An 87,432-nucleotide genomic window follows, 5' to 3' on the forward strand; every position below is an offset into this window, starting at 1 on the left:
AGGGGTTTCTCGACATTCTGAGGAGATCTTTAGCGGATCTCCTCTTTTGTCGTTGCTTGAGGGAAACGGGAAAGCCCTTAAGAAAACCGAGCTTTAGCAAAGTTGGACCGGCGCGGGCCGAGTCCCGCGACAGTCGTACGCCGCCGGGCCGGCAAACAGAAAGAAGCATCTCCAATAACGGAGGTGCTTCTTTTGATTACCGCCTGCTTGTTTCGACTTCGATGCATTCCTAGTCAGCGCAGCAGAAGATGGATGCAGAGAACACGGGATATAGGGATGAGTGAGCGACTCTTTAACTCCAATGCTAACTAATCAAGCCCGGCTGCACGGTACAAAAAGGCGCTCGGAGTACCCTTTGAGTAGGAAGTAATGGTTGAAAAGTGAATGGTGAGAAGGAAGAAGGCTGCGCCCTAATCCCTATTTCTTCGGAACAGATCGAAGAGGTCGAGAAGATGAGCCGGCATTTTCAATCTTAATTTGGTCAATAAACAAACAAAGTTTTAAAGGATGCTGCGTAGTTGGCCCTATTCTTTTTAGATCTCCGGCGAGCATTAGCTGGTGCAGCCTAACCTGCATTTAAGGTAAGATGAGGAAGAAAGGGGAGAACGCTGTGCATATTCGCCAACTCAAAGCGGAAGAGTACGACGAAAGAATTGCGCTTTCGGAATTCGCGTTTCAGATGAAAATGCCTGCCGAGCGTATCGAACGGGAACGGGCTCATTTTCGGCCGGAGCAGCATTGGGGGGCGTTTGACGAGGAAGGCAGATTGCAATCCGCGCTGATCTTGATTCCGTTCGAATGCTGGGTCCAAGGGAAGCCGTTCCGCATGGGCGGCATCGCGGGGGTCGCTACCTGGCCGGAAGCGAGGAGAAACGGCTGCGTGGCGAAGCTGCTGGCCCATTCGTTGGCCGTGATGAAGGAGCAGAAGCAGTTCGTCAGCATGCTGCATCCGTTCGCGTTCCCTTTTTACCGGAAATTCGGTTGGGAACTGACGATCGAGCGCAAGAAGTACGAGGTGCCGATGCCGCTGCTGCCGAAGCGCGGGAATTCTACGGGACGGATGGAGCGCTGCCGAGAAATAGAGACGTTGAACGGGATTTACGAGCGTGCGGCTTCCCAGTATACCGGCACTTTGGTGCGGGCAGAAAATCGCTGGCATCAGACGGTACTGTCCGACTCGGGACTGGCGGCGGTCTGGAGAAACGACGAAGGAACGCCTCAAGGATATATCGTATACGAGGTTCGCGACCGGCTGCTGACGGTGCGCGATTGGGCTTACGAGAACGGCGAAGCCCAAACGGCGCTATGGGCGTTTATCGCCCAGCACGATTCGATGGCCGACCGGATCGAGCTCATCGTACCGACGGACGACGCCATGCCCTTCCTGCTGCCGGATCCCCGGTTCAAGCAGGAGATCGTTCCTTACTTCATGTCCCGGATTGTGGACGTCGCGGGGATCGTTCAATCGTACCCATTCGTGCCATTCGGGAAGGAAGAGCGGCTTAAGATTCGCGTTCGCGACGAACACGCGCCTTGGAATGACGGCACGTTCGAGTTAATCTGGGCTGCGGACGGTTCGGCGGAAGCGGTCGCCGCGCCTGAAGCCGACTTCGACGCCTGCTGCGATATTCGGGCTTTGACGGCGATGCTGCTAGGCAACCGGAGACCGGGTGGGCTGAGGGCGGCCGGTTTGCTGCAAGGCAGCGACGAGGCGATCGGGATGCTGGAACGCCGCATTCCCGTCCGCACGCCGTATTTGATGGACTTTTTCTGAAACGTCTCCAAAACAAGAAATTGCCGAATCCTATGGAACGTCAACTGCATAAAGGATATCCGCCCTTCCAATACTATAAATGAGGGGACGGGAATCGTCCCGCCTCCTCTTTTCACTTTTCTGCTCAAGCCCCTTGGCAATTTCGCTTAAAGCGTTTATAATGGTCATATAGTCAAAGAAAGTCAAAGTCAGGATCGCGCTCCGGAAAGGAGGTCTGGCGATGCGCAATATTTCGGATCTGATCGAGCAGTATTTGAAGCAGATTTTACAGACCAGCTCCGCCGGCGTCGTCGAGATCCAGCGAAGCGATCTGGCCGAGAAGTTCTCCTGCGTTCCGTCTCAGATCAATTACGTGATCAGCACCCGGTTTACGCTGGAGAAGGGCTATTATGTCGAGAGCAAACGAGGCGGAGGCGGCTACATTCGCATTCAACGGGTCGATTTGCCGTCGCTCGAAGCGGTTCAGCGGCACATTCGGCAGACGGTAGGCGAACAGATCGACCAGTCCGCGGCCGAAGGGCTCGTTTATCAGCTGGAGGAAGCAAGATTTCTCACGGCGAGGGAAGCGAACCTGCTGCGAGCGGCCATCTCCCGCGACGTTCTGCAGCTCAAGCTGCCGGTGCGGGACGAGATACGCGCCAAGCTGATGAAGGCCATGCTCGTCGCGCTGCTCGCCAAGTAGCGTCAGATGCCACCGATAAGGAGGTGCAGCTGCCATGCAATGCCAAGAATGCGGCAAACGACAGGCAACGCTTCATTTTACGAAGATCATTAACGGCGAGAAGACGGAATTGCATATTTGCGAATCGTGCGCCCGGGAGAGGGGAGAGCTGATTCCGGGAACGGCCAGCGGCTTCTCTATTCATAACTTGCTATCGGGCTTGCTCGACTTCGATGCGGCAGCAAACGGGGTCAAACCGCCCCAGCTGCGCTGCGAGAACTGCGGCATGACTTACTCCCAATTCAGCAAGTTGGGCAAGTTCGGCTGCAGCCAATGTTACAAGCATTTCGCCGACCGGCTTGAACCCTTGCTGAAACGGGTACATGGAAATACAGTGCACGTCGGCAAGATTCCCAAGCGGGCGGGCGGCCGCGTGAAGACGAAACGCGAGATCGACCGGCTGAAGAAGGAGATGCAGGGAAAGATCGAGCGCGAGGACTTCGAGACGGCCGCGCGGCTCCGGGATCAGATCCGGGAGCTGGAGCGAGAGATCGGATCCTAGACGGACCGATCCGTTGGACTGGATAAGGAGGTGGTGACGAACGTGGCCAATCATACGTTCTCCGAACAGGCGCTTAGCCCGTGGATGCGCAAGCCGGGTCCCGATACGGACGTCGTGCTGAGCAGCCGAATCCGGATCGCCCGCAACTTGCGCAGCTTCCCGTTCCCGCTCATGGCCACTCCGGAGCAGGCGGAAGGCGCGTTGGAGCAGCTGCTCGGCGTTGCCGAGAGCGGACGGCTCAGCGGCCTCGGAGAGATGCCGGCCTACCGGCTGTCCGAGATGACCGAGCTGGAGAAGCTCGTGCTCGTGGAAAAGCACCTGATCAGCCCGGCGCTGGCGGGGCAGTCGCGAAGCGGGGCGCTCATTCTCGGACCTGACGAGAACATCAGCATTATGATTAACGAAGAGGACCATCTTCGCATTCAATGTCTCTATCCGGGGTTCCAGATTCGGGAGGCATGGGAGTTCGCCAGCAAGATCGACGATATTTTCGAAGAGGGCGTCGATTACGCTTTTGATGAAAAATACGGCTACCTGACGAGCTGCCCGACGAACGTCGGAACCGGAATCCGGGCGTCGGTCATGATGCACTTGCCGGCCTTGGCGCTTACGGGGCAGATCAACCGGATTTTGACGGCGGTGACGCAGGTCGGTCTGGCGGTACGCGGCCTTTACGGCGAGGGAAGCGAAGCGACGGGCAACTTGTTCCAGGTGTCCAACCAGCTGACGCTCGGGCTGTCCGAGAGCGAAATTATCGACAACCTGTATTCCGTCGCCCGGCAGATTATCGCCCACGAGAAAGCGGCTCGCGAGAGGCTGCTGGCCGAATCGCGGCCGCGGGTGGAGGATCGGATCCTTCGCTCGTACGGCATTCTGAAATACGCGAACATCATCGATTCCAAAGAAGCGTCGCAGCGGCTGTCCGACGTCCGGCTGGGGCTTCATCTGGGCCTTTTGACCGACGTTTCCCAAGAGACGCTGAACGAACTTCTCGTCTCGACGCAGCCGGGATTCCTGCAGCAGCATCATGGAGAAGCGCTGTCGGCGGAGCAGCGGGATATGACCCGGGCCCGGACGATTCGCTCGCGACTGGCAAACGAAGCGTAAATGTTCTATTCTTAACTTAATCGGGGAGGTGTTGTCTCATGATGTTCGGAAGATTTACCGAACGCGCGCAGAAGGTGCTCGCGCTGGCTCAAGAAGAAGCGGTGCGTCTGGGACACAATAACATCGGTACGGAGCATATCTTGCTCGGATTGATTCGCGAAGGCGAAAGCATTGCCGCCAAGGCTCTGATCGCGCTGGGACTCGGCTTGGAGAAAATCCAGGACGAAGTCGAATCGCTGATCGGCCGCGGCCAAGAACAGCCCGTCAATATCGCCTACACCCCGCGCGCCAAGAAAGTTATCGAACTGTCGATGGACGAAGCGCGCAAACTCGGTCACACGTACGTCGGCACGGAGCATATCCTGCTCGGCCTCATTCGCGAAGGCGAAGGCGTAGCCGCCCGCGTGCTGAACAATTTGGGCATCAGCCTGAACAAGGCCCGCCAGCAAGTGCTGCAGCTGCTCGGCAGCAGCGAGAGCGTCTCGCAAAACCACGGTCCTTCGGCGAACGTCAGCACGCCGACGCTGGACGGCCTGGCCCGCGATCTGACGGCCAGCGCCAAGGATAATCATATCGATCCGGTCATCGGACGGCAGAAGGAGATCGAGCGCGTCATTCAAGTGCTCTCCCGCCGCACGAAGAACAATCCGGTTCTGATCGGAGAGCCGGGCGTCGGGAAGACGGCGATCGCGGAAGGTCTCGCGCAGAAGATCGTAATGGGAGAAATTCCCGAGACGCTGCGCGACAAACGCGTCATGACGCTCGACATGGGTTCGGTCGTCGCCGGCACGAAGTACCGCGGCGAATTCGAAGACCGCCTCAAGAAGATCATGGATGAGATCCGCCAAGCCGGCAACGTCATTCTGTTCATCGACGAGCTGCATACGCTGATCGGCGCAGGGGGAGCGGAAGGCGCCATCGACGCCTCCAATATCCTGAAGCCGGCGCTGGCCCGCGGCGAGTTGCAATGCATCGGAGCCACGACGCTGGACGAATACCGCAAGTATATCGAGAAGGACGCCGCGCTGGAGCGCCGGTTCCAACCGATCACCGTCGACCAGCCTTCGCCGGAGGAAGCGATCCAAATCCTCCACGGCCTGCGCGACCGGTACGAAGCGCATCACCGCGTGAAAATCACCGACGAGTCGATCGAAGCGGCCGTCAAGCTGTCGGACCGTTACATCACCGACCGCTTCCTGCCGGACAAGGCGATCGACCTGATCGACGAAGCCAGCTCCAAGGTTCGCCTCCGTTCCTATACGGTTCCGCCGAATCTGAAGCAGCTCGAACAGCGTCTGGATGACATCCGCAAGGAGAAGGACGCTTCGGTGCAGAGCCAGGAGTTCGAGAAGGCCGCCGCGCTTCGCGACACCGAGCAGAAGATTCGCGAAGAGCTGGAGTCGACCAAGAACCAGTGGAAGGAAAAGCAGGGCCGCACCGACTCCGAAGTGACGCCGGAAGACATCGCGCAAGTCGTCGCGAGCTGGACCGGCATTCCGGTCAGCAAGCTGGCGGAAGAGGAGACGGAACGCCTGCTTAAGATGGAAGACATTCTGCACGATCGCGTCATCGGGCAGGAGGAAGCCGTCAAGGCGGTCGCCCGCGCCGTGCGCCGTTCCCGCGCCGGACTCAAGGATCCGAAGCGTCCGATCGGCTCGTTCATCTTCCTCGGCCCGACGGGTGTCGGCAAGACCGAGCTCGCCCGCGCACTGGCCGAGTCGATGTTCGGGGACGAGAACGCGGTCATCCGCATCGACATGTCGGAATATATGGAGAAGCATTCGACGTCCCGCCTCGTCGGGGCGCCTCCGGGATACGTCGGCTACGACGAGGGCGGCCAGCTGACGGAGAAGGTGCGCCGCAAGCCGTACTCGGTCGTGCTGCTTGACGAGATCGAGAAGGCGCATCCGGAAGTGTTCAACGTGCTGCTGCAAGTGCTGGAGGACGGACGCCTGACCGATTCCAAGGGCCGCACGGTCGACTTCCGCAACACGCTGATCATCATGACCTCGAACGTGGGGGCCGAACAGATCAAACGGAACTCGACGCTCGGCTTCACCGCCGCTCAGGATGCCGGCCATGACTACAACGTCATGAAAGACAAAGTGCTGGCCGAACTGAAAAAGTCGTTCCGTCCGGAGTTCCTGAACCGGATCGACGAAGTGATCGTATTCCATCCGCTCGGGGAAGAGCATATCGCTCGCATCGTTACCTTGATGGCCGACGAGCTGCGCAAGCGTCTGAGCGAGCTGGATGTCCGGTTCGAATTGACCGACGCGGCCAAGGGCTTCCTCGCCAAGGAAGGCTATGACCCGCAGTACGGCGCCCGCCCGCTGCGCCGCGCGATTCAGAAGCATATCGAGGACCGCTTGTCCGAAGAGATGCTGATGGGCAAGATCAAGCGGGGCGACACGCTGCTGATCGACGAGAAGGATGGCACGCTTGTCGTTCTCAGCAAAGACGAAGTCGGATCCACCAAGAGCTAACCTGTTCGGAAAATGCAACAACCCGGGGCCTTAACGGCTGCCGGGTTGTTGCCGTTCCGCGAGGCCTGCGCATCTTCCGCGGCACGCTCACCCTTTCGAAGCGTCGGCCATACGTTATAGCATACGTCCGGGGAGTCCGCTTCCGCCCGTCCGCCGCGCAAAGGACGGCAGCTTCCCCGAAACGGGGCGCTTGCATATCGAAAGGGGAGGAACGCCGCCATGCATCGACCGCGCCGGCCATTCCCGTGGCGGCAGCCGTTCATGCTGCTGCTCACCGGCATCGGCATCGTGCTTTTGCTGTTTCTTCTGAGCAAAATATTATTCGTATTGTTTTATTTAAGCGGGGGGTTTCTGATCATCGCCGTCGTGTTGTGGCTGCTCTGGCGCTGGTGGTGGAACAGTTAGAACGGTTATCGGCAACAGAATGCGGGCGGGCAAGCCGCTTCGCATTCATTTTTTATGTAAATGCACGCTGCGAGAATACTGCATAGGCCGCAAGTTATTTTACCCTTCGGGACGAACATGGTACACTTTGGGTACCATCTTTTTTTTGCGGGAGAGCGTTCATGGCAAAGGTAAAAGTGAAGTTCGTCTGCTCCGAGTGCGGCACCGAATCGCCCAAATGGATGGGCAAGTGTCCGGGCTGCGGAGCTTGGAACACCATGATGGAAGAGACGGAGACGGTGATGAAAGCTCCGGTCGCCCAAAGCGAGCTGACCCGGACGAAAGAAAAGGCGAAATCGATCATAGATATAGATAGCGGCAAGGAGCCGCGCGTGCCGACCGGGCTCGGCGAATTGAACCGGGTACTCGGCGGCGGCCTTGTGCCCGGATCGCTGCTGCTGGTCGGCGGAGATCCCGGCATCGGCAAATCGACCTTGCTGCTGCAAACGTCCCATGCCCTGACCTCTCAAGGGCTCAAGGTGCTGTACGTGTCCGGCGAGGAATCGGTCCGGCAGACGAAAATGCGTGCCGATCGGCTCGGCGTGCTCAGCGAACGGTTGTATGTGCTCTGCGAGACGAACCTCGACCTGGTGGAAGAGGCGATCGCGGACGTGCAACCCGACTTCCTCGTCATCGACTCGATCCAGACGGTGTACCGTCCCGACGTTCCGTCGGCACCGGGAAGCGTCGCTCAGGTTCGGGAATGCACGGCCCAATTCATGCGCATCGCCAAAGTGAACGGCGTGGCGACCGTCCTCGTCGGCCATGTGACGAAGGAAGGCGCAATCGCCGGGCCGCGTCTTCTGGAGCATATGGTCGATTGCGTGCTGTACTTTGAAGGCGAGCGCCATCATTCGTACCGGCTGCTGCGGGCGGTCAAGAACCGCTTCGGCTCGACGAACGAGATCGGCATCTTCGAGATGATGGAAGAGGGGCTCCGCGAGGTGACGAATCCGTCGGAACTGTTCCTTTCGGAACGTCCGCTCGGCGTCTCCGGTTCGACCGTGGCGGCCAGCATGGAGGGGACCCGGCCGGTCCTTGTCGAGCTTCAGGCGCTCGTGGCGCCCACGCATTTCCCGTCGCCGAGGCGAATGTCCTCGGGACTCGACCATCAGCGGATCTCGCTCGTGATCGCGGTGCTGGAGAAGCGGATGGGGTTGTTTCTGCAAAATCAAGACGCATACGTAAACGTGGCGGGCGGGGTCAGGCTGGACGAACCGGCCGCGGATCTGGCGGCAGCGGTCAGCTTGGCGTCCAGTTTCCGCGACATGCCGACGAAGCCCGACGACGTCGTATTCGGCGAAGTGGGCCTTACCGGCGAAGTTCGGGCCGTGTCGCGCGCCGAGATGCGGGTGAAGGAAGCGCTCAAGCTCGGATTCAAGCGGGTGATCTTGCCGAAGGCGAGCCTGAAAGGCTGGCAGCCGCCCGCCGGAATTGAATTGGTCGCGGTCAGCACGGTAGCGGAAGCGCTGCGTGCGGCGTTGGAATAGGAGGTGCCAGGCAGATATGAAGGAATACAAGGAGAAGGATCAGCAGCAAACGATGAACCAGCTGCTGCTCATGGTGGCGCCGGGAATGCCGTTCCGCGACGGCCTCGAGAACGTGCTCCGCGCCAAAACGGGCGCGCTGATCGTCGTCGGCTACAGCCCGGAAGTGATGGAAGTGGTCGACGGAGGATTTTCCATTAATTGCGACTTTAGTCCGAACTATTTATACGAGTTGGCCAAGATGGACGGCGCCATCATTCTGAGCGAAGACGGCAAGCGGATTCTGTATGCGAACACGCAGCTGATTCCCGATTCGTCGATCTCGTCGTCCGAGACGGGAATTCGCCACCGCACGGCCGAACGGGTGGCCAAACAGACCGGGAAGCTGGTCGTCTCCATCTCCCAGCGGCGCAACATCATTACGCTGTACCAGGGCCAGCTGCGCTATTCGCTCAAGGAGATCGGCGTCATCCTGACCAAAGCCAACCAAGCGATCCAGACGCTGGAGAAGTACCGGGCCGTCTATAATCAAGCGCTGACGAATCTGTCCGCGCTGGAATTCGAAGAGCTGGTCACGATGCACGAAGTGGCTTACGTCATTCAGCGCGCCGAAATGGTACTGCGAATCAAAATGGAGATCAACCGCTACGTGCTGGAGCTCGGCAACGAAGGACGGCTGATCAGCATGCAAATGGTGGAATTGGTCGGAATGGCGGAGGAAGAAGCGAGGCTGCTGCTGAAGGACTATGCCCGGGACGCCTCGGACGACAAAATCCGGGAGATCATGGCCGCGCTCAAGAAGCTGACTTCGGAGGAGCTGCTCGATACGACGCATCTGATCCGCGTTCTGGGCTACGCATCGATCAGTTCCGTCGCGGAAGAAGGGTTTCAGCCCCGGGGCTACCGCATGCTGAGCAAAATTCCCCGGCTTCCGAGCGTCATCATCCATAATCTGGTGGAACGCTTCGGTTCGCTTCCGCACATCATGCTGGCGTCCATCGAGGAATTGGACGAAGTGGACGGGATCGGCGAAGTGCGGGCCCGGACGATCAAGGAAGGACTGAAGCGGATCCAGGAGCAGGTGTTTATTGACAGACAGATTTAACGGGACTAAAATGATGAAATGGCGTGGGAACGATGCCAGGATCGCGCGATCGCCCAGACCGTTCATGAGAATGGCCTGCGGAGGGGCATAGTAAAGTCGAGGTGGAATCATGATCACGAAATCCATACCGAGCTTGTTCACGGTAGGCAACCTGTTTCTCGGCGTGCTCTCCATTATTTTGGCGTTTAACGACCGTGCGAACGGCGCTGCTCTGCTGGTGATCATCGCGATGCTGCTGGACGGGGTAGACGGGCGAGTCGCCCGCGCGCTCAATGCTCAAAGCGAATTCGGCAAGGAATTGGATTCGCTGTCCGATGTCATTTCCTTCGGCGTAGCTCCCGCATTCATCATGTACCAGGCTGCGTTCATCGACGTGAATTCGGCTCTGGCATGGATCGTTACCGCCATTTTCCCGATTTGCGGCGCGCTGCGGCTTGCGCGGTTCAACGTGATCGAAGGAATCCCCGGCTATTTTATCGGCTTGCCGATTCCGGCGGCCGGCGGCGTGCTGGCCACGCTTGCTTTGTTCAATCACGATCTGAACGTGTACCTGCTCCTGATCAGCACGCTGGCCTTGTCGTACTTGATGGTGAGCAGCATTAAATATCCGAATTTCAAGAAGCTCGGCCTGCCGAGGGCGGCCGTATGGGCCATTCCGCTCGTGGTGGCGGCAGCCGTTCTGCTCGCTTTCGAATTTCCGAAGGCCATTCCGAAATTCATCCTCGCTCTGCTGCTTCTGTATGCGCTCTGGGGGCTAAAAAAAAACGTTGAACGCTTCATGCCGAGACGCCGCCGCAAGAAACGGCCGTCCCCCGACGATCAGTATCATTCGGAGCACAGCGCCTGAACCCCAGTAAATACAAAGCACCGGCTTCCCTCCAAAAAGGGGGACCGGTGCTTTTTTGCGCAATGAGATTGTACCTACCTACCTATCTTAACGATACCGTCAGCTTCAACGTATGCTTGTCCGGACGCGTCGCTTCCGCCGCCAGTCCGAGGGATTCGGCGACCGAACGAAGCGGAATGCGGGTCGACCCGCTGACCAGCTTCGGCGCGGCGTCCAGCGTCACGCTCCGGCCGTTCGCGACAGCCGCTGACTCGTCGGGCGTCATCGCGAGCTTCCGCCCGCCGAGCGTCAACGTCAGCGTGCGCGCGCTCTCCTGCCATGACAAGGAGGCTCCGACGGCGGCTGCGAATTCCTTGGCCGGCACGAGCAGCTCGTCGGCGCCCGACACGCCGGATACGGCGGAGAAGCTGAGCTCCCGTTTGTTCCCGCCGTCGGCCAGCTCGATGTCGGCATCGAGCACTTGATCATCCGGCGTGATCACGAACCGCTGCAGCTGCTCCTCCAGCTTGTCCGCGAACGAATCCGCGTTTTCGTCCGTCATCCGGTACTTCGGGTCGTCCCTTCCGATCGCTTCTGCGATGCCGGTGTTCACGTCCTGCGCATAATGCGACAAGTCCTTGTACAGGTCAAGGTCGTACGTCCAATCCGATTCCGCCTGAAAGTCGTAGACTTTGGCGTTCGGCAGAGCCGCCAGCTGCCGGTACATCCAGCCGCTCATCTCCAGCTGGTTCCGGTAGCGGGTCTCGTTCGTCTTCTTCCACACGTCCTGCCGGAGAATACTGTACGGCGGGTAAAAGAACAGAAACTGAACGTCCGGGTATCGCTTCACGAGCGACAGCACGTTCGTCTCGAAGCTTTGACGGATTTGATCGAGCGGGTCTTCGTTCAAACCGAAATATTTCTCCTCTTCCCCCGCCCGGCTGTATGCCGCAAGCACTTTAGCCGCTCCAAACCCGCCGCTGGCGTTCCAGTTGTACAGATGCTCCAGGTCCTGGTTCGTCCGCGTCGTATTCATCTTTAGAACGTCTTTGGCCAGCATCTCGTACACGGACACGTTCATCAGGTAACGGTAGTCGTTGGTCCAGTCGTCGTCGTACAGGTAATCGGGAAAATCGGCGGCCGTCGCCGGATCCTGATGCTTGAACGCGAAATAGTCGAGTCCCCACAGCACTTGCTTCGGCTTGCCGGTGCGCAGCGCCAGGTCGGCAATCTTGTATTGCTCCTCCGCCATCGAGCCTTCCATCGACAGCTTCAACGTTTTGCCGTGCAGCGCCTTGTCCACCACGGACGGGAGGAAATTCTCCGTCATCGAAGTGCCCAGGATGATGGTGTCGTAATCGTAATTGCGGGCCAGACCGGGGTTCTGGTAGCGTTCCTGCGTAGAGAAGATCGGCGGGTACCAGGTCGCCTGGCGGTAAAATTGAAGCGGGTCGAACAGAAAAGTAGCCAGGCAGAAAACGGCGATCAACAGAAGGACGGAAACGGCGAAGCGAACCGTTCCCTTCCGCCACGCGGCGGAGGAAAGGCGTCTTCGCTCGCGAATCCGCCGAGAGGCGGCGCGGTCGTTGGCTGTTGCGGGCGTTAGCGGTGTTTGCATGTGCGGCGGCCTCCTTTGACGTCTGGATGCGGGACGGGTCGGGACGCAGCGGGCGTATAGCGCCGCTTATAAACAAAAACCGCCGAGCCGGCGGCGCCGGCTGGCGGTCCTGCCTGACGCGCAAGCGGTCCTCAGGTCATATTGAACAAGCCCAGCGTCGAGCATTTGTCCGACTCCCGGGCGACGACGTCTTCCAGGCGGATGTCCAGCAGATTGCACAGCGCCGACATGTAGAAGACGTTTTTCCCCAGCTCCGAACGCACGATATCGAGGCAGTTCTCGCAGAGAGTGCCCTTCATATGGGATTTGGACTGCTGCTTGGCCTGGTCAAGCTCCATCTCTTCCGAGAAGCCTTGGGGGCGCGCGTTCAGTTCGATGCAGCCGCATTCCGTTATGGATTTGGCAACGGCCCGGTTCACGGAAGCGTTTGACTGGCTGTATTTGGTCAGGACATCCAGCAGACTGCGATGACGTAGCAAGAGTTCCGATACTTGATCTTGAAACTCCTGCAGCGTTGGTGCGCTCATCCGTTCCACCTCGGTTTACCGTTTATTTGCTATTCCCTCCCATTATAGAGCAAGGAGTGCGCCATTTCAAAAGAAGTTCGGAGAAAGGGGCCTTCGCGATCCGTCGAAGCCGGCGGAGGAGACTCGAAAGTTGGAAGCAAAGACCTTGTGGAAAGATTAGAGTGGAGAAAATTGGAACATACTGATTACCAGATAAAGCGGGGCGTTCTCGCCTGGGCGCTCCCGCTTTCGAGACGATTCGGAAAAGGACGGACCACCCGGGAAGGCCGATCCGGATTGCAAAATAAGGGAGTGATTTTTATGATGATGAGACGCATCATTCAGGCGGCGGGGCTGCTGCTTGGAATGATGATGGGACAAGCTTTTTCTTCCTGGACGCGTTCCGGCGGAACGCTGTGGAGCAGCGCGGCGTTCGGTACCGGCGCGGCGGGGCTGTCTTCCGGGCGTTACATGGCCGCCGCGATCGGAGCCATGATCGGGCTGTTCGCCGCGACGGTTCTGGCGGGGCCGATCGTAAGATCTCTGACGAGAAGCATCGAGTCGTTGTCCGGGCTGCCCGCGCGGACGCTGCTCGCCGGCGCGGCCGGAGGCGGATTGGGACTGGTGGCGGCGGTGCTGTTCTACCCGTACTTATCGGATATTCCCCGGATCGGCGGCGTTCTGTCGGCGCTGCTGGCTCTGATGCTGGCTTACGCAGGCGCGCGCATCGGGCTGCGCAAGCAGGAAGAAATCTCCGCCTGGACGTTCGCCCGCAAAGCGCCGGAGGCTCCGAAAGAAGAAGCGCCGAGGTTCGAGGAACATAAAATTTTGGATACGAGCGTCATTATCGACGGCCGGATCGCGGACATCTGCAAGACCGGATTTATCGAAGGGACGTTGGTCATTCCCGAATTCGTGCTCGAGGAGCTTCAGCATATCGCCGATTCTTCCGATCTGCTCAAGCGCAACCGGGGGCGCCGCGGGCTGGACATCCTGAACAAGATCCAGAAGGAGCTCGACGTGAAAGTGCTGATCTACGAAGACGTCGACGGCGAGCCCGGGGAAGTGGACAGCAAATTGGTCAAGCTGGCCAAGGCGATGAGGGGCAAAGTCGTCACGAACGACTTCAACCTGAACAAGGTGTGCGAGCTTCAAGGCGTGTCGGTGCTCAACATCAACGATCTGGCCAACGCCGTCAAGCCGGTCGTGCTGCCGGGCGAGGAGATCGTCGTACAGGTGATCAAGGACGGCAAGGAGCACGGACAAGGCGTCGCCTATCTGGATGACGGCACGATGATCGTCGTCGAAGGCGGGCGCGATTACATTGGCACGACGATGGAAGTGCTCGTGACGAGCGTGCTGCAGACGTCGGCCGGCCGGATGATCTTCGCGAAGCCGAAGCTATTGGAAAAAGCGCTCTGACAAGGTATGATAATAGAAATGCGGGCGGGACACGCTCTGATGTGTCCCGTTCTTTTTTGTTAATTTAGGAAATGATTCGATTAAATTTCCTGTGATGAACCGGGGGCTCCCCCAAAAGTATTCGGAATTAAGCTCAGAGCATCACGTCACTTTTGGGGGATTGGTTCTTTGAGAGGGGCTTGAAGGATGAATTGGGGAGTCGTCGTCGTCGCCGCGGGCCGCGGAACGCGGATGGGAGCGCAGGGCAACAAGGTGTACCTGCCGCTGGCCGGGCGGCCGATTCTGGCTCACGCGCTGGAGACGTTCGCTCGCTGTCCTTCCGTGGACAGCATCGCCGTCGTGGTCGCTCCGGGCGAAGAAGAGATGGCCGCCGCCGCCGTCCGCGAATTGGCTCCCGCCGACAGCGCCAAGGTCCGGGCGATCGTGGCCGGCGGCGCCGAGCGCCAGGAGAGCGTCGGAGCGGGCCTTGCGGCTCTTGATACGGAAGGCGTGCTGGTGCACGATGCGGCGCGGCCGCTCGTGACCGGCGGGCAGATCGAAGCGTGCTGCCGGGCGGCCGAGCGGTTCGGCGCCGCCGCGCTGGCCGTGCCGGTGAAGGACACGATCAAGGTGGAGGGCGAACCGGGCTTCATGACCGCGACGCCGGACCGCAAGACGCTCTGGGCGGTACAGACGCCGCAGGCGTTCGTTCGGCGCGAGCTGATCGAAGCCCATAGGGCGGCCAAGGAAGAAGGCGCCGCCGCGACGGACGATACGATGCTCATGGAGCGGCTGGGCCGCAAGGTGGCGATCGTTCCCGGAGATTACCGCAATCTGAAAATCACGACGCCGGAGGATTTGCCGGTAGCGGAGCTGTTCCTGGCCGCGGCGTCGTCGGAAGGACGTGGACGGACTTGATCAGAGTAGGGCAAGGATTCGACGTGCACCAGCTGACGGAAGGGCGGGACTGCATCATCGGCGGGGTGAAAATCCCGTACGAGAAAGGACTGCTCGGCCATTCCGACGCCGACGTGCTGCTGCACGCGATCAGCGACGCGGTGCTCGGGGCGCTCGGGCTCGGCGATATCGGCAAGCATTTTCCGGATACCGACCCGGCGTTCAAGGACGCGGACAGCGTCAAGCTGCTGGAGCGCGTCTGGTCGCTCGCGAAGGAGCGGGGCTATAAGCTGGGCAACGCCGACGCGACGATCATCGCGCAGGCACCGAAGATGGCGCCGCATATCCCGGCCATGACGGAAGTGATCGCGCGGGCGCTGGAAGCCGATGTTTCGCAGGTGAACGTCAAGGCCACCACGAGCGAGCGGCTCGGCTTCACGGGCCGCGGGGAAGGCATCGCGGCGCAGGCGATCGTGTGCCTGGCGCGGGAAGGGAACTGATTGATTCACTAGGAACGGGGGAACGAAGATGGACCAACCAGTACGCGTCCGTTACGCGCCGAGCCCGACCGGGCATCTTCATATCGGCGGCGCCCGGACGGCGCTTTTCACTTATTTGTTCGCGAGACAGCGCGGAGGGCAGTTCATTCTGCGCATCGAAGACACCGACCTGGGGCGCAACGTCTCCGGGGCGGCGGAAGAATTCTACAACGGGCTTCGGTGGCTCGGAATCGACTGGGATGAAGGGGAAGACGTCGGCGGCCCGTACGGCCCGTACCGCTGTACGGAACGGATGGACATTTACCGCGAGCATATCGAACGGCTACTGGGAGAAGACAAAGCTTATTATTGCTACTGTACGGAAGAGGAGCTGGAGCGCGAGCGGGAAGAGCAGACCGCGGCGGGACAGACGCCCAAGTATTCCGGCCGCTGCCGCCATCTGACGCCGGAGCAGCGCGCGGCGTACGAAGCGGAAGGGCGCAGCCATACGGTTCGTCTTCGCGTGGGCGAAGGCGAGAAGATCGAGTTCCGAGACGAGGTTCGCGGCGAGATCTCCTTCGAGTCGGACGGCAACGACTTCGTCATCGTCAAGTCGAGCGGCATGCCGACGTACAATCTCGCCGTCGTGATCGACGACCATCTGATGAAGATCACCCACGTGACGCGCGGCGAAGAGCATATCTCCAACACGCCCCGGCAAATTTTGCTCTATCGGGCGTTCGGATGGGAAGAGCCGATCTTCGCGCATTTTAACCTGATTCTGAACGAAGCGGGCAAGAAGCTTTCCAAGCGGGACGAGTCGATTCTGCAATTCATTTCGCAATATCGCGATCTCGGCTATTTGCCGGAAGCCATCCTCAATTTCCTGGCCTTGCTCGGCTGGTCGCCGGATACGGAAGAGGAAATTTTCTCGAAGCAGGATATCATCGAGCGCTTCTCGTTCGACCGGGTCAACAAGTCCGGCTCGATTTTCGACCAGAAAAAACTGGCGTGGATGAACAACCACTACTTCAAAAAGGCCGATCTCGGCGAAATCGTCGCTCTCTGCGTGCCTCAGCTCCAACGGGCCGGGCTCTTGCCGGAACAGCTCGACGAGGCCAGGCAGCAGTGGGCCAAGACGCTCGTCGCCCTTAATCAGGACAAGATGAACTGCGCGGCCGACATCGTGCCGCTCACCGAGCTGTTCTTCCGGGACGAACCGGAGCTGGAAGGGGAAGGCCGCGCCGTGCTGGCGGAAGAAGGCGTGCCGAAAGTGCTGGAAGCTTTCGCCCGTCAGGTCGAAGCCATGGACGATGCGGCTTACACGGCAGACGCCATCAAAGGCGCGATCAAAGCCGTTCAGGCCGAGACCGGCGCCAAGGGCAAAGGACTGTTCATGCCGATCCGGGTAGCGCTGACCGGCCAGACGCACGGTCCCGACCTGAACGAGACGATCTGGCTGCTCGGCCGCGTGAAAGCGTTGAAGCGGCTGCGGGAGGCCGCAAGCGGCAAGCTGGGGTGAATCGGGCTTCGGGCCGACAGGCGCTGCCAAGCCCGATTCCGCGAAGTGCGCCTTGTCACTGCAGGCCAGTTGGGATATACTTGCGTTATCAGTGTTCATACCGTCAGCAGCGACGAACAGGAGAGTAGGTTCCGCGTCCGGAACGACCAGAGAAGGCCGCCTTGGCTGGAAGCGGCCCCTTCCGACGGAACCGAAATGCGCCTGGGAGCCGCGCCGCCGAGCGAGGGTACCGACAGCCGCGCCGATCGCGCGAGCCGAACATGCCGAAGGGCATGCGCGGCCGCAGGGGGCTTGCGGCCGGCCCCACGGGTAGGCGGCGCCGGATGGTTCCCGTTACGGACCGGATAAGTTGGGCGATCCGCGCCTTCTAGGCAGGCGGAGGATCGGCTCAAGCAGAGTGGGACCGCGTATTCACACGCCTCTGCAGCGACATGCTGCGGAGGCTTTTTTCATACAGCCCGGCGCCCGAGCGCAGGGAGCGATCCGATTCCCGGCGCTCCGAACGGGAAACCGGGCGGGGCGAAGGCGGGAACGGCCCTGAGGGTACGAACATCAAGGGGGAATGGGACATGGGGTTCTGGAGCAGGATCCGCGAGGACATCGGCGCGGTTTTCGAGAACGATCCGGCGGCCCGGAGCCGGTTCGAGGTCATCTTCACGTATTCCGGGCTGCATGCCATCTGGGCGCACCGGCTGGCGCACGGCATGTACCGCCGCCGTTGGTTTACCGCCGCCCGCATCGTTTCCCAGATCAGCCGGTTCATGACCGGCATCGAGATTCACCCTGGGGCGAAGATCGGCCGCAAGCTGTTCATCGACCACGGCATGGGCGTCGTCATCGGCGAGACTTGCGAGATCGGCGACGAGGTCGTCATCTATCAAGGCGTGACGCTCGGCGGCACCGGCAAGGAGAAAGGCAAGCGCCACCCGACGATCGGCAACCGCGTCGTGATCGCGTCCGGCGCCAAGGTGCTCGGTTCGTTCAAAGTTGGCGATAATTCCAATATCGGGGCCAACTCGGTCGTGCTGAAGCCCGTTCCCGCGGAAAGCACCGTCGTCGGCATTCCGGGGCGGGTCGTCAAACGCAACGGCGAGCGGGTCGGCGACCGGCTCGATCATACGAACCTGCCCGACCCGCTCATCGAGTCGTTCCGCTACATGCAGAAGGAGATCGACCGGCTCCGGGCCGAGGTCGAGGAGCTGAAGCGCGAGGCCGAGGAACGGGCGGAAGCCGATGCCGGACGCAGAGCCGCACGGTTGGAACGGGAGACGGTGGGCGCCTGCCCGCGAGACCAGTAAATTTTTTTCAAAGGAGCTTTGCCAAGTGACCCTGACGATCTATAACAGCCTCACCCGGGAAAAAGAAACGTTCGTGCCGCTCCATCCGGAGCGCGTAAATATGTACGTATGCGGTCCGACCGTGTACGACTATATCCATATCGGGAACGCGCGGCCCGCCATCTTCTTCGACGTCGTGCGCCGGTACCTGGAGCTCATCGGCTATGAAGTGAACTACGTCGTGAACTTTACGGACGTGGACGACAAGATGATCCGCCGCGCCGAGCAGCTCGGAATTACGGTGCCGGAGCTGGCGGAGCGCTTCATCGCCGGCTTCAACGAAGACCGCGAAGGGCTCGCCGTCCGCCCGGCCACGATCAATCCCCGGGTGACCGAGAACATTCCGGAGATCGTGGCGTTCATCGCCGATCTGGTGGCCAAGGGCTTCGCTTACGAGAGCGGCGGCGACGTCTATTACCGCACGTCCGCTTTTCCGGAATACGGCAAGCTTTCCCATAAAAATCTGGACGAACTGCAGTACGGCATCCGGGTCGAAGTGGACAGCCGCAAGGAAAGCCCGCAGGATTTCGTCCTCTGGAAGGCGGCGAAGCCGGGCGAGATCCATTGGCCGAGTCCATGGGGCGAAGGGCGCCCCGGCTGGCACATCGAGTGCTCCGCGATGGCGCTTCGGTACGCGGGGGAGACGCTGGACATCCACGGCGGCGGCCACGATCTGCAGTTCCCGCACCACGAATGCGAGATCGCGCAGTCCGAGGCGATGACCGGGAAGCCGCTGGCGCGCTATTGGATGCATAACGGCTTCGTCAACATCAACAATGAGAAGATGTCCAAGTCGCTCGGCAACGTCGTCAACCCGCGGGAGCTGCTCAAGGCGACCAGCGCGCAGGCGCTCCGCTATGTCATGCTCACGACGCATTACCGCAGTCCGCTCAACTTCAGCGAGGAGGTCATCCGGCAGGCGGAGAACAGCGTGCTGCGGCTGACGAACAGCCGCGACAACGCCAAGCACCGACTGACCGCCGTCGATCCGGCGGCCCCGGCCGGGCCCGATCCGGAGATCGCGGAGAAGCTGGAGAAGCTTCGGGCCGAGTTCCGGGCGAAAATGGACGACGACTTCAATACGGCCGACGCCGTCACCGTCTGGTATCAGCTCGTGTCCGAGACGAACGCGTATCTGCAGAGAGAGACGACGGAAGCGTCCACCTTGAAGGAGATTCTCGGATTGATCGAGGAATTCGATTCCGTGCTGGGGCTGCTTCCTCCGGAGGAGGAGCTGCAGGACGCCGAGATTGACGCTCTGATCGCGGAGCGGACGGAAGCGCGCAAGAGCCGCAACTTCGCGCGGGCCGACGAGATTCGGGATTTGCTGGCGGAGAAGGGCATCCTGCTCGAAGACACGCAGCAGGGCATCCGTTGGCGGCGCAAATGACGGAGCTTAACCAAGCCGTCATTGCGCCCTTGCTGCCCGACCGCGTTCCGGCGAGCCAGCTGAGCCCGATCGTGCTCGCCTACATCGGCGACGCGGTGTTCGAGGTGTACGTGCGCCAGCATCTGATCGCGTCGGCGGCCCGCAAGCCGCACGAGCTGCACCGCGCCGCGACCCGCTACGTGTCGGCGGCGGCGCAGGCGAAGCTGCTGCAGCGGTGGATGCCGCTGCTGACCGAGGAAGAGGCGGATATCGCCCGCAGGGGCCGCAACAGCAAGTCGGGGCAGGCGCCGAAGAACGCCGATCCGGTCGATTATCGCCACGCCACCGGGCTGGAAAGCCTGGTTGGCTATCTATATTACCGCGGAGAGCGGGACAGACTCGAACAGCTGATCGCCCTGGCCTTCTCGGAAGAGCCGGCGGCGGAGTGAGAAAGGAAGATTCGAATGAACCATCGTAACCGCCCCCGCCCTTCGCGGCATTCCTCCGCATCGGCGGAAGGAGGAGACGACCGCCGTCGCGGCGGCGCCGGGACGGGACGCAGAGCTCCTGCGTCCGACCGGCCCGCGCCTTACCGGCAGGACAAGAAATTATCCGTCCGTTCGGCCGATCCGGAGCTCGCGGCCGAGACGGACGAGTCCGCCGCCGAATCCGGCGAGCAGTATCTTGCGGGCAAGCACCCGGTGCTGGAAGCGCTCAGAGCCGGACGAGCCCTCAACAAGATCTGGCTGTCCAACCAGGCCCAGCGCTCGCTGGTCCAGCCGATCGTCGACGAAGCGAAGAGCCGGAGCGTCGTCGTCCAGTTCGCCGACAAGAAGAAGCTCGATTTGCTGGTACCCGGCCTGCAGCATCAAGGAGTCGTCGCCCAGGCCGCCGCAGTCTCTTACGCCGAGGTGGAAGACCTGCTGGCCCGGGCGGCGGAGCGGGGAGAAGCGCCGCTCCTGATCCTGCTCGACGAAGTGGAGGACCCGCACAACCTCGGCTCCATTCTGCGCACGGCGGATTGCACCGGGGCGCACGGGATCGTCGTGCCCAAGCGGCGCAGCGCCAGCCTGACCGCGGTCGTCGCCAAGACGTCGGCCGGCGCCGTCGAGTACGTGCCGGTCGCGCGGGTGGCGAACCTGGCCCAGACGATCGACAAGCTGAAGGAAGCGGGCGTGTGGATCGCCGGCGCGGACGCGGCGGCGGACGCCGATGCGTACCGGGCGAACCTGACCGGACCGCTCGCGATCGTCATCGGCAGCGAGGGGAGCGGCATCTCCCGTCTCGTGCGCGAGAAATGCGACTTTCTCGTCTCCCTGCCGATGTTCGGGAAGATCAACTCGCTGAACGCCTCCGTCGCCGCCGGCGTCCTTCTGTACGAAGCGGTCCGCCAGCGCCGGGAGCGGCAAGCCGGGGAAAGCGCCGGTCTCGCGGTTCCAGGAGACGGGCATGCTTCGCCGTGAAGACGTCCTGATCGTCGACGGCTATAACATGATCGGGGCTTGGCCCGAGCTGGAGAAGCTGAAGCAGGAACGGCTGGAAGACGCGCGGGATCGGCTGCTCGACCTGATGGCCAACTACCAGAGCTACGCCGGAGTGACCGTCTACGTCGTCTTCGACGCCTTCCGGGTGCCCGGGCTCGGCGCCGCCTACAAGCAGAACCGGCTTCGCATCGTGTTCACCCGGGAGAAGGAGACGGCCGACGAGTGCATCGAGCGGCTGGTCGGGGAGATGACGTCGGTCAAACGGAATGTGTACGTGGCCACGTCCGACCAGACCGAGCAGCGCGTCGCCTTCGGCCGGGGCGCGCTCCGCCTGTCGGCGCGGGAGCTGCGGCTGGCCGTCGAGGAGAGCCGGCGGGAGATCGACCGGACCATTCGCCGGGAGCCCCCGCCCAAGCGGAACCCGCTGGGCGGGAACCTCTCCGCCGACATTCAGTCGAAGCTGGAACGGATGCGGAGAGGGCAGCGGGACTGACGGCCGGATGGGGAGTTAAACCAGTTTTTCCAGAGGTCGAATCCCCGGAATCCGCGTCAAATCAAGTCGAATCGGTTGACGCTGTAAGTTTCATCAAGTATATTGGTAGTAGTTTGGTAGTTTCCGAACGGGAACCGCACGTTTCGAAGGTCGGAGGGATGATTCGTGAGCGTTGACGTAAACGAATTGGCAGCACACGAATATGACTTCAAGACCGACGAGGACATCGTGGAAGCCGTCCGGCTTGGAGATTCCGAAGCGCTGGAGTACTTGATCAACAAGTACCGGAACTTCGTCCGCGCGAAGGCGCGCTCCTATTTCCTGATCGGAGCGGAGCGGGAAGACATCGTGCAGGAAGGCATGATCGGCCTTTATAAGTCGATCCGCGACTTCAAAGGCGACAAGCTGGCTTCGTTCAAGGCGTTCGCCGAGCTCTGCGTCACCCGCCAGATCATTACGGCGATCAAGACCGCCACCCGCCAGAAGCATATTCCCCTCAACTCTTACGTGTCGCTGGACAAGCCCATTTACGACGAAGATTCCGACCGCACTCTTCTAGACGTCATCTGCGGCTCCCGCGTTTGCGATCCGGAAGAGATGATCATCAACCAGGAAGAGTTTTTCGGCCTGGAAGACAAAATGTCGGAGATTCTAAGCGACCTGGAACGCAAAGTGTTGATGCTCTATTTGGACGGCCGTTCCTACCAGGAGATCGCGGTCGATCTCGAGCGACACGTCAAGTCCATCGACAACGCGCTGCAGCGCGTCAAGCGCAAGCTGGAGCGTTACCTGGAAGTGCGGGACGTCGGCAGCTGAGCGCAGTCGGTATCGTTTTTCCCATAAGATCGAACAACGGGCAGTCTCCTATGCGAGCTGCTTTTTTGATTGCGCGGAGGGCGCGCTTTTCTAAGAGACTCGCGGGACGTTCGGGTTAAAGTCGCCCAATCTGGTGAATACTGGTTGATAGGCTCTGAGGCCAGGAAAGCCGATAACCCCATCCCCCGTCGAGGCCGGACGAATTCGACTCCCCGGCTCCCGCGCGCCGTTCTTGCTGCCGCGGCGATGCCGGCAAGACGCGTCCGCAAGCTTTTCGTTGACATCGCATAGGCCCTGTGATAAATTATTTTAGTAACCTTAAGGTGGAGTTTTATGCACAGGCCCTGGATCCCAAGCGAAACGCCAGGTTTCGTTGCCGTGAAGCGGCGAAGCGGCTGTTTGCGCTTGGATTCAATTTGTTTATGAAGTTGGCAAGCCCGGGAGGTGGAACACATGCGGGTAATCATTACGCTCGCTTGCACGAGCTGCAAGCAACGGAACTACACGACGACCAAGAACAAACGGACTCACTCCGATCGGATCGAGCTGAAGAAGTTCTGCAAGTTCTGCAACGCGCATCTTCCTCATCGTGAAACTCGGTAAGTCGTAGGAGGTTTGGACGTGACTTTCCTTGCCAAAATGAAACAGAGCTTTGGGTCTTTTTTCTCGTTCTTTGGCGACAGCTGGAGCGAGCTGAAGAAGGTCCGTTGGCCTAAGCGGAAAGAGTTGACCAGCTATACGATCGTCGTTATCGTAACCGTGCTGCTGGTGACTATCTACTTCTGGGTGCTGGACATCGTCATTTCGCGGCTCGTCGATCTCGTCATTTGATGCGGGAACCTAAAGGTGGCATTTCGATGGAGAAAAGATGGTATGTCGTTCATACGTACTCCGGGTACGAGAACAAGGTAAAGACGAACCTGGAGAAACGCGTGGAATCGATGGGAATGCAGGACAAGATTTTTCGCGTGCTCGTTCCGATGGAAGAAGAGATCGTGAACAAGGACGGCAAGAAGAAGTCGGTGATGCGCAAGGTATATCCCGGCTATGTTCTTGTGGAGATGATCCAGACCGACGATTCCTGGTACGTGGTTCGCAACACGCCCGGCGTAACCGGGTTTGTCGGATCCACGGGCTCCGGATCGAAGCCGACGGCGCTTCTGCCCGAGGAAGTGGAGCAGATTCTGCGCCACATGGGCATGGAGGAGCCGAAGCCGGTCATCGACTTCGAGCTGAAGGAGAACGTCCGCGTCAAAGTCGGGCCTTTCGCCAACTTTGTCGGTTCGGTCGAGGAGATCCTGCACGACAAGAGCAAGCTCAAAGTGCACGTCAACATGTTCGGTAGGGAAACCCCGCTTGAGTTGGATTATACCCAAGTGGAGAAGATATAATATCCGGTTTCTGGCAAGAGCGGGAGGAGCGCGTCGCGCATCCGTCTAACCGCATTATGGGGCAAGGAGGTGTGCATCATGGCCAAAAAAGTCATCAAATTGGTGAAGCTTCAAGTTCCTGCCGGCAAAGCAAACCCGGCGCCGCCGATCGGTCCTGCACTCGGTCAAGCGGGCGTGAACATCATGGCTTTCTGTAAGGAATTCAACGCGCGTACGGCCGACCAAGCCGGTCTGATCATTCCGGTCGTCATCACCGTATTCGAGGACCGTTCCTTCACGTTCGAGACGAAGACTCCCCCGGCTGCCGTTCTGCTGCGCGTAGCGGCTGGCATCCCGAAGGGTTCCGGCGAACCGAACAAGAAGAAAGTCGCTACCGTCAAACGGGCCAAAGTCCGCGAGATCGCCGAGCAAAAGCTGGTCGACCTGAACGCGGCATCCGTCGAAGCGGCTATGCGCATGATCGAAGGCACCGCCCGCAGCATGGGCGTCGTCATCGAAGACTGATTCCGGGCGGGATTCGGTCCCGCAACCGGGTGCTCCGGACAACCGGTCCGGCGCATGTGGGAGGAAATCCATGCCGCTCCTCGCACGGGAGCGCGGATTGAAACCGTTAAAACCACACAAGGAGGAGAACAACATGGCTAAGCACGGCAAGAAGTACGCGGAAGCTGCCAAGCTGATCGACCGCGACGCGACGTACGAGTCGCTCGAAGCGATTGAGCTGGTCAAGAAAGCCGCAACGGCCAAGTTCGACGAGTCCGTCGAAGTTGCCGTCCGTCTCGGCGTCGATTCGAGAAAGCAAGACCAGAACGTTCGCGGCGTCGTCGTCCTGCCTCACGGCACGGGCAAGACCAAGCGCGTTCTCGTATTCGCCAAGGGCGACAAGCTCAAGGAAGCGGAAGCCGCAGGCGCGGATTACGTCGGCGATGCGGACCTGATCAACAAAATCCAACAAGGCTGGTTCGAGTTCGACGTGTGCGTCGCGACTCCGGACATGATGAGCGAAGTTGGTAAGCTCGGCCGTATTCTCGGCGGTAAAGGCTTGATGCCGAACCCGAAGGCCGGCACCGTAACGAACGACGTTACGAAAGCCGTGCAAGAGATCAAGGCCGGTAAGATCGAATACCGTCTGGACAAAGCCGGACAAATTCATGCCCCGATCGGCAAGGTATCGTTCGATGCCGAGAAGCTGAACGAGAACCTCAAGGCGCTGATCGACGCGCTGAACCGCGCGAAGCCGGCTGCCGCCAAAGGCGTGTACCTGAAGAACATCTCGATCTCTTCGACGATGGGACCGGGCGCACGGCTCAACGTAGCCGCCTACCGTCAATAAGACGCGGGCCAAACTACGGTTGACAGCCTAAGGGCGATCGTGGTAAGCTCACAAAGTTGAATATCGATACCGTAGACCGTAGGTGCCGAGAGGCTTAATTTCCTACCGAGGTGTGTGGATAGAGGGAAGGCCGATTCCGTCAGGATGAGCGCCGGAACGATAAGACACGTCATGCCTCCGCAGCGTCTGCGGAGGCATTTTTGATGCCGCGGACGCTGCGAACATTCAGATACGGTTGGATCATGAACCAGGAGGTGTACGAAATGGCAAATGCGAAAATCATTGCGGCCAAGCAGCAGGAAGTGGAAGAGATCGCAACGAAGCTGCGCGAGAGCGCAAGCTCCGTCGTGACCGACTACCGCGGCCTGAACGTGGCGCAAGTGACCGAGCTGCGGAAGTCGCTCCGCGAGGCCGGCGTCGAATTCCAAGTTCTGAAGAATTCGCTCGTCAGCCGTGCGGCTGCAAGCGCCGAGCTGTCCGATCTGGACGCCGTTCTGACCGGACCTACCGCCGTGGCGTTCAGCAAGAACGACGCCGTTGCCGCCGCGAAGATCCTGAACGACTTCGCGAAGAAGAACGACGCGCTTAAGCTGAAAGGCGGCATCGTCGAAGGACGTTTCGTCGACAGCGAGCAAGTGAAGGCGCTGGCCAACCTGCCGTCCCGCGAAGGCCTGCTGTCCATGCTGCTCAGCGTGCTGCAAGCGCCGGTGCGCAACTTCGCGCTCGCGGTCAAAGCGGTCGCCGAGAAGAACGAAGCCAGCGCGTAAGACATGCGGAATGCCGCGCATCATGCGGCTCAAGCAAGACCTATAACAACTACCAAACATTGGAGGTACTATTCCATGAGCAAAGAGCAAATTTTGGAAGCCATTAAGGGCATGAGCGTTCTGGAACTGAACGATCTCGTCAAAGCAATCGAAGAAGAATTCGGCGTTACCGCAGCAGCTCCGGTTGCTGTTGTCGCTGGCGGCGGCGGCGCTGCCGAAGCTGCCGAACAAACCGAGTTCGACGTCATTCTTGCTGAAGCCGGCGCTTCCAAGATCAACGTTATCAAGGTTGTTCGCGAAATTACGGGTCTCGGCCTGAAAGAAGCGAAAGACGTCGTCGACAACGCTCCGAAGCCGATCAAAGAGAAAGTGGCTAAGGAAGAAGCAGAAGCGCTCAAGGCTAAGCTCGAAGAAGCCGGCGCTAAAGTCGAAGTTAAGTAATCGAACCTCCGCATAACATACAAACCCCTTGAAGAATCACGATTCTTCGAGGGGTTTGTTAAATTCCGGAGTCCCGGCAAAGCACCTGAGCAAGTTTCGAAGCGTCGGCCCTATTTTTCGGGGTTATCTCATGAAGGCAAGGAGGACGGACCCGATGAGCGAACATTACTATACCTCGAAACCGCAAACGGCCAGCGATCGGCGATCGTTCGCGGTCGAACTGAGAGGCAGCCGCTTCAAGCTGGTATCCGATGCCGGCGTGTTTTCGCGGGACGGGGTGGACTACGGCAGCCGAGTTTTGATCGAACGGATGGAATTCGCGGAGGACGCGAACGTTCTCGATCTCGGATGCGGCTACGGTCCGATCGGACTGGCCGCTGCCCGCCTTGCGCCGCGAGGACATGTCACGATGCTGGACATTAACGAACGAGCCGTCGCTCTGGCCCGCGAGAACGCGGAGGCCAACGGCGTGACCAACGTAGAGGCGCATAGAAGCGATTTGTATGAAGCGGTGGAAGGACGGCGGTTCGACGTCATCCTGTCCAATCCGCCGATTCGCGCCGGGAAAGTGGTCGTTCATCGTATTCTGACCGAAGCGAAGCTACATCTCGTTCCGGGAGGCGCGCTTTGGATCGTCATTCAGAACAAGCAAGGCGCTCCGTCCGCCCGTGCGAAGCTCGAGGAGACGTTCGGAGAGGCAGCCGTCGAAGAGATCGGCAAGGACAAAGGCTACCGAATTTATAAAGCGCAAGCGCCGGACTAAATCGGCGTTGAGCCATAGCGAATTGAGGGGTGTTCCAGGACGGCCAATTCCGTCCGGCGGAACGCCCTTTTTTTTCGTGGGAATCTGAATTCGGGGGCTCCCCCAAAAGTAATCGGAAATCGCTTCGAAGCCTCACGTCACTTTTGGGGGATAAATGAACAAATCCTCCGGGGAATGAACCGATCCGGGAAAGCGATTTGGTTCATGGCGTGAAGAATCGAACGATTGAAGCGGCTGCAGCGGCGCCGTACGATGGGCATGGCAGCAACCTAACGAAAGAAAGGAGGCCAATGTTGTAAGCGGTTACGGTCGAGACGGAGGGATGACGGGCAGGCGGAACGATTTTCAATGAGGAGGTTTGACCATGAAAAGATGGTTTGCGCTTCTGCAGGGCGCGCTGATCGGCTTATCCTTGATTCAACCGCTGCCTTCGGCGAAAGCGGCTTATGACAAGCTGCCCGCATTTCCGGGGGCGGAAGGCTTCGGCTATGCGGCGACGGGAGGCCGCGGCGGCGAAGTGTACCATGTGACCAGCTACGAGCTCACCGGACCGGGCACATTCTACGATGCGCTCATGACCGCCGGGACGACGCCGCGTACGATCGTGTTCGATATTTCGGGCGAAATCACGATTCCCCAGATCATTGTCCGGAACAAATCGAACCTTACGATCGCGGGGCAGACGGCACCGGGCGACGGGGTGACGATCCGGGGCAACAATATCCGATTCATCGAGTGCAGCGATATCGTCATTCGCTATATGCGCTTCCGCTTGGGCGTTCAAATCTTTCAAGACGATTCGATGTATTTCGAGGACAGCCAGAACGTCATTGTCGACCATTCCTCCTTCTCCTGGGGAACGGATGAAGTGCTGTCCATCAAGAGCAAGGATTACGACCATCCGAAGTCCAAAAACATTACCGTGCAGTGGTCCATCATCTCGGAAGGCCTGCTGACTCACTCGATGGGCGGATTGGTCGAGATGAACACGATCACGATGCATCACAATCTGTATGCGCACAATAACGACCGCAATCCGAAGACGAAGGGGGTGATGGACTTCGTCAACAACGTCGTTTACAACTGGGGCCAGTTCCCTTACGTAGCCGGCGGCGAATCCGGCACGAAGGGTTATGGCAACGTAGTGGGCAATTATTTTATCGCGGGCATCAATTCGGAGAATCCTGAATACGCCGTGGTTCGCGGGAATGAAAACTACCATTTGTTCCTGGACGACAACCGGATCGATAGCAATAAAAACGGGAAGTTGGACGGGAAAGATTCGGGCAGCGGCATGATGGAAGCCGAAAGACCGAGCGCCCTCGTTCCGGAGCGCTTCGAATACCCGCCGGTCCATACGGAGGAGCCGGAGACCGCTTATGAGCACGTTTTGGGCTACGCCGGAGATTCGCTCGTCCGGGATGCGGTGGACAAGCGGGTGACGGACGGCGTCCGCAGCCAGACCGGAGCCATCATCGGCGACGAGGACGATGTCGGCGGATTCCCGGCGCTCAAGCGGGAAGCGGCTGCCGCCGATACGGATCGGGACGGGATGCCCGACGTCTGGGAGCTGGCGCAGGGGCTGGATCCGAACGATCCGGAGGATCGGAACGGAGACCGGAACCGGGACGGCTATACGAACCTGGAGGATTACTTGAACGAGCTGGCGGCCCCGGGATATCCCGACGGTTATCCGTTGACGCCTCCGGATTGGTCCGGCACGCCGTTCGAACCGCCGGTCGTCTCCGTACCGGAACCCGAGACGGAGCCGGTGCCGCCCATGAACGGGGAGACGGTTCGGAGCGCCGTCGTCCATGACGACAGCGCGAACGGCGCCGTCAACGCCGCGGCTTGGTCGGTCCAAGAGAATCTGGAGCCCGGCGATTTCGTGGCGGGGGACCGAATGACCGGGAACAAGACGTACAAGTTCGCGTCCGTTCCGGACGAAGTCCAAGGAGCGGAGTGGATTCGGACGGCCGTAGGGTCGAGAAGCGCCGCGAGCGAAGATCTGCTGTCCTTCTACTTGGCCGCGGACGCCGACGTGTATGTCGCCCACGATTCGAGAATCGCGACGAAGCCGCAATGGCTGGCGAGCGCATACGAGGACACGGGGCTCGCCGTCGCGGACGATCAACCTGTTCAGTATGAGCTTTACAAGAAGCACTATCCGGCAGGCTCCCGAGTCGTCATGGGTCCGAACGGCGGCACTTCCCAAATGAACTATTTCGTTGTCGTCAAGCCGACGGCCGCGGATACGCCAGCCCCGGCTTCCTCTCCTTCGGAGCTAGCGGGAACGCTATCGGACGGGCCCTCGATATCGCTGCAATGGTCACCCGTTGACGATGCGGCAGCTTACTTGATCTATCGTTCTTCCACCCTGGACCCGAACGATAAAGTCGTTGGCAGCTCTACGACAGCCACGTATGCGGACACGGCCGTCGAGATGGGGGCGGTTTATCGGTACAAAGTGTCTGCCGCAAGCGCCGGCGGCGAATCCTCGTTATCCGATTCCATAGAGGTGCCGGCGTACGATCCTTCGCTGCCGGCTCCTTCCGCGCCGTCGGATCTTACGGTTGCGGCGGCGAGAAGTCTCTCCGTCGATCTGGCCTGGACGCCGGAGGATGATGCGGTCGGCTACGGCATTTACCGTTCGTCCGAACCGGAAGGCTCTTTCGAACGAATCGGCTACGCGCGAACGGCATCTTACACCGACAAGACGGTGAACCCCTCCACCACGTACTTCTATCGGGTGACGGCGACAGCGGATGGCGGTGAATCCGAGCCTTCCGCCATCGTAACGGCAACGACCAAACAGCCGGTCGTCCTGCCGCAAGCGCCGGAAGGACTGTCCGCCGCAAGCGCGACGGCGTCCGCGTTCGAACTGAAGTGGCGGGAATCGGACGGTGCCGAAAGCTACAACCTTTATCGGAAAGGGAACGAAGAGGACGGCTATACCCTGATCGCAAATACCGCGGAAACCGGTTATACCGACGACAGCGTGAGCGCGGGTCAGACCGGATACGCCTACCGAGTCGCCGCGGTCAACGAGAAGGGCGAGTCGGAACCGTCCGACGACCTGTTTGTAGCCATGCCTTTGCCCGAGAAACCGGACCGTCTGATCGCCGGACTGACGGGCGAGACGTTCGTCGGATTGATCTGGACCTCGCACGGCGGAGTAACGCAATACAACATCTACCGTTCTACCCCGGGCAAGCCGGCCGAGCTGGCTGGCACCGCGAAAGTCGATACGTTCTACGACCGCTCCGCCGAACCCGGAACCCATTATCTCTACTACGTCAAAGCGCAGAACGCATCCGGCGAATCGATCAAATCGAATGACGTCTCCGTTTGGACGACCGGGGGAGAGTAATAAGAATCATTCCGATGCAAGCGCGCAAGAAAGTGCAAGACCGTCCCAAAAGAAGCTCCCCTAGCAGGGAGCTTCTTTTCGCGCATAGGGCAATCAACCGTTTCTCCATTCGACCAACCGATTCTCCGGCACGTCTCCATGCAAAATTTTTCTCCCGACGAGCCGTATGATCCGAAGCCCTCCGTAAAGTTCATGGGCGAGCTCCGAGGCAACCTTCCCTTTCTGAAGCGATTAAAGAATCTGCTCATTCCGTGGCGAATTGATCGATTGTTGACGTTCGGATCCTGCGGGTATGATGACGGTACGTCTTCGACGAATAAGCGGAAGGGAGGATAAGCGAATCGGAACCCGCAAACGGAAAGGGCGTTACCTGGAGAACGTCCGCAAGCACTGGATGCTGTACGTTATGGTTTTGCCCGGCATTCTGTATTACATCGTGTTCAAGTACGTTCCGCTCACGGGAAGCGTCATCGCGCTTCAGGACTTCAAAATTTTAAAGGGCATTGGCGGCAGCCCCTGGGTCGGACTGGACAATTTCCGGTACATCTTTTCTTACCACGATTTCTACCTGGTCCTGCGGAATACGGCGGTCATCGCGTTTTACAAGCTGATCTTCGGATTTCCCGCCCCGATCGTGCTGGCCTTGCTGTTCAACGAGATCCGGCTGATGGCGGCCAAACGGTTGGCGCAAAGCCTGTTTTACCTTCCGCACTTTCTGTCCTGGGTCGTCGTCGGCGGCATCGTGTTCGAGCTCTTGTCGAACCAAGGGATCGTCAACGTCATTCGCGGCTGGTTCGGGTACGAGCCGGTGCTGTTCATGCAGACGGAAAGATACTTTCGAACGATCGTCGTGCTGTCGGGCATCTGGAAAGGAGTCGGCTGGGGAACGATCATCTATCTGGCCGCGATCGCGGGGGTCAATCCGAACTTGTACGAAGCCGCGGTGGTCGACGGCGCGAACCGGTTCAAGCAGACGATTCACATTACGCTGCCGACCATGCTGCCGACGATCGTGGTGCTGTTCCTGCTCGATATCGGCAATTTCCTCGAACTCGGGTTCGACCAGATCTTTAACCTGCTGACGCCGATGACGTATTCGGTCGGGGACATCATCGAGACTTACGTATACCGGGCCGGGGTGCTGCAGGGGCAGTACAGCGTCACGACGGCGATCGGACTGTTCCAGTCGGTCATCGGGTTTGCCCTGCTATGGGCGTTCAACCGGCTGGCGAGAAAAACGGAACAGGGGTTGTGGTAATGAAACCGTCCTATGGGGAAAAAGCGTTTCAGGCGTTCAACTACGCATTTATGCTGGCGGCTTCCGCGACGATGCTGTTCCCGCTGCTGCAGATGCTGGCCGTGTCCTTCAGCTCGCCGGAAGCCGCCGACTCGAAGAAGGTTTTCCTGCTGCCGGTCGAATTTACGATGGGGACATGGGATCACGTGATTCGCAGCCAAGCGCTGTGGGGGTCGTTCGGCGTCACCATCTTCATTACGGTAGTCGGCACGTTCCTCAGTGTGCTATTCTCTCTGCTGATGGCCTATCCGCTGTCGCGCAAGGAACTTCTGATCCGCAAGCCGATCATGTTCGGCATCGTCGTCACGATGATTTTCAACGCGCCGATGATCCCGTACTTCCTGACGGTGCGCGAGCTCGGACTGATGAACACGATCTGGGTTCTCATCATCCCGAGTCTGATCGGGACGTTCAACATGATCGTCATCCGGACGTTCCTGATGGGCATCCCGCCGGAGCTGGACGATTCCGCCCGCATCGACGGCTGCAACGATTTCGGCATCCTGTTCCGCATCTACCTGCCGCTCTCCAAGCCGGTCATCGCGACCGTCAGCTTGTTCTATGCGGTCGGCTATTGGAACACGTTCACGCAAGCGGTGCTGTTCGTCCACGACCAGACGAAATGGCCGCTGCAGATGCGGCTGCGCGCCTATTTGCAATCCCCGGAAGAGCTGGCGAGCGTCAATCTGTTTCTCGGAGACTATGATTTCAATACGACGACGCTGAAGGCGGCGACGATTCTGTTCGCGACCATTCCGATCGTCCTGGTGTACCCTTTTCTGCAAAAGTATTTCGTCAAAGGCTCGCTGCTCGGATCTCTCAAAGGCTAAGCCGACAACCGATCAATCAGCCTTCGGCTGACGATAACGGTTGCGGGAGGAGGATTATGGATGAGGATCTCATTACGGAAAAAACCGGCCGCCGCCGCGGTGCTGGCAGCCGCGCTGACGGCTACGGTCCTGACCGGCTGCAGCGGCGGAAAGAACGAGGCCGCTTCGTCTTCGTCCGCGTCGAGCGCCGGAGAAGGCTATGCGACGGTAAAAGTATTCAAGAGCCCGCTGGGGGTCGGCACCATCCCCGACGAGAGCAATGCGCACGTCCAATACGTCGCGCAGAAGACGGGCGTCGTCTATCAACTGATGACCACGCCCCCGGGTTCGGACGCGGTGGAGTACCTGAATACGCTGATCGCTTCCAACGAGCTTCCCGATATTCTTCGTCCGCTCGGCGGCGTCGAGCAGACGCTTATTACGCAAGGCGGGGCGCTCGCGCTGGACGACCTGCTTCCGAAGTACGCGCCGAACGTCTGGAAGAACATTCCCCAGGAGGCGTGGGACGTCGTGCGTTCCGCTTCGCCGGACGGCAAAATTTATTACGTGCCGAAAGTGTTCCTCGTGCCCGAGCGCGCGCCGATGATCCGCAAGGATTGGCTCGACAAGCTCGGTCTTACGATGCCGAAGACGACGGAGGACTACAAGAACGTGCTGCGGGCGTTCCGCGACAAGGACCCGAACGGCAACGGCAAGAAGGACGAGCTGCCGACGACCGGCCGCGAATACGGGAAGTGGATGGACCATCTGTTCGCGATGTTCGGCGTCGCCATGTGGGAGGGCAATCCGGAGTGGGATCTCTACGACGGCAAGATCCAATACGCGGGCGTCACGGAAAACATGCGGGCCGCCATCGCCTACATTCGCGACTTGTACAAAGAGAAGCTATTGGATAACGAGACGTTCTTGAACAAGGGAGAAGTGTGGACCGCCAAAATCAACAACAATCTGGTCGGCAGCTGGTACCACCTGCCCGCCAACCTGCCGGACCGCTTCACCGCGATCAAGAAGAGCGCGCCCGACGCCTACGTCGTCGGCATGCCGCTTCCGAAGGCCGAAGGCTTCGACGGCTTCGTCACGCAGAAGAGCATGGGCGAGCCGGAATGGATCATTCCGAAGAAGGCAGAGGCGAAGGCTCCCGACTCGCTTAAGCTGCTGGATTTCTTCTACGACAAGGCCAACGACGACTTCATCCGCTACGGAATCGAAGGCTTGCAGCATGAAGTGGCGAACGGCAAGAAGGTGCTGCTTCCGGCCGACGAGAACCGCCCGATCGGCCTCGGCATGCGCAACTTGACGACCGAGGAGGACATGCAGGTCCGGATCGAGCAGACGATGCCCGAGGACATGCAGCAGATGGTCAAGGACATCTTCAAGGTCAGCACCGCCGATGCGCGGCGAATTGCCGGAGACGGCCTGCCGAACACGGTGTACGAGGGCTATCCGGACATCCAGTCGCACAAGCTGTTCCAGGAATATTTGACCAAGATCGTCATCGGCGAGTGGCCGATCGAGAAGTTCGACGAGTTCGTCGATCGCTGGAACAAGGCAGGCGGCGCCGAAGTGACGAAGCGGGTCCAGGAATGGTACGCCAAGGTGAGCGAGAAGAAATAAGGGCGGCAGGAGCGCCGGCAAGAAGATAGGCGATCGGGAAGATGGGACGGGAGCGGAACGGCGATCCGGGACGCGCGGCCGATTTCTGAAAACGGATTCAATGTATAATGAGGAGGAACATGCCAGAAGGTGGGGAAGATCCGAAATGACACGTTGGATCCAGGAAAGGCTCAAGCTCAGTTTGGCCCATACGCAAGCCCGTCTCGCGCTGGTGCTCACCGTTTCCGTTTTTCTGATCATTCTGGCCGTCAGCATGACTTCATACTATACGTCCAAGTCGGTCCTGCAGGAAGAGCTGAGCGTGCCGCAGCATCAGATGCTGCAGCTTCATAAGAACGCCATCGAAGAGGCGATTCGCGAGATCGACCAGGTTGCCGTTCAGATCGCCATCAACTCCAATATTTACAAGTTCCTGACCGGGCCCGAGCAGAACTCCTACGCGAACGTCTCGGCCATCTATCAGATGCTGTCGACAAGGGTCGCCAATTCGCCTTATATCAAGAGCATCTACGTCTACGACATCGCAAGGGGAAGCTTCGTGTCCATCCCGCAGGGATATAGCTCCAGCAAGCTCACGTTCCCGGATTCCGAGTGGATCGGGGTCGCCGGCGAATTCGGAGACGACGTGACTCTCATCAAGAAAAGAGAGGTTCCCGAAGGAACGGGCAACAAAGGCTCGGAATTGACGCTGTTCCGCAAAATTTTGATCCAGGGCCGATTCAAAGGCATGATCGCCGTCAATCTGAAGGAGGAGGAGCTGTTCGGCAAGCTGGACCCGATGGCCTTCTCCAATGTGGACAGCACGCGTTACATCATCGACCGTAACGGCGAAGTGTTGTACTCGGTGTCCAATTACGACTTCGACCAAAAAGCGGCCGGCCAGGTTCTCGCTTCGCTGAGGGAGAACGAACGGGGAGATCTCACTTTCCGCGACCGGAAGCTGCTGGTCAACCAGCTCGAATCTTCGCTGACGGGCTGGCATTACGTCTCGATCGTCTCGCAAGACAGCCTGCTGGCCAAGTCCAAAAAAATCCGCAACGCCACATTGTGGGTGTCCGTAGCGGCGCTCGCCGTCGGCGCGCTGACGATTTTCTACATCAACAAGGCCGCGTTTCGTCCCGTTCGGCGGCTGCGGCGGCTGTTCAACGCCTACGGCGGAAAGCCCAAAGACGCGGAAAGGGCCGATCTGGAGAAGCTGGCCGGCGAGGTGCTGAGCCATCACGCGCACTTGTCCCAGCTCGTCCGGGAGACGCTCCCCGAAGCTGCGTCCAAGTATCTGTTCGACGTCTACTCGGGGCAGATCGCCGGACGAAGGGACATCCGCGAAAAGTGGGGCCGGTTTTTTCCGAATTGGACCGAAGTTCCTTATTACGCCGCGGTGCTGTCGATCGACGATTACGACGCATGGTCCCGGCGCTTCCAGGGAAGCGACCATTCCCTGCTCAAATTCGCGATCGCCAATATTACGGCGGAGCTGTTCGAGCCTTTCTGGCGGATCGTGTGCGCCGACTTCGGCGGCGACCGGACGGCGCTTCTGCTTCAGCCGCGGGATGAAAGGGCGGAGCCGCCCCAGGCCGTGCTCGCCCAAGCGGTCGATACCGTGTCCCGCTTGCTGAAGTTTACCGTCACGGCAGGGGTCAGCATGCCGCGAACCGATGTCGAGCAGATCCGGCAGGCGCTGCTGGAGGCCGAGAACGCGGCGACCTACCGGCTGTACAGAGGTTACGGTCAGGTCGTGCCGTTCCAGGAGATCTCCGGCCATGAGACGCTGGACGCGCGCCCCCGCGAGGCGGAGCTCGAAGAACTCGCGGCCGCGGCGGAGACCGGGGACGAGATGCGCTCGCTGGAGCTTCTGGAGAGATGGATGCAAGGGGTCCGGAACGACTACGGCTACCCGTCCGTAACGCTCGCATTCCTGCATACGGCGCTCGAACGGCTGGACGGCATGGAGACGGATTGCGAGACGGAGCGCGATTCGCCGGAGCGGCTGGATACGCTGACCTTGGACGATATCGAGGCGAAGCTCCGGAAGCGGGCCGCCGATTTGGCCGGCCATTACCGCCGGCAGGCCGAGAGCAAGGATTTCGTCCTGTGCCGACGGATGATCGAATACATGAAGCAGCACTACGGCGAGCCGATCGGCGTTCCGGAGATCGCCGATGCCGCCGGCGTCAGCAGCAGCCTGGCGAGCCAGTTGTTCAAGCAGGAGACGAACGAGACGATTTACAACTACTTGACCCTGCTGCGGATGGAGCGGGCGAGCGAGATGCTGCGCAAGACGGACCGGAAAATTTCGGAGGTCGCGCAGCTGGTCGGTTATCAGCACGAGAACAGCTTCATCCGCAGCTTTCGCAAGTTTAAAGACGTCACGCCCGGCAAATACCGGGACATGATGAAAACCCGGATCGAAGCGACGCTTGAATGACGGCTGCTTCCGTCCGTCCTTGGGAGGAGCTATGGACAGAAAACGTATTGTCGATCGCCATCATCCGGAGCTGGATCGTCCGGACCCGCTCTCGCCGCTGTCGGTCGGGAACGGAGAGTTCGCGTTCACCGCGGATATTACCGGCTTGCAGACGTTTCCGGAGCGCTATGAGGTGCCGCTCGGCACGATGTCGAACTGGGGATGGCATTTCACCGGCGGCCGCGATCGCTTCCGCCCGGAGGACGCCGAGCTTCATTTGTTCGAGACGAACGGTCGCATGGTCGGCTATCCGATGAAGCCGGGCGCCAAAGCCGAGGCGTACCATTGGCTCAGGCAAAATCCGCACCGGCTGCAGCTGGGCCGCGTCTCCTTCCGGTTCCTGGGCCGGGACGGGAAAGAGCTCCGCTTCGAAGACACGGGCGACTACTCGCAGAAGCTCGACTTGTGGACCGGACGGTTAACGAGCCTATTCGTCGTCCGGGGCGTCCCGGTCGAGGTCGAGACGGCTTGCTCGCCGGGCAGCGACGCGATCGGCGTGAAGGTACGGTCCGAATTGATCGCCGAGGGGCGGCTGCAAGCGTTCCTTCGATTCCCGGCTCCGGATATGACGGACAATGCTTGGGACAAGTCCGTTTTTCCCGAATGGGACCGCGACGACCGGCACGGCACGGCGCTCGTCGGGAGCGAAGACAGAGCCGCGGTGCTGGAACGCCGGATGGACGAGGACCGCTACTTCGTCCGCTGGGATTGGAGCGGCGGCCGGCTGGCGCAGACGGGAACGCACGAGTGGACGCTCGTTCCGGACTCTTCCGCGAAGGAGCTGGCTTTTACCGTCGGATTCTCGCCATCGATGCCGCCCGCGCCATCGTCCGCCGGTTCGGCAGGCGAGATCTTCGACGACAGCGCGCGGCATTGGGAATCGTTCTGGACCGGCGGGGCGGCGATCGATTTCGCCGGGAGCTCCGATCCGCGGGCGTTCGAGCTGGAACGGCGGGTCGTGCTGTCGCAATTCCTGTGCGCCCTGCACAGCGGCGGTTCTCTTCCCCCGCAGGAGACCGGGCTGATGTACAACAGCTGGTTCGGCAAAGCGCATCTGGAGATGCATTGGTGGCACGCAGCGCATTTTCCGCTGTGGGGTCGGGCCGCCATTCTCGGGAAGAGCATGGACTGGTACGCACGGATCCTTCCGATCGCCCGGGAGCTCGCCCGATCGCAGGGATACGAGGGGGCGCGCTGGCCGAAGATGGTCGGCCATGACGGCGTACCCTGCCCGTCGCCTGTCGCGCCGGGCCTCATCTGGCAGCAGCCGCATCCGATCGCGATGGCGGAGCTGCTGTACAAGGCCGATCCGACGAGGGCGGCGCTGGAACGGTTCCGCGAGACGGTGTTCGAGTCGGCCGACTTCATGGCGTCGTTCGCCGTATGGAACGAAGAGAAGCGAGCTTACGATCTTGGGCCGCCGCTCATACCGGCCCAGGAATGCCATTCGATGCGGGAGTCGGTCAACCCGCCGTACGAGCTCGAATATTGGAAATACGGGCTGACCGCCGCCGTTCGCTGGGCAGAACGCCTGGGGGCAGAGCCGAACCCGCGCTGGGCGGAGGTCGCCGGCGCGCTCGCCAAGCCGGCCCATCGGGACGGCGTCTATCTTGCGCACGAACGGTGCCCGGACACGTTCGCGGCCAAAAACCGCGACCATCCGTCCATGCTTGGCGCGCTCGGGATTTTGCCGGGAACGCTCGTCGACCCGGACGTCATGCGGAGCACGCTGCTTGCGGTGAAGGATCGGTGGCGGTGGGATACGGCTTGGGGCTGGGACTTTCCGATGTGCGCCATGACGGCGGCCAGGCTGGGCGAGCGCGATCTGGCCGTCGATTTTCTGCTGATGGATCAAGTGAAAAACACGTATCTCGTGAGCGGCCACAATTATCAGCGTCCCGGGCTGACGGCTTATCTACCGGGAAACGGCGGGCTGCTTACGGCAGTGGCGATGATGGCCTGCGGCTGGGAAGGCTCGGAGAGCCGGGACAACCCGGGTTTTCCGCGCGAAGGATGGTCGGTTCGCTGGGACGGGCTGCAGCCGTGGCTGTGAACGAGATGAATTCAAGGAGGGATTGGACGATGGGAAAAGGGAAAGTGTGGCCTTCGGAACGGGAGGCGTACCGCGACCGGCTGACCGATATCGAAGTCGTGCAGCTGACCGATTACAAGGCGCATAGCCATCATCTGTATTTTACCGAGAACGGCTGGCATGACGGGGGCAAACGCGTGCTGTTCGTCTCGGACAGGGAGAACAGCGCGAATTTGTTCAGTCTTCGCGTCGACAGCGGGGAGATGACCCAACTGACGGATTATCCCGGCAACGACGCGCTCGACGCATGCTTGAGCCCGGATGGCCGCATCGCATTCGTCAAGGTCCGGCGAACGCTGATCCGTCTTGACTTGGCCACGCTGGAGGAGACCGAGCTGTTCAGGGCGCCGGACGGCTTCCATATCGGCAACCTGAACTGCACGTCCGACGGCCTGTCGGTCGTCACGTGCCTGCAGGAAGACTTGTCGCACCGCATCCGGCTCGACCTCGGCAACGGCTATGTCGGGCACCGCGAGCTGATGGAGGCCGCTCCGAACAGCCGGATCATCCGCTTGTCCGCGGAAGGCAAGGCGGAGCCGGAGATCGTCTATGAGGCGAACCGTTTCATCACCCATATCAACGCTTCGCCGACCGTTCCCTGGCTCATCACGTTCTGCCACGAAGGACCTTGGCACCTGGTCGACCACCGGATCTGGGGGCTGGATCTGCGCGACGGCCGGGCGTGGAAAATTCGCGAGCGGCTGGAGCCGAAGGAGAAAGTCGGGCACGAATTTTTTTACCCCGACGGCGCAACGGTCGGCTATCACGGTTTTCGGGAGAACGGAACGAACTTCTTCGGCAGCATCCGCTACGACAATACCGGGATGGAGGAGACGGAATTCGGGTTCGACACGTGGCACGGCTTCGCCGACGGGTTCGGTCACGCGGTCGTGGACGGCAAGGGCGCGGTCAAGACGATCTCCGTCTGGCAGCGCGGCGCCGACGGGCGTTACGAAGGGCCATATACGCTGTGCGAATTGCGCTGCAGCTTTCACTCGCAGAAGGTGCACGCCCATCCCCGGTTCGATCCGGAAGGAAAACGGCTGCTTTTCACCAGCGACAAGAACGGCTACGGGAACCTGTATCTCGTCCGGCTTCCCGATGACTTCGCCTCGCTTCCTCCGCTGACGGTGTAGCCTGGGAGAAAGCTGGGGTAGAGCGTATCGCCGCCCTGGATCGAGGGCGAACCCGGACCGGTTAAGGTTCTAATAATGATGGAAGAAGCGGTTCTCTCCGAGCGATGGGGGAGCCGCTTTTTTGCGCCGGGGCCGATCGGGCGAATAGCTGCGATTGCAATCAGAGTAATCGCAAGAGGCGAAGGAACTACGACTCTCAAGGCGGATGGGGAGGTGGTTTTCTATGAAGCCCCGGGACGGGAACGGTCAAATGCTGCCGATAAGAGATACCTTTGAAACGGGAAGCCGAAAACGTTATACTTAAAGAAACATCCCTCCAATTTTTAGCGCAAAAAAGATTTGACTCCCAGATTTCAATATGGTATCATTAAAAAATGTCAGTATTAGAATAGGCTCATTGTCTTTAATCGGCTAAAATGTCAAGACCCAAATTTACGTCGTCAGGAATAAAAATGGTTCCCATGGCGTATAATGGGTTTGTTTTGGGCAAATGACTGGATAACGGGTGCCATTGTGCCGCCTACCGGCGCATAAGGGCTTTTCTTTATTTTCGTTGTCCGGCCGTTTGTCCTGTCATTTGGCCGGGTTACGAGCGCGTACGCCCGCGGAACGGCTGCCTCTGCTACTGCTGGAGAGAGGATCTCGTTCTCGCTTGTGTTGAAGTAGACTGAAGGGGTGAGGTTAATTGGCAGGACATCTTGTTCAGTATGGCCGCCGTACGCGGCGCAGCTACGCCCGCATTAACGAAGTGTTGGAAGTTCCCAACCTGATCGAGATTCAGCAGCAGTCTTACCAGAAGTTCCTGGACGAAGGCCTGCGCGAAATTTTCCAAGATATCTCGCCGATCTCGGACTTTACGGGCAACCTGGTGCTGGAGTTCATCGACTACAGCCTCGGCGAACCGAAGTATTCCGTAGACGAATCGAAGGAACGAGACGTCACCTACGCCGCCCCGCTTCGCGTCAAAGTCCGGCTCCTGAACAAGGAGACGGGGGAAGTCAAGGAGCAGGAAGTGTTCATGGGCGATTTCCCGCTCATGACGGAGACCGGCACTTTCATTATTAACGGCGCCGAACGCGTCATCGTCAGCCAGCTGGTTCGTTCGCCGAGCGTCTACTACAGCACCAAAGTAGACAAGAACGGCAAGAAGACTTTTACCGCGACCGTTATCCCCAACCGCGGCGCATGGCTGGAGTTGGAGACGGACGCGAAAGATATCGTTTATGTACGGATAGACCGGACGCGCAAAATTCCGGTCACGGTTCTGCTTCGCTCTCTCGGATTCGGCACCGATGCCGAAATTCTCGATCTGCTCGGGCATGACGAGTACATTCGGAACACGCTGGAGAAGGACAACACCGACTCCACGGAGAAGGCGCTGATCGAAATTTACGAGCGTCTGCGTCCGGGCGAACCGCCGACGCTGGAGAACGCTAGAAGCCTCCTTATCGCCCGCTTCTTCGATCCGAAGCGCTACGATCTGGCCAACGTCGGCCGCTACAAGATCAACAAGAAGCTTCACATCAAGAATCGCCTGTTCAATCAGCGGCTCGCCGAGACGCTGGTCGATCCTTCGACGGGCGAGATCCTCGCCGAAGCCGGCCAGATGATCGACCGCCGCCTGCTCGACCAGATTCTTCCGATGCTGGAGAAGAACGTCGGGTTCAAGACGTACCGCGTCGCCGGAGGCGTCAACGAGGCGGAAGACATTCCGCTGCAGTGCATCAACGTCTACTCTCCGGACGAAGACGGCAAAGTCGTGAAGATCATCTCCAACGGCAACATCGACAAGTCGGTGAAGCATATTACGCCGGCGGACATCATCGCCGCGATCAACTACTTTATGAACCTGCTGCATGAAATCGGCAGCACGGACGACATCGACCATCTGGGCAACCGCCGCCTTCGTTCCGTCGGCGAGCTGCTGCAGAACCAATTCCGCATCGGCTTGTCGCGGATGGAACGCGTCGTTCGCGAGCGGATGTCGATTCAGGACCAGAACGCGATCACGCCGCAAGCGCTGATCAACATTCGTCCGGTCATCGCCGCGATCAAAGAGTTTTTTGGCTCTTCGCAGCTGTCGCAGTTCATGGACCAGACGAACCCGCTCGCCGAGCTGACGCACAAGCGCCGCCTGTCCGCGCTCGGCCCCGGCGGTCTGACGCGGGAACGCGCGGGCATGGAAGTGCGGGACGTGCATCCTTCGCACTACGGCCGGATGTGTCCGATCGAGACGCCGGAAGGTCCGAACATCGGCCTGATCAACTCGCTCTCGACGTTCGCGCGCATCAACGAGTACGGCTTCATCGAAGCGCCGTACCGCAAGGTCGACCATACGACCGGCCGCGTCACCGAGGAAGTCGTCTATATGACGGCGGACGAAGAAGATAACTACATCATTGCGCAGGCGAATGCCATCCTGACGGAAGACAGCAAGTTCGCCGACGACATGGTCATCGTCCGTTACAACAAGCAGGCCGACAACATTCTGACGATGCCTTCGGACCGGGTCGACTTCATGGACGTCTCGCCGAAGCAGGTCGTGTCCGTGGCCACCGCGATGATTCCGTTCCTCGAGAACGACGACTCGAACCGCGCGCTGATGGGATCGAACATGCAGCGTCAGGCGGTGCCGCTGCTCGTGCCGGACTCGCCGTACGTCGGCACCGGCATGGAGCACAAGTCGGCGAAAGATTCCGGCGTTTGTATCGTATCCAAGTACGACGGAATTATTGAACGGGTGACCGCCAACGAAATTTGGCTTCGCCGCACCGAAGTGATCGACGGCAAGGAAGTCAAAGGCGATCTCGTCAAATACAAGCTGCAAAAATTCATGCGCTCCAACCAAGGGACGTGCATTAACCAGCGTCCGCTTAGCCGCAGGGGCGACATCGTCAAGAAAGGCGACATCCTGGCGGACGGTCCGTCCACCGAGAACGGCGAACTGGCGCTCGGCCGCAACGTCGTCGTCGCGTTCATGACATGGGAAGGCTACAACTACGAGGATGCGATCCTGCTGTCCGAGAAGCTGGTTCGCGAAGACGTCTATACGTCGATCCACATTGAAGAATACGAGTCCGAAGCGCGCGACACGAAGCTCGGACCGGAAGAAATCACGCGCGACATCCCGAACGTCGGGGAAGACGCGCTGCGCAACCTCGACGAGCGCGGCATCATCCGCGTGGGCGCCGAGATCGGCGCCGGCGACATCCTCGTCGGCAAGGTCACGCCGAAGGGCGTCACCGAGCTGACGGCGGAAGAGCGGCTGCTGCACGCGATCTTCGGCGAGAAGGCGCGCGAAGTGCGCGACACGAGCTTGCGCGTGCCTCACGGCACCGACGGCATCGTCGTCGACGTGAAGGTATTCACCCGCGAGAACGGCGACGAGCTGCCGCCGGGCGTCAACCAGCTGGTGCGCGTCTACATCGCGCAGAAGCGGAAGATTTCCGAAGGCGACAAGATGGCCGGACGCCACGGGAACAAAGGGGTCGTGGCCCGCATCCTGCCGGAAGAAGACATGCCGTTCCTGCCGGACGGCACGCCGGTCCAGGTCGTGCTCAACCCGCTCGGCGTTCCGTCGCGGATGAACATCGGCCAGGTGCTCGAAGTGCATCTGGGCATGGCTTGCAAATACCTCGGCATCCGTGCCGCGACGCCGGTATTCGACGGCGCGCACGAGAACGACGTATTCGATACGATGGAAGAAGCCGGCATGCAGCGCAACGGCAAGACGGTTCTGTACGACGGCCGCACGGGCGAACCGTTCGAACGGGAGATTACCGTCGGCGTCATGTACATGATCAAGCTGGCGCACATGGTCGACGACAAGATTCACGCTCGCTCCACCGGCCCGTACTCGCTCGTTACGCAGCAGCCGCTCGGCGGTAAAGCCCAGTTCGGCGGCCAGCGCTTCGGGGAGATGGAAGTGTGGGCGCTTGAAGCTTACGGCGCCGCTTATACGCTGCAAGAGATTTTGACCGTCAAGTCCGACGACGTGGTCGGCCGCGTCAAAACGTACGAGTCGATCGTCAAGGGCGAGAACGTTCCGGAGCCGGGCGTTCCGGAGTCGTTCAAGGTCTTGATCAAGGAACTGCAAAGCCTCGGCATGGATGTCAAGATTCTGGCCGGCGACGAGCAGGAGATCGAGATGAAGGAAATGGACGACGAGGACGACACGACCGGCGACAAGCTGAACTTGAACCTGGAAGGTTCCGAAGTCGGCGCCGACTGACGGCACGAAGGCAACGTTTCCCGAGCGGCTGCGAGCCGCTTCCCGGCTGACCGGCCGCTTCGCGCGGCGGTTATCCGGACGGCTCGCCGCCGATATCGATACCGTATCGAAATCCGCAGCAACGATGAAGGAGGGTTTGCTCCTTGTTAGACGTCAACAATTTCGAGTTTATGAAGATCGGATTGGCCTCCCCGGACAAAATCCGTTCGTGGTCGCGAGGCGAAGTCAAGAAGCCCGAGACGATCAACTACCGGACGCTGAAGCCCGAGAAGGAAGGCTTGTTCTGCGAGAAAATTTTCGGGCCGACGAAGGACTGGGAATGCCATTGCGGCAAGTACAAGCGCGTTCGTTACAAAGGCGTCGTCTGCGACCGCTGCGGCGTTGAAGTCACCCGCGCCAAAGTGCGCCGCGAGCGGATGGGACACATCGAACTGGCCGCTCCCGTCTCGCATATCTGGTACTTCAAAGGCATTCCGAGCCGGATGGGGCTTGCCCTCGACATGTCGCCGCGTTCGCTGGAAGAGATCATCTACTTCGCTTCCTACGTCGTGACGGATCCGGGCGATACGCCGCTGGAGAAGAAGCAGCTTCTCTCCGAGAAGGAGTATCGCAGCTATCGCGAGAAGTACGGCTATGCTTTCCAAGCCGGCATGGGCGCCGAAGCGGTCAAGCGTCTGCTTCAGGACATCGATCTCGACCGCGAGCTCGATACGCTGAAGGAAGAGCTGCGCACCGCCCAAGGCCAACGCCGCAACCGCGCGATCAAGCGGCTGGAAGTCATTGAGTCGTTCCGCAACTCCGGCAACATGCCGGATTGGATGATTCTCGACGTTCTGCCGGTCATCCCGCCGGAACTGCGTCCGATGGTACAGCTTGACGGCGGCCGTTTCGCGACGAGCGACCTCAACGACCTGTACCGCCGCGTCATCAACCGGAACAACCGTCTGAAGCGTCTGCTCGATTTGGGCGCGCCGGACATTATCGTTCAGAACGAAAAGCGGATGCTTCAAGAAGCCGTCGACGCCCTCATCGACAACGGCCGCCGCGGCCGTCCGGTCACGGGACCCGGCAACCGTCCGCTCAAGTCGCTGAGCCATATGCTGAAAGGCAAGCAAGGACGCTTCCGTCAGAACCTGCTCGGCAAGCGCGTCGACTACTCCGGCCGTTCGGTTATCGTCGTCGGTCCGGACCTGAAGATGTACCAATGCGGTCTTCCGAAGGAGATGGCGCTCGAGCTGTTCAAGCCTTTCGTTATGAAGGAGCTTGTGCAGAAGGGGCTGGCCCACAACATCAAGAGCGCGAAGCGCAAGGTCGAACGCGTCAGCGCGGAAGTGTGGGACGTTCTCGAAGACGTCATCAAGGAACATCCGGTCTTGCTGAACCGCGCGCCTACGCTTCACCGCCTCGGCATCCAAGCGTTCGAGCCGATTCTGGTCGAAGGCCGCGCCATCAAGCTGCATCCGCTCGTCTGTACGGCTTACAACGCCGACTTCGACGGCGACCAGATGGCCGTTCACGTGCCGCTGTCGTCCGAAGCGCAGGCGGAAGCGCGCCTCTTGATGCTGGCTTCCGGCAACATCCTGAACCCGAAGGACGGCAAGCCGGTCGTTACGCCTTCTCAGGACATGGTATTGGGCTGTTACTACCTGACCATGGACAACAAGGAAGCTCCGGGGGCCGGTCTGCGTCTGTCCGAGGTGAACGAAGCGGTATCCGCGTATCAGCGCGGAGCGGCGGATTTGCACGCCCGCGTCGTCATTCCGGTCAAGGCTCTGCACAAGAAGTCGTTCACGGATAAGCAGCAGGACGCTCTTCTCGTAACGACGATCGGCAAGATCATTTTCAACGAGATCTTCCCGGATACGTTCCCGTACATCAACGAAGCGACCAAGGATAACTTGCTCAAGGGAACGCCCGAAAAATATTTCATCTACGACAAAGGCGCGGACGTCGACAAGTTCATGCAGGAAGTTCCGACTCCGGGCGCCGTCGGCAAAGAATACCTGGGCCAGATTATCGGCGAGTGCTTCAACCGGTACCATACGATGCAGACGTCGATCATTCTGGACAACATCAAGAAGCTCGGCTTCACGTATTCCACCCGCGCCGGGATCACGGTCGCAGTGGCGGACGTCGTCGTGCCGAAGGAGAAGTTCGACATCCTGAAGCGCTCCGACGAAGCGGTTAAAGTCATTACGACCCAATACCGCCGCGGTCTGATCACGGACGACGAACGGTACGACCGCGTCATCGAGATCTGGTCGAAGACGAAGGACGAGATTACCGACGTGCTCATGAAGTCGATGGACCGCTACAACAACATCATGCTCATGGTCGACTCCAAGGCGCGCGGCAACAAGTCGCAGATCACTCAGCTCGGCGGCATGCGCGGCCTGATGGCGACGCCGTCGGGACGGATTTTCGAACTTCCGATCAAATCGAACTTCCGCGAAGGCCTTACGGTTCTCGAGTACTTCATCTCGACCCACGGCGCGCGGAAAGGTCTGGCCGATACGGCGCTGCGGACCGCGGACTCGGGCTACCTGACCCGCCGTCTCGTCGACGTCGCGCAGGACGTCATCGTTCGCGAGGAAGACTGCGGCACCGACAAGGGGATCTTCGTCACCCGGATCGAAGACGGCAAGGAGATCATCGAGGACTTGTACGACCGTATCGAAGGCCGTTACTCGTTCGAGACGATCCGCCATCCGGAGACGGGCGAGATCATCGTCGGACGCAACGACCTGATCGACTCCGTCAAGGCGGAAGAGATCGTCGCCGCCGGCGTGACGAGACTGCAGATTCGTTCCGTGCTTAGCTGCCGCGCGCGCCATGGCGTGTGCAAGATGTGCTACGGCCGCAACCTCGCGACCGGCAAAAAAGTCGAGATCGGGGAAGCCGTCGGCATTATCGCGGCCCAATCGATCGGCGAGCCGGGAACGCAGCTCACGATGCGTACGTTCCACACCGGCGGCGTTGCCGGAGACGACATCACGCAAGGTCTTCCGCGGATCCAGGAGCTGTTCGAAGCCCGCAATCCGAAAGGCCAGGCGGTCATCTCCGAGATCGACGGCGTCGTCAAGGAAATTCGCGAGACGAAGGATCGCCGCGAGATCGAAGTGCAGGGAGACGCCGAGACGAAGGTGTACGCCGTCACGTACGGTTCGCGTATCCGCGTCTACGAAGGCCTGCAGATCGAAGCCGGCGACGAGTTGACCGACGGTTCCATCGACCCGAAGGAGATTCTTCGGATCAAGGGCGTCCGCGGCGTGCAGAACTACATTCTGCAGGAAGTTCAGCGCGTTTACCGGAACCAAGGGGTCGAAATCAACGACAAGCACGTCGAAGTCATGATCAAGCAGATGCTTCGCAAAATCCGGATCGTCGATCCGGGCGACACGAAGCTGCTGCCGGGTTCCTTCGTCGACGTGCACGAATACGAGTCGGCGAACCGCGAAGCGATCATGTCGGACCAAGAACCGGCTGTCGCGCGTCCGGTGCTGCTCGGGATTACGAAGGCTTCGCTGGAGACCGACTCCTTCCTGTCGGCCGCTTCCTTCCAGGAGACGACGCGCGTGCTGACCGACGCCGCCATCAAGGGCAAAGTCGACCGCCTGCTCGGCCTCAAGGAGAACGTCATTATCGGGAAGCTCATTCCGGCCGGAACCGGAATGTCCCGCTACCGCAACATCAAAGTCGTCTCTCCGCTGGACGAACCGGAAGGCGAAGAGTCCGACTTGGAAGCCGTCACGATCGATTAACCATGTAAAGCAAGCAAAAGGCAGACCTTTGTCTCGGTTGAGACAGGGTCTGCCTTTCTTGCTTTTGGGCTCTTTATTTTCTGTAAAGCTAGTCCGCCATCAAGCTTATTCACATATGACTAACTCTTCGTGTGCATAGCGAAATAAATAGAGCTATTATCCACATGGGGACAACCATATTTTCACAAGGCTGATTATTCACAACTTTCACACTTTTTCCACATCCGGTTGTGAACAATCCGATTTGCCAAAAGGGGTTATCCACAGAATTGCTGCGGGTTCGGCCGAGAAGGAAACGCAACTTTTGATGGAGCCGGCTGTATATGTATCGAGTTGATCAAAAAGGAGCGGCCGAATGCGGATTCAACGGAGCGATCTCCATGCAGGCGAAGAGTCGCAAATCATCTTAAAAAAACGAGAGGCGAGCGAGCATATCGCAGCCGCATAATCTTGACACTGCCCAGTCCGGATGATAAGATGTTCTAGTGTGTGCCCGACGTGCTGTATTTTATGCTGCCGGAGGTGGGAAGTCCTGTGGATGACATCGGACGTCTGCCGCCCGGACGCGTGAAAGTCGGTACCAAGCAGACGGCCAAGACGGTGGAGCAAGGTAATGCCCGAATGGTCTATGTGGCGCAAGATGCAGATTCCCGCCTGGTCGGCCGTATTTTACAGCTGTGCAAGCAGCGTGGCGTTCCCGTCACGTTCGTGGATACGATGCGCAACCTGGGCAAATCGTGCGGCATTGACGTCGGCACGGCTGCGGCCGCTGTCGCGGAGGAATAAGAATTCAGGGCTCGAATCGGCCTCTTCTTCAAGGAAGGGACCGGGCGGACCCTTTCGCATTTCTCGAAATGAACCGCCTGGATCTGTGGGCTTCGCACGACCGGGAGCTTGAGGTGTTTTCGCCGATTGTTCAAATCATGGGAAGGGGGTGGCAACAACATGCCAACAATTAACCAGCTCGTACGCAAAGGCCGCGAACCGAAGGTCGTCAAATCGAAATCTCCCGCACTGCAGAAGGGTTTTAACGCCCTGAAGCGCGTCGAGACCGATCTGAGCGCCCCTCAGAAGCGCGGGGTCTGCACCCGCGTCGGCACGATGACGCCGAAGAAGCCGAACTCCGCATTGCGGAAATACGCGCGGGTTCGTCTGACGAACCGCATCGAGGTTACGGCTTACATTCCGGGAATCGGCCACAACCTGCAAGAGCACAGCGTCGTTCTGATTCGCGGCGGCCGGGTCAAAGACCTTCCGGGTGTCCGTTATCATATCGTACGCGGAGCGCTCGATACCGCAGGGGTCAACAACCGCAAGCAAGCCCGTTCCAAATACGGAACGAAGCGCGCCAAAGCGAAAAAATAAGTCTCGCCTATCGTATAGGCTGAGCCTGGTATAACAAGAATGAGAAAGGAGGAACCGATCGATGCCTCGTAAAGGACCTGTACCGAAGCGGGATGTTCTCCCCGATCCGGTCTACAATAGCAAGCTGGTGACTCGTCTCGTCAACCGGATCATGATCGACGGGAAGAAAGGCGTTGCCCAGCAGCTGCTGTACAATGCGTTCAACCTGATCCGCGAACGTTCCGGCAAAGATCCGATGGAAGTGTTCGAAGCCGCGCTGAAAAACATCATGCCGGTGCTTGAAGTCAAGGCTCGCCGCGTGGGCGGCGCCAACTATCAAGTTCCGATTGAGGTAAAGCCGGAGCGCCGCACGTCCCTTGGACTTCGCTGGCTCGTCAACTACTCCCGCAACCGCGGCGAGAAGACGATGGAAGAGCGTCTCGCAGCCGAGATTCTCGATGCTTCCAACAACACGGGAGCGGCCGTCAAGAAGCGCGAAGACACGCACAAGATGGCAGAAGCCAACAAAGCATTCGCCCACTACCGCTGGTAATTCCGCGGAGTCACGGAAGCGAAAGGAGACAAATGCATGGCAAGGGAGTTCTCCTTACAGAATACGCGCAATATCGGCATCATGGCGCATATTGACGCGGGCAAGACCACGACCACGGAACGGATCCTGTTCTATACCGGACGCGTTCATAAGATCGGCGAAGTGCACGAAGGCGCCGCGACGATGGACTGGATGGAGCAAGAGCAGGAGCGCGGCATCACGATTACGTCCGCCGCGACGACCGCTCAGTGGAAGGGCCACCGCATCAATATCATCGACACGCCGGGACACGTGGATTTCACGGTCGAGGTCGAGCGCTCTCTGCGCGTATTGGACGGAGCCGTTGGCGTATTCAGCGCCAAAGAAGGCGTAGAGCCGCAGTCCGAGACGGTATGGCGTCAAGCCGACCGTTACGGGGTTCCGCGCATCGCGTACGTCAACAAGATGGATATCATCGGCGCGGACTTCCTGCAAGTCGTTAAGGACATGCGGGACCGTCTGCAAGCCAACGCCGTCGCGATTCAACTGCCGATCGGCGCCGAGAACGATTTTGTCGGCATGGTCGACCTGATCGAGAAGGTCGCTTATGTCTACAAGGACGATCTGGGCAAAGAGCCGGTCAAATCCGAGATTCCCGCAGATCTGGCCGACAAGGTCGAAGAGCTGCGCATGGAATTGGTGGAGAAGGTTGCCGAGCTTGACGAAGAACTGATGATGAAGTACCTCGAAGGCGAAGAGCTGACGGTGGACGAAATCAAGAAAGGTCTTCGCAAGGGCGTCTGCGAAGTGAAAATCTTCCCGGTCGTCTGCGGCTCTTCCTACCGCAATAAAGGCGTTCAGCCGATGCTGGACGCGGTCGTCGACTTCCTGCCGGCTCCGATCGACGTTCCGGATATCAAGGGACATCTCGAAGACGGTACCGAGACGACTCGCAAGTCCGCGGACGACCAGCCGTTCTCCGCGCTGGCGTTCAAGATCATGACCGACCCGTACGTCGGTAAGCTGACGTTCTTCCGCGTGTACTCCGGCATTCTGAATTCCGGTTCGTACGTCATTAACGCTACGAAGAACAAGCGCGAACGGATCGGCCGGATTCTGCAGATGCACGCGAACAGCCGTCAAGAGATCAGCGAGGTTTACGCGGGCGACATCGCCGCTGCCGTCGGCCTCAAAGATACGACGACCGGCGACACGCTGTGCGACGAGAAAAATCCGGTTATCCTCGAATCGATGAACTTCCCGGAACCGGTTATCCAGCTTGCGGTCGAGCCGAAAACCAAAGCCGACCAAGACAAGATGGGTATCGCGCTCCAGAAGCTCGCCGAAGAGGATCCGACCTTCCGCGCGCATACCGACGAAGAGACCGGCCAGACGATCATCGCCGGCATGGGCGAGCTGCACCTGGAAATTCTCGTCGACCGCATGCTTCGCGAGTTCAAGGTCGAGACGAACGTCGGCAAGCCGCAAGTTGCTTACCGCGAGACGTTCAAGCAGGCTGCAAAGGTCGAAGGCAAGTTCGTTCGCCAGTCCGGCGGCCGCGGCCAATACGGCCACTGCTGGATCGAGTTCGAACCGCTCGAGCCGGGCCAAGGCTTCGTGTTCGAGAACAAGATCGTCGGCGGCGTCGTACCGCGCGAATATATCGCGCCGGTACAAGCGGGTATCGAAGAGTCGATGAAGAACGGCGTTCTCGCGGGCTTCCCGCTCGTGGACATCAAGGCCACGATCTTCGACGGTTCCTACCATGACGTCGACTCCAACGAAATGGCGTTTAAGATCGCCGGCTCCATGGCGCTCAAGGCAGCGAAGGACAAATGCGCTCCGGTACTGCTCGAGCCGATCATGAAAGTCGAAGTTACCGTTCCGGAAGAATACATGGGCGACGTCATGGGCATGATCAGCTCCCGTCGCGGACGCATCGAAGGAAGCGACACGCGCCACGGCGCCGTCATCGTTCGTGCGAAAGTGCCGCTGGCTGAAATGTTCGGCTACTCCACCGTTCTTCGTTCCGGTACGCAAGGACGCGGCGTGTTCTCGATGGAACTGTCGCACTACGAAGAAGTGCCGAGATCGATCCAGGAAGAGATCATCTCCAAGCACAAAGGCGCTTAATCCGGTTTGGTTTCGGACGGGCTCGGACGGCTTTAGCCGTTTCCCGCCCGTCACCCCATAAAATTCCTGTTCCTTATTAAGGAGGAGAAAATTCCATGGCAAAGGCTAAGTTTGAACGTAACAAACCGCACGTTAACATCGGAACCATCGGTCACGTCGACCACGGCAAAACGACGCTGACGGCTGCGATCACGACTGTTCTGTCCAAGAAATACGGCGGCGCTGCCGTTGCATTCGACCAAATCGACAAGGCTCCGGAAGAGCGCGAGCGCGGGATTACGATCTCTACGGCTCACGTTGAATACGAAACGCCGAACCGTCACTACGCTCACGTTGACTGCCCGGGACACGCCGACTACGTTAAGAACATGATCACCGGCGCTGCTCAAATGGACGGCGCGATCCTGGTCGTATCCGCAGCTGACGGCCCGATGCCGCAAACGCGCGAGCACATCCTGCTCTCCCGCCAAGTAGGCGTTCCTTACATCGTCGTATTCCTGAACAAGTGCGACATGGTTGAAGACGAAGAGCTGCTTGAGCTGGTTGAAATGGAAGTTCGCGACCTGCTGAACGAGTACGAGTTCCCGGGCGACGACACTCCGATCATCCGCGGCGCTGCTCGCGAAGCTCTTCAAAATCCGGACGGCCCTTGGGCTGACAAGATCGTTGAGCTGTTCGAGCAAGTGGATACGTACATCCCGACGCCGGAACGCGATGTTTCCAAGCCGTTCCTGATGCCGGTCGAGGACGTATTCACGATCACGGGTCGCGGTACGGTTGCGACGGGTCGCGTAGAACGCGGCGCTGTCAAGATCGGCGACGAAATCGAGATCATCGGTCTGCACGAAGAAACCAAGAAATCCGTCGTTACCGGCGTTGAAATGTTCCGCAAGCTGCTGGACTCCGCTCAAGCCGGCGACAACATCGGCGCGCTGCTGCGCGGCGTTGACCGTAAGGAAATCGAGCGTGGCCAAGTTCTGGCGAAGCCGGGTTCGGTTAAGCCGCACACGAACTTCACCGCTCAAATCTACGTCCTGACAAAAGAAGAAGGCGGCCGTCATAAGCCTTTCTTCACGGGCTACCGTCCGCAGTTCTACTTCCGGACGACGGACGTTACGGGCATCATCAACCTGCCGGAAGGTACGGAAATGGTTATGCCGGGCGACAACATCACGGTTACGGTCGAACTGATCGCTCCGATCGCCGTTGAAGAAGGAACTCGCTTCTCCATCCGCGAAGGCGGTCGTACGGTTGGCGCCGGCGCTGTCGCTTCCATCCAAAAGTAAAACCAGGTTCAACTCGAAAGACCTTCCGGGCTCGCGCCGCGGAAGGTCTTTTTTTTTGATTTCATTGCGTCCTGTTCCGATATTCTTGAGGCACCATGCCGAACGTTTTCTTGAACAGTTGAATGAAGTAACTCGGCTTCTGGTAGCCCTGCTTTTCCGAGATGCCGTAAATTTTCTCTCGGGTCTCCCGCTGCAGAACCGCCGCCTGTTCCATCCGGGCGCTAGCAAGTATTCGCTGATGACTTCGCTCGTTTCAATCTTGTAAATCTTCGGCAAATACGAAGGGTTCAAGTGAACGATCGCGGCAATGGTGGACAATGTGGTCGAACCGAGGTTGTTGCGGATAAAATCTTGCGTCTGGCGGATTAAGGCGGACCGAGGCTATGAAGCAGAAGAACGAGTTGCTGAACAAGCTCGTGAACGAGAAGTACAACAAGATCCCTTTTACGGGCAGGCCGGGATCTACGAATTCGACAAGATGGTGTCCAACTGGAGAAAGTCGGGCAGCGATCAGATTGCCAAAGAGCGAACGAATGGTACGCCGCCAACGCGGCAAAGTAAAATCGGACGGCAGCCATCTCCGGGCGAGTGGCTGCCTTTCGTTTGGGAAGTGGCCGGATCGCAAGTGCTTTGCCGGTATACGGATCGATGTTCGTAAGCGACGAGTCTACGACCGGCATGCATAGCGCGAGAACGTAACGAAACCGATCTCCTCGCAAATGGTGCCATAGGCCTGACGAAATCGCGCAAACATTGAAATATTGAAGAATAACACCAGAAAGATTCGGATTGTCCTCTACTGCCGCAGGCGACTTAGCGTATAAGATGGAGGTGAACCGGGGCGTAGCCTGATTTTGTTCGATTTAATTGACATGGAAGGAAGCGGAAGCGAATGGTCAGTTATATGATCCAGAAGGAAGCCCCGGTCTTCGAGCGGGCCGATATCGTCGTCGTCGGCGGAGGGCCGGCCGGTGTGGCGGCTGCGATCGCGGCGGCCCGCTGCGGGCGGAAGGTCCTGCTGCTTGAGCAATCCGGCCAATTGGGTGGCATGGGAACGCTGGCAAACGTCAGCGTCTTCATGGGCGTCGGTAACGTGACGGGCATCTATCGCGAGATCGTCTCCGAGTTCATGCCGCAGCAGCCGCTGCCGGACAATCATAAAGGGTCGATCTGGCCCCAGTACAATCCGTTCCGGCTCCGGTACTACTTGAACGAGAAACTGGAGAAGGAAGGCGTGGACGTACTGTTCCACGTCGGCTTCGTCAGCGCCGTGACGGAGCAGGGGCGGGTGAAGGCCGTTGTCGCGAATTCGCGCGAGGGACTGATCGCCTTCGAAGCTGATGTGTTCATCGACTGTACGGGCGACGGGCGCGTCGCCATCGATGCGGGCGCCACCTACACGTCCGGTCGGGAAGGCGACGGGATGACGCAGCCAATGACGATGATGTTCATGATGCAGGACACGGGCAGGCCGGTGAAGCTGTCGCTGCCTGAGGGCTGCCCCCGGTACGAGAGCGTGGAGGAGCTGCCGCAGGGCCGGCTGCTGCATTGGGAGCAGAGCGAGCCGGGTAATCTGCTCGTCAACATGACGCGGGTCAAGGGCAATGGCGCCAAGGTCCGGGAGGCGAGCCGCGCGGAGCGGGAAGCGCTGCGGCAGGTGTTCGCGGTCGCCGACTACCTGCAGCGCAACGGGCATGAGCAATACGTGCTGTCGCACGTGCCGGGGCAGACGGGCGTCCGGGAGACGAACCAGATCGTCGGGCACTACACGCTGAGCGAGGATGATCTGCTCGCCGGCCGGCGATTCCGCGACGTCGTGGCGCAGACGAATTATGAGATCGACATCCACAGTCCCGACGGCAAGGCGGGCACGGACGAGCGGAAGATCGACGGCTACGACATCCCGTACCGCTGCCTAGTGCCGAAGGGCGTGGAGGGACTGCTTGTCGCGGGACGGGCCATGTCGGCCACGCACGTGGCGATGTCGTCGATGCGGGTACAGGCGACCTGCTACGGGCTCGGCCAGGCGGCCGGCATCGCCGCATCGATTGCGGCGGCGCGCGGTCTCCGGCTTCTGGATGTCGACGTGGACGATCTGCACGCCGGGTTGGCCAGCCAGAACGTGGTGTTCCAGAAGGGCTGAGCGGTTTTCACGGCACCGAATCGATAGCCAAGCGAAGACATGACGGCTAAGCCGCGATGTCTTCGCTTATGTTGAAAGAAGCGGAAGGAGAGGGGGCGCGATGTACAAGCTGGTCATCGCGGACGACGAGCCGGTCGTGCGCCAAGGCCCAAGCGCTGTGTTCGACTGGGCGACGCTCGGCATCGAGCTGGCCGGGCAGGCGGATGACGGCGATACGGGACTGGAACTGATCGAGCGCATCAAGCCGGACATCGTGCTGACGGATATTATGATGCCGGCGATGGACGGCAACCGCATGGCCAAGGCGGTCCGGGAGCAGCTCGACTTCCTCGGCCTGAAGCTGCCGACGAAACAGCCGTATCTCGTGCCGGTCGCGACAATCGACTCCGCGGAGGTGCTGGTCGGCCGCACGGAGCGCGACCGGCAGCTGCTGTTGTATGCCGTGCTGAACGTCATGCAGGAGTTAATCGACAGGCGGGCGCAAGGCTACGCCTTCGAGAACCGGACAGGGGAATACGTCGGGATCATCCAGCTCGACGAGCGCGTGGAAATGCGAGAAACAAAATTGTATGCGCTTGCAGATGCGGGCCGGAGTGACGCCCAGTGCCTACCGAGCAGTATGCCCATTGAAAAGGAGGGTTGCCTGTGGACACGGTGCGGCTGAAGGCGATCCTAGGCGATATTGAGTAGGATACGCCAAGAAAAGTGTCGGATCGCCACCTACAGGCATTCGGCCCAGTCCTTATCATGAAGCCAGATGGGGCAATGACTGCGATCGGCGCGAAGGGGAAGGGGTGCTCTCCAGGGAGAGCGCGCTCCCGATGGGAAGCGTTCACACTGCCTCGTCGCGGTCGCGTTGAACGATTGCGAAGACGGGGCCGGCCGCCGTCGGCCACGGGCACGGAGCATCGGTAGCGGCTGCATGGCCGCGCTGACGAAAGGAGGAACGGATGAACATGGGGAGAGCAAGGCGAAGGCGAGGGAGAAGGGCCTTCATAGCCGCTGCCGCCGCCGCGCTGGCGGCAGCGGCGCTGTACGCGGGCATCGTATCCGCAGCGCGGTCGAATACGGGCGAGGAGCGGGGCGATGCCGTTGCTCTTATGAACGGCCAGCCGATCGTGCTCGGCCAGCTTCGTACCTATGCCGAGGTGAACTCTCTGGAACTGCACGACGCCGAGGCTGTCGAGCAGGCGGTGGAAGGCGCCGCGCACAACAAGCTGATGCAGATCGAGGCCTACAAGCGGGGGCTGACCCGCTCGGTCTCGTACGATGAGCTGCTGGCCGACATGGCGGCCGAGAACGATCGCCGTTCGCAGGATCGGGCGGCGGGGAAGGTCATCTACGGCGTGCCGACGTACAGCGAGCCGATCTATTACAGTCAGGTCATGGGCAACCTGGCGCACAGCCTGGAGAATGCGCTCGTGTCCGAAGGCGCCATTCAACCGACGGACGACAACCTGCGCCGCTTCTATGCGGCCAATCGCGATGCGTACGCCCGGGGGCAGGACGAGATCAAGCTGCTCGTGCTGAACGTGCCTGCCACGGAGGAAGGGCAGGCGCAGCTCACGGCAATCAAGGAACGGTACGAGAAGGGGGAGCCGTTCGACCGACTGTATGCGGAATACGCGGACGGGACAGCCGGCGACTCCGGCAAGGCGGGCGCGTCCGTGACCGCGGAGACGCTGACCGTCGATGAGAGCAATGCCTACGAGTTGTCCAAATACCAAGGCGAGCTGTATGAAGCGGCCGAATCGATGGCGGTGGGCGATGTACAGGTTGTCAGCGACAGTCTGGACGGCGGCATGCTGAAGCTGCTGTACTGCGCCGGGCGGAAGCCCGCGGCCTATTTGTCATTCGAGGAGGTGAAGCCGGAACTGACGCTTCGCTACGTCGACCGCGAATTCGATGGATATCTCGAGACGCTTTATCGCCAGGCCGACATTCAACACATTCAGAACGACAAATCCATACTGGAGGAACTGCAATGAGAAGATTCCATCGCATGCTTGCCTTGCTGCTCGTGCTGACGCTGGGGGCAGGGTCTCTGTTCGCGTCGTCCGCTTCCGTGAAGGCGGCACCGGACGTGCCGACGACGAGCATTCCGATTCCGAACGGCGACTTCGAGACCGGCAGCGGCAGCTTCGACGTGCCCGGCAACGAAGTCGGCTCCTGGGGCGCCGCCAAGAGCAGCTACGGAACGCCGATCTACCAGACCGCCGATCCCGTACGGCACGGCCAGCCGCACGGCGGCTTGCAATTCGCCGCCATACCGGCGGGCATGGCCGTGAAGGCGAGCATTCAGCAGACGGTCTCCGGACTGGAAGAGGATACGAACTATGTGCTGTCTGGCTACATTCGCAACGAAGCCAGCTCGACCCGCTTCACCGTGGGCGTGCGGTATTTCGATGCATCGCATCCGGATCTCGCGGACGGTTACAAAGTCGTCTCGAACAGCCAGACGTGGACTCGCTTCGAGCTGCCGTTCAAGACGGGCGACGGCCAGACGGAAGTCGGTATTCAGGCCGTCAACAATTCCGACGGCGGCTTCGGCTACATCGACGATCTGGAGCTCGTGAAGGTATCCGCAGCCCGCGCGGCGCTCTCCGCGAAGGTGTTGGAGTCGAGCGCGCTTCGGGAAGCCGACTATACGCCAGCCAGCTGGAGCGTACTCGCCGATGCGCTGTCAACCGCCAGCGCGCTGCTGGCCGATCCGGCATCCTCCGACGAATCGCTGACGGATGCGCTTGACGCGCTGCAGACCGCGATGGACGGCTTGACCGTGCCGCCGCCGATCGAACAGTATGTGTCCCCCGGCCATACGACGTACTACGTATCGATGAGCGACGGGGACGACAACAACGACGGGCTGTCCCCGGAGACGCCCTGGCAGACGATCGCGAAGGTGAACGCCGCGACGTTCGCGCCCGGGGATCGGCTCCTGTTCAAGTCCGGCGATGTCTGGAGCGGCGACATCCTGCGGTTGAGAGGGTCCGGCGCCGCCGGCGACCCGATCGTGGCGGGCAGCTACGGCGACGCCGACGCGAAGCCCTACATCAATGCGCAAGGGAAGACGATGACCATCTCCCATATCGGTTCGCACGACGGCGTCCGCTGGAATACGACAAGCCCGATCCAGGAAGAGCTGTCGACGACGATCTACATGGAGAACGAGCAATACTGGGAGATCACGGGGCTGGAGATCAGCAACAGCGCCGACAGCCTGCCGGCCGCGGGTCTGCGCAACGGGATTCTCATCCGCAACGACAACGCGGGCACGCTCAACCACATTTATATCGAAGACTGCTACATTCACGACGTGCTCGGCGACAAGGCGACCAAGAGCTACTGGGGCAACGCGGGCATCCTGTACACGGTTGAATTCCGCGATCCGGCTCGGGCGCTGGAGGTGACGGGGAACGCGGACACGAAGTCCAACTTCAACGACATTCTGATCCAAGGCAATTACGTCCGCAATGTGAACCGTCAGGGCATCACCCTGAATTCGCGGCAGAACCTGCGCCCCGAGGTCGACAACCAGAACACCAAGTATTGGGGCAGCGAGGGAATCAGCGACTGGTACCCCAGCACGGGCGTCGTCATTCGGGAAAATTACCTGGAGAACATCGGCGGCGACGGCATTCTGCCGCAGGTGACGATCGGCGCGATCACCGAGTACAACACGGTGAACGGCTTCAACCGCCGTTCGGGAGGAGCCAGCGCCGGCATCTGGGCGTGGAACGCGGACGACAGCCTGTTCCAGTTCAACGAGGCGTTCGGCGGCTATACGACGCAGGACGGACAGGGCTATGACGTCGATTATGCGCAGACGGGCACGATTTTCCAATACAACTACTCGCATGACAACGACGGCGGATTCATGCTCATCTGCTCGCCGGCGCAGGACGGTGCCATCGTGAACGGCCGGCCGGTCGTGATGAAGACGAACGATGCGATCATCCGCTACAACGTGAGCCAGAACGAGAAGAACCGGATCTACATGTTCAGCGGCTACTCCGACGGAACGCTGATCTATAATAATACCCATTACCAGGCGCCTTCCACCGGATCGGTCTCGCCGATCAGCTTCTGGGCGTGGGGCGGCTCGTATCCGACTTCGGTCAGCTTCTTCAACAACATCTTCCAGCTGGAAAACCCGACGGCCAACTGGGGACTGAGGGACGACAATGCCGGAGTCGAGATGCAGAACATCGCGTTCGACTACAACATCGTCTACGGCACGCACGGCACGAACGAGCCGACGGACAAAGGCGAGCACAACGTCACGGACAAGGACCCGATGCTCGCAGCGCCGGGCACGGGCATGACGATGGCGTCGCTCGAGGCGGGCTATCAGGCGCCCGATCTCGACGGTTACAAGCTGATGGCAGGCTCGCCGGCCATCGGAGTCGGAAAGACGATCGAGTTCGGCGCGAATACGATCGTAGAGACGCGTCACCGCGTGCTGAGCGTCGATCCGAACGCCGCGCCGGTACAAGTTCCGGAGCCCAAGGCGTCCAATGACAACAATGCGTTTTATGCGAGCAGCCGGCTGCCGGACGCCGTAAGGGGCGGCAGCGATTACTTCGGCAACACGGTTGCGTTCGCTGCGGCACCGAATATCGGCGCGTACGGCGGCCCCGGTCTGAGTAGCGGCGATAATGAAAATGGCGGCGGCAGCGACAATGGCAGCGGCAGCGGCGGCAGCGACAACGGCGGCAGTGGCAGCAGCGACAATAGCGGCGGCAACGGCGTAAGCGACAATGGCGGCGGTAGCGGAAGCAGCGACAATGGCAGCGGCAGCGGCGGCAGCGACAACGGCGGCAGCAGCGGCGGCAGCGACAATGGCGGCGGCAGTGGTAGCAGCGACAATGGCGGCGGTAGCGGAAGCAGCGACAATGGCAGCGGCAGCGGCGGCAGCGACAACGGCGGCAGCGACAATGGCGGTGGCAGCGGCGGCAATCCGGGAACGGTTGTGACGTCGAACCCGGGCACTAGCGTAGGAACGGAGCCGAGCAATGGCCCGGGCACGGAAACGGAAACGGGCGCGACCTTTCACGATGTGGGCGACTACGCCTGGGCAAAGGACGCGATCGTAGCGTTGGCCGCCAAAGGCATTATCAAGGGGACCGGCAACGGAAGCTTCTCGCCGGAGAAGAACGTGACGCGAGCGGACTTCGTGCTGCTGCTGGTCCGGGCGTTCGGCCTCGAGGAGGACGCGAATGCGGCTGCAGGTGACGGCGCTGGCTTCGCCGACGTCCGGCCGGGCGACTATTACTACGAGGCGCTCACGGCGGCGAAGCGGCTCAGGCTCATCCAGGGCAGCAGCGGCAACCGATTCGATCCGAAGGCGGAAATTACGCGGCAGGACATGATGGTGCTGCTCGAGCGGGTGCTGCGCTTTGCCGGGAAGCTGCCGGCTGCGGACGCGGAGGACAGTCTTGACGGATTCAAGGACGCCGGGCAAGTGTCGGCGTACGCGGAGGCGAGCGTGCGCACGCTCATGCAGGCCGGCATTATCCAGGGCAACGGTGGTATGCTCAATCCGCTGGGCAAGGCGACCCGTGCGGAAGCGGCTGTCAGCCTGTATAAGGCGCTGACCGAGCTGTAAAACGTGAAGCAAGCTCCCGGACCCGGTCCGGAGGGCTTGCTTTTCTGACATTGGCGTACCCAGCGAAGCAAGCATCTTCGAGCCGGTGAAAGCCCGGTTGGGGGGAGGGGCCAAGCCCCCGTGTAGCTAGGTGCGGAGAAGCGTATCGACGAAAGTGCCTGTCGGAGACAGGGCGATCGACATACCAGGTCGCAACCTGAAGAGCGGATGGATCGGTTATTTTCAAGAAGAAGGTGTATAATACGCTAAAATTAGGGATACCGGAGTGGCAGGCTTGCCAATGGGGGAACGCCAGACCGGGCTACTGGCGGATAGCCGGAAGCGCAGTGCTGAATCGCTCTGTAACAAACGAAGGCTCGCACAGGCAGGGAATTATCGACTTTCCTGGGCTGTACGAGCGCATGCGTCCATCGCACTCCAGCGGCTGAAACGCCGTATTGGCGTGGAATGTCGGTTACTCAACGAACGGGGAGCCTCCCATCCAATCTTCACGGCGACTTCTTCGGCTCCGGATAGTCGACGCCGAGCGTATCCACGGTTACTTTTTTCATAACCGGCGGGGTATTCGGGCGATCGTTCTCGTCGCGAGGCAACGCAACGATCTCATCGACGACGTCCATGCCTTCCGTCACTTTGCCGAATGTTGCGTAGAGTCCGTCCAACGACGGATATGCATCCGCTACAACGATAAAGAACTGCGAACCGGCGGTGTCCGGTTCGTTCGTCCGCGCCATGGACAAGACTCCTCGCGTGTGGAGCAGATTGTTCTTAAATCCGTTTTGAGTGAATTCTCCTGGAATGCTGTAGCCCGGTCCGCCTGTTCCCGTGCCGTCGGGATCTCCTCCCTGGATCATAAACCCGGGAATGATCCGGTGGAAAATCGTCCCGTCGTAAAAACCTTTTTTAATGAGCGAAATGAAGTTGTTGACGGTATTCGGCGCGACTTCCGGGTAAAGCTCCGCCTTGATCGTCTTGCCATTGTCCATTTCGATCGTCACGACGGGATGCTTGGCGTTCGGATCGACGCCTCCGGACGATGCCGAAGATTTGTCGTTCTTTCCTCCGCATGCGGAGACGGCAAGCATTACGAGAGCGAGCGCCGCGAGCAAAAGTAGCTGGCGTGAACGGTAGTGCATACTGAGTATTCCTCCTTGTACGAGATCCAATCAGCATCATAGCACAAGGAAGCTGCTGAAATCCATTCGCACGGCGGTCCGAACAATGCGAGGGCGGTTCGGATTTATCGCGTTTCTTCTATGCGTTTCTTCTATTATATATATGTCTCTGAGACATCCGGCCGACTGTTTGAAAACAATTCGGATCATTTTCAAAAAAGGGTAACTTTTTGTTGCTTTTGCTTAGGCGGATCGCTATAATAGTGAATGTTGGTCTGTGACTGTGCGATGATGCGGGAGGTTGCCGACACACCCGGCCCCTTTGCCATAGGGCGGCAGATGGGAGTAAGTCGGGTTATTCCCGCGGAGTATGTCCGATTCCAAAATTGGGCGAATGAAGGAGGGAACTTCTATGGCAAAGCAAAAAATCCGTATCCGTTTGAAAGCCTACGATCACCGTATCCTGGATCAATCCGCGGAGAAAATCGTAGAGACGGCTAAGCGCACGGGAGCCGGCGTGTCCGGTCCGATTCCGCTGCCGACCGAGAAGCAGGTCATCACGATTCTGCGCGCGGTTCACAAGTACAAGGATTCGCGCGAGCAATTCGAGATGCGTACGCACAAGCGCTTGATCGACATCGTCAATCCGACGCCGCAAACGGTAGACGCGCTGATGCGCCTTGACCTGCCGTCCGGTGTGGATATCGAAATCAAGCTCTAATAAGAAAACCAATCAGTTGTGGATAACGAAAGGAAAAGAGGTGTCAACATGAAAGGAATCTTGGGACGCAAACTCGGAATGACTCAAGTGTTCGCTGCCGACGGAAGCGTCGTGCCGGTCACGGTAGTCGAGGCAACTCCGAACGTCGTGCTGCAAGTCAAGACGGCGGACAACGACGGGTACGAGGCGGTTCAGCTCGGCTTTGCCGACAAGCGCGAGAAGCTCGCGAACAAACCGGCCATCGGCCATGCCAAAAAAGCCAACACTGGCCCCAAGCGCTTCATTCGCGAAATCAGCGGTTCGCAAAGCCTCGAAGTAGGCGGCGAAGTCAAAGTTGACGTTTTTGCTGAGGGAGAGTTTGTTGACGTAACGGGGATTTCCAAAGGTAAAGGTACGGCGGGCGCCATCAAGCGTTGGGGCTTCCAGCGCGGCAAGATGACGCACGGTTCGAAGTACCATCGCGGCAACGGTTCGCTCGCTACGATCCGCGACGCAAACCGCGTGCCGAAGGGCAAGAAAATGCACGGCCGTCTGGGCAGCGAGACGATCACGGTTCAGAACCTCGAAGTCGTCAAAGTCGATGCCGAGCGCAACGTGCTGCTGATCAAGGGCTCCGTTCCGGGCGCTCGCAACAGCTATCTCAAAATCCGCTCGTCGGTGAAGAAATAATCATCATTGCTTCGGAAAGGAGGACCACTCATGCCTAAAGTGAATGTATACAACGTTAGCGGCAGTCAAGTCGGAGAACTCGAACTGGCGGACAACATCTTCGGCGTAACGCCGAATACGCACGTTCTGCACAGCGCCGTCGTTCTTCAACAAGCTTCCGTACGCCAAGGAACGCACAAGACCAAGGGACGTTCCGAAGTGCGCGGCGGCGGCCGCAAGCCGTGGAAACAAAAAGGCACCGGCCGCGCCCGTCAAGGCTCGATCCGTTCGCCTCAATGGAAGGGCGGCGGTATCGTTTTCGGACCGACTCCGCGCAGCTACGGCTTCAAACTTCCCCGTAAGGTTCGCCGTCTGGCGATCAAGTCGGCTCTGTCCAGCAAGGTAGTCGGGAACGAAATTATCGTTCTGGACGCTCTGAGCCTGGCGCAGCCGAAGACGAAGGAATTCGCAGCCATTCTGAACAACCTCAAAGTCGAGCGCAAGGCGCTGGTCGTCACGGCCGACTTTGAAGAAAACGTGGCCCTGTCCGCACGTAACATCCCTGGAGTCAAGTTTGTCTCCGCAACGGGGATCAACGTGCTCGACATCATGGTGCATGATAAGCTCATCATCACCAAGGATGCGGTCGCCAAAGTCGAGGAGGTGTTCGCGTAATGAAAAACCCTCGCGATATTATCAAGCGTCCGGTCATTACCGAGCGCACGAGCGAATTTGTCGAACAGCTCAAATACGTGTTCGAAGTCGATATCCGTTCCAACAAGACGGAAATCAAGCAAGCGATCGAATCGATCTTCAAAGTGAAGGTCGTCAGCGTCAATACGCTTCGCATGCCGGCTAAGCCGCGCCGCTACGGACGCCACTCCGGGTACACCTCGGAATGGAAGAAAGCGATCGTTCAGCTGGCCGAAGGCAGCAAGCCGCTCGAGTTCTTCGAAGCTTCGGTTTAACCTAAAGTCTGCAACGTAAGGAGGGAAATTCAGTGCCAGTTAAAAAGTTTAAGCCGACGTCGCCGAGCCGCAGGCAGATGACGATGTCCACGTTCGAAGAAGTAACGACTTCGACGCCGGAGAAATCGCTGCTCGCGCCTCTTCCGAAGCGCGGCGGACGGAATCACCAAGGCAAAATCACGGTTCGCCACCAAGGCGGCGGCCATAAGCGCAAATACCGGATCATCGACTTCAAGCGCGACAAGGACGGCGTTCCCGGACGCGTCGCTTCGATCGAATACGATCCGAACCGCACCTCTTACATCGCGCTGATCAACTACCTGGACGGGGAGAAGCGCTACATCGTCGCTCCGAAGGGTCTGAAGGTCGGCGACGAGATCGTATCGGGCGCAGGCGCCGACATCAAAGTGGGCAACGCGCTTCCGCTGGAGAACATTCCGGTCGGTACGGTTATCCACAACATCGAGCTGAAGCCGGGCAAGGGCGGACAACTCGTTCGCGCAGCCGGTACGGAAGCCCAACTGCTCGGCAAGGAAGAGACGTACGTGACGATTCGCCTGGCATCCGGCGAGATCCGCAGGGTCCTGAAGCGCTGCCGCGCAACGGTCGGTTCCGTCGGCAATCAGGACCACGAGCTGATCAACATCGGTAAAGCCGGCCGCTCGCGCAACATGGGCAAGCGCCCGATCGTACGCGGTGTCGTCATGAACCCGGTCGATCACCCGCACGGCGGTGGCGAAGGACGCGCTCCGATCGGACGCAAGTCGCCGATGTCGCCTTGGGGCAAGCCGACTCTCGGTTACAAGACGCGCAAGAAGAAGAAAGCTTCCAGCCAATATATCGTACGCCGCCGCAAGTAATCTGGCTATTACGGCCAACCCTCTAAGCCGGGTTGAAGGGAGGATGTTTCCATGGGTCGCAGCTTGAAGAAAGGACCTTTCGTCGACGACTATCTGCTGAAGAAAGTTGACGTGATGAACGAGTCCAACAAGAAAGTCGTTATCAAAACGTGGTCCCGCCGCTCGACGATTTTCCCGCAGTTCGTCGGCCATACGTTCGCCGTATACGACGGCCGCAAGCATGTGCCGGTCTATGTGACGGAAGACATGGTCGGACATAAGCTCGGGGAATTCGCGCCGACGCGCACGTACAAAGGGCACACCGACGACGACAAGAAGACGGGCAGAAGATAATAGGCAGCGGCCGGTTCACCGGTCGCGCGCAAGATTAGGGAAGGAGGTACATCGATGGCACAAGAAGCAAAAGCCGTGGCGAGATACATCCGCATTCCGGCCCGCAAAGTCCGCTTGGTCGTAGACCTGATCCGCGGCAAGAAAGTGGGCGAGGCGGTGGCGATCCTGCGTCACACTCCGCGTTCCGCTTCCCCCGTTCTGGAGAAGCTGCTGAACTCCGCGGTGGCCAATGCCGAGCATAATTACCAGCTGGACGTGAACAAGCTGGTCATCACCGAAGCTTACGTCAACGAGGGCCCGACCCTGAAACGGTTCCAACCGCGTTCCCAGGGCCGCGCGTTCAGCATTTTCAAACGTTCCAGCCACATTACGCTGGTCGTATCCGAAAAATAAGGAGGGACAACGTGTGGGTCAAAAAGTAAATCCCGTCGGTCTTCGCATCGGCATCATCCGTGATTGGGAATCCAAGTGGTATGCCGACAAGGACTTCGGCACTCTCCTGATGGAGGATGTCAAAATCCGCGAATTCCTCAAAAATAAATTGAAAGACGCGGCCGTTTCGCGCTTCGAGATCGAACGTGCAGCCAATCGCGTCAACGTGACGATTCACACCGCTAAGCCGGGCATGGTTATCGGCAAGGGCGGCGCCGAAGTCGAAGTGATTCGCGGCGAGCTCACGAAGCTGACGAACGGCAAGAAAGTGCACATCAACATCTCCGAGATCAAAAATCCGGAACTGGACGCCACGCTGGTGGCTGAAGGCATCGCGCAGCAGCTGGAGCGCCGCATCGCGTTCCGCCGCGCCATGAAGCAATCGATTCAACGTACCCTGCGCGCCGGCGCCAAGGGCATCAAGACTTCGGTCAGCGGCCGTCTCGGCGGCGCCGAAATCGCACGTACGGAAGGTTACAGCGAAGGAACGGTTCCGCTGCACACGCTGCGCGCGGACATCGACTACGGCACGGCTGAAGCCCATACGACCTACGGACGCATCGGCGTCAAAGTATGGATCTACCGCGGCGAGGTCCTTCCGGCGAAGAAGAGAAGAGCCGCTGTGGAAGGAGGCAACTAAACCATGTTGGTCCCTAAACGCGTCAAGCACCGCAAGCAGCATCGCGGGAAGATGAAGGGCGCCGCCAAGGGCGGCACGACGGTAAACTTCGGCGAATACGGCCTGCAAGCGCAGGAGCCGTCCTGGATCACGAACCGCCAGATCGAGGCTGCCCGTATCGCCATGACCCGCTACATCAAGCGGGGCGGTAAAGTATGGATCAAGATTTTCCCGTCCAAGCCGATCACCCAGAAGCCTCTTGAAGTCCGGATGGGTAGCGGTAAAGGTAACGTGGAGAAATGGGTTGCCGTCGTCAAACCGGGCAAGATCCTGTTTGAGCTCGCCGGCGTACCCGAGGAAGTCGCACGTGAAGCGATGCGTCTTGCGGCTCATAAGCTGCCGATCAAGACGAAGTTTGTGAAACGTGAAGAACTGGGTGGTGAAGCGAATGAAGGGCAGTGAATTCCGCAACTTGACCTCCGTCGAGATCGAGCAGAAAGTTGCCGGCTTCAAGGAAGAGCTGTTTAACCTCCGTTTCCAACTGGCTACCGGCCAACTGGACAACCCGCATCGCATCAGCGAGCTGCGCAAGGAGATTGCCCGGGCCAAAACCATTTTGCGCGAGCGTGAACTCGGCATCGGCTAAACCCCGAACAACAAACCCGAACACCGCTTCCGGGAAGGAGGATTTCAATGAGCGACCGCAACAACCGCAAGGTGCAGATCGGTAAAGTCGTCAGCGACAAGATGGACAAAACGATCGTGGTGGCTGTCGAGACGTACAAGAAGCACAGCCTCTATCATAAACGCATCAAGTACACGAAGAAGTTCAAGGCTCACGACGAGAACAACGAAGCGAAGATCGGCGATACCGTGAAGATCATGGAGACCCGCCCGCTTTCGAAGGATAAGAACTGGCGCCTTGTCGAAGTTACCGAGAAAGCCGTTATCGTATAACGCCGCTTCTCACCGCAGATGAAAGGAGGACCCTACGATGATTCAACCGTTTACGAGACTGGCCGTCGCCGACAACTCGGGCGCGAAAGAACTGATGTGCATCCGCGTTCTCGGAGGTACGGGACGCCGCGTCGGACACATCGGCGATCTGATCGTTGCTTCCGTCAAACAAGCAACGCCAGGTGGCGTTGTCAAGAAGGGCGATGTCGTCAAATGCGTCATCGTGCGGACGAAGCGCTCCGTACGCCGCAAGGACGGCTCCTACATCGCGTTCGACGAGAACGCGGCCGTTATCGTCAAGGAAGACAAAAGCCCGCGCGGAACCCGGATCTTTGGACCTGTCGCTCGCGAGCTGCGCGAACGTGATTTCATGAAAATCATTTCTCTGGCGCCGGAAGTGCTGTAAGCCGGCCGATGTCCATGGAGAAACACTCGAGGAGGTGTACCCATGCCCCGTTTGAAAAAGGTGCTCGAATCGCATAACAACAAGCTGCACGTGAAGAAGGACGATAACGTCATCGTCATCTCCGGCAAAGATAAAGGCAAGAAGGGCCGAGTCATCGCCGCTTATCCGCGCGAGAACCGCGTCCTGGTCGAAGGCGTGAATATGGTCAAGAAGCATACGCGCCCGAGCATGAACAACCAACAAGGCGGCATCATCGAACAGGAAGCTCCGATCCACGCTTCCAACGTGATGCACGTCGACCCGAAGAGCGGCAAGCCGACCCGGATCGGCTACAAAGTGCTCGAAAACGGCAAGAAAGTCCGGATCGCCAAGCGTTCCGGCCAAGAGATCGACTAATCGCAGTACGGACGGAAAGGAGGTCACTGTGACAAATGGCAGCAAGAATGAAAGAACGTTTCCTGAATGAAATTACTCCTGCCCTGATGCAGAAGTTCAGCTACAAATCGGTGATGCAAGTGCCGAAGATCGAGAAGGTTGTCATTAACATGGGCGTCGGCGACGCGGTTCAGAACTCCAAAGTGCTGGACGCCGCCGTTGAAGATCTTCAGCGCATCGCCGGCCAGAAGCCGGTCATCACCCGCGCGAAGAAATCGATCGCAGGCTTCCGCCTTCGCGAGAACGCTCCGATCGGCGCCAAGGTAACGCTGCGCGGCGATCGCATGTACTTCTTCCTCGACAAGCTGTTCAACATCTCGCTTCCGCGCGTTCGCGACTTCCGCGGCGTTTCGAGCAAGGCGTTCGACGGCCGCGGCAACTACACGCTGGGTATCAAGGAACAACTGATCTTCCCCGAGATCGAGTACGACAAGGTCGAAAAGATTCGCGGGATGGATATCGTTATCGTAACGACGGCGCAATCGGACGAAGAAGCGCGCGAACTGCTGACGCAACTCGGCATGCCGTTCGTGAAGTGACCTCGCCCACCTGGCCAGAAGCCAAGGGACCCATTGGGAGGTGTGAAAGCAAGTGGCAAAAACGTCGATGAAAATCAAGCAACAGCGTCCGCCGAAGTTTCAAGTCCGTGCTTACACGCGGTGCGAGCGTTGCGGACGTCCGCATTCCGTGCTGCAAAAGTTCAAGATCTGCCGGATTTGTTTCCGTGAGTTGGCATACAAAGGCCAGATTCCTGGCGTCAAAAAAGCGAGCTGGTAATCAGCCTAGTTCGGGAAGGAGGTTTACCCCATGGTTATGTCTGATCCCATTGCAGATATGCTGACGCGTATTCGCAACGCGAACCTGGTACGCCACGAGACGGTGGAACTGCCGGCGTCGAAGGTCAAAAAGCAAATCGCGGAGATCCTCAAGCGGGAAGGCTTCATTCGTGACGCCGAATACGTAGAGGACAACAAGCAAGGGCTGATCCGTATTTTCCTGAAGTACGGACCGAACAACGAGCGCGTCATCACGGGCCTGAAGCGCATCAGCAAGCCGGGCCTGCGCGTTTACACGAAGTCGAGCGAAGTTCCGCGCGTACTGGGCGGTCTCGGCATCGCGATCATCTCTACTTCCAAAGGCATCGTCACCGACAAGGAAGCCCGTCAAGGGAAAGCCGGCGGCGAAGTTCTTTGCTACGTTTGGTAATTTACCCGCACAAGTGAGGAGGTGTACTCATGTCCCGTATCGGACGCAAACCGATCCAGGTGCCTAACGGCGTGAACGTGAACCTGGACAACAATTTGATTACCGTCAAAGGACCGAAAGGAACTTTGTCCCGCGAATTGCACAAAGACATGAAAGTTTCGGTCGAAGGCGACGTCATTACCGTCGAGCGTCCTTCCGACCAGAAGCTTCATCGTTCTCTTCACGGAACGACGCGCAGCGTCGTCGCCAACATGGTGGGCGGCGTAACCGAAGGTTTCGCGAAGAATCTTGAGCTTGTCGGCGTCGGCTATCGCGCCAGCAAGTCCGGCGAGAAGCTCGTCTTGAACGTCGGGTACTCTCATCCGGTCGAATTCGTTCCGGAGAACGGCATCGAATTCGAAGTTCCGGCTCAGAACCGGATCATCGTCAAAGGCATCGACAAGGAAGTCGTCGGCGCCATCGCCGCCAAAGTGCGCGCCGTACGTCCGCCGGAGCCTTACAAGGGCAAAGGCATCAAGTACGAAGGCGAGCGCATCCTCCGCAAGGAAGGCAAGGCCGGCAAGAAGAAATAATGAAACGAAGTTGCGGGTGGCCTGACGCTGCCCACATGCAACCGTTAAGGAGTGTATCTTAGGATGATCACCAAAAGCGATAAAAATAAAGCCCGCCTGAAACGCCACCTTCGCGTGCGCAAGAAAATCAGCGGGACGAACGAACGTCCGCGTCTCTCCGTATTCCGTTCTTCGAAGCACATCTACGCGCAGCTGATCGATGACATCAAAGGCGTAACGATCGCTTCCGCATCGACGGTCGACAAGGAACTGGCTTCCCAGATCGGCAACGGCGGCAACGTCGAGTCCGCTCGCAAAGTGGGCGAACTGATCGCGAAGCGCGCCAAGGAGAAAGGATACGAGAATGTCGTATTCGATCGCGGCGGCTACTTGTACCACGGACGGATCCAAGCACTGGCGGACGCGGCTCGCGAAGCCGGTCTGCAGTTCTAAAAATTTGGGCATAAGGAGGTTAACGACTTGCGTGTAGATCCGAATACGTTGGAACTTACGGAAAAGATGGTTCAAATCAACCGCGTATCCAAGGTCGTCAAGGGCGGACGCCGTTTCAGCTTCAGCGCACTGGTCGTTGTCGGCGACGGCAAGGGCTGGGTTGGCGCCGGTATCGGCAAAGCCAGCGAAGTCCCGGATGCGATTCGTAAGGGCATCGACGATGCCAAGAAAAACCTGATTTTCGTTCCGCTCGTCGGAACCACGATTCCGCACACGGTCGAAGGAAGATTCGGCGCCGGCAAAGTGCTGTTGAAGCCAGCTTCCGAAGGTACGGGCGTTATCGCGGGCGGTCCTGTCCGCGCGGTGCTCGAACTGGCTGGCGTCGGCGACATTTTGACGAAATCGCTCGGCTCCTCCAACTCCATCAACATGGTGAATGCGACGTTGGAAGGTCTGTCCCGACTGAAGCGCGCCGAAGACGTAGCGAAGCTCCGCGGCAAAACCGTGGAAGAGCTGCTCGGTTAAGGAGGGGACAACATGGCGCAACTGCAAATTACGTTGAAGCGCAGCCTGATCGGCCGTCCCGGCAATCAACGCGCGACGATCCAGTCGCTCGGGCTTCGCAAAGTAAACTCCACTGTCGTTAAAGAAGACAACGCGGCCATTCGCGGCATGGTGAACCAAGTCAGCCACCTGGTCGAAGTTAAGGAAGTATAAAACGCGATTAACCAGCAAGCGCAAATCACTCAAGGAGGTGCGACGAACGATGAAATTGCATGAACTTTCTCCTGCTGAAGGATCCAAGTTCAGCCGCAAGCGCGTCGGTCGCGGCATCGGCAGCGGTATGGGCAAAACGTCCACCCGCGGTCACAAAGGTCAAAACGCTCGTTCCGGCGGCGGTGTTCGTCCCGGATTCGAAGGCGGCCAGAACCCTCTGTACCGCAGACTGCCGAAGCGCGGCTTCAACAACGACCGTTTCGCGACGGAATACGCGATCATCAACCTGGAGCAGTTGAACCGCTTCGCTGCAGGCACGGAAGTGACGCCTGAGCTTCTGCTTTCCGAAGGCATCCTGAAAAACCCGAAGGATGGCATCAAGGTTCTCGGCAACGGCGAACTGAGCGTACAGCTGACGGTCAAAGCTCACAAGTTTTCGCAATCCGCAGCAGAAAAAATCCAGGCCGCCGGCGGTAAAACCGAGGTGATCTAATGTTCGCGACCGTCTCCAACATTTGGAAGGTAGAGGACCTTCGCAGAAGGATCCTGTTTACCCTTTTCATTCTGCTTGTCTATCGTGTTGGTTCTTTTATCCCGGTGCCGAACATTGACAAAAGCGTGCTTGAGATGGCGAACACACAAGGCAACGAGCTGTTCGGATTGTTGAACACTTTCTCCGGCGGCGCCCTGTTCCAGTTCTCGATCTTCGCGCTCGGGATCATGCCGTATATCACGGCTTCGATCATCGTGCAGTTGTTGTCGATGGACGTCATTCCGAAGTTCGCGGAATGGGCTAAAGAAGGCGAGAACGGCAAGCGCAAGCTGGCGCAGGTAACGCGATACGGAACGGTCATTCTGGGTTTGGTCCAGGCATTCGCGACCGCTATCGGTTTTAACCGGATTTACAACAGCCAGATGGTTCTGGATCCGTCGGCCGCCACCTACATCATGATCGCGATCGTGCTCACCGCGGGCACGTCGTTCCTGATGTGGCTCGGCGAGCAGATCAACGAGAAGGGCATCGGCAACGGCATCTCGATCCTGATGTTCGCGGCGATCATCTCGCGCATTCCGCAATACGCGCAGGATATTTACCGCGACCAATTCGCGAACAACGACGGACAGGTGTTCTGGAGCGTCGTACGCCTGGTCATCATTGTACTCGTGGTGCTGCTGATCGTTGTCGGCGTCATCTTCGTGCAACAGGGCGTTCGGAAAATTCCGGTTCAATACGCGAAGCGCGTCGTGGGCCAGAAGATGTACGGCGGGCAGTCGACGCACATTCCGCTCAAGGTGAATGGCGCCGGCGTCATCCCGGTCATCTTCGCCTCTTCGCTGCTGATGTTCCCGATTACGATCGCCCAATTCTGGTCCAATCACGACTGGGCCCAGTGGGTTATCAACCACCTGTACTACGACAAGCCGCTGGGCATGGTGCTGTACGTTCTGCTCATCGTCGGCTTCACCTTTTTCTACACGTTCGTTCAGTTCAACCCTCAACAGTTGGCCGACAACATGAAGAAGAACGGCGGCTACATTCCGGGCATTCGTCCGGGCAAGCCGACTTCCGGTTATCTGACGCGGGTTATCACCCGCATCACGCTGGCCGGGGCCGTCTTCCTGGCCGTTATCTCGCTTCTTCCGGTCGCCTTCGGAGATCTGGGAGGCTTGCCGCGTTCGGTACGGCTCGGCGGCACTTCGCTGCTGATCGTCGTGGGCGTTGCGCTCGAGACGATGAAGCAGGTCGAGAGCCAGTTGATTAAGCGCCACTACAAAGGGTTTATCAATAAGTAGCAACGCCATGGGAGGAACAGCAATGAACACTTTGTTTATGGGGCCTCCTGGCGCCGGTAAAGGTACGCAGGCCGAACGCATCGTTGAACGGTTCGGCATCCCGCATATTTCGACCGGGGACGCTTTCCGCTTGGCAATGAAAGAGAACACCCCGCTCGGTCAGAAGGCCAAAGAGTACGTCGATAAGGGCCTGCTGGTTCCGGACGAGGTGACGAACGGAATCGTCCGCGACCGGCTCGGCCTGGCCGATTGCGAATCGGGATTTCTGCTCGACGGGTTTCCCCGTACGCTGGCGCAAGCCGAAGCGCTTGACGAGATGCTGGCCGACATGGGCCGGAAGATCGATCACGTCATCAACCTGAAGGTGGACCGCAGCCTGCTGCTCGCCCGCCTGACGGGACGGAGAATCTGCAAATCGTGCGGAGCGACGTACCATGTATTGTTCAACCCGCCGAAGCAGGAAGCGGTTTGCGACAAGTGCGGGGGAGAACTGTACCAGCGTTCCGACGACACGGAGGAGAAGGTTGGCACCCGGCTCGACGAATATACGAGCAAGACGGCGCCGCTGCTGGAGTATTACGGCAACAAAGGTTTGCTCCGGGAAGTGGACGGGGAGAAGGATATCGACGCGGTTACGGCCGAGATCGTTTCCCTCCTGAGAGGGTAACCGGCCATGATCGTGTGCAAATCCGAATCGGAACTGAACTTGATGCGGGAGGCCGGACGGATTGTCGCCGAGACCCATCGCCTGATGAAACAGGCGGTGGAGCCGGGGATCACGACCGGGGAGCTGGATCGGATCGCCGAGGCTTATATTACGAGCCAAGGCGCGGTTCCTTCCTTTAAAGGCTATAACGGGTTCCCGTCCAGCATATGCGCTTCCGTCAACGAGGAGCTCGTTCACGGGTTCCCCGGACCGCGGAAGCTCGTAGAGGGCGACATCATCAGCATCGACATCGGCGCGAAGTACAAAGGGTATCACGGGGATTCGGCGTGGACCTACGGAGTCGGGAAGATCAGCGAGGAGGCCCAGCGTCTATTGGACGTGACGGAAACGTCCCTTTTCGCCGGTTTGGAGATCATCCGCCCCGACGTTCGTCTGTTTACGATCTCTCACCGAATTCAGAAGGTTATCGAAGAGGCCGGGTTCTCGGTCGTTCGCGAATACGTCGGTCATGGCGTCGGCGCGGAACTGCACGAGGAACCGCAAATTCCGAACTACGGCATTCCCGATCGGGGGCCGCGGCTCAAACCGGGCATGGTGCTCGCCATCGAGCCGATGGTAAACTTAGGGGAACGCTATGTAAGGACGCTTGCCGATAACTGGACGGTCGTTACGGTGGACGGCTCTCTCTGCGCACACTTCGAACATACGATTGCCGTTATCGAAGACGGGTACGAAATCTTGACCCGTACGGAAACTTAGGTGAATCGCAATGACGGAACATGCGGGACTGTCGCCTGGCGACATCGTGAGAAGCCGGCGCGGCAAGGACGAGGGCCAACTGGTCGTCGTCATCGCCCTTGAAGGCGAGCGGGCCGCGCTCGTGGCCGACGGCGACAATCGCCGGTTCGATCGGCCCAAACGCAAAAACGTGCTGCATCTCGAACCGACCGGACTAAGGAGCGGCGAGGTGGCGGACAGCCTTCGCGATACCGGGAGAGTCACGAACGGCAAGCTTAAGTTTGCCATCGCGGACGCCCGGCGACGGCTTGAAGCTCATGCTGAAGAGAAAGGAGATTGACCGTGGCCAAAGAGGACGTCATTGAGGTGGAAGGAACGGTCATCGAACCGCTGCCGAACGCGATGTTCCGTGTGGAACTCGAGAACGGACATCAGATTCTGGCACACGTATCCGGCAAGCTGCGGATGCACTTCATCCGCATTCTGACCGGAGACAAGGTGGTCATCCAACTGTCGCCTTACGATTTGACGCGAGGTCGGATTACCTACCGCAAATAAGCTCGTCCGATATCTGCCGCACCACACGTGCCGATCGAACGAGGCGCCTTAAGCGCACACTAGCGATCGCACATCGAAGGAGGTTATTATCATGAAGGTGAGACCGTCGGTCAAACCGATTTGCGAGAAATGCAAAGTCATTCGCCGCAAAGGCAACGTGATGGTTATCTGCGAAAATCCGAAGCATAAACAAAAACAAGGCTAAGAGGAGGTGCTGTTCAAGCATGGCACGTATTGCTGGTGTTGACCTTCCCCGCGACAAGCGCGTGGAAATCGCCCTGACGTACATCTTCGGTATCGGCAAGACGACTTCCCAGAAGCTGCTCGCAACCGCCGAAATCAACCCCAACACCCGCGTCCGCGATCTGACCGAAGACGAGCTCGCTCGTATTCGCGAAGCGATCGACAAGACGCTGAAGGTTGAAGGCGACCTGCGCCGCGAGATCGCTCTGAACATCAAGCGTCTGATCGAGATCGGCTGCTACCGCGGCGTCCGCCATCGTCGCGGTTTGCCGGTTCGCGGCCAACGTACCAAAACGAACGCCCGCACGCGCAAAGGTCCGCGCCGTACGGTTGCGAACAAGAAGAAGTAAGGGGGGATAACCTAGATGGCACCCAAAGGAAAGAAAGTCGTCCGCACGAAGCGCCGCGACCGCAAGAATATCGAATCCGGCGTCGCGCACATCCGCTCGACGTTCAACAATACGATCGTAACGATCACCGACCCGCACGGCAACGCGATCTCCTGGGCAAGCTCCGGCAACCTGGGCTTCAAAGGCTCGCGCAAGAGCACGCCGTTCGCAGCCCAGATGGCCGCGGAATCCGCTGCTCGCGCAGCTATGGAGCATGGCATGCGCGCCGTCGAAGTCATGGTTAAAGGTCCGGGCGCCGGCCGCGAAGCCGCGATCCGTTCCCTGCAAGCCGCTGGCCTTGAAGTCAGCATGATCAAAGACGTCACGCCGATCCCTCACAACGGCTGCCGTCCTCCCAAACGCCGTCGCGTATAAAACGAGCCCTGTGGTATCAAACGAGGACAACTTGTGAATAATGGTTGTAACGGTTAGGCATACTACAAGGTTTGCCCGAGTCGGTTCCCGGCGTTCGAGATGACCGGGTAAACAATCGGCAACGTCAGTAACGCAGCGACGTTTTGAAGGAGGGGTATGGTTGTGATTGTGATCGAGAAGCCGAAAATCGAGTCCGTGGAGATCCAGGAAGACAAGAGGTACGGGCGTTTTGTCGTCGAGCCGCTGGAGCGCGGCTACGGCATGACGCTGGGTAATTCCCTCCGCCGCATTCTGCTGTCGTCCTTGCCGGGCGCCGCCGTCATTTCGGTGCAGATTGACGGAGTTCTTCACGAGTTCTCCACCGTTCCGGGCGTCATTGAGGATGTAACGGAAATTATCCTCAATCTGAAGCGCCTTTCGCTGAAGATTCATTCCGACGAGGAGAAAGTGCTCGAGATTGACGCGGAAGGCGAAGGCGTCGTGACGGCCGGCGACATTAGAGCGGACAGCGACGTAGAGATTCTCAACCCGGATCTGCATATCGCGACTCTTGCTTCCGGCGCGCGTCTTCACATGCGCATCTTCGCGAGGCAGGGTCGCGGGTACGTTCCGGCGGATCGCAACAAGAAGGAAGATCAGCCGATCGGGGTCATTCCGGTCGATTCGATCTACACGCCTATTACCCGCGTTAACTATAAAGTCGAAAATACCCGTGTCGGCCAAGTGACCAACTATGACAAGCTCACGCTCGAAGTGTGGACGGACGGAAGTATTCGACCGGAAGAAGCGGTCAGTTTGGGCGCCAAGATCCTGACGGATCACTTGTCGTTATTCGTCGGATTGACGGACGAAGCCAAAGACACCGAGACGATGAAAGAGAAGGAAGAGGACAAGAAGGAGAAAGTGCTCGAGATGACGATCGAAGAGCTCGATCTTTCCGTCCGTTCCTACAACTGCCTCAAGCGCGCCGGGATCAATACGGTGCAAGAGCTAATCACCAAGTCCGAAGAAGACATGATGAAGGTTCGCAACCTGGGCCGCAAGTCTTTGGAGGAAGTGCAGGAGAAGCTCGAAGAGCTCGGCCTCGGACTGCGCGTCGAGGAATAACCCGCATTGGAATAAGCAGCAAGGAGGGAAAACGATGGCTTACCAAAAACTGAGTCGCGACTCCAGTTCCCGGAAGGCACTCTTCCGCGACCTGGTGACCGACCTGTTCCTGTACGAACGCATCCAAACGACCGAGGCGAAAGCCAAGGAAGTGCGTTCCATCGCCGAGAAGCTGATCACGCTCGCCAAGCGCGGCGATCTTCACGCTCGTCGGCAAGTAGCGGCTTTCGTTCGCCGGGAGACTCTGAACGGCGATCAAGACGCCATCCAGAAGTTGTTCTCCGATCTGGCGCCGCGCTACTCGGAACGCCCGGGCGGATATACCCGCATCTTGAAGCTCGGCCCCCGTCGCGGCGACTCCGCCCCGATGGTTTACCTCGAACTCGTAGATCGCGCGTAAGACCGGAACAAGAAAGGATGGACCGAACGCAAGCTTCGGATCATCCTTTTTTTGTGCACGATGGAAGCGGAGGAATAGACCGATGCGCAAGATCTGCCTGCTCGTCAGCTATGACGGTTCGGACTACTACGGCTTCCAGAGCCAGCCGGGGGGCAACACGGTTCAAGACAAGCTCGAACTCGCGATCCGAACCTTGACGGGTGAGCAAGTTGCCATTCACGGTTCGGGACGAACGGACGCCGGCGTTCACGCACGGGGGCAAGTCGCTCACTTCCGCACCGAATCCCGCATTCCGATCGAGCGGTGGGCGCTTGCGCTCAACGCGCGGCTTCCGGACGATATCGTGGTCCGGGCCGCGGCGGAAGTTCCCCTCGATTTTCACTCCCGTATTTCCGCCATCCGCAAGACGTACCGCTATGTCATCACCAGTTGCCGATTTCCCGACGTGTTCGAACGGAAGTATGTCTTTCATCATCCTGCTCCGCTGCGCTTCGATGCGATGCGCGAGGGACTTCAGCACCTACTTGGCGAGCACGACTTCTCGTCGTTCACGTCCCCGCTGTCCACGAAGCCGCATCACGTCCGTACGATCTATGAGGCGACGCTGGCCGTGGAGCCCGGCGGAGACGGTTCGGTGGAGGAAGGGAGAGGGAGGGCGACGCTGACGATTACCGGCAACGGTTTTCTATACAACATGGTTCGGATCATCGTCGGCACGCTGCTTCAAGTCGGAGAAGGGAAACGGACACCGGACGATATTGCCGCCATTCTGGCCGCGCAGAATCGGGCGAAAGCCGGACCGACCGCCGTTCCCTATGCGCTCACGCTGATGAGAGTCGAGTATGGGGCCGAATGGGGAATCGATTGGCGAGCCGGGCGCGGTTCGTTGAACTTTTAACTTGCGGTATGGGTGAATATGCTGTACAATAATTTTTGTGTGTTCTTCATGGCTATCCCACGGCCCCGGTGAAGACATGCCGCTTTATTTACCGTGTCCGACTGCCTGCCTATCCCGAAGATGGCGCAGGATCCATCCGTCCGACACTTCATTTTCCAACCTTGACTATGAACTCTATGTCGACGACATAGAACGGAATACAGGCGTATACTGAAGGAGGAACTAACATGCGTTCAACTTACATCGCGAAGCCGAATGAAGTGCAGCGCAAGTGGTACGTCATCGACGCTGCCGGCAAGACGCTCGGCCGTCTGGCGACCGAAGCCGCTTCCCTGATTCGCGGCAAACATAAACCGGAATTCACTCCTCACGTCGACACGGGCGATTTCGTCATCGTGATCAATGCGGAGAAGATCGTGCTGACCGGCAAGAAGCTGCAACAGAAGAAGTACTATACGCACTCGCACTATCCGGGCGGCTTGAAGACGACGACGGCTGCGGAGATGATTGCCAAGAAGCCGGCTCGTATCATCGAACTGGCCGTATATGGCATGCTTCCGAAGAACAAGCTCGGACATCAGCTGCAAACGAAACTGAAAGTATACGCTGGCGCGGAGCACCCGCACCAAGCTCAACAACCTGAAGTTTACGAACTTCGCGGTTAATCGAAAGGGAGGACCTACCAATGGCTCAAGCGAATTATATTGGAACAGGCCGTCGGAAACATTCGGTTGCCCGCGTCCGTCTCGTACCGGGTGAAGGCCAAATTACGATCAACAAGCGCAGCATCGACGAGTATTTCGGCTTGGATACGCTCAAGCTGATCGTGAAGCAGCCGCTCGTTCTGACCGAGACCGCCGGCAAGTATGACATCATCGTGCTGGCCAACGGCGGCGGCATGTCCGGTCAAGCCGGCGCGATCCGCCACGGCATCTCCCGCGCTCTGCTCAAAGCAGATCCGGAACTGCGTTCCACATTGAAGAAAGCCGGATTCCTGACCCGCGACCCGCGGATGAAGGAACGGAAGAAATACGGGCTCAAAGCGGCTCGCCGCGCGCCCCAATTCTCCAAGCGTTAATTTTGTTTGGGAAAATCGCCTTCTCGCTGTCACCAGACGGCCGGGAAGGCATTTTCTATATAGTAGCCCATCGGCGGTCCGGTTAGAGATTGCCAATGAAACTGTTCGGGAATTCATTGAATAATCCGATCAGATAACGTATAATTTGAAATCATAGGATACCTACTTGTCAACAGGGGGTTTAACGGATGAATTTACTGGAGAAGGAAGACCTGATCCGCGTGAAGGCGGAGGAACTTGAGAATGCGTCTCCGGAAGACGTTATTCGTTTCGCGGTCGAGACGTTTCCGAACATTACGTTCGCGTGCAGCTTCGGCGCCGAGGATGTCGTTCTTGTCGATATGCTTCAGAAGATCAGCCCGTCCACGGACGTCTTTTACCTGGATACCGATTTTCACTTTAAGGAAACCTACGAGACGCGCGATCGCATGATGGAGCGGTACGGAATGACCTTCGTGCAAGTGAAGCCGAAGCTGACGCCCGAGGAGCAGGCGGCCGAGCATGGCGAAGCTCTGTGGTCGCGCGATCCGAACGCATGCTGCAACATTCGCAAAGTCGAGCCGCTTACGCGCATTCTCGGTCAATACGAAGCTTGGATTACCGGCATCCGCCGCGACCAGGCTCCGACCCGCGCCAATGCCAAGAAGATCGAATACGATACGAAGTTCGGTCTCGTCAAGTTTAATCCTCTTGCGAGCTGGACCAGCGAAGACGTATGGAACTACATTCGCGAGAACAACGTCATTTATAACCCTCTGCACGATCAGAACTACCCGAGCATCGGCTGCGAATACTGCACGAAGCAGGTTATGCCTGGGGAAGATCCCCGTTCGGGACGTTGGGCAGGTTCCGACAAGACGGAATGCGGCTTGCACAAATAATACGGACAGAAGGGAAAGACGAGCATGAGTTTGATTCAACCCCACGGCGGTACCTTGATCAATCGATTGGCTGAAGGCGCGGAGCGAGAGGAGTTGCTGGCGAGTGCATCCGGATTGGTTAAAATTCCGGTAAGCAATCGGACGGTATCCGACCTCGACCTGATCGGCGTCGGCGCGTTCAGCCCTCTGACCGGCTTCCTGAACGAAGACGATTATCGCTCGGTCGTCGAGAATATTCGTTTGGCGAACGGCCTTGTCTGGAGCATTCCCATCACGTTAGCCGTAACGGAAGAGCAGGCGGCGACTCTGCTGGTCGGAGAGCAGGCTGCTTTGGTCGGCGAGAAGGACGGCGTCGTATACGGCATTATCGATGTGGAGAGCATCTACAAAGTCGATCAGCAGCACGAAGCGCGCAAAGTGTTCAAAACCGACGAGACGGCGCACCCCGGCGTTGCGAAGCTGTATGAGCGCCCGAACGTTTATGTCGGCGGTCCCGTGAAGGTGTTGAATCGGCCCAAGCCGGAGAAGTTCAACGAATACTATTTCGATCCTTCTGAGACCCGGAAGATCTTCGCGGAGAGAGGCTGGCGTTCCGTCGTCGGCTTCCAGACCCGCAATCCGGTTCACCGGGCGCACGAGTATATCCAGAAGTGCGCGATGGAGATCGTCGACGCCCTGTTCCTCAACCCGCTTGTCGGCGAGACCAAATCCGACGACGTTCCGGCGAACGTCCGGATGAAGAGCTATCTGGCCCTGCTGGAAAATTATTATCCGAAAGATCGCGTGTTCTTCGGCGTTTTCCCGGCGGCCATGCGCTATGCGGGACCTCGCGAAGCGATCTTCCATGCCATGGTTCGCAAAAATTACGGCTGCACGCACTTTATCGTCGGCCGTGACCATGCGGGCGTCGGCGATTATTACGGCACCTACGAAGCGCAAGATCTGCTCCGTTCCTTCCCGCCGGAGGACCTGGGCATTACTCCGCTTTTCTTCGAGCATAGCTTCTTCTGCAAGAAGTGCGGAAGCATGGCTTCCAGCAAGACGTGTCCGCACGACAAGGAACATCACGTAGCCTTGTCCGGCACCAATGTGCGCGCGCTGCTGCGCGACGGCGTCTGCCCGCCTCCGGAATTCTCGCGTCCGGAAGTGGCGAAGATTCTGATCGAGGGCATGGCGGAAACCGCCGCGGCTTCGAACAACTAATCAAATCATTTCCAAGGGTCCACCGAATAAAAGACCGCCTCGTCCCATAAGATGTATTGTACTTCGTTGGGACGAGGTGGTCTTTTTGTTTAGATCGGAAAAGCCAAATGGCGCAAGAACGGGCAAGCCCCGCCTGATCGTCTGGATCGGCGGCAAGGGCTGGCTTCGTCTCGGGACGGTCGCCGGACTCCTTCTTCTGGTGGGCGTCATTCTGTACAGCGAGATCCCGTCCGTGCACACCTGGAGCTACTGGACAACGCCGCTGACGGGCAAAGTCATCGCGCTCGATGCCGGGCATGGAGGAGCGGATGGAGGGGCCGTAAGCCGCGACGGGATCATCGAGAAAGACATCAACATGTCCATCGTCCTCTATTTGCGCGACTACCTGCAGCAAGCCGGCGCGCTAGTCGTACTGACTAGGGAAGGGGATTACGATCTCGCCGAAGCGGACGTGAAAGGTTACTCCAAACGGAAGACGGCGGATCTGCTCGAGAGGGTCGATACGATTCGCAACCGCAAAGCCGATCTGGCGGTAAGCATCCACCTGAACAGCGTGCCTTCCCCTGCTTGGTCCGGCGCGCAAACGTTCTATTCCAAAACCGTGCCCGACAGTTCCCGATTGGCCCAGGTTCTGCAGAAAGAGATCAAGGAAACGCTTGGGAACACGAACCGCACCGCCCTTCCCAACAACACGGTTTATTTGCTTAAGACGCTCCCGATGCCCTCCGCGTTGGTGGAGATCGGCTTCCTGTCCCATCTGGCCGAGGCGCGTCTGCTTGCGAACGAGACGTATCAGAAAAAAGTAGCGGCATCCCTGTACCGGGGAATTCTGCGTTACCTGTCCGGCGAGGGCCAGCAAACCCAAACGAAGCCGTGACCGCCCGAATGTGCTATAATAAATGGGAAATGTCGAGCAGAAACGAGGGCTTGCGCGGATGGTAACGAGAGAGAAAGTATTGGAATTATTGAAGTCGGTCGCGGAACCGACGTTGAAGCAGCCGCTTGCCGAACTGGGGTTGGTTCGGGATATCGTCGTACGGGAGTCGGGCATTTCGCTTACGGCCGTCGTACATCCGGAGAGCTTAGCGGGAGCGGAAGAGCTCGAAAGGACCCTGGCCGAAGCGTTGAAGCCGCTGCACGAGGGCGTACCGCATATCCGGATTCGAGAAATGACCGAACACGAGAAGGCGGAGACGCTCTCGAAGCTGGGCAATACGGGAACGAACGCTTCTCCGCCGAATGCCGCGGGAGCGCAAGGAGCGGCTCCGGTAAGAGGACATGGTGCCGGATTGGAGACAAGCAGTTCTTTGCTTCGGGCGGACAGCGATGTACAATTCATTGCCGTAGCCAGCGGCAAAGGCGGCGTCGGCAAATCCACGGTTACCGTCAATCTTGCCGTCGCCTTGGCCCGGTCCGGCAAACGAGTCGGACTTATGGATTGCGACATCTACGGCTTCAGCGTACCGGACATGATGGGCATCGAGGAGCAGCCTCAACAGGTAAACAACAAGATTATGCCGATCGAGCGTTTCGGCGTCAAAGTGATCTCGATGGGCTTCTTCGTCGAAGACAACAGCCCCGTCGTCTGGCGAGGTCCGATGCTGGGCAAGATGCTGCGCAATTTCTTCGCCGAAGTCGATTGGGGAGAGCTTGATTACGTCCTGCTCGATCTGCCGCCGGGTACGGGAGATGTTGCTTTGGACGTGCATCAGATCATTCCCCAGAGCAAAGAGATCATCGTTACGACGCCTCATGCCACGGCTGCTTTCGTAGCGGCAAGAGCGGGCGCCATGGCCATCAAGACGAACCATGAGCTGCTCGGCGTCGTCGAGAACATGTCATGGTTCGAGAGCGAAGGCAGCGGCAAGCGCGAATACGTGTTCGGCAGAGGCGGCGGCGGCCAGCTGGCCGAGACGCTGCATACCGAACTGTTGGCGCAATTTCCGCTGGGAGCTCCGGACAACCATCCGTCCGAACCGGATTTTTCTCCTTCGGTTTATAAAGCCGATTCCCCGGTCGGACAAGAATATGCCCGCCTGGCAGCGCGAATCATCGAGTTGTGCGGCAAATAAACGAAAAACCGGCTTGCGCCGGTTTTTCGTTTTTTAACTGTTGTTTCCTTCGGAGCCCTGGCTTTGACCTTGACCGCCGCCGCCGTCTCCTCCGCCTGATCCGCCGCCGCCTTCGGAAGAAGGCTTCTTCTTGTTCGGGTTCAGTTCTTCTTTCACGACACTCTGCAGCATTTTCATGATTTCCAGCTTAAAGATCGGATTCTGGACCGCTTCTTGCACCGCGCTCATCATCTGCGTCCGGTATTCGGTCGTTTTCATCGCGTCGAAGATGACGCCCTGCATGTCTTTGCTTTTGAATACGGTCGTCAGATCTTTTTGATAAGAGGGATCCTTGAGCAGATCCTTATGCAATTGCTTGTTGTTTTTGCTGACCGCTTTGGCGAATTCCCCGGCGAACTTGGGGTCCGTCATTATATTCTCCAGGACCTTGTCATAATCGGGAGAGGTCAAGACATCCTTGACGGCCGTCCGTACCTGCTCCTGATCGGAAGGCGTCAACGACTGGGTATGAAGGCTGCTCGTTCCGTATTTCGCGGTCGAGGCCTTTTCCAGCGCTTCCTGGGCTTCGGTTGACCCCAGAATATCGATTACCATGGATTTAACGTCTTTGTAGCTCATCTGTTCGCCGCCGCCGCCGCTCTGTTCCGCTCCGCAGGACGTCAACAATACCGTGAGTCCGAGCAGTGCGCATAGAGATGACAGCCGCTTGCTGATATGTCGAGGCATACCGACCTTCTCCCTTCATGGAGCTTCTGACGGTAGTATGCGACTTCGGCAAGGCGAATATAAGGGGGACATTCATGGCTTTTTGGCTTGAACGTGGTAAAATGGAGGGGGAATGACAGAGGAGGAATTGAACTTGAATTTGCGCAAATGGATGACTTTGTTCGGCACCACGATTCTGATCGGAGGTTTATGCTCTCTGGTGACGGGTGTCGTCATGCTTCTGTGCGATTCCTCGTTCCGAGTGGTAAAGACGGAGGATTGGCTTTTCAATATTGTCATGATGGCCTTGGCCGGCCTAAGCCTGGGAGCTTTCGCGCACATGGGCTTTTTCGCATACATGATGTTGAACTATATTGCGCGGAGTATCATCAAAAGGCCTTATTTATGGGTGGCGCTTCAGGGGTTCATCGCTGCGTTCGTCTTGGTCGAAATCGCTTACTGGACATACGGCAGCGCTTTTCCGGACGCTCTTTTCTGGGCTGCTCCGCTTCTGCTCGCGGTCGCATCGATCGTCGTGGCTTGGTGGAAGGTAAAGGAGACGACCGCCGGAGCGTGGCTCCCGACCTTGTTCTTTATGATCGCCGTAACGACGATCGAAGCCGTTCCGGGCTTCCGGACCGAGAAGTGGACGTCGCTGTTGTTCACTCTCGTTCCGCTGTTTGTCTGCAACAGCTTCCAGATCATGCGTCTACATCATATTCTGGGCAAGCCCAAAAGCAAACCGGCTCCCGTCGCGGCGGGAGCCAATTAATCAGGCCGATACCATCTGATTCCATGCGGACTTGTCCTCGACCGATTTGCCGTTGGCGTCCGTCTGGCTAAGCAGTTGGGAGACCGTGACGAATTCGTATCCTTTGGCCCGAAGCTGATCGATGATGGTCGGCAGGGCTTCGTGCGTTTGCTTGCAGGAGTCGCTGGCATGCAGGAGAATGATATCGCCGGGATGCGCCTTGTTCACGACTCTGTCCACGATGGTTTGAACGCCCGGATTCTTCCAGTCGAGCGAATCGGTATCCCATTGAATGACTTTGTAATTCAAGTCTTCCGCGATTCGAAGCACCCGCTTGTCGAAGTCCCCGTTCGGCATCCGGATCAGGTTCGGGGTTTGACCGGTCATCTCCGACAGAATGCCGCCTGCGGTCGTAATCTGCTTGCGGATTTCCTCGTCGCCGAACTGGCTGTAATTGTCGTGTTTATGGCCGTGACTGCCGATTTCATAGCCATCGTCAACGATTCTTTTGACAATATCGGGATGCGTTTTGCTCCAAGGCGACGATAGAAAGAACGTGACATTGTTGACGCCCTTGCTTTTCAGAATATCCAGAATCGGTACTGCCCGCTTGTCCCCCCAACTGATGTCGAAGGTGAGGGCAATCACTTTGCGGTCTGTCGGCACGCTGTAGATCGCGGCGGGCGGATGGGGCGAGAAAACGCTGATGTTATCTTTCTCGGCCCAAATGACGCCGGCGGAGAAAATGGCGGCCAACGTTAAGTAGAAGAATCGCTTGATGTTTTTGGCATTGTAGACGAAGAAGTGGTTCATGGTGGAATTCCGCTCCTTTCCATAGTGGGGGTTGTTTCGATCCGTACATGGGGCAGCCAGGCTTTGTCCCTATCAATGTATGCTTGGCCTAGTACAAGTTATTCTCGCGAAAAAAGCAAACGGGGGGAACGGATTGTTTACCAAAAAAGGCATGGCTCAGAATTGGAGAGAAGTTCGTCCTTACGTGATTTTCGCGACGATTTTGTTTTTTGCGAGCATTGTCGTGGGCGGGGCGTCGGACAGCCGGGTCGCTTGGCTGGACAGCATGATCGGAAGCTTGAAGGATCTCGCGCAGAGCGCGGCCGACTCCGACCATCCGCAGCAGACAATGTTTTCATCTATTGCATTTAACAACATCTACGCCTCGCTGATGGCCATGTTCATGGGGATCATGGGCGGAATCATGCCCATCGTCACGCTGATTACGAACGGAATGATGATGGGATATTTGTTCAAAGGCTTTGCGGATCAGGGGGAGAACGTCGCGCTTCTTATCGTCAAGGGGATTTTGCCGCACGGAATTTTGGAATTGCCTGCGTTGTTTTTCGCATGCGGTTACGGGATTCGTCTCGGCTTTCAACTCATAAAAGGCATCTTCGGCTCTTTGATCGGACGCACCGAGCCTTGGGGCGGATTTACCTTGGCGCTCAAGGGAAGCGTGCCGGCCGCGCTTCTTTTGGTTGTCGTTCTGCTGGCAGCCGCTTTACTTGAAAGCACCGTAACTTATTGGATTATGGGAGCTTCTTGAGGACATTCAAAAAGAACCCGGCATGAGACGGTTCGATCCGTCATAAACGTGGCAGAAATGGAGCATAACAGTAAAACGTTCCGAACGCGAAGTGCGACGGGCCGTAATGCTGCCATTGAACAGGGGGCCTAGCCATGCCTATGCTGGGGATGATGTTTACGGATAAGGAATGCAAGGAGTTCGATTATTTGCTTCGCAAAGAAATGGACGAAATGCTTCTGGACATGAGCGATCGCCGTCTCGACGGTCCGGTGAAGGATGCCATTACTCGCCGTTACAAAATCATCTTTCGGATGTACGCGCGCATTGCCCCGCCTCGCGAGCTTTCCCGATATGCGCTCGGGCTGCGTTCGAACCGAAACGGATAAAGTTCGATAAAATTGGACAAAAAGGCTTGACTGCCACGCCTGGGATATGATAAATTATCTAACGCCCGAGCGGTTGTGGCGGGACAATCGAGCGTTGCAGCAAAGAAAAATGGCTCAAAAGAAGAAATTGGCTGTTGCAATTGCCTAACGCTTTATGTTATATTATGAAAGTCGCTGCTGAAACGGCGGCGGCCAGAAACGGAAGACCTTGTTCCTTGAAAACTGAACATCGAGCGTAATTGGAATCGTCAATCGAGAGCTTCGGCTTTCGGGAGACAAACCAGCAGTGAATTGAGCCATATGGCTCTCTGAT

The 87,432-nt window shown here is 58.9% G+C and carries 91 protein-coding genes, 1 pseudogene and 1 other annotated feature; of the genes and pseudogenes, 86 read left to right on the forward strand and 6 right to left on the reverse strand.

Going from position 1 to position 87,432, the window contains the following annotated elements; all coding sequences use genetic code 11:
• Window positions 1–610 precede the first annotated feature (610 nt).
• From H7C18_RS28710 to pssA, 9 genes are all read left to right on the forward strand, one after another.
• Window positions 611–1,774, forward strand: coding sequence for a GNAT family N-acetyltransferase (locus H7C18_RS28710; RefSeq protein WP_185132563.1), 1,164 nt, complete (start codon window positions 611–613; stop codon window positions 1,772–1,774).
• Between the two features lie 220 nt (window positions 1,775–1,994).
• Window positions 1,995–2,456, forward strand: coding sequence for a CtsR family transcriptional regulator (locus H7C18_RS28715; protein ID WP_185132564.1), 462 nt, complete (start codon window positions 1,995–1,997; stop codon window positions 2,454–2,456).
• Window positions 2,457–2,490: 34 nt separating this feature from the next.
• Window positions 2,491–2,997: a protein-arginine kinase activator protein McsA gene (locus H7C18_RS28720; protein ID WP_185132565.1), complete on the forward strand. Its 507-nt coding sequence runs from the start codon at window positions 2,491–2,493 to the stop codon at window positions 2,995–2,997.
• Window positions 2,998–3,081: 84 nt separating this feature from the next.
• Window positions 3,082–4,104, forward strand: a complete 1,023-nt coding sequence (locus H7C18_RS28725; RefSeq protein WP_185132641.1) for a protein arginine kinase — start codon at window positions 3,082–3,084, stop codon at window positions 4,102–4,104.
• A gap of 38 nt (window positions 4,105–4,142) precedes the next feature.
• Window positions 4,143–6,590 carry an ATP-dependent protease ATP-binding subunit ClpC gene (gene clpC, locus H7C18_RS28730; RefSeq protein ID WP_185132566.1) on the forward strand — a complete coding sequence of 816 codons (2,448 nt, stop codon included), beginning with the start codon at window positions 4,143–4,145 and terminating at the stop codon, window positions 6,588–6,590.
• A gap of 219 nt (window positions 6,591–6,809) precedes the next feature.
• Window positions 6,810–6,995, forward strand: coding sequence for a hypothetical protein (locus tag H7C18_RS28735; protein ID WP_185132567.1), 186 nt, complete (start codon window positions 6,810–6,812; stop codon window positions 6,993–6,995).
• A 161-nt stretch (window positions 6,996–7,156) separates the two neighbouring features.
• Window positions 7,157–8,524 (forward strand): DNA repair protein RadA, encoded by a 1,368-nt coding sequence (radA, locus tag H7C18_RS28740; protein ID WP_185132568.1) that lies wholly within the window; start codon window positions 7,157–7,159, stop codon window positions 8,522–8,524.
• A gap of 16 nt (window positions 8,525–8,540) precedes the next feature.
• Window positions 8,541–9,626, forward strand: a complete 1,086-nt coding sequence (gene disA, locus H7C18_RS28745) for a DNA integrity scanning diadenylate cyclase DisA (protein WP_185132569.1) — start codon at window positions 8,541–8,543, stop codon at window positions 9,624–9,626.
• 109 nt (window positions 9,627–9,735) lie between these two features.
• Window positions 9,736–10,473, forward strand: coding sequence for a CDP-diacylglycerol--serine O-phosphatidyltransferase (gene pssA, locus H7C18_RS28750; protein ID WP_185132570.1), 738 nt, complete (start codon window positions 9,736–9,738; stop codon window positions 10,471–10,473).
• A gap of 82 nt (window positions 10,474–10,555) precedes the next feature.
• Here pssA and H7C18_RS28755 read toward each other — a convergent pair whose 3' ends face one another.
• Together H7C18_RS28755 and H7C18_RS28760 are read right to left on the reverse strand one after the other, a co-directional pair.
• Window positions 10,556–12,070, reverse strand: a complete 1,515-nt coding sequence (locus tag H7C18_RS28755; protein ID WP_185132571.1) for a copper amine oxidase N-terminal domain-containing protein — start codon at window positions 12,068–12,070, stop codon at window positions 10,556–10,558.
• 131 nt (window positions 12,071–12,201) lie between these two features.
• Entirely contained in the window at window positions 12,202–12,597 is a 396-nt protein-coding gene (locus H7C18_RS28760) for a DUF1573 domain-containing protein (RefSeq protein WP_185132572.1), read from the reverse strand.
• 303 nt (window positions 12,598–12,900) lie between these two features.
• Here H7C18_RS28760 and H7C18_RS28765 point away from each other — a divergent pair, with 303 nt between their 5' ends.
• The 32 genes and pseudogenes from H7C18_RS28765 to tuf all read left to right on the forward strand — a co-directional run bounded on the left by H7C18_RS28765 (window position 12,901) and on the right by tuf (window position 53,159).
• Window positions 12,901–13,998: a PIN/TRAM domain-containing protein gene (locus H7C18_RS28765; protein ID WP_185132642.1), complete on the forward strand. Its 1,098-nt coding sequence runs from the start codon at window positions 12,901–12,903 to the stop codon at window positions 13,996–13,998.
• A 186-nt stretch (window positions 13,999–14,184) separates the two neighbouring features.
• Window positions 14,185–14,895, forward strand: coding sequence for a 2-C-methyl-D-erythritol 4-phosphate cytidylyltransferase (gene ispD, locus H7C18_RS28770; RefSeq protein WP_185132573.1), 711 nt, complete (start codon window positions 14,185–14,187; stop codon window positions 14,893–14,895).
• Window positions 14,892–15,374 carry a 2-C-methyl-D-erythritol 2,4-cyclodiphosphate synthase gene (gene ispF, locus H7C18_RS28775; protein ID WP_185132574.1) on the forward strand — a complete coding sequence of 161 codons (483 nt, stop codon included), beginning with the start codon at window positions 14,892–14,894 and terminating at the stop codon, window positions 15,372–15,374. Before ispD ends, ispF begins: the two co-directional genes overlap by 4 nt.
• Before the next feature lie 28 nt (window positions 15,375–15,402).
• Window positions 15,403–16,875 (forward strand): glutamate--tRNA ligase, encoded by a 1,473-nt coding sequence (gene gltX, locus H7C18_RS28780; protein WP_185132575.1) that lies wholly within the window; start codon window positions 15,403–15,405, stop codon window positions 16,873–16,875.
• A 569-nt stretch (window positions 16,876–17,444) separates the two neighbouring features.
• Complete coding sequence (gene cysE / locus H7C18_RS28785) at window positions 17,445–18,173, forward strand: serine O-acetyltransferase (protein ID WP_185132576.1); 729 nt, start codon at window positions 17,445–17,447, stop codon at window positions 18,171–18,173.
• 25 nt (window positions 18,174–18,198) lie between these two features.
• Window positions 18,199–19,602, forward strand: coding sequence for a cysteine--tRNA ligase (gene cysS / locus H7C18_RS28790; RefSeq protein ID WP_185132577.1), 1,404 nt, complete (start codon window positions 18,199–18,201; stop codon window positions 19,600–19,602).
• Entirely contained in the window at window positions 19,599–20,030 is a 432-nt protein-coding gene (locus tag H7C18_RS28795; RefSeq protein WP_185132643.1) for a Mini-ribonuclease 3, read from the forward strand. The genes cysS and H7C18_RS28795 overlap by 4 nt, the downstream gene beginning before the upstream one ends.
• A 225-nt stretch (window positions 20,031–20,255) precedes the next feature.
• Window positions 20,256–21,044 (forward strand): annotated as a pseudogene (rlmB, locus tag H7C18_RS28800) (23S rRNA (guanosine(2251)-2'-O)-methyltransferase RlmB); the annotation flags it as partial.
• Entirely contained in the window at window positions 21,031–21,558 is a 528-nt protein-coding gene (locus H7C18_RS28805) for an NYN domain-containing protein (protein ID WP_185132579.1), read from the forward strand. The pseudogene rlmB and the gene H7C18_RS28805, both read left to right, overlap by 14 nt.
• Window positions 21,559–21,723: 165 nt before the next feature.
• A complete protein-coding gene (gene sigH, locus H7C18_RS28810; protein ID WP_185132580.1) occupies window positions 21,724–22,374 on the forward strand; it encodes an RNA polymerase sporulation sigma factor SigH in 651 nt (216 codons plus the stop codon).
• 453 nt (window positions 22,375–22,827) lie between these two features.
• On the forward strand, window positions 22,828–22,977 hold the full coding sequence (gene rpmG / locus H7C18_RS28815) for a 50S ribosomal protein L33 (RefSeq protein WP_185132581.1): 150 nt from the start codon (window positions 22,828–22,830) through the stop codon (window positions 22,975–22,977).
• 18 nt (window positions 22,978–22,995) lie between these two features.
• A complete protein-coding gene (secE, locus tag H7C18_RS28820; protein ID WP_185132582.1) occupies window positions 22,996–23,205 on the forward strand; it encodes a preprotein translocase subunit SecE in 210 nt (69 codons plus the stop codon).
• Between the two features lie 26 nt (window positions 23,206–23,231).
• Entirely contained in the window at window positions 23,232–23,765 is a 534-nt protein-coding gene (gene nusG, locus H7C18_RS28825) for a transcription termination/antitermination protein NusG (protein ID WP_185132583.1), read from the forward strand.
• Between the two features lie 78 nt (window positions 23,766–23,843).
• On the forward strand, window positions 23,844–24,269 hold the full coding sequence (gene rplK, locus H7C18_RS28830; RefSeq protein WP_185132584.1) for a 50S ribosomal protein L11: 426 nt from the start codon (window positions 23,844–23,846) through the stop codon (window positions 24,267–24,269).
• A gap of 133 nt (window positions 24,270–24,402) precedes the next feature.
• A complete protein-coding gene (gene rplA, locus H7C18_RS28835; RefSeq protein WP_185132585.1) occupies window positions 24,403–25,098 on the forward strand; it encodes a 50S ribosomal protein L1 in 696 nt (231 codons plus the stop codon).
• A gap of 51 nt (window positions 25,099–25,149) precedes the next feature.
• Window positions 25,150–25,309, forward strand: a sequence feature (ribosomal protein L10 leader region).
• A 52-nt stretch (window positions 25,310–25,361) separates the two neighbouring features.
• A complete protein-coding gene (gene rplJ, locus H7C18_RS28840; RefSeq protein ID WP_185132586.1) occupies window positions 25,362–25,865 on the forward strand; it encodes a 50S ribosomal protein L10 in 504 nt (167 codons plus the stop codon).
• A 75-nt stretch (window positions 25,866–25,940) separates the two neighbouring features.
• Window positions 25,941–26,306: a 50S ribosomal protein L7/L12 gene (gene rplL / locus H7C18_RS28845; protein ID WP_185132587.1), complete on the forward strand. Its 366-nt coding sequence runs from the start codon at window positions 25,941–25,943 to the stop codon at window positions 26,304–26,306.
• A 154-nt stretch (window positions 26,307–26,460) separates the two neighbouring features.
• Entirely contained in the window at window positions 26,461–27,069 is a 609-nt protein-coding gene (locus H7C18_RS28850; protein ID WP_185132588.1) for a class I SAM-dependent methyltransferase, read from the forward strand.
• Window positions 27,070–27,433: 364 nt separating this feature from the next.
• Complete coding sequence (locus H7C18_RS28855; RefSeq protein ID WP_185132589.1) at window positions 27,434–30,439, forward strand: fibronectin type III domain-containing protein; 3,006 nt, start codon at window positions 27,434–27,436, stop codon at window positions 30,437–30,439.
• 394 nt (window positions 30,440–30,833) lie between these two features.
• Window positions 30,834–31,697, forward strand: coding sequence for an ABC transporter permease (locus H7C18_RS28860; RefSeq protein ID WP_238358044.1), 864 nt, complete (start codon window positions 30,834–30,836; stop codon window positions 31,695–31,697).
• Window positions 31,697–32,566, forward strand: coding sequence for a carbohydrate ABC transporter permease (locus H7C18_RS28865; protein WP_185132590.1), 870 nt, complete (start codon window positions 31,697–31,699; stop codon window positions 32,564–32,566). Before H7C18_RS28860 ends, H7C18_RS28865 begins: the two co-directional genes overlap by 1 nt.
• A gap of 60 nt (window positions 32,567–32,626) precedes the next feature.
• Window positions 32,627–34,180 carry an extracellular solute-binding protein gene (locus H7C18_RS28870; protein ID WP_185132591.1) on the forward strand — a complete coding sequence of 518 codons (1,554 nt, stop codon included), beginning with the start codon at window positions 32,627–32,629 and terminating at the stop codon, window positions 34,178–34,180.
• A gap of 145 nt (window positions 34,181–34,325) precedes the next feature.
• Window positions 34,326–36,605, forward strand: coding sequence for a helix-turn-helix domain-containing protein (locus tag H7C18_RS28875; RefSeq protein WP_185132592.1), 2,280 nt, complete (start codon window positions 34,326–34,328; stop codon window positions 36,603–36,605).
• Between the two features lie 31 nt (window positions 36,606–36,636).
• On the forward strand, window positions 36,637–38,697 hold the full coding sequence (locus H7C18_RS28880) for a glycoside hydrolase family 65 (protein ID WP_185132593.1): 2,061 nt from the start codon (window positions 36,637–36,639) through the stop codon (window positions 38,695–38,697).
• A gap of 29 nt (window positions 38,698–38,726) precedes the next feature.
• Window positions 38,727–39,872 (forward strand): oligogalacturonate lyase family protein, encoded by a 1,146-nt coding sequence (locus tag H7C18_RS28885; protein ID WP_185132594.1) that lies wholly within the window; start codon window positions 38,727–38,729, stop codon window positions 39,870–39,872.
• A 685-nt stretch (window positions 39,873–40,557) separates the two neighbouring features.
• Entirely contained in the window at window positions 40,558–44,103 is a 3,546-nt protein-coding gene (gene rpoB / locus H7C18_RS28890; protein ID WP_185132595.1) for a DNA-directed RNA polymerase subunit beta, read from the forward strand.
• A 143-nt stretch (window positions 44,104–44,246) separates the two neighbouring features.
• Entirely contained in the window at window positions 44,247–47,864 is a 3,618-nt protein-coding gene (gene rpoC / locus H7C18_RS28895) for a DNA-directed RNA polymerase subunit beta' (RefSeq protein ID WP_185132596.1), read from the forward strand.
• A gap of 534 nt (window positions 47,865–48,398) precedes the next feature.
• A complete protein-coding gene (locus tag H7C18_RS28900; protein ID WP_337913921.1) occupies window positions 48,399–48,650 on the forward strand; it encodes a ribosomal L7Ae/L30e/S12e/Gadd45 family protein in 252 nt (83 codons plus the stop codon).
• Between the two features lie 159 nt (window positions 48,651–48,809).
• Window positions 48,810–49,229: a 30S ribosomal protein S12 gene (rpsL, locus tag H7C18_RS28905; RefSeq protein WP_185132597.1), complete on the forward strand. Its 420-nt coding sequence runs from the start codon at window positions 48,810–48,812 to the stop codon at window positions 49,227–49,229.
• Between the two features lie 61 nt (window positions 49,230–49,290).
• Window positions 49,291–49,761: a 30S ribosomal protein S7 gene (gene rpsG / locus H7C18_RS28910; RefSeq protein ID WP_185132598.1), complete on the forward strand. Its 471-nt coding sequence runs from the start codon at window positions 49,291–49,293 to the stop codon at window positions 49,759–49,761.
• Window positions 49,762–49,797: 36 nt separating this feature from the next.
• Window positions 49,798–51,873 (forward strand): elongation factor G, encoded by a 2,076-nt coding sequence (fusA, locus tag H7C18_RS28915; protein ID WP_185132599.1) that lies wholly within the window; start codon window positions 49,798–49,800, stop codon window positions 51,871–51,873.
• 95 nt (window positions 51,874–51,968) lie between these two features.
• Complete coding sequence (tuf, locus tag H7C18_RS28920) at window positions 51,969–53,159, forward strand: elongation factor Tu (RefSeq protein ID WP_185132600.1); 1,191 nt, start codon at window positions 51,969–51,971, stop codon at window positions 53,157–53,159.
• A 61-nt stretch (window positions 53,160–53,220) separates the two neighbouring features.
• On the opposite strand, the gene H7C18_RS36135 is transcribed toward tuf, so the two are convergent.
• Window positions 53,221–53,391 (reverse strand): helix-turn-helix domain-containing protein, encoded by a 171-nt coding sequence (locus H7C18_RS36135; RefSeq protein ID WP_420481891.1) that lies wholly within the window; start codon window positions 53,389–53,391, stop codon window positions 53,221–53,223.
• Window positions 53,392–54,051: 660 nt separating this feature from the next.
• Here H7C18_RS36135 and H7C18_RS28930 point away from each other — a divergent pair.
• The 4 genes from H7C18_RS28930 (at window position 54,052) to H7C18_RS28945 (ending at window position 60,910) form a co-directional block, all read left to right on the forward strand.
• Window positions 54,052–55,302, forward strand: a complete 1,251-nt coding sequence (locus tag H7C18_RS28930) for an FAD-dependent oxidoreductase (RefSeq protein WP_185132602.1) — start codon at window positions 54,052–54,054, stop codon at window positions 55,300–55,302.
• 100 nt (window positions 55,303–55,402) lie between these two features.
• A complete protein-coding gene (locus tag H7C18_RS28935; RefSeq protein ID WP_185132603.1) occupies window positions 55,403–55,966 on the forward strand; it encodes a response regulator in 564 nt (187 codons plus the stop codon).
• 292 nt (window positions 55,967–56,258) lie between these two features.
• Window positions 56,259–57,290, forward strand: coding sequence for a peptidylprolyl isomerase (locus H7C18_RS28940; protein ID WP_185132604.1), 1,032 nt, complete (start codon window positions 56,259–56,261; stop codon window positions 57,288–57,290).
• A complete protein-coding gene (locus H7C18_RS28945) occupies window positions 57,287–60,910 on the forward strand; it encodes an S-layer homology domain-containing protein (protein ID WP_185132605.1) in 3,624 nt (1,207 codons plus the stop codon). The genes H7C18_RS28940 and H7C18_RS28945 overlap by 4 nt, the downstream gene beginning before the upstream one ends.
• 488 nt (window positions 60,911–61,398) lie before the next feature.
• On the opposite strand, the gene H7C18_RS28950 is transcribed toward H7C18_RS28945, so the two are convergent.
• A complete protein-coding gene (locus H7C18_RS28950) occupies window positions 61,399–62,046 on the reverse strand; it encodes a peptidylprolyl isomerase (protein ID WP_185132606.1) in 648 nt (215 codons plus the stop codon).
• 391 nt (window positions 62,047–62,437) lie between these two features.
• Between H7C18_RS28950 and rpsJ the strand changes: the two genes are divergently transcribed.
• From rpsJ to H7C18_RS29140, 38 genes are all read left to right on the forward strand, one after another.
• The gene (rpsJ, locus tag H7C18_RS28955) at window positions 62,438–62,746 is read left to right on the forward strand and encodes a 30S ribosomal protein S10 (protein WP_027092000.1); all 309 of its coding nucleotides are present in this window, start codon (window positions 62,438–62,440) and stop codon (window positions 62,744–62,746) included.
• A 48-nt stretch (window positions 62,747–62,794) separates the two neighbouring features.
• Window positions 62,795–63,415 (forward strand): 50S ribosomal protein L3, encoded by a 621-nt coding sequence (rplC, locus tag H7C18_RS28960; protein ID WP_185132607.1) that lies wholly within the window; start codon window positions 62,795–62,797, stop codon window positions 63,413–63,415.
• A gap of 30 nt (window positions 63,416–63,445) precedes the next feature.
• The gene (rplD, locus tag H7C18_RS28965; protein ID WP_185132608.1) at window positions 63,446–64,069 is read left to right on the forward strand and encodes a 50S ribosomal protein L4; all 624 of its coding nucleotides are present in this window, start codon (window positions 63,446–63,448) and stop codon (window positions 64,067–64,069) included.
• Window positions 64,069–64,362 (forward strand): 50S ribosomal protein L23, encoded by a 294-nt coding sequence (gene rplW / locus H7C18_RS28970; RefSeq protein WP_185132609.1) that lies wholly within the window; start codon window positions 64,069–64,071, stop codon window positions 64,360–64,362. Before rplD ends, rplW begins: the two co-directional genes overlap by 1 nt.
• Window positions 64,363–64,394: 32 nt before the next feature.
• The gene (gene rplB / locus H7C18_RS28975) at window positions 64,395–65,222 is read left to right on the forward strand and encodes a 50S ribosomal protein L2 (RefSeq protein WP_185132610.1); all 828 of its coding nucleotides are present in this window, start codon (window positions 64,395–64,397) and stop codon (window positions 65,220–65,222) included.
• 51 nt (window positions 65,223–65,273) lie between these two features.
• Window positions 65,274–65,555, forward strand: a complete 282-nt coding sequence (gene rpsS / locus H7C18_RS28980; protein ID WP_185132611.1) for a 30S ribosomal protein S19 — start codon at window positions 65,274–65,276, stop codon at window positions 65,553–65,555.
• Window positions 65,556–65,609: 54 nt separating this feature from the next.
• Window positions 65,610–65,948: a 50S ribosomal protein L22 gene (gene rplV, locus H7C18_RS28985; RefSeq protein ID WP_185132612.1), complete on the forward strand. Its 339-nt coding sequence runs from the start codon at window positions 65,610–65,612 to the stop codon at window positions 65,946–65,948.
• A gap of 13 nt (window positions 65,949–65,961) precedes the next feature.
• Window positions 65,962–66,627 carry a 30S ribosomal protein S3 gene (gene rpsC / locus H7C18_RS28990; RefSeq protein WP_185132613.1) on the forward strand — a complete coding sequence of 222 codons (666 nt, stop codon included), beginning with the start codon at window positions 65,962–65,964 and terminating at the stop codon, window positions 66,625–66,627.
• A 3-nt stretch (window positions 66,628–66,630) separates the two neighbouring features.
• Window positions 66,631–67,068, forward strand: coding sequence for a 50S ribosomal protein L16 (gene rplP / locus H7C18_RS28995; protein WP_185132614.1), 438 nt, complete (start codon window positions 66,631–66,633; stop codon window positions 67,066–67,068).
• Complete coding sequence (gene rpmC, locus H7C18_RS29000; RefSeq protein WP_126961576.1) at window positions 67,055–67,252, forward strand: 50S ribosomal protein L29; 198 nt, start codon at window positions 67,055–67,057, stop codon at window positions 67,250–67,252. The genes rplP and rpmC overlap by 14 nt, the downstream gene beginning before the upstream one ends.
• Window positions 67,253–67,299: 47 nt before the next feature.
• Window positions 67,300–67,563 (forward strand): 30S ribosomal protein S17, encoded by a 264-nt coding sequence (rpsQ, locus tag H7C18_RS29005; RefSeq protein ID WP_185132615.1) that lies wholly within the window; start codon window positions 67,300–67,302, stop codon window positions 67,561–67,563.
• Between the two features lie 37 nt (window positions 67,564–67,600).
• Window positions 67,601–67,969: a 50S ribosomal protein L14 gene (gene rplN, locus H7C18_RS29010; RefSeq protein ID WP_027087361.1), complete on the forward strand. Its 369-nt coding sequence runs from the start codon at window positions 67,601–67,603 to the stop codon at window positions 67,967–67,969.
• A 42-nt stretch (window positions 67,970–68,011) separates the two neighbouring features.
• Entirely contained in the window at window positions 68,012–68,365 is a 354-nt protein-coding gene (gene rplX, locus H7C18_RS29015) for a 50S ribosomal protein L24 (protein ID WP_238358041.1), read from the forward strand.
• A gap of 35 nt (window positions 68,366–68,400) precedes the next feature.
• Complete coding sequence (gene rplE, locus H7C18_RS29020) at window positions 68,401–68,943, forward strand: 50S ribosomal protein L5 (RefSeq protein WP_185132616.1); 543 nt, start codon at window positions 68,401–68,403, stop codon at window positions 68,941–68,943.
• Window positions 68,944–68,995: 52 nt separating this feature from the next.
• A complete protein-coding gene (locus H7C18_RS29025) occupies window positions 68,996–69,181 on the forward strand; it encodes a type Z 30S ribosomal protein S14 (protein ID WP_090117903.1) in 186 nt (61 codons plus the stop codon).
• Between the two features lie 30 nt (window positions 69,182–69,211).
• Window positions 69,212–69,610 (forward strand): 30S ribosomal protein S8, encoded by a 399-nt coding sequence (gene rpsH / locus H7C18_RS29030; RefSeq protein ID WP_185132617.1) that lies wholly within the window; start codon window positions 69,212–69,214, stop codon window positions 69,608–69,610.
• A gap of 29 nt (window positions 69,611–69,639) precedes the next feature.
• Window positions 69,640–70,182, forward strand: coding sequence for a 50S ribosomal protein L6 (rplF, locus tag H7C18_RS29035; protein ID WP_185132618.1), 543 nt, complete (start codon window positions 69,640–69,642; stop codon window positions 70,180–70,182).
• A 63-nt stretch (window positions 70,183–70,245) separates the two neighbouring features.
• On the forward strand, window positions 70,246–70,614 hold the full coding sequence (gene rplR, locus H7C18_RS29040) for a 50S ribosomal protein L18 (protein ID WP_185132619.1): 369 nt from the start codon (window positions 70,246–70,248) through the stop codon (window positions 70,612–70,614).
• A 27-nt stretch (window positions 70,615–70,641) separates the two neighbouring features.
• Window positions 70,642–71,139: a 30S ribosomal protein S5 gene (gene rpsE / locus H7C18_RS29045; protein ID WP_185132620.1), complete on the forward strand. Its 498-nt coding sequence runs from the start codon at window positions 70,642–70,644 to the stop codon at window positions 71,137–71,139.
• Between the two features lie 12 nt (window positions 71,140–71,151).
• Window positions 71,152–71,331, forward strand: a complete 180-nt coding sequence (gene rpmD / locus H7C18_RS29050) for a 50S ribosomal protein L30 (protein WP_185132621.1) — start codon at window positions 71,152–71,154, stop codon at window positions 71,329–71,331.
• A 49-nt stretch (window positions 71,332–71,380) separates the two neighbouring features.
• The gene (gene rplO, locus H7C18_RS29055; protein ID WP_185132622.1) at window positions 71,381–71,824 is read left to right on the forward strand and encodes a 50S ribosomal protein L15; all 444 of its coding nucleotides are present in this window, start codon (window positions 71,381–71,383) and stop codon (window positions 71,822–71,824) included.
• Window positions 71,824–73,125, forward strand: coding sequence for a preprotein translocase subunit SecY (gene secY, locus H7C18_RS29060; RefSeq protein WP_185132623.1), 1,302 nt, complete (start codon window positions 71,824–71,826; stop codon window positions 73,123–73,125). Before rplO ends, secY begins: the two co-directional genes overlap by 1 nt.
• Before the next feature lie 22 nt (window positions 73,126–73,147).
• Window positions 73,148–73,792, forward strand: coding sequence for an adenylate kinase (locus H7C18_RS29065; RefSeq protein WP_185132624.1), 645 nt, complete (start codon window positions 73,148–73,150; stop codon window positions 73,790–73,792).
• A 6-nt stretch (window positions 73,793–73,798) separates the two neighbouring features.
• The gene (gene map / locus H7C18_RS29070) at window positions 73,799–74,551 is read left to right on the forward strand and encodes a type I methionyl aminopeptidase (RefSeq protein WP_185132625.1); all 753 of its coding nucleotides are present in this window, start codon (window positions 73,799–73,801) and stop codon (window positions 74,549–74,551) included.
• Between the two features lie 10 nt (window positions 74,552–74,561).
• Entirely contained in the window at window positions 74,562–74,870 is a 309-nt protein-coding gene (locus H7C18_RS29075) for a KOW domain-containing RNA-binding protein (RefSeq protein ID WP_185132626.1), read from the forward strand.
• A 2-nt stretch (window positions 74,871–74,872) separates the two neighbouring features.
• Window positions 74,873–75,088, forward strand: coding sequence for a translation initiation factor IF-1 (gene infA, locus H7C18_RS29080; protein ID WP_015253312.1), 216 nt, complete (start codon window positions 74,873–74,875; stop codon window positions 75,086–75,088).
• A gap of 91 nt (window positions 75,089–75,179) precedes the next feature.
• Window positions 75,180–75,293 (forward strand): 50S ribosomal protein L36, encoded by a 114-nt coding sequence (gene rpmJ / locus H7C18_RS29085; RefSeq protein ID WP_003333770.1) that lies wholly within the window; start codon window positions 75,180–75,182, stop codon window positions 75,291–75,293.
• A gap of 19 nt (window positions 75,294–75,312) precedes the next feature.
• Window positions 75,313–75,681 (forward strand): 30S ribosomal protein S13, encoded by a 369-nt coding sequence (rpsM, locus tag H7C18_RS29090; RefSeq protein WP_185132627.1) that lies wholly within the window; start codon window positions 75,313–75,315, stop codon window positions 75,679–75,681.
• A 15-nt stretch (window positions 75,682–75,696) separates the two neighbouring features.
• Window positions 75,697–76,095, forward strand: a complete 399-nt coding sequence (rpsK, locus tag H7C18_RS29095) for a 30S ribosomal protein S11 (protein ID WP_185132628.1) — start codon at window positions 75,697–75,699, stop codon at window positions 76,093–76,095.
• A 162-nt stretch (window positions 76,096–76,257) separates the two neighbouring features.
• Window positions 76,258–77,202 carry a DNA-directed RNA polymerase subunit alpha gene (locus H7C18_RS29100; protein WP_185132629.1) on the forward strand — a complete coding sequence of 315 codons (945 nt, stop codon included), beginning with the start codon at window positions 76,258–76,260 and terminating at the stop codon, window positions 77,200–77,202.
• Between the two features lie 34 nt (window positions 77,203–77,236).
• A complete protein-coding gene (gene rplQ, locus H7C18_RS29105) occupies window positions 77,237–77,602 on the forward strand; it encodes a 50S ribosomal protein L17 (RefSeq protein WP_185132630.1) in 366 nt (121 codons plus the stop codon).
• Between the two features lie 82 nt (window positions 77,603–77,684).
• Window positions 77,685–78,500, forward strand: coding sequence for a tRNA pseudouridine(38-40) synthase TruA (gene truA, locus H7C18_RS29110; protein WP_185132631.1), 816 nt, complete (start codon window positions 77,685–77,687; stop codon window positions 78,498–78,500).
• A gap of 227 nt (window positions 78,501–78,727) precedes the next feature.
• Window positions 78,728–79,165 carry a 50S ribosomal protein L13 gene (rplM, locus tag H7C18_RS29115; protein ID WP_185132632.1) on the forward strand — a complete coding sequence of 146 codons (438 nt, stop codon included), beginning with the start codon at window positions 78,728–78,730 and terminating at the stop codon, window positions 79,163–79,165.
• 20 nt (window positions 79,166–79,185) lie between these two features.
• A complete protein-coding gene (rpsI, locus tag H7C18_RS29120) occupies window positions 79,186–79,578 on the forward strand; it encodes a 30S ribosomal protein S9 (protein ID WP_185132633.1) in 393 nt (130 codons plus the stop codon).
• 188 nt (window positions 79,579–79,766) lie between these two features.
• The gene (locus tag H7C18_RS29125; protein WP_185132634.1) at window positions 79,767–80,459 is read left to right on the forward strand and encodes a phosphoadenylyl-sulfate reductase; all 693 of its coding nucleotides are present in this window, start codon (window positions 79,767–79,769) and stop codon (window positions 80,457–80,459) included.
• Between the two features lie 24 nt (window positions 80,460–80,483).
• Window positions 80,484–81,662 (forward strand): sulfate adenylyltransferase, encoded by a 1,179-nt coding sequence (sat, locus tag H7C18_RS29130; protein WP_185132635.1) that lies wholly within the window; start codon window positions 80,484–80,486, stop codon window positions 81,660–81,662.
• An 85-nt stretch (window positions 81,663–81,747) separates the two neighbouring features.
• The gene (gene cwlD / locus H7C18_RS29135) at window positions 81,748–82,539 is read left to right on the forward strand and encodes an N-acetylmuramoyl-L-alanine amidase CwlD (RefSeq protein ID WP_420481890.1); all 792 of its coding nucleotides are present in this window, start codon (window positions 81,748–81,750) and stop codon (window positions 82,537–82,539) included.
• A 58-nt stretch (window positions 82,540–82,597) separates the two neighbouring features.
• Window positions 82,598–83,734 carry an Mrp/NBP35 family ATP-binding protein gene (locus H7C18_RS29140; protein WP_185132636.1) on the forward strand — a complete coding sequence of 379 codons (1,137 nt, stop codon included), beginning with the start codon at window positions 82,598–82,600 and terminating at the stop codon, window positions 83,732–83,734.
• 33 nt (window positions 83,735–83,767) lie between these two features.
• On the opposite strand, the gene gerD is transcribed toward H7C18_RS29140, so the two are convergent.
• The gene (gene gerD, locus H7C18_RS29145; RefSeq protein ID WP_185132637.1) at window positions 83,768–84,460 is read right to left on the reverse strand and encodes a spore germination lipoprotein GerD; all 693 of its coding nucleotides are present in this window, start codon (window positions 84,458–84,460) and stop codon (window positions 83,768–83,770) included.
• Between the two features lie 133 nt (window positions 84,461–84,593).
• Here gerD and H7C18_RS29150 point away from each other — a divergent pair, with 133 nt between their 5' ends.
• Window positions 84,594–85,211 carry a KinB-signaling pathway activation protein gene (locus H7C18_RS29150; protein WP_185132638.1) on the forward strand — a complete coding sequence of 206 codons (618 nt, stop codon included), beginning with the start codon at window positions 84,594–84,596 and terminating at the stop codon, window positions 85,209–85,211.
• Here the strand turns inward: H7C18_RS29150 and pdaB are convergent, their stop codons facing one another.
• Window positions 85,212–86,003: a polysaccharide deacetylase family sporulation protein PdaB gene (gene pdaB / locus H7C18_RS29155; protein WP_185132639.1), complete on the reverse strand. Its 792-nt coding sequence runs from the start codon at window positions 86,001–86,003 to the stop codon at window positions 85,212–85,214.
• 133 nt (window positions 86,004–86,136) lie between these two features.
• Here pdaB and H7C18_RS29160 point away from each other — a divergent pair, with 133 nt between their 5' ends.
• Both H7C18_RS29160 and H7C18_RS29165 read left to right on the forward strand, forming a co-directional pair.
• Window positions 86,137–86,751, forward strand: a complete 615-nt coding sequence (locus H7C18_RS29160) for a stage II sporulation protein M (protein WP_185132640.1) — start codon at window positions 86,137–86,139, stop codon at window positions 86,749–86,751.
• 140 nt (window positions 86,752–86,891) lie between these two features.
• Window positions 86,892–87,119, forward strand: coding sequence for a hypothetical protein (locus H7C18_RS29165; protein WP_185132648.1), 228 nt, complete (start codon window positions 86,892–86,894; stop codon window positions 87,117–87,119).
• Window positions 87,120–87,432 lie beyond the last annotated feature (313 nt).

It is taken from the genome of Cohnella zeiphila (genome assembly GCF_014212055.1).
GTDB lineage: Bacteria > Bacillota > Bacilli > Paenibacillales > Paenibacillaceae > Cohnella > Cohnella zeiphila.

Coding starts and splice junctions, on each gene's coding strand:
- H7C18_RS28715 (WP_185132564.1), top strand. CDS start 1,995: ATGCGCAATATTTCGGATCTGATCGAGCAGTATTTGAAGCAGATTTTA.
- H7C18_RS28720 (WP_185132565.1), top strand. CDS start 2,491: ATGCAATGCCAAGAATGCGGCAAACGACAGGCAACGCTTCATTTTACG.
- H7C18_RS28725 (WP_185132641.1), top strand. CDS start 3,082: ATGCGCAAGCCGGGTCCCGATACGGACGTCGTGCTGAGCAGCCGAATC.
- clpC (WP_185132566.1), top strand. CDS start 4,143: ATGATGTTCGGAAGATTTACCGAACGCGCGCAGAAGGTGCTCGCGCTG.
- H7C18_RS28735 (WP_185132567.1), top strand. CDS start 6,810: ATGCATCGACCGCGCCGGCCATTCCCGTGGCGGCAGCCGTTCATGCTG.
- radA (WP_185132568.1), top strand. CDS start 7,157: ATGGCAAAGGTAAAAGTGAAGTTCGTCTGCTCCGAGTGCGGCACCGAA.
- disA (WP_185132569.1), top strand. CDS start 8,541: ATGAAGGAATACAAGGAGAAGGATCAGCAGCAAACGATGAACCAGCTG.
- pssA (WP_185132570.1), top strand. CDS start 9,736: ATGATCACGAAATCCATACCGAGCTTGTTCACGGTAGGCAACCTGTTT.
- H7C18_RS28755 (WP_185132571.1), bottom strand. CDS start 12,070: ATGCAAACACCGCTAACGCCCGCAACAGCCAACGACCGCGCCGCCTCT.
- H7C18_RS28760 (WP_185132572.1), bottom strand. CDS start 12,597: ATGAGCGCACCAACGCTGCAGGAGTTTCAAGATCAAGTATCGGAACTC.
- H7C18_RS28765 (WP_185132642.1), top strand. CDS start 12,901: ATGATGAGACGCATCATTCAGGCGGCGGGGCTGCTGCTTGGAATGATG.
- ispD (WP_185132573.1), top strand. CDS start 14,185: ATGAATTGGGGAGTCGTCGTCGTCGCCGCGGGCCGCGGAACGCGGATG.
- gltX (WP_185132575.1), top strand. CDS start 15,403: ATGGACCAACCAGTACGCGTCCGTTACGCGCCGAGCCCGACCGGGCAT.
- cysE (WP_185132576.1), top strand. CDS start 17,445: ATGGGGTTCTGGAGCAGGATCCGCGAGGACATCGGCGCGGTTTTCGAG.
- H7C18_RS28795 (WP_185132643.1), top strand. CDS start 19,599: ATGACGGAGCTTAACCAAGCCGTCATTGCGCCCTTGCTGCCCGACCGC.
- H7C18_RS28805 (WP_185132579.1), top strand. CDS start 21,031: ATGCTTCGCCGTGAAGACGTCCTGATCGTCGACGGCTATAACATGATC.
- rpmG (WP_185132581.1), top strand. CDS start 22,828: ATGCGGGTAATCATTACGCTCGCTTGCACGAGCTGCAAGCAACGGAAC.
- nusG (WP_185132583.1), top strand. CDS start 23,232: ATGGAGAAAAGATGGTATGTCGTTCATACGTACTCCGGGTACGAGAAC.
- rplK (WP_185132584.1), top strand. CDS start 23,844: ATGGCCAAAAAAGTCATCAAATTGGTGAAGCTTCAAGTTCCTGCCGGC.
- rplA (WP_185132585.1), top strand. CDS start 24,403: ATGGCTAAGCACGGCAAGAAGTACGCGGAAGCTGCCAAGCTGATCGAC.
- rplJ (WP_185132586.1), top strand. CDS start 25,362: ATGGCAAATGCGAAAATCATTGCGGCCAAGCAGCAGGAAGTGGAAGAG.
- rplL (WP_185132587.1), top strand. CDS start 25,941: ATGAGCAAAGAGCAAATTTTGGAAGCCATTAAGGGCATGAGCGTTCTG.
- H7C18_RS28850 (WP_185132588.1), top strand. CDS start 26,461: ATGAGCGAACATTACTATACCTCGAAACCGCAAACGGCCAGCGATCGG.
- H7C18_RS28855 (WP_185132589.1), top strand. CDS start 27,434: ATGAAAAGATGGTTTGCGCTTCTGCAGGGCGCGCTGATCGGCTTATCC.
- H7C18_RS28860 (WP_238358044.1), top strand. CDS start 30,834: ATGCTGTACGTTATGGTTTTGCCCGGCATTCTGTATTACATCGTGTTC.
- H7C18_RS28865 (WP_185132590.1), top strand. CDS start 31,697: ATGAAACCGTCCTATGGGGAAAAAGCGTTTCAGGCGTTCAACTACGCA.
- H7C18_RS28870 (WP_185132591.1), top strand. CDS start 32,627: ATGAGGATCTCATTACGGAAAAAACCGGCCGCCGCCGCGGTGCTGGCA.
- H7C18_RS28875 (WP_185132592.1), top strand. CDS start 34,326: ATGACACGTTGGATCCAGGAAAGGCTCAAGCTCAGTTTGGCCCATACG.
- H7C18_RS28880 (WP_185132593.1), top strand. CDS start 36,637: ATGGACAGAAAACGTATTGTCGATCGCCATCATCCGGAGCTGGATCGT.
- H7C18_RS28885 (WP_185132594.1), top strand. CDS start 38,727: ATGGGAAAAGGGAAAGTGTGGCCTTCGGAACGGGAGGCGTACCGCGAC.
- rpsL (WP_185132597.1), top strand. CDS start 48,810: ATGCCAACAATTAACCAGCTCGTACGCAAAGGCCGCGAACCGAAGGTC.
- rpsG (WP_185132598.1), top strand. CDS start 49,291: ATGCCTCGTAAAGGACCTGTACCGAAGCGGGATGTTCTCCCCGATCCG.
- fusA (WP_185132599.1), top strand. CDS start 49,798: ATGGCAAGGGAGTTCTCCTTACAGAATACGCGCAATATCGGCATCATG.
- tuf (WP_185132600.1), top strand. CDS start 51,969: ATGGCAAAGGCTAAGTTTGAACGTAACAAACCGCACGTTAACATCGGA.
- H7C18_RS28930 (WP_185132602.1), top strand. CDS start 54,052: ATGGTCAGTTATATGATCCAGAAGGAAGCCCCGGTCTTCGAGCGGGCC.
- H7C18_RS28935 (WP_185132603.1), top strand. CDS start 55,403: ATGTACAAGCTGGTCATCGCGGACGACGAGCCGGTCGTGCGCCAAGGC.
- H7C18_RS28940 (WP_185132604.1), top strand. CDS start 56,259: ATGGGGAGAGCAAGGCGAAGGCGAGGGAGAAGGGCCTTCATAGCCGCT.
- H7C18_RS28945 (WP_185132605.1), top strand. CDS start 57,287: ATGAGAAGATTCCATCGCATGCTTGCCTTGCTGCTCGTGCTGACGCTG.
- H7C18_RS28950 (WP_185132606.1), bottom strand. CDS start 62,046: ATGCACTACCGTTCACGCCAGCTACTTTTGCTCGCGGCGCTCGCTCTC.
- rpsJ (WP_027092000.1), top strand. CDS start 62,438: ATGGCAAAGCAAAAAATCCGTATCCGTTTGAAAGCCTACGATCACCGT.
- rplC (WP_185132607.1), top strand. CDS start 62,795: ATGAAAGGAATCTTGGGACGCAAACTCGGAATGACTCAAGTGTTCGCT.
- rplD (WP_185132608.1), top strand. CDS start 63,446: ATGCCTAAAGTGAATGTATACAACGTTAGCGGCAGTCAAGTCGGAGAA.
- rplW (WP_185132609.1), top strand. CDS start 64,069: ATGAAAAACCCTCGCGATATTATCAAGCGTCCGGTCATTACCGAGCGC.
- rpsS (WP_185132611.1), top strand. CDS start 65,274: ATGGGTCGCAGCTTGAAGAAAGGACCTTTCGTCGACGACTATCTGCTG.
- rplV (WP_185132612.1), top strand. CDS start 65,610: ATGGCACAAGAAGCAAAAGCCGTGGCGAGATACATCCGCATTCCGGCC.
- rplP (WP_185132614.1), top strand. CDS start 66,631: ATGTTGGTCCCTAAACGCGTCAAGCACCGCAAGCAGCATCGCGGGAAG.
- rpmC (WP_126961576.1), top strand. CDS start 67,055: ATGAAGGGCAGTGAATTCCGCAACTTGACCTCCGTCGAGATCGAGCAG.
- rpsQ (WP_185132615.1), top strand. CDS start 67,300: ATGAGCGACCGCAACAACCGCAAGGTGCAGATCGGTAAAGTCGTCAGC.
- rplN (WP_027087361.1), top strand. CDS start 67,601: ATGATTCAACCGTTTACGAGACTGGCCGTCGCCGACAACTCGGGCGCG.
- rplX (WP_238358041.1), top strand. CDS start 68,012: ATGCCCCGTTTGAAAAAGGTGCTCGAATCGCATAACAACAAGCTGCAC.
- rplE (WP_185132616.1), top strand. CDS start 68,401: ATGGCAGCAAGAATGAAAGAACGTTTCCTGAATGAAATTACTCCTGCC.
- rpsH (WP_185132617.1), top strand. CDS start 69,212: ATGGTTATGTCTGATCCCATTGCAGATATGCTGACGCGTATTCGCAAC.
- rplF (WP_185132618.1), top strand. CDS start 69,640: ATGTCCCGTATCGGACGCAAACCGATCCAGGTGCCTAACGGCGTGAAC.
- rplR (WP_185132619.1), top strand. CDS start 70,246: ATGATCACCAAAAGCGATAAAAATAAAGCCCGCCTGAAACGCCACCTT.
- rpmD (WP_185132621.1), top strand. CDS start 71,152: ATGGCGCAACTGCAAATTACGTTGAAGCGCAGCCTGATCGGCCGTCCC.
- rplO (WP_185132622.1), top strand. CDS start 71,381: ATGAAATTGCATGAACTTTCTCCTGCTGAAGGATCCAAGTTCAGCCGC.
- secY (WP_185132623.1), top strand. CDS start 71,824: ATGTTCGCGACCGTCTCCAACATTTGGAAGGTAGAGGACCTTCGCAGA.
- H7C18_RS29065 (WP_185132624.1), top strand. CDS start 73,148: ATGAACACTTTGTTTATGGGGCCTCCTGGCGCCGGTAAAGGTACGCAG.
- map (WP_185132625.1), top strand. CDS start 73,799: ATGATCGTGTGCAAATCCGAATCGGAACTGAACTTGATGCGGGAGGCC.
- H7C18_RS29075 (WP_185132626.1), top strand. CDS start 74,562: ATGACGGAACATGCGGGACTGTCGCCTGGCGACATCGTGAGAAGCCGG.
- rpmJ (WP_003333770.1), top strand. CDS start 75,180: ATGAAGGTGAGACCGTCGGTCAAACCGATTTGCGAGAAATGCAAAGTC.
- rpsM (WP_185132627.1), top strand. CDS start 75,313: ATGGCACGTATTGCTGGTGTTGACCTTCCCCGCGACAAGCGCGTGGAA.
- rpsK (WP_185132628.1), top strand. CDS start 75,697: ATGGCACCCAAAGGAAAGAAAGTCGTCCGCACGAAGCGCCGCGACCGC.
- rplQ (WP_185132630.1), top strand. CDS start 77,237: ATGGCTTACCAAAAACTGAGTCGCGACTCCAGTTCCCGGAAGGCACTC.
- truA (WP_185132631.1), top strand. CDS start 77,685: ATGCGCAAGATCTGCCTGCTCGTCAGCTATGACGGTTCGGACTACTAC.
- rplM (WP_185132632.1), top strand. CDS start 78,728: ATGCGTTCAACTTACATCGCGAAGCCGAATGAAGTGCAGCGCAAGTGG.
- rpsI (WP_185132633.1), top strand. CDS start 79,186: ATGGCTCAAGCGAATTATATTGGAACAGGCCGTCGGAAACATTCGGTT.
- H7C18_RS29125 (WP_185132634.1), top strand. CDS start 79,767: ATGAATTTACTGGAGAAGGAAGACCTGATCCGCGTGAAGGCGGAGGAA.
- sat (WP_185132635.1), top strand. CDS start 80,484: ATGAGTTTGATTCAACCCCACGGCGGTACCTTGATCAATCGATTGGCT.
- H7C18_RS29140 (WP_185132636.1), top strand. CDS start 82,598: ATGGTAACGAGAGAGAAAGTATTGGAATTATTGAAGTCGGTCGCGGAA.
- gerD (WP_185132637.1), bottom strand. CDS start 84,460: ATGCCTCGACATATCAGCAAGCGGCTGTCATCTCTATGCGCACTGCTC.
- pdaB (WP_185132639.1), bottom strand. CDS start 86,003: ATGAACCACTTCTTCGTCTACAATGCCAAAAACATCAAGCGATTCTTC.
- H7C18_RS29165 (WP_185132648.1), top strand. CDS start 86,892: ATGCTGGGGATGATGTTTACGGATAAGGAATGCAAGGAGTTCGATTAT.